Raw genomic sequence first — 97,198 nt, 5'->3', positions numbered from 1 at the left:
TCAATACGAATGCTGTGAAGCAATCTGCCTGTTATGAAAACTACAGCTAATCATTAACGTCATTGCGAGGCACGAAGCAATCTGCTTATTGAATGTTTGGGAATGTCTACAACTTTAAATCATGAGGTTACTTCGGTCATGCTTCCCTAATAATGACGGGAAAATTAGAAACATTCTAACTTAAGCGTCATTGCGAACGCAGTGAAGGAATCTGCCAATTTAAAACCTATATCTTCATCCATAACGTCATTGCGAGGCACGAAGCAATCTGCCTATTGTATGTTTGGGAATGTGCGCAACTTCACATCATAAGATTACTTCGGTCATGCTTCCCTCGTAATGACGAATAGGAATCATGAGATTGCTTCATTGTTCCTACTCATAATGCCGATTCTTCCTTAAAGACGATTCCTATTTAATAAGCTCTTGTGCCTTATCGTACACTAAATAAGACTCCCAACCACGATATAAAAAGTAATCTATAAATTTTTTTCTTTTTTTATAAACGTTAGATTCTCTGATGTTATCCACTTTTTTTTCGGCTAAATCATTAAAAAGCCCGATATACTCCTCGTCAGAAATCTCTGCAAGTGCATGATTTATATTAAATTTGCTAATGTCTTTTTTCTTTAGTTCAAAAGTTAAACGGCGTCGGCCCCAAGCCTTTATATTGAATTTACCTCTTACAAATGTTTTGGCAAAACGTTCTTCGTTTAGAAAGTTATGCTGTAACAGATGTACTACTACCACATCTATAGCTTCGGGTATCATGTACATATCTGTAAGTTTCTGCACAACCTCTTTATGGCAACGTTCTTGGTACGCACAATAATGCTCCAGTTTTTTGGTCGCTTCTTGTAGTGTATATGTTTTTTTAGTTTGCATCGCATGCCAAAAATAACAATTGGAACAGAAACAAGTAGTATAAAAAAATATAAAAACTAAATCGAGCCATACTAAGCACATCGCTTAGAGATTTTAATCCTGATAACATGAAAAAATTTACTTTTTTAAAACAGTTTGCTGCATTCATTTGCCTTTTTTGTGTTGTTAATTTGGGGTTTGGGCAGATTGTTGCTTGGGAAATGGAAGGCAAACCTGGAAATGATATTACTGTGAATGCAACAACCCTTGCTGCAAATTTAAATACATCAACACTGAGTCGTGGTAGTGGCCTGGGACCTGATGCTTTAGGCAATGCATTTTCTTCTCTTAGTTTTACAGGTTCGGGGACACAACCAACTGCTTTAACCAATGCAGATTATTTACAATTTCAGATTTCAGCTATAAGTGGTTACCAGGTTTCATTAAGTACACTTGACGCGACTTTTAGAAAAACTAACGCAGGTCCTAGTTCATTTATATGGAAATACAGTACTAACGGGATAACTTTTACTGATATTGGTACTACAATCTCATATGATACAAATGGAGGAAATGGCACTGCTCAAACCCAAATCAATTTAACTACAATTTCTGCCTTACAAAACGTGGCTTCTGGTACAACTATAACTATTAGACTTTATGGATGGGGCGCTTCTAGTGGGACAGGAACATTTGCTATTGGGAGACAACCAGGAAACGACCTTAGCGTAGGCGGCACCGTTACTTTAATTCCTCAATGCCCAACAAGTACAACCTTCAAATCATTAAGCGGTTGGTCAAATGCCGATGGTAATAGCTTAACAAAAGAAGTAATCATTGAAGCTGATTATGAAACCAGTACTGCCAATATTAAGGCATGTACTCTAATTGTAAGGTCAGGAGCTATTCTAACCGTTTCCGATTTTACTTATATTGAAGTACAAAATGATATTATAGTTGAGGCAGGTGGCGAAATTAATGTACAACCTTATGGAGCTATAGTTCAAATTGATGATTTGGGTATAGTAACCAACAATGGTGCTATGTCTGTTACCAAAAAAACGGCTCCTGCAAATGCCTGGTATGAGTACACCTATTGGAGTTCGCCAGTTAAGAATGCCGATATTCATAATGGATTGACTGAATCTAACATTTACAGACGTTATTCTTTTAACGCGCAAAACTTTTTAGATGCTACTATGGAATCTGGCAACAACAATGGTATTGTCGCAGGTCAAGATGATATTGATGATGATGGTAATGACTGGAAAGGTCTAAGTGGCAACACCATAATGTTACCTGGTGTTGGATACGCTGCCACACATGATCCTCTTGTTTTTAGTTTTTCACTAGGAAACCAAATTGATTATACTTTTGAAGGTGAGTTTAATAATGGTATTATAGAAGTACCCGTATATAGAAATGATGGATCTGTACTTGATAAAAACTGGAACTTTATTGGCAACCCCTATCCATCTGCCATAAGTGCTAGTGCATTTTTTACACAAAACATTTACGACTCAACAACAAATCCAACAGGCACTATGGAAGGCGCTATTTATTATTGGTCTCAAAGCACGGCTCCTTCAACTTCTTCCAATGGTAATGCTACTTATAACTTTTCTAGCTCTGATTACGCAATGTATAATGGTACTGGAGGGTCTGCTGGTGGTGATCAATTAACTCCAAATGAATTTATTCCATCGGGTCAAGGTTTTTTTATATCGTTTTCACAATCAAGACCAGCAAGTACTGGCAATGTTGTTTTCAACAATGCTATGCGCGTAAAAGAAATCAACGATAATGGCCAATTTTTCAAAAACACGGGTTCAAAGAATAAAAATACGGCGAATTCAAATAAATTATGGGTTAATCTAACTTCGGATAATGGTGTGTTTAATCAAATTCTTATAGGTTATATAAACGGCGCTACCAATGATGATGATGGCTCGTTTTACGATGCCCCAAAACGACCTTTGGTTTCATCTGCTATTTTATACTCAACCATTGAAGGCAGCACCAAAAAATTCGCCATTCAAGGAAAAGACGCTAACAGTCTTGATGAAAACGAAACTATTAAACTTGGTTTCAAAACATCTATTAACGTAGCTACATTATACAAGTTATCTATCGAGCAATTAGAAGGTAACTTTTTAAATAGTAATCAGGTTTATTTAAAAGACCTTTTACTTAACAAAGTGCATAATTTATCGACTTCAGATTATACATTCACATCATCAGTTGGTGAATTTAACAGTCGTTTCGAAATTACTTTTGGTAACAAAATCTTGGCTATTGAAGATGTACTTTTAAGCAAAAATGCACTTAGAATTGTTGAGTTAGAAGATAGTTACATGCAGTTTAATACTTCTAGTAATTTAACTATTAAAAACGTTTCCATTTTCGATTTATTAGGAAGACAGTTGTATTCTTTTAAAGGCACTTCAGCTTCTGAAACGTATCAACTTTCAAACTTAAGTAACAGTGTATTTATTGCGAAAGTAACACTATCTAACGGTGCTGTAATTACTAAAAAGGCTACTAAAAAATAACGTCATTGCAAGTTTAAAACAATCAATCCTTTTGGGGGCAGGTTGTTTTACTTATGCAATAACGTTATTCTGTATTTATAGTGGTTTTAACCACTATAAAAAGAAATTATGAAGCCATTCTAACAGCTTGCGGCTGCACTATGGCATTTGTAATTAATGTGTGCCATTTTTCAATACGTTGCAATTCAAAATCCTCCGTTAAATCATCATCCAAATTAAAAAAGTTTATAATTAAATTGGGAGTTCCTGCGGTTTTGTAAACCAATTCTAAACTTAGAGCCTTTAAAAGCAACGATTTGCCTGAACCCTTTTGTTCATTTTTAATAATATGGCACTGTTTTATAGCCTTTAAGTCAATATCACTAACAACAGCCGGTGCCTCTAGGTTAAATTTCACATAAGTTAAGGTAGCCCCATCACTACTTATACCCATAAATTTTTTGCGCCAAACGTCTTTAACGCTATAATCAATACCATTGTTTGCGAGTAAAGCTTGGGCTTGTTTTTTAATACTAACGGTGTTTTTTGATCCGTTGTAAATAAATATAATAAAAGGAATTACTACGCTTAAAACCAATAGCGTAGAAAGAAATATTAATGAAATCTTCATCTTGTATGTTTTTAAAATTAATTTTTTTGAATAGGTAACTAGGCCAGTAAAGTGTTTTATGGCTATTGGGGTTTAATTCAGTAAAAATTAATGACTACAAGAAGGAATGAAACGGATAAATAATGGCCCGTGTTGTTAAGTTTAAATCGATAAAATCGCAATCCTTTAAATACTGCAATTCTCCTGTATATACCGCTTTATTTAAAGGGTTTATAGCATAAAATTGATCTGGATTGGTAGGTTCCTTTTCAAACTCAAAATTAGTAATATGCTCAAAAGCATTCGAGGTTGTAATACCAAAGGCATTAAAGGAATGATCTATTTTAAGATCGTCTGAAGGTGTGATTTTTTTATATGCTAAATCACCCTCTGATTCTGAAAGAAACAAAGAGAACACACCTAACGCAAGCGTTAAAAGTAAACTATTAAACTTTAGCATTCAATAATAAATTATAAGGTACAAATGTATAAATAAAGCCTGTTAAAAAAATATTAAAATATCAAGAAATAAAAAATGCGAACAAAAAGGCTCGCATTTTAATTTATAAAAAACAAATAGTAATTATTTGTTCATGTTTTTCATTTCTACAATAAACGTATCTAAATCAACACCATTACTTACCAAAGTTAAGGCCTTGTCTACAACGTATTTTACGTTTTCAGGGTGAAAGCCTAAACCAACACCAATCTTTCTAAGTAACACCTCTTCATCATCACCTTTAATATGATCTACATATACCATACGTGCCAAGTCATACATACGCTCTAAACGTCTTTCGTAGTCGTGTGGCGGGTTAATAGGGTGTGTTTTATAATCTTCTAAAATTATTTTAAAATCGCCCTCGCTAATATCTAAGTTACGAGCTAAACGTTCTAAAAACGCTTTTTCATCATTCGAAATCACACCATCATCCATTGCTACACGCACAATAGAAGCAAAATGGTCCTCATTACGCTTTTTAAATCCACTATCAAATAAATCTGAAAACGACATATCTTTTTTGTTTTAAGTGTGCAAACCTACATATTTTTTTCGTTTTTTTTACACTAGTTAAAGTGAAAAAAATATTAAAATCTTCCTATTAAACTAAGTTAGTCAATAAAAATGATTTTTAAAAAAGTATTGAAACGCTTTTTTAAGCAATATTATGCTTGAATATGGTCGTGCTTTCTGTTATAACCTTACACCCTATTTAAGCTAAATTAACAAAGTATAAAGCCACCAAACAAAAGGCTTAGCAGCGTTTTTCAAAAATACCATTTTAAAAAGAAACCACTAAAACTGCTTAGAAAAGGCTCCCATTATATGGCAGCCGCACTATAAAGCAAAAAACATTTACGAAATTTCAGCAAAACATTTATAAAATAATTCTAAACTGTATCTTTGCACACTTAAAACCCTATTACTAGGTGAGTAAAACCATACTATCTCAAACCTATATACAGACTTTGCAAACGCAAAATCTGCAAAATGCTATTGTCCAAACTAAAAGTAAAACACATTTAAAAGGACTATCAGGTTCTTCATTTTCCTTCGTCATTTCAAGTGTTTTTAATCAAAGTGAACTCCCTTTTTTATTAGTTTTTAACGATAAAGAAGAGGCTGCTTTCTACTTAAACGATTTAGAACAACTTTGTAATGACAAAGACGTGTTGTTTTACCCAGGCAGTTACCGCAGGCCATACCAAATAGAAGAAACCGATAATGCCAATGTGCTATTACGTGCCGAGGTTTTAAACCGCATTAATTCGCGTAAAAAACCAGCCATTATTGTTACCTATCCCGATGCACTTTTCGAGCAAGTTGTTACCAGAAAAGAACTGGAACGCAACACCTTGAAAGTATCAGTAAACGATAAACTTTCTATCGATTTTGTAAATGAAATCTTGTTTGAATACCAATTTAAACGTGTGGATTTTGTAACGGAACCTGGTGAGTTTTCTGTGCGTGGTGGTATTGTAGATGTGTTTTCATTTGCAAATGACACACCATACCGTATTGAGTTTTTTGGAGATGAAGTAGACAGCATTCGAACCTTTGATGTAGAAACACAACTTTCTATAGAGCAAACCAATAAAATTAACATCATCCCCAATGTTGCAAATAAGCTGTTGCAAGATAGCCGACAAAGTTTTCTGCAATACATGGCACAAAGAACGGTGGTGTGTTTTAAAAATGTCGATTTATTCTTTTCACGTATAGACGATTTTTATTCGAAAGCGGAAGAGGCCTTTAAAACCTTATCAACAGACATTAAACACGCAGAGCCAGAAGCTTTGTTTTGTAATTCAAACCAATTAAAAAGGCAACTACTCGATTTTTCAATTATTGAATTTGGTACCACGGCGTTTTTTAGTAAAACATCGGGCCCTACCGTTGCTTTCAACACAACACCTCAACCTTCTTTCAATAAACAATTCGATTTATTAATTGAAGATTTAAATACCAATCACGATAAAGGTTATACCAATTACATAGCCTGCGTAAGCGAGCAGCAAGCCAAACGTTTTCATGATATTTTTGACGATTCGCACCTAGAAGTGAAGGCTTATAAAGCCATTGTACTCTCGCTGCATCAAGGTTTTATAGACCACGACAACCAGATTGTTTGTTATACAGATCATCAAATTTTTGAGCGTTACCATAAGTTTAACGTTAAAAATGGCTACGCCAAAAAGCAAGCCATCACTTTAAAAGAACTTACCAATTTAGATATTGGCGATTATGTTACACACATCGACCATGGTATTGGACGTTTTGGAGGCCTTCAAAAAATAGATGTTGAAGGCAAAAAACAAGAAGCTATTAAATTGGTTTATGGTGAGCGTGATGTGCTGTATTTAAGCATTCACTCCTTACATAAAATCACCAAGTTTAACGGTAAAGACGGGAAACCACCTAAAATTTATAAGTTAGGAAGTGCCGCTTGGAAAACACTTAAAGAGAAAACAAAATCGCGTGTAAAACACGTGGCGTTTAACCTTATAAAACTATACGCAAAACGTAAAACCGAAAAAGGCTATCAATACAACCCAGACAGCTACATGCAACACGAGTTGGAAGCCTCTTTTATTTACGAAGACACACCCGACCAAAGTACTGCTACTGCCGATATTAAAGCCGATATGGAAAGTGAACGCCCTATGGATCGCTTAGTTTGTGGTGATGTCGGTTTTGGTAAAACGGAAGTTGCTATTCGCGCAGCCTTTAAAGCGGTTGATAACGGGAAGCAGGTCGCTGTTTTAGTACCAACTACTATTTTGGCGTATCAACATTCTAGAACCTTTGCTGAACGTTTAAAAGATTTTCCGGTAACGGTCGATTATGTGAACCGTTTTAGAACCGCTAAAGAAAAACGCGAAACACTTGAAAAATTAGAAAAAGGAAGTGTCGATATTATTATTGGAACACATCAACTGGTAAACAAATCGGTGAAATTTAAAGATTTAGGTTTACTTATTGTTGATGAAGAGCAAAAATTTGGTGTTGCTGTCAAGGAAAAACTAAAAACCTTGAAAGACAATGTGGATGTATTAACTCTAACCGCAACGCCTATACCTAGAACACTTCAGTTTAGTTTAATGGCAGCGCGCGATTTATCGGTTATTACCACACCACCACCAAACCGCTACCCTATTGAAAGTCATGTTATTCGTTTTAACGAAGAAGCCATTCGTGATGCGGTGAGTTATGAAATTGAACGTGGCGGACAAATTTTCTTCATACACAACCGCATAGAAAATATTAAGGAAGTGGCAGGCTTAATTCAGCGCTTGGTGCCCGATGCTAAAATTGGTATTGGTCATGGGCAATTGGATGGTAAAAAGTTAGAAGAACTCATGCTATCGTTTATCAATGGTGCTTTCGATGTCTTGGTAAGTACCACCATTGTAGAAAGTGGCTTAGATGTACCCAATGCCAACACCATTTTCATAAATAACGCTAACAATTTCGGACTGAGCGACTTGCACCAAATGCGAGGTCGTGTTGGACGAAGTAATAAAAAGGCTTTTTGTTATTTTATAACTCCAGATTATTCGGCCATGACTGATGATGCCCGAAAACGCATCTCTGCTTTAGAGCAATTTACAGAATTGGGAAGTGGTTTTAATATCGCGATGAAAGATTTAGAAATTCGTGGTGCCGGTGATTTATTAGGAGGTGAACAAAGTGGATTCATCAATGAAATTGGCTTCGATACTTATCAAAAAATATTAAATGAAGCCATTGAAGAGCTTAAAGAAAACGAGTTTAAGGATTTATATGATGACGATGGTATTGAAAAAATCTATGTAAAAGATGTCACCATCGATTCAGATTTTGAATTACTATTTCCTGATGATTATGTGAATAATATCGCGGAACGTTTAAGTTTATACACCAAACTTAATGAGATAAAAACCGAAGTTGAATTACAAAAATTTGAAGCAGATTTAGTAGATCGATTTGGTGAATTGCCAAAACAAGTATCTGATTTACTAAACAGTGTAAAAATAAAATGGATTGCTACCAAGGCTGGTTTTGAGAAAATTGTAATGAAACAAGGTAAACTGATTGGTTATTTTATAAACGACCAACAAAGCAGTTTTTACCAAAGCCCGAATTTCACTCGCGTACTTCAGTTTGTACAATCCAACCAAGGCAGCTGTAAAATGAAGGAGAAACAAACCCGAAATGGCTTGCGCCTTATGCTCACTTTTGAGAATATTAAATCGGTAAAACAAGCATTAAATGCATTGAAACCTATTGTGGTGTAATTATTGTGCATATATAAAAACATTAAAACCAGAGCCTTTGTAACTCAAAAGCACTACAACTTTGAAACTAAAAAACATGCTATCTAGAATTGTTACTATATTACTTTTATTACCCTATATGCTTTTGGCTCAACATACCATAAAGGGTGTGTTTTCGCCTGCGAAAGATTATAAAGTGGTTTTGTTGTATAAAGTAACACCAACCATTTCTGAATATATTTCAAATTCAGAAATTGGGAAAGACGGAAGCTTTTCGTTTCAACTAGATGCTTCAGCTACCACAGGCATCTACCGTGTGGTGTATGCTGTGCCTCAAGAAGACTTTAATTTCGATGTTATTTATAATGGAAAGGAAGACATCACGCTTACATTTAATACGGAAACAGGGGTTACCTTTAAATCTTCCGTAGAAAACAAACTATTGGCTTCCTATACGCGTAGCATGTCTGCCATAACCCAAAGCATCAGTAATTATTTTAGAGACGGTAAAAAAGACACGCTGGCTTTAAAAACCATATTTAAAACACAGCGCGAAGCCCAAATACGCTACGAAAAACTAGCAGAAAACAGTATCACCTTACATTTTATAAAAGCCAACAAGCCATACATTCCTAAAAAACATGAAGATGTTAAAACCTATGTAAATAATTTAAAAATACATTATTTCGACAACATAGATTTTAACAACAAAACACTTCAAAGTTCTAGTTTTTTACAAGAACGCATGCTTAATTATGTGTTTGGAATTTCAGCAGAAGGTAAAGATGACATCACCAATTACAAAAATAACATTGCTGTATTTTGCAACGCCATAAAAAACGTATCCCCTAGTATTAAACGTATTTTATTGGTAGATCTATGGCAAGAAATGGTCGATTTAAAACTAGAACCGGTTGCCAATTATATTTCTAAAAACTATTTATTAGACATTGCTAAACTATTAAAAGACAACGAACTTGTAACAACTTTAACCCGTTACAACAACCTATCTATTGGCCATAAAGCCCCTGATTTTTCTATTATTACGGGAAAAGACGGTCAAAAATTAACCAAGAAATTAAGCGAATTGCAGGGCGCCGAAAAATATATTCTTGTGTTTTGGAGTAGCAGCTGTTCACATTGTTTAGATGAAATTCCGCAATTGCAAAAATTCATTAAATCGCGGGTAAAAGACAAATTAAAAGTGATTGCTATTGCTTTAGAAGACGATAACAAAGCCTGGAAAGAACAAATTAAAAGCTATCCCGAATTTATTCATGTACTCGGACTTGGGAAATGGGACAATAAAATAGGGAATGATTATGGTGTTATGGTAACACCTGCTTATTTTGTGCTCGATAGAAACAAACTTATTCTTGAAAAGCCAGATGGGTTTGTAGGCTTAAAGGCATGTTTTTAATAAAAAAACTCGACCAAGCACACATAAACCAGTTTAAATTCATTTTTTTTTAATATTTAGTTTTAAAATTAGTAGCTTATAAGTTACAAACTTATATATTCGCCCTAACCAAAAAACATAATAAAAATGAAAAAAATTATCAAATTAAGTTATTTCCTATTTGTTTCTTTAGCTATTGTTTCATGTTCTAAAGATGATGATAAAGAGCAAGAAATTTTCACAAATACCATAGAATATGATGGTGTTTCGTTTAATGTAGAGCAAACTAACATATTCGATTATGGCACTTTTGAAGGGTACTATAATTATGAATTTGAATTAGAAGGAACGTCTAGTGATGAGACCTCCTTATACATTTATATGGGTTTATTTTCAAAAGGGACTGAATCATTTAGAACAGGGACTTTTCAATTTTATGACTCTGACGACATAGAGGCAGCACCAGATTTCGTGTTCCCATATGGAGAAATTAAAGTTGGTAATGATGAATACATGGAAGCTGTAGGAGGAACTGTAGTTGTTACTAAAAATGGTGATATTTATACTATAAGTGCACAGATAACACTGGAGAATGATGAAGTTGTTACAGTTAGCTATAGCGGTACATTTACTGTTACTATTGATAATTAAGTAATAAAAAAAAAATAGTTTATAAGACCCCTTATTTATAAGGGGTTTTTTATGCAGTAATGTTTCTTAAAAATGATAAAAAGCATTTTCTAAATGTTCTACATGAAATGTTTTTCCCTGTTTTACAATCCCAATAATATCAAAACGAACTTCCACATCTAACCTATTTAGGTTAACATATTCATCAACAGCCTTTACCAAACGTTGTATTTGCTTGGGTTTAACAAAATCTTGGGGATTTCCAAAATCAACCGTCGAACGCGTTTTTACTTCAATAATTGCTAGTATACTGTCTTTTTTTGCAATAATATCAACTTCCGCCTTATCAAATCTGTAATTGCGTTCTATAATATCATAGCCATTTTTCAACAGAAATTCAACCGCTAATTCCTCGCCTTTTTTACCAAGTTCGTTGTGCTGCGCCATAGTTTAATCTATAAATTTTAAGGACTCTCATTACAAAAAACCAATGTAGTCAAAATTTCAATTAGCCCCTATTTTTAGTCTTGACTAAAAATATATTTATATTCGGGTAAATTTTATTACCTTTGTAGTCTAAAGTTTAAGTATGACCACATTATCCGAAGAAAATTATTTAAAAGCTATTTACCATTTAGGCAAACAAGGAGCTGTAGCGGTGAGCACCAACGCTATTGCAGAAAAAATTGAGTCTAAAGCATCTTCGGTTACCGATATGGTAAAAAAACTAGCAGATAAAAATTTAGCCCATTATATAAAATACCAAGGCGTAAGTTTAACTAACGATGGGCGTTTAGCAGCGGCTTTAGTAGTTAGAAAACACCGTCTTTGGGAAGTTTTTTTAGTAGAAAACCTCAATTTTTCTTGGGATGAAGTTCATGATGTTGCAGAACAGTTGGAGCATATTAAGTCTTTAAAACTAGTGAATGAATTGGATGCCTTTTTAGGTTTCCCAACCCACGACCCACACGGAGACCCGATTCCCGATAAAGACGGAAATTATGCACCAACCAAAAGCATAAATATTCTAGAATTAGAAGTTGGTAGTGAAGGTGTTTTAGCGCTTGTTAAAGACTCATCGGATGTGTTTTTAAAATATTTAAACAAAAACAATTTGGCCCTTGGTGATGTTATAAAGGTTTTAGAGTTTGAACCTTTCGACGATTCGGTAACCATTCAAACCAAAACCAAAGAAATCATCATCTCTAAGGAGGTGGCGAAAAACTTATACTTAAGTCAATAATATGAATTACAATCCCATATACGCGCTCGTGCTATTTTTTATAATAGCGGGCATTTTATTTGTGTTGTTTCGCCCTAATAAAGGTTGGTTTTGGGTTATAAAAAACAATTTTAGAAGCAATGAAAAAGTTGTTATTGAAGATATACTAAAACAACTCTATCATTTTGAAAATTCGGGTAATAAAGTCGATACCAAAACGTTGGTGCAGATGCTGAAGTTCAATAACAAACAAATTATTGAAGTCGTTAAAAAAATGACCATTAATGATTTAATTTATTTTGAATTGGACGTCCTTAAATTAACCGATGCTGGTAGAGATTACGCCCTAAGGATTGTTAGAATACACCGCCTTTGGGAGCGCTATTTAGCTGATAAAACAGGCTTTAGCAAAGAAGAATGGCACAACCGAGCCGAGATGATGGAACACAAACTAAGTCATGATGAAACCAACACATTGGCAGCTCATTTAGGAAACCCAAAGTTTGATCCACACGGCGACCCCATCCCTACAAAAACAGGAAAAATAGCACAAGTTAAAGGCGTTGAACTGCCCTTATTACCCGTAAATACCGTTGGTAGAATCACTCATATTGAAGATGAACCTGATATTATCTACAAACAAATTTTAGCCGAAAACATTCACATGGGATCGCTAATTCGCGTGGTAGAAAATAATTCAACGCGTATTGTCTTTCTATCAGAAGGTGAAGAATTTATTTTAGCGCCCATAGTTGCTGCCAACTTAACGGTGGCCGGCATTGAGAAAGAGGTCGTTATTGAAGATAATATTGCTAGATTATCGAGTTTAAAAGCAGAGGAAACTGCGAAAATAACGGGTATTTCAAAAGAAAGCAGAGGCGAAAGTAGACGTCGCTTACTCGATTTAGGTTTTGTAAAAGGAGCCACCATAAAAATAGATTTAACAAACCCCTTGGGAGAACCCCATGCTTACCTTATAAAAGGAACATCTATTGCTTTGAGAAAAGACCAAGCTGCAAAAATTCTTATTAAAAAAGATTAAATCATGGAAACTAAAGTAAAAAGTGCCTGCGATACTTGTACCCATTTTAATGCCGATGGTTTAAAAAAAATGGGAATTCAAACAGATAATGTCGATTTTGTAATCGCACTCGCAGGAAACCCCAATACCGGAAAAAGCACTGTATTTAATGCATTAACAGGCTTACGCCAACATACAGGAAACTGGCCAGGAAAAACAGTTACCAGAGCCGAAGGTGGCTTTGAGTATAATAAACAAAAATATAAGTTAGTCGATTTACCAGGTACTTACTCGCTACTTTCAACATCTGAGGATGAAGCAGCGGCACGAGATTTCATCCTTTTCGGAAAACCCGACGTTACCGTGATTGTTGCCGATGCGAACCGATTGGAACGTAATTTAAATTTAGTACTTCAAATATTAGAAATTACAGATAAAGCCGTATTGTGTTTAAATTTAATGGATGAAGCCAAACGAAACCATATCACCATAGATGAAAGAACGCTGTCTCGCGATTTAGGTATTCCCGTGGTTGCTACGAGTGCCCGGTTTAGCGAAGGTATTATTGAATTAATACACACCATTAATGAAGTTGCTAACGGACACATTATTTGTAAACCCCACCGCATTAAAAACATACCTAGCAATATTGAAAATGCTGTAAAAACACTTTCTGTTGAAATTGAAAAAGAATTCCCGAACATACCCAATAGCAGATGGATTGCTTTTAGATTATTAGAAGGGGACACAGAAATTATTAATGCCTTACGAGCTGGCGAATTAGTTTAGAGTTGTATTCAAAACAACATTTAACAATAAACCGTTTGTGAAATATTAAGGACATGAAAAATAAAAACATAGATAGTATTATAGAATTATCAAACGAATTGCGTTGGCAAATTGGGGATGATTTTCACGATAATTTAACCGAAGGTATTTATGCCGATGCAGCACAAATAGTTGCAGATACCGTAAAGGTTGATAGTTCTAAAAAACGCTTTCGCTTAGATAGACAAATCGATAAAATAGTAACCAGTAAAACTTTTGGATTTCCAATCATGTTTTTAATTTTAGCCACCGTGCTATGGTTAACCATTATTGGTGCCAATTACCCGTCATCTCTACTAGCCCAACTATTACTAGATAACGTGCACCCAATTCTAAAAAGTGGCGCCGCAGCCATTAATATGCCTTGGTGGCTCGACGGTTTTTTAATTGACGGTGTATATTTAGCCGTTGCTTGGGTCATAGCCGTAATGCTTCCACCAATGGCCATCTTTTTCCCCATGTTTACCCTTTTAGAAGATTTTGGATATTTACCACGTGTCGCCTTTAATTTAGATAGTTTATTTAGAAAATCTGGAGCACACGGTAAACAAGCTTTAACCATGACCATGGGCTTTGGCTGTAATGCCGCTGGTGTTGTTGCTACTCGTATTATAGACAGCCCTAGAGAGCGTTTAATTGCTATTATAACCAATAACTTTTCGCTTTGTAATGGGCGTTGGCCTACTCAAATTTTAATTGCTACTATTTTTATTGGTGCTGTTGTTCCATCTGCATTTTCAAGTTTAATCTCATTAATAGCAGTGATATGCATTGCCGTTTTAGGCATGGGTTTTATGTTTGGCACATCATGGGCTTTATCAAAAACGCTTTTAGAAGGCCAGGTTTCTACATTTAATTTAGAATTACCTCCCTACCGACCGCCACGCTTCTGGAAAACCATATACACCTCGCTAATTGATAGAACCATGATTGTTTTATGGCGTGCTATTGTATTTGCAGCTCCTGCAGGTGCTGTTATTTGGCTTATTTCGAATGTTTATATAGGTAATGAAAGTGTTGCCGCTTGGACCATACATTCCTTAGATGGTTTTGGATTTTTATTAGGCTTAAACGGGGTTATTTTATTGGCCTATATTGTTGCCATTCCTGCGAACGAAATAGTCATTCCAACCATACTGATGCTTACAGTTTCGGTAACCGGAATTGCTGGCGGCGCTGGTGCTGGCGTTATGTTCGAACTGGATTCTGTAAATGCAACCGGCGATATTTTAAGAGCTGGAGGCTGGACACTATTAACAGCTGTAAACCTGATGCTTTTTAGCTTATTACACAACCCGTGTAGCACAACAATTTACACTATATATAAGGAAACAAAGAGTGCTAAATGGACCATTTTCGCCTCTATAATGCCTGTAATTTTAGGCTTCATTGTTACTTTTTTAGTCGCTCAAATTTGGAGAATTATATTTTAAAAATCAAGATCACAACTCAGCGTTCAATAAAAAACCAATCATAAAAAAATGAATAAAGTAAACTACATCGCTTTAACGCTATGTTTAACAGCATGCTCGGTATTCTCCCAAACCATTATTACAGACAGACCAGACCAAACTGAAAGTTCATCTACTATAGAAGCAGGAAGTTTACAAATAGAAACGGGTATTTTATTAGGTTTCTCGGAAGATGATTTTAGTTCAGAAAGACAACTTTTAGCGCCAACCACTTTATTTCGATATGGAATTACCAACGGAATAGAATTACGTGTTCTTAGCCAGTTTGAAAGTCTAAAAGACCAAAATTCAACCCAAAAAGTAAGCGGAATCAGTGATTTAGAAATTGGAACCAAAATTCAGCTATTCAAAAAAGAAACGGTAAATACTGAAATTGCTTTTCTATCCCACCTCATCCTTCCAACAGGCTCAACAGGACTAACCAATAACCGTTTTGGAACTATAAATAAGCTTTCCATTTCACATACTTTGAGTGATGCCTTAGGCTTAGGTTACAATGTGGGTTATGATTATTTTGGTGAAGGCTCAGGTAATTTAACGTATTCAGTGGCTTTAGGTGTTTCAGTAACTGAAACCCTTGGTATTTATATAGAACCTTACGGAAATTTTGTTGAGTTTAACACACACGAAGCGAGTTTCGATGCAGGTATCGCTTATTTACTAAAAGACAATTGCCAGCTTGATTTCTCCTTCGGAACAGGCATCAACCACACCATGAATTATTTATCATTGGGTTGTAGCATCCAAATCGCGAAAGACAATTCTAATAAATAGCTATAAAAGTGTTAAAGAAAACAAACTAAAAAACTATGCTTTAAACTTCACTTGTTTTTTAATAGCTTTCGGAAACTTTTTAATAGGTGTAATTGTTAATTTTTTATAATAACATTCAGCAGCTTCAGATTGAATTTGAATTTGTCCCTTAGTTAATAAAGAACCATCTGGTTTTTTAGCATTTTCTACCACCATAACCACTTCGCCATTTACAACATGTACCGCATCATTGCCAACTACATATATTTCTAAAGTATTCCATTCACCATGAGGTGCGTCTACTTCTTTACTTGCACTGGTATAGCCTATTTTATCTAAATATGAATTGCTGTTTGGGTCATAACTATTTCTTTTATCACCAACAGTTCCTCTAATTTCAACTTGTGGCCCAGAAACTCTTGGTTCTACAGCATTTCCTCCTAATGGAATAAAATCACCCAAATCTGTTTCTTGAACTTGATATTCTAACGAGGTTTTCCAAGTGGTCCAAAAACGACCATGCTCACCATAACAATGATACAGGATACCGCTATCTCTTAATTCATCTAAACGTGGTTCCCATTTTTTTTCGCCCCATTTGAACATAGCACTTAAATGGTAATTCTCAAATTCAGCTTTAGTAGTGATACATCCGTAAATTTCACCTGTTATTTTTAAAACTGGTTCTTCATTTTCCATAGAAACTGAAAACACATTTTTCACATCATTGTTTAAACCAAGCGGTTTCCCTCCTCTATAAACGTTATCTGATTGATAGGTGCCTTCTGGCAAGTCTTTAACTGTGGTATGTGCAATGCCTATCCAAGTATCGAATTGGCTTAATTCAGCATCTAATAAATCAATGGATTTCGATTTATTTTGAGAAAAACTAGTTAAACTGAAGCAGAAAATTAAGAGAAAAGTGAATCTAAACGGAACAGTCATTTTTTAAAATATATTAAATTGCTGCTAAATATATAAAAAAATGATTACAAAATTTTGAAGTTAATTAATAGATTCCCTTTTAATGGCATCCGCAACCATCATCGCCACCACAGGCTTTCTTAGATTTCGATTTTTTCCAAATAAATTTTCTCAACAAAAAGGCAAGTGCCCCTACTATGGCTGCAAAAACTAATATATTTTGAATGATGGTATTCATATCTTATTTGTCGGCATTAAACTAGTTTCTTAACATGATATTCCTGCTTCCGTAGGAATTTGTTATTTTAAAAATTGGTAAGCAATCAAAGCCACGACGTAAGCAAAACCACTCATTATAAATAATTGTAAGGTTGGCCATTTCCAACTGTTCGTTTCTCGTTTTACTACCGCAAGCGTACTCATACATTGCATCGCAAAGGCGTAAAAAAGCAATAAGGAGATTCCCGATGCAAAATTGAATAATGGACCCCCTAAAATAGGGTTTACTTCCGCAGCCATTCTATTTTTTATAGTAGCTTCATCATCATTTCCAACACTATAAATAGTTGCTAAGGTTCCAACAAAAACCTCACGAGCAGCAAAACTACTCACTATGGCAATACCTATTTTCCAATCGTAACCCAAAGGTCTGATAATAGGCTCGATGGCATGCCCCGTAATACCTATATATGAATGTTCTAATTTATATGAAGAAATATGCTGACTAATTTCATCTTCGGATAATTGTTGGGCTGCGTATTCCGTTTTAATGATGCTTTCAGCGTTATTAAAATCGTCACCAGGACCATAAGATGCTAAAAACCATAAAATAATGGAAATAGCAAGAATAATTTTACCTGCACCAAACACAAACGATTTTGTTTTTTCCAACACCGTAAGCGCCACATTTTTGAACATTGGTAGCTTATAATTAGGCATCTCAACTACAAAAAACGTTTTGCTTTTAATCTTTAAAACCTTGTTCAATATATAAGCCGACAGAACTGCTGTAGCAAAGCCAAGAAAGTATAAAAGCATTAAAGTTAAGGCTTGATAACCCAAACCTAAAAAGCGACCTTCAGGAATAATTAGTGATATAATAATTAAATACACTGGTAACCTCGCTGAACAGGTTGTAAAAGGCGTTACCAAAATGGTAATTAAACGTTCTTTCCAGCTTTCAATATTTCTAGTAGCCATAATAGCAGGAATAGCGCAGGCAGTACCAGAAATTAATGGTACGACACTTTTTCCACTTAAGCCAAAACGACGCATCACGCGGTCCATTAAAAATACCACACGACTCATATAACCACTTTCTTCCAACACTGAAATAAACAGGAATAGAAACGCAATTTGTGGAATAAAAATAACAATACCACCAAGCCCCGGAATAATACCTTCAGCTAATAAATTAGTAAAAGCACCTTGTGGCAATTGGTTTTTTGTCCATTCGCTTAAAAAAGCAAAAGTGCTATCTATAAAGTCCATTGGTACGCTAGACCAATCATAAATAGCTTGAAATATCGTTAATAAAATGACGAAGAAAATAGCATAGCCCCACACTTTATGTGTTAAAATACGATCTAGTTTTGAACGCAAATCTTTGGCTTGTGAGACATCTATAGTTTGCCCCTCCCTCAATACATTATTTATAAACTGGTACCGTTTTATGGTTTCTTTTTGCTGCAAACGTTTTAAATCGGCTTTACTTTTCGTTTTAAAATTGGCAACGGCATCAATTTCTTTTCGGTCTGTTTTTCCGAAGTTAACATCTTGAGTAATCACCAACCATAATTTATATAACAGTTGGTTAGGAAATGCTTTCTGTAAATTCTCGAAATATTCCTTATCAATATCTGAAGCCTTAATACATGGTGTTACAGACACCTCTTTATAGTTAGCAATTAAGTGCTTTAAATTATCAATACCCTCCTTTTTTCGAGTACTAATTAAGGCTATTTTGGTTTGAAGCTGTGCTTCCAAATAATCGATATCTAAAGAAATACCTTTATAACGCATTCTATCGGCCATATTAATAACCAATAACGTAGGGATTTCTAAATCTTTAATTTGTGTAAAAAGTAATAGGTTTCGCTTTAAATTTTCAACATCGGTCACTACAACGGCGATATCTGGGAAATCTTTATCATTTTTATTTAAAAGCAGTTCAATAACTACATTTTCATCTAAAGACGAAGCATTCAAACTATATGTACCCGGTAAATCTATAATGTGAGCTTTCACACCACGAGGCAGCTTGCAAATACCTTCTTTTTTTTCGACCGTAATACCTGGGTAATTACCCACTTTTTGATTTAATCCCGTTAACGCATTAAAAACAGATGTTTTTCCTGTGTTAGGGTTTCCTATTAAGGCTACATTTATTTGCTTACTCATAATTCTTTTTCAATTATTATATGAGAAGCGGTTTCTTTTCTAATCGCTAAATGGGTGCCATTAATATTTAAATACATAGGATCTTGGAAAGGTGCCAACTGAACAAGTTCTACCAAATTACCAGGTAAACAACCCATTTCTAGAAGTTTTAATGGAATATGAATGGACGAAACATCTACAATTGTAGCGCGTTCCCCTCGTTTTAATTCGGCTAATGTGTTTTGCAAACTTATTTAGATTGATTTTAAAGAAGCAAAAGTAAGGGAAAAGTTTAAAAGGGAAAAGTTTATAGGTTTAAAAGTTTTTAAAGCCGAAAATTTGATTTTTCAAACTTAACATCGAACCTTAAATAAAAAAGAATCAGTTCGCTTCTTTAAGAATTTTTATATCTTCAAGCAATCGGTCTATATCTTCCGGATTGGTTCCATCATAAAACCCACGAATTTGACGTTTTTTATCAATAAGCATAAAATTCTCTGTGTGTATCATATCAAAATCACCGCCATCACCAAAATCTTTCACGGCCAAGTAACTCTTTCTCGCCAAGTCGTAAATTTGTTTTTTATCACCTGTTACCAAGTTCCATTTGGCATCATTCACCCCTTTTTCTATAGCATACCGCTTTAATTGGGCTACCGTATCAATTTTTGGTGTTACGGTGTGTGAAAGTAATAACACCTCATCATCATTTAAAACCGCTTTTTGTATTTGCGCCATATGGTTTGTCATGATTGGGCAAATGGTTTTGCAGGTTGTAAAAAAGAAATCGGCCACGTAAATTTTATCTTTATAATCGTTTTGGGTTATGGTTTTCCCGTTTTGATTAATCAATTTAAAATCGGCTATTTTATGATATTTTTTTTGATACTGAATGGTGCTATCCACCAACTCGGTACTTACCATGGCTGGTTGATAAATAGGTAGCGGTTGGTATACATTTAAGGTATTATAAATAATTGAAACGATGATGATGGATAAAATCAAAAATACAATTCCGAATGTTTTATAGTCTTTAAAAAAAGAAAGCATAAATTTTAAATTAAGGCTTAATAAGTAAGTAATGGTCGCAAAAATACGACACATAAGTAATAAAATGGTATTTTTAACACTAGTTATACCCTTTAAAAGAATTCATAAAAATGAAAACACCCCTATTCATTCTGTGCTCTTTATGCTCATTTCTATTTTTTGGGCAAGATTTTAATGAAACTTTAAAATCTATTCAAACCGCAGAAGCATCAAGAGCTTTTAATAAAACACTTCAAAAAGCGAATATAAATACCGGTAATTACGATGTAAAGTACCACCGCTTAGAATTTAACTTAGATCCTTCGGTTGCTTTTATTTCGGGAGATGTCACCACCTATTTAGAAGCCAAAGCCAACTTAAACCAAGTTACGTTCGACTTATCTAATAATATGACCGTTTCTCAGGTAACACAACGCGGAAACACCCTTTCATTTACGCAGAATACGAACGATGAATTGGTTATCACCCTACCAGCAGTTCAAAATTTAGGCGTTTTAGATTCTCTAACGGTTAGCTACTCTGGAAACCCAATTAGTTCTGGATTCGGTTCTTTTGAACAAAACCAACATAACGGCGACCCCATAGTTTGGACACTTTCTGAACCTTATGGCGCAAAAGGATGGTGGCCCTGTAAACAAGATTTAAATGATAAAGCAGATTCTTTAGATGTTTTTATTACCACACCCACATTTAACCCTTCCAACGAAGCATATATTGCCGTTTCAAACGGATTAGAACAAAGTCAAATCATTAATGGCAGTAATAAAACAACACATTTTAAACATAGATATGCCATTCCTGCTTATTTAATAGCGATTGCAGTTACCAATTATGAGGTGTATTCGCATACCGTGCCAAATAACGGTAAGCCTTTCGATATTGTAAACTATGTATATCCAGAAAGCTTAAGTAGTGCCCAAACTAGCACACCTGTTACGGTAGATATTATGAACTTATTTACTAACCTTTTTGAAGAATACCCCTTTGCAAATGAAAAATATGGGCATGCACAATTTGGTTGGGGCGGTGGCATGGAACACACAACGGTTTCATTTATGGGCGATTTTAATAGAAATTTAATAGCACATGAATTAGCACACCAATGGTTTGGTGATAAAATTACCTGCGGAAGTTGGAAAGACATTTGGTTAAATGAAGGTTTTGCTACCTATTTATCTGGAATAACCATTGAAAACCTAGATGGAAACCCCGCTTTTACAACATGGAAAGAACAACGCAACACCTCCATCACCTCATCACCCAATGGAGCTGTTTATTTAACAGATACCGATACCACCAGTGTAAATAGAATTTTTAATGGCCGTTTAACTTATAATAAAGGCGCCATGGTTTTACACATGCTTAGAAAAAAATTGGGAGACGCCACCTTTTTTCAAGGAGTAAAAAATTACTTGGCCAACCCCAACCACGCCTATGCGTATGCTAAAACACCGGACTTTATAAACATCATGGAAACCGCAAGTAGCGAAAATTTAACAGAATTTTTTAGTGATTGGCTATACAACCAAGGTTACCCAAGTTACACGGTACAGTGGAGCCAACCCACAACAAATCAAGTATTAATTAACATTTCTCAAACCCAAAGTGATGCATCGGTTTCTTTTTTTGAAGCACCAGTACCCATCCGACTTACAGGCACTTTAGGTGAAACTTTAGACATCACCCTTACTAACACTATTAATAATGAAGATTTTTTAAGAACCGTTAATTTCACAATAGCTTCTGTTGAAATGGACCCCGAAAGTGATTTAATTTCAAAAAACAACAGTGTTCTATTGGGCATCAAAAACACAGAATTACAGTCAAAATTTACTATTTACCCCAACCCCACTACCCATTCATTCAGCTTTATAAAACCTGATTACATAGAGGTTCATGAGGTGAAAATATTTAATGCCCTTGGCCAATTGTTACAAACATTTAGCTGGTCACCAACTATTAACCTAGAACCACTTGCTTCAGGCCTGCTTCTTATTCAATTAAATACCAATCAGGGTATAATTAATAAAACGTTGTTAAAAAACTAGCAATACTTTATATTAAGTTTTCTAAATGGGGTTAAAAGCTTACTTTTGTCCGATTATAAAAAAAACCCTAATACATGACTGTATTTATAGTAAAAGCGGCTCAATTATTATTAAGCCTTTCCATATTAGTAGTTTTACACGAATTGGGACACTTTATCCCAGCAAAATTATTTAAAACACGTGTAGAAAAATTCTATTTGTTTTTCGATGTTAAGTTTTCACTATTTAAAAAGAAAATAGGCGATACTGTTTACGGTATTGGCTGGTTACCTTTAGGTGGTTATGTTAAAATAGCAGGTATGATTGACGAAAGCATGGATACCGAGCAAATGGCATTACCCCCACAACCTTGGGAATTTCGTTCTAAACCAGCATGGCAACGTTTAATTATTATGCTTGGTGGTGTTACAGTTAACTTTATACTCGCATTCTTCCTATTTATGATGATGCTTCTTGTTTGGGGAAAAAACTACTCCACTAAGGAAGATATAAAATATGGTTTCGGTGTAGCGAAAACTTTAGAGTCTTACGGTTTTCAACAAGGCGATAAAGTCATATCTGTAAACGGAGAAAATTATAAAGACCTTTCTATTGATATCAATAAGTATATCATGTTCAGAAAAGTTGATAATATTAAGGTAGAGCACCCAAACGGTACGATTGAAGAAATCAAGCTTCCTGAAGATATTGGAACGCAACTTTTTGAAGCTGGTGATATACCAGCATTATCACCACGTTACCCTTTTCAACTAGATTCTGTTGTTTCAGAATCACCAGCAGAGAAATCTGGATTGATGGTAGCAGATAAGATTATCTCGGTTAATGGGGAGCAAATAACCTATTATTCCGATTTAACATATCAATTTAAAAATAATACGAAGGAAAATTTATTTTTAGAAGTTGAACGTAATAATGAAATTAAAAGTATAACTATTACGCCTGCGGAAGACAAAACCATCGGTATTGTTACAACACCTGCCGATTTAGATTATATTAAAATACATAAAAGAGACTACTCATTTTCTGAAAGTATTTCTGGAGGAATGAGTCAAGGCTACTGGGAAGTTAAAGATTACTTAGCGCAGTTTAAGTATATTTTCACTAAAAAAGGAGCCTCTCAAATAGGTGGTTTTGCAGCCATAGGAAACATGTTTCCAGCGACTTGGAACTGGCATGCGTTTTGGTATTTAACAGCGTTCTTATCTATTATGCTTGGTGTACTAAACCTATTGCCAATACCGGCTTTAGATGGTGGACACGTTATGTTTTTACTTTACGAAATAGTATCAGGAAGAAAGCCAGGAGACAAATTTATGGAGTATGCACAGATGGTAGGTTTCTTCATTTTAATAGCCTTAGTTTTGTTCGCAAATGGTAACGATATTTTTAAAGCAATATTTAATTAAAATTTTTTTAAAAAATGTTTGCAGAAATTAAAAAGATAATTATATTTGCGCTCGCTTAGGCAAACAACCTAACACTCCTCCTTAGCTCAGTTGGTTAGAGCATTTGACTGTTAATCAAAGGGTCCTTGGTTCGAGCCCAAGAGGGGGAGCAAATAACAAGAAAAAGGCTTTACAGAAATGTAAGGCCTTTTTTGGTTTTATACAGTATCTACAAGGGTTTTACAGGAATTATAATCATTCGCTAAATTTACTTTACAACAACAACTTGGTAACTATTTACATAAAAAAGGCATACAAAAAGGTAACACCTGGTTTCTAAAAGGTAACAACGTTACATATCTTTAAAAAAAATAAAATACACATTTCTAAAGGATTGTAGAATCAACCCAAACGATATTCCAAAACTTAATATATATATTATAAAGAAAAAATCATATTCACGTTTAGATTCATACAAGGCAGAGATACTAATGACTAATAATACTAATGATAAAAAAAGATAGTAACCTTTTCCTTTGTTAAAATATCTATTCATTTTATAAATCATACTGTTTTTTAATTTATAAAATTTTGGGTATCTCAAAATCGTAAGCATTTTAGTATGAAAAGCATAATCTATAAAACCAAGTTCATGTGGGTATATAACAATCGTAGGAAGGCTGTTTTTAATATATACTTGAGTTTTTAAATCATATTCATTTCTACTTATTTTACTTTTATTATACCAACCATAATACTCAACATATACACCCAATTTTGGTAGAAAGAAGTCAACATCTCGATAAGCATATTTATCGTCATATTTTAAATTAAATAATCTTATTTGAGGTTTAAAACTAATACCATTTTCTTCTAGATAAAACTTAACGAAACTTTCCTCTTTTGATGGTGTACTAGGTATTGATTCTTCAGAACGAACTATCATAATTAAATTTTAAAAAACTAAAACTAAATAAAATGTTAACACAAAAAATAAATATTCGTTTTATTTTAAATAGAATTAGAATAAGAGAAGCCAAAGGAGCACCCCTATATTGTCGAATTACTTATAAAAGTAGAAGAAATCAGTTCTCGACTGATCAATTTTTAAACCCAAAAAACTGGAACAGCAAACAACAACTGGTTAAACCGCCAGAACCTGACAGAAATAATATAAACACACAGCTAAGCCTTATTAAGATAAAAATTAATAAGGCTTTTTTATTGCTTCAAGTTAAAGAAGAAGAAATTACAATTGAAGACATTTACAGCCTGTATATAGGCAAGAAGACACAAAAACAATACAATGTGATCGAGTATTTTGATGTTTACTTAAACAGGCTTAAAACCCTTATTGGCATTGATATTAAACAAGTAACATGGAACAAGTTTGATTATGTAAAAACTGACGCGAAAAACTTTATTAAATACAATTCCTATCTAAAAGAAATAGCTGAAATTATTGGAATAGAAAAAAATCTAACTACTCATATGGCTAGGAGAACCTTTGCTAGTACAGTGTTATTATAAAATGATGTACCAATGGAGATTGTGAGCGAATTATTAGGACATAGCAGCATGAAGATTACACAGGATAGCTATGGCAAAGTAGTACAGAAAAAGATTAGTTTGGAGATGAATAGATTAAAGGGGAGCGATTAGCTTCCCTTAATTCACTTAGTGATTAGCCGGATATTTTATTTTGAAAACATTTTAACCAACCACAAAATTAGATAAAGTCCAATACCAACTCCAAAGAATAATACTGACACAACAAAAGCAATACGGATATGAGATGTTTTCCACCCTAATTTACCACTTAGCCATTCTGAAACTCCTAAAATCATAATTCAATTTTTAATTAATAATAAATCAAATATAAACAATTATGATTGTTTATGATGCTGAACATTACACCATCACAGAAGTTAGGAGTTTTAAACACAGTATAGTCTTGATAAGTATTCTACAAGGGTTTTACAGGAACAACCTTATTCGCTGCGTTTTCTTTAAAACAACAACTTGCCAACTATTTTGATAAAAAAAAAGGCATACTATTCGGCATGCCTTTTTTCTGAATAAATTTATTTTTAATGTATTGTTGCTTTTGCGGCTTCAACAACAGGTTTCGAATTTCCAACAAATATTTTATCATCAATAATAACCACTGGTCTACTTAAAAACGTATAATGTTCCAATATATACTGTTTATAGTCGCGCTCTTCAAGTTTCTGGTTTTTTAAATCCATTTCCTTATAAAGCTTAGAACGTTTACTAAATAGCGCCTCGTAGCTTCCCGCTAGAGCTTTCATTTCTTCAAGTTGACTTACTGTTATTGCTTCTGTTTTAATATCCTGTAGAACGAATTCTGATGGCAGGTTTAAATCCTTTAAAATTCTTACACATGTACTACATGTTTTTAAATAGTATACCTTTTTCATAATTATCATATATTTATATCCAAAATAAGTAAAGTTATATTTATAAAAAAAATTACTATGCATTTTACATTAGACGTTTTACCAAATACGAGAAAAGCATTTAACAGAATTATTGAAAATACTTCATTAGAAGATTTAAATAAAATACCTGAAGGCTTTAACAACAACATTCTTTGGAATATTGGGCATATCGTTGTCACCCAACAATTATTAGCATACAAATTAGCAGGTTTACCAATGCTAGCTAGCGACGAATTAGTTGGTAAATACAAAAAGGATTCCAAACCAGAAGGAACTGCAACAGAAGAAGAAGTAAACGAAATTAAAACACTACTTTTCTCTACTGTTGAAAAAACAAAAGAAGACTACGGTAATGGTTTATTCAAAAACTATCAAGAATATACAGTTTCAACCACAGGAAACACACTAAAAAACATAGAAGACGCCTTTGAATTTATTTTATTTCATGAAGGCATGCACTTAGGCTATGTTATGGCCTTATTAAGAGTTCTAAAAAGCTAAAAACGCCTGTACTTTTTCAATAGGAATTGTAAATTCTATAATTCCTGTTGAATATGGTGCAATTTCATAAGTATTATATAGTAGAATAACACCCGACTCATTAAAACCAATATTATTTGGTAGCTGAAAGTTATCAGATTCAAAAAGCACACCATCCTCTTTAACAGCCTCTTCTAAATACGATGCTGCAATACTTTTAAAACCTTCTTTATTCTGAATCCATTCATTATTTTGAATACGTTTACCTGTTGATGGATCAAAATTTAAAAAGGAAATGGTTGTGATGCCATGAGCACCGCCGGTATTCACATAAGACGTTATTGAAACACTAATAACCCGAACCGACTGAAACATAACCTCGCCATCTACTTGAGCTTCCCAAGGAAGTGAAACGTCCGGAAAATCGGTATTAAACGCATTATATTCTTCATTAAACAACGTAATACTTTCTTCAACAGTTTTAGTTGTAGCACTATCTTGCTCACCAATTTGCAATGCAGCAGCTACCGTTTTGTTTATTTCACTATTAATTTTCGATGAAATAGAATCATCGCCAATAGCTTTTGGCAAATTCACTTCAACCAATTTATTATTTGAAGTTGTAATATTTATATCTGAAAAAGATGGTTTTAAATCTTCATTACAAGAATAAATGAAACTAAGTAAACCAATACATAAAAGGATTTTTCTATAAAGCATGCGTAAATTTTTAACCTTCATTAAAAGTAATTATTGCATTTGAAAACACCGAATAAAAAGTGAAGTTTATGTTATATTTTTTTAATCCAAATAATAAATATAACCAACGTTAAGCCACACAAGCCAATCGTTATAGCGGTCGTTATTCTCCCAGTTATGGTTTAGACCGTCTATCCAATCATTAAAATAGTACTGCCATCTTAAATCTAACATTAAATCGGAAAGCTTCCCTACTTTATACCGAACACCCACACTACTAACTACAGACCATGTACTTCCACCTGTAGCATCGACAGATCCTGGCGCCCAGGCCGAATAAAAATTACTAGGATCATTCACATCTCCGAAAGCAGTAGGATCTGGATTCGCATAGTTTGTACTAACCTCAGGATTAAAAGAAGTATAATGCACCCCTAAACTTACAAAAGGAGCTAAACGATAGCCAAATGATTGAAATGAACGAATACTTAAAGGAAAGTATTCTAATTGTGTACCAATGTCTAAATTTTTAGCAACACCTGTATGAGCCCTAAGCTGGTTGGCTTCAATAGTATTTCTACTTGGGTCCACCCACTTTCCAATATGTTCTAGGTTTGTTTTGTTCCAAGAAATCTCGTTTCGTAATTTAAAATGGTCATTAAAATACGTATCGGTTGTATAACAATTACAATCTGCTCTATATGAAAAATTTATATAATGAATAATCCCATAACCAAATCCTGAATTACCAAAATTTGTAGGCTCACTATATCTAGCTCCAAAATCGGCTCTAAACTGCACAGGACCAGCAATAACGCCTATTTCATGAGAAAAACCCAATTGTGAAGATGCAGTTTGGCAGCAAGCTAACAAGCATAAAAAAAAAGCTAAACGTTTAAAGTTAAGCATACTTAAATTGGATTTTTTTGAGGCATTAATTACAACAAATATATAAAAACTGTATAAAGAAACAAATAATTATAATTTGACCACTTACTAGCAAAAATATTAATTGCGAAATTCAAAAAAAAATTACATTATTTTTAAAGATAACGTATATTTGCACCCATAAATTGTATATTTAATAATTATAGCGCCTTTTAGCATGTGTCACCATACGTCGATTAAAGAATAATCGCACCAATAAAAATTAAACACATTTAACTATAAATAAATATTTATGATGGAGTGTCTCAACTTAAAAGAATAAATTATTATTTGGATGCAACATCTCAACTTTGAAATAATAAAATAAAACCTATGAAAAGTAATCTTGAAGCTTTTTTAGATCTTGTAAAAGAAAGAAATGGTAACGAACCTGAATTCTTACAAGCAGTAGAGGAAGTTGCAGAAACTGTAATTCCTTATATCGTTGAACACGATATATATTTTGGTAAAAATATTTTGTTAAGAATGGTAGAACCAGAACGCGTTATAACATTTCGTGTTTGCTGGGTAGACGATGCTGGCGAAATTCAAGTAAATAGAGGGTATCGTATTCAAATGAATTCGGCCATTGGTCCCTACAAAGGCGGCTTACGCTTTCACCCCACTGTTAACATGAGTATTTTAAAGTTTTTAGCCTTCGAACAGGTGTTTAAAAACAGCTTAACTACATTGCCAATGGGTGGCGGAAAAGGCGGAAGTGATTTTGACCCTAAAGGAAAAAGTGAAGGCGAAATCATGCGCTTCTGCCACGCTTTTATGGGTGAATTATTTAGACATATTGGCCCTAACACCGATGTTCCTGCGGGAGACATTGGAGTAGGTGCAAGAGAAATTGGTTTCCTTTTCGGGATGTACAAAAAAATTAAAAATGAATTTACAGGTGTTTTAACTGGTAAGGGACTTTCTTGGGGAGGCTCTTTAATACGTCCAGAAGCAACAGGTTATGGTACCGTATATTTTGCTCAAAAAATGCTAGAAACTAAGGGGCAAGATTTAAAAGGCAAACAAGTCGTTGTATCAGGTTCTGGTAATGTAGCACAATATGCTACTGAAAAATGCATTCAGTTAGGAGCAAAAGTCGTAACCATGTCTGATTCATCAGGCTACATTTATGATTCTGAAGGTATAAATGCTGAAAAACTAGCTCTTGTAATGGAACTTAAAAATGTACAAAGAGCCAGAATAAGCGCCTATTTAGACACATACCCCAACGCTAAATTTGTTGAAGGTAAAACCCCTTGGGAAGTTAAATGCGATATCGCTTTACCTTGTGCTACACAAAACGAATTAAATGATGAGGATGCAAAACTGCTACTAAAAAACGGTTGTATTTGCGTTAGTGAAGGTGCAAACATGCCTTCTACCATCCAAGCGGTTCGTGAATTCCATAAAGCACGAATTTTATATGCTCCAGGGAAAGCCTCAAATGCAGGAGGTGTTGCTACCTCAGGCTTAGAAATGACGCAAAATTCACTACGCCTTCATTGGACTAGAGAAGAAGTCGATTTAAAATTAAAAGACATCATGTCTAATATTCACGATTCTTGTACTAAATATGGCGCACAAGAAGACGGCTATATAGACTATGTAAAAGGAGCAAATATTGCAGGTTTTGTAAAAGTTGCTGATGCGATGCTAGCGCAAGGCGTTTTATAGCATCTAGATAACATAAAAACGAAAAGCTTCCTTGTGTAAACAGGAAGCTTTTTTAGTTTATTATATATTATTTTAAAGTAAAACTCGTTACTTATAAATATCTTTGAATTTTGAAAATTTAAAAATGATTAAAAAACTCGTTGTTCTCTTAATTTGTTTAACACCTTTATTTCAATTTGCTCAGGATTTTTCTGCACTTTGGAAAGGACACTTTTCATACAACAACATTAAACAAGTTACGCAAGGTAACAATCGAATTTATGCTGCTGCAGAAAATGCTGTTTTTAGTATTGACGTCCTTTCAAATGAAATAAAAGAGCTAAACACCATTAACGGATTATCGGGTGAAACAATTTCTACCATTTATTATAGTGAACCGTACGAGCTATTAGTAATTGGTTATGAAAGCGGACTTATTGAAATAGCTTTTGATGACGATAATGAAATTTTAACCGTTGTGGATATCATCGAAAAACCAACAATTCCTGCAACACAAAAAAGGATAAATCATTTTAATGCCCATGAGAATTTAGTATATATCTCTACAAATTATGGGATTTCCGTTTTCAACTTAGAACGTCTGGAGTTTGGTGACACCTACTTTATTGGTAACGGCGGCTCACAAATAAAAATAAACCAAACAACTATGTTTGGAGATTATATTTACGCTGCTTGCTCTGGCGGAAACGGATTAAGGAAGGCACTTGTTTCTAGCCCCAATTTAATTGACTTTCAAAATTGGCAAACAATTACTTCAGGTGATTTCACAGCAACTGAATCCGTTGAAGACAAGCTTTATGTTGTAAACACCAACAGACAACTATTTAAAGTCGAAAACGATATATTAAGTGAATTAACTCAATACAATACGCTTCCTTTAGACGTTAAAAGTGTGACTAATAATTTAATAGTTACCACTTCAAACAATGTGTTTGTTTACGATGCTAATTTCAACATCATTTCACAAGTTTCTACAAGCACCGAGTTTGCAACACAATATACTTCTGCCACAAGTGATACTGATTTTATCTACATAGGGACAAGTGATTTTGGGGTTTTAAAAACACTCATTACGACACCTAGTAATTTTGAAGAAATACATCCCGAAGGTCCGCTTTTAAACATTCCTTTTTCCGTCGAAGCACAACCCAACGGTGTTTGGGTTACTTTTGGCGAATACACCGTGTTCTTCAATCCCTACGACCTAAACTCAAGGGGTATCAGTCATTTAAAAAACAAAAAATGGACAAACACTCCTTACAACGATGTTTTTGAAGCCAAATGTTTAAATGTTATATCTCCAAACCCTTCAAATAACAATCAAGTATTTATAAGTTCGTTTTTTAGTGGACTATTAGAAATAAATGACGAGATTCCTACACTACTTTACAACGAAACTAACAGTGGATTAGAGTCCTTAATTTCACAAAGTGATCCAAATTACAAAGATATTAGAACAGGAGCCTCTTCCTTTGATAGCAATGGCCTATTATGGAGTATCACTAGCCTTATAAAGAAACCATTAAAATCATATAACCCTTCAAATAAACAATGGAAATCATATGACTTCTCTAGTGTTATCCCCGACTTTTCAGCCAACCTAGGCTTTAGAGATCTAGTAATTGGGAACGACAACACCAAATGGATCGCTAGCTATAAATATGGACTCGTTGGGTTTAATGAAAACGGAGGCAACCCCAAAATAAAAAGCGTTTATAAAGAGGAAGAGAACATGCCTATGGAATTTGCCACTGCACTAGCATTAGATAAAAGAAACCAACTCTGGATAGGCACTTTTAAAGGCTTACGTGTTTTATATAACACTTCTAATTTTTTTGAAGATGACATTAAAGTGGATGAAATCATCATATTGGAAGATGGCATCGCTAAAGAACTACTGTTCCAACAACTAATTACAGACATTGAAGTAGATGGGTCCAATAATAAATGGATTGGCACCGCAGATTCGGGTATCTTTTATTTGTCTTCAGATGGACAGCAAACCATACACCATTTCACTAAAGACAATTCACCTTTACCCTCAAACACCATTGCAGACGTCTCTATAGACAATACTAATGGTATCGTATACATAGCCACTAGCAAAGGTCTTGTTTCATTTAGCTCGGGCAACTCTAGTCCTTTTGAAACCTTAGAAAGCGCTTATGCTTACCCCAACCCTGTGAGGCCTAGTTTTAATATTGTTGATCAAAAAGTAAAGATTAAAGACATTTCAGAAAATGTTAATATAAAAATAACCGACATTGAAGGTAATTTGGTCGCCGAAGCCCAATCGAGAACTAACGAACGTTACGGTGGTTATAATCTTGAAATTGATGGAGGAACCGCCTATTGGAATGGTAAAAATTTAGCAAACAGAGTGGTCGCATCTGGAGTTTACCTAATCATGCTTTCAGATTTAGATACCTTTGAAACAAAAGTTTTAAAATTAATGGTCGTTAGATAATGCTTATTACTACAAACGCCATTGTACTTTCAAAATTAAAATACAAAGACAACGATTTAATTGTAAGATGTTATACCCAGCACTTGGGCGTTGTTAGTTTTTTATTACGTGGTGTTCTAAAAAACAAAAAATCAAATATTAAAGCTGCTTATTTTCAGCCACTATCACAAATTCAGATAAGTATAAGTTATAAACAAAACAGGTCCTTACAAAGCATTAGCGACACTAAGGTAAACCATGTTTACAATACCTTACACACCCATATTTTAAAAAGTGCCATAGTCATGTTTTTGTCTGAAGTACTCTCAAGTACGCTTAAAGAAGAAGAACCCAACGAAACTCTATACAGTTTCATAGAAACCACCCTATTATGGTTAGATGAACAATCTGATTATTCAAATTTTCATTTATTATTTCTACTAAATCTATCGAAGTATTTAGGGTTCTATCCAGATACGAACAATTTAGAATATGCTTACTTCAGTTTGAGAGAAGGCAAATTCGAAATTAATGAACTTGATAATTACACCATTTCAGGAGATAATTTAACACTACTAAAACAGTTGTTAGGCACAACATTTGATGCTTTACCAACAGTAAAGATAAACTCAAAACAAAGACAATCATTTTTAAGTATGATGCTGCTTTATTTTGAATTACATTTGGGGAGTTTTAAACCGCCAAAATCTCTGCAAATATTTAATCAAGTTTTTAATTAAACCATGAAGTGTTTTTTTGCTATTTCATTCTTTTTATTGACCTTAACACAAGTACAAGCTCAAAACATTAAGGTTCTAAACAATCTTACAAGAGAGCCTGTTTTTGGGGTCGCCATTTACAACATAGATAAATCTAAAAGTACGGTTACAAACTTTTTAGGCGAAGCTTCTTTAAGTGAATTCTCGAACGCCGAAACTATTTATTTCAAACATTTATCACACGTTTTAAAACAAATAACGAAGCTACAATTAGCCCAATCAAATAGAGTGTATTTAGTATCAAATACGGAAGGCTTAGATGAAATTGTGATCTCAGCGTCCAAGTTTGAACAGAATAAACGTGACATTCCTCAAAAAATAATAAATATCAATGCCGAGGCTATTCAATTTGCAAATCCACAAACTAGTGCCGATTTACTAGAAAGCACTGGTCAAGTATATGTGCAAAAAAGCCAACTAGGTGGTGGAAGCCCTATGATAAGAGGCTTCTCAACCAACCGACTCCTCATTACAGTAGATGGCGTTAGAATGAACAATGCCATTTTTAGAGGCGGTAATTTACAAAACGTTATTTCAATAGACCCTTTATCAATTCAAAACACAGAAGTCACATTAGGCTCTGGCTCTGTAATTTATGGAAGTGATGCTATTGGTGGTGTTATGAGCTTTTACACCCATAAACCGCAAACCTCCTTAACAGATTCGCTACTTTTTAGAGCCAACACCCTTTTAAGATACGCCACTGCCAGTGATGAAAAAGCAGCACATATCGATTTTAATTTAGGTTATAAAAAATGGGCCTTTTTAACCAATATAAGTTATAACGATTTTGGCGATTTACGTATGGGAACACACGGTCCTAGCGAATATTTACGACCTGAATTTGCTTTAGAAACCAACAATGGCGATGTTATAATTCAAAACAACAACCCACTAATACAACGCAGCACGGGTTACCAACAACTAAGCTTATTACAAAAAGCACATTATAAAGCTCAAAACAATTTAAGTTTTGATTTGGGATTATTCTACACCACAACCTCTGATTATTCTAGGTACGACCGGCTAATTCGATACAAAAACAACACATTACGTTCGGCAGAATGGAGTTATGGCCCACAAAACTGGTTCATGTCGAACCTACAAATCACGAAGTTGAGTAGTAATTCCAATTTGTATGACAAAATAAAGGCTACCATCGCCTATCAAAATTTTCAAGAAAGTAGAAGGGATCGAGATTTTCAATCGACCACCAGAAACCTAAGAAATGAAGCGGTTGATGCCTATTCCTTCAATTTAGATTTAGAAAAAAATTTAGCCCTTAAAACTCAACTTTTTTATGGTGTAGAATACGTTTATAACATGGTAATATCTTACGGTAAGGAAGAAAATATAAGCAGCAATACGGTTACCCCAACTGTTTCAAGATACCCTAATGGCTCTAATTGGCAATCAGCGGCAGCATACACAAGCATCAAATATAAACCCAATTTAAAATTTGTGTTTCAGTCTGGATTGAGATTTAACTACATAACCTCTTATGCCGATTTTTCAGAAAATAACCAGTATTTAAATTTACCTTTCAACAATTCTCATAACGAGTCGTCTGCCATTACTGGAACAGCAGGCATCCGTTGGTCACCAAATACCATTCTACAATGGAAACTAAATGCCTCTTCAGCATTTAGAGCACCAAATATTGACGATATAGGTAAAGTATTCGACTCCGAACCTGGATCTGTTGTAGTCCCCAACAACGACCTAAAACCGGAGCATGCTTATGGTGGAGAAATAGGTTTAAATCTTAATTTCAACAAGAAACTTGTTTTAGATTTAAGTAGCTATTACACTTATTTAGACAATGCTTTGGTAAGACGCGATTTTGAACTGAATGGCGAAACACAAATTATGTATGATGGAGAATTAAGCAATGTACAAGCCATGCAAAATGCATCAAAAACATGGATTTATGGTTTTGAAATGGGTATAAAATTTGCTATTACTAATCAATTAAAATTAACATCTCAATACAGTGTGGTAGGCGGTACCGAAGTAGAAGACACCATTGAAGTTCCAGCTAGATATGCCACTCCAAATTTTGGAAACACCCATTTAGTTTGGACGCATAATAACTTAAAATTCGATGCTTTTACTATATACAATAGTGAACTTTCTTTTTACCAATTAGCGCCTTCAGAAATTGAAAAAGATTATATCTATGCCCAAGACGCCAATGGAAACCCTTACAGTCCGTCGTGGGTCACATTAAACTTTAGAAGCCAATACCAACTAAATAAAGCGACTACTTTAAGTGCGAGTTTAGAGAATATCACAGACCAGCGCTACAAAACCTATTCATCTGGTATTGCAGCTCCTGGCAGAAATTTTATTTTATCTTTAAAATACAGTTACTAACTTCTTATTTGTGAAGTTTTAATTGAATACGCTTCCGCGGAAGATCAACTTCTAAGACTTTTACAATGATTTGCTGATGTAAACTCACATGTGCATTCACATCTGAAACAAAAGAATCGGATAAATTTGAAACGTGTATCAAGCCACTTTCCTTAATTCCAACATCTACAAAACACCCGAAATTGGTTATATTGTTAACAATACCAGGAAGTAATTGCCCTTCTTGTAAATCGCTTATAGTTTTAATGTTTTGATTAAAAGTGAATACTTTAGCTTGTTCACGAATGTCCAAACCAGGTTTTTCTAATTCATTTATAATATCTTGAAGTGTTAGCAACCCAACAGAATCTGAACAATACTTTTTTAAATCTATTTTTTGTAGCTGCTCTTTATTTCCAATTAAATCTTGAACACTTTTACCCAAATCTTTTGTTATTTGTTTCACCAAATCATAACGCTCTGGGTGTACCGCCGAATCATCCAAAGGATTGACGGCCGATTTAATTCTTAAAAACCCTGCACTCTGCTCAAAGGCTTTTCCGCCTAAACGAGGTACTTTTTTAACAGCCGTTCTAGAAGAAAACGCCCCATGTTCATCACGATAGGCTACAATGTTTTCAGCTAGTTTAGGTCCAATTCCAGACACATAACTTAACAAACTGGCACTTGCCGTGTTAATATTTACACCTACTGCATTCACACAACTTTCAACCACAACATCCAACTCTTTTTTAAGCTTGGTTTGGTCTACATCATGCTGGTACTGCCCCACTCCAATGGACTTGGCATCAATTTTAACCAATTCCGCCAAAGGGTCTTGCAAGCGTCTTCCAATAGAAACCGAACCACGCACCGTAACATCATAATTAGGAAATTCATCACGCGCAATTTTAGAAGCCGAATAAATACTAGCACCCGCTTCACTCACCACAAACACCTGAACATCATGTTTAAAATGAATTTTGCGTATGAGCGCTTCTGTTTCTCGCGACGCTGTGCCGTTACCAATCGCAATAGCTTCAATTTGGTAAGCTTCTGTTAGTGAACTTATCTTTTTCATGGCGCCCACAGCGTCACTTTTAGGAGGGTGCGGGTAAATGTTTTCATTATACAACAAACTACCTTGCGCATCTAAACACACCACTTTACAACCGCTTCTAAAACCAGGGTCGATAGCAAGCACACGCTTTTCACCTAATGGAGACCCTAGTAATAACTGTTTTAAATTATTTGCAAATACTGAAATTGCAGACACATCGGCCTTTTCCTTCGTCATCTGAAGCGCCTCATTACTTAACGATGGCAATAATAAACGCTTGTAAGCATCTTGAATCGCTATTTGAATCTGTTCTGAACACGCATTGTTAGAACGAATGATACGGTCTTCAATTTTACTCAGTGCTTTATCATCATCAATTTCAATTTTCACCTTAATGAAACCTTCACTTTCAGCTCTTAAAATAGCCAATAATCGGTGCGAAGGAATTCTAGTTAAAGACTCTTCCCATTCAAAATAATCTCTAAATTTTTGAGCCTTTTCATCTTCCTTTTTCGACTTTACCACTTTCGTGGAAATCATAGCAAAACGCTCTAACTGCTGGCGGATGTTGTTTCGAACATCGGTACGCTCATTCACCCATTCGGCAATAATGTGTCGCGCTCCTTCCAGGGCATCTTCAACCGAAGCAACCTCTCCTTTTACATATTTCATCGTAACCGATTCTACATCATGTGCGTTTTGGCTCATAAGTATTTTAGCCAAAGGCTCTAACCCCAACTGTCTGGCCGTTTCTGCCTTTGTTTTTCTGCTTTTCTTAAATGGGAGATATAAATCTTCTAAAGTTGTTAAATCTTGGGTAGCCTCAATTTTTTGTTTTAATTCTGGAGTTAAAACACCTTGCTCTTCCAAAGCCTTTAAAATAGCTACTTTTCGTTTTTCTAAAGCCTCAAATTGTTCTTTATACTTTACAATATCACCTATTTGAACCTCATCTAAATTACCAGTATGTTCTTTTCTATAACGAGAAATGAAAGGAATCGTACAGTCTTCATTAAGTAATTGCACGGTATTTTTTATAGATTGCTCAGGAAGTTGGGTTCTGAATTTTATAAATTTTATCATATATCATCTAATCTAGACAAATTTAATCTTTTGTTTTTTTTAAAGGCGTATTTAACCAATACTTTGAAATAGCATCGTTTTTATTTAATGGCCCTTGGGATAATGGTTGGGATTTCATGCTATATTCTAAACCCGGAATGGGCTGCTTATTTGGAAAAACTTCTTGTACAAATACTTCTCGAAACTGATTAATATCTAAAAAAAGTGGTTCATCCAATTTCCTGTTTGATGTATCTAGAACATTTTTAGTTACAATAGTAATCGCAGATTCATTATCTATTTTATACCTCTTAAATGTATCCTTTTTTAAGTTTATTTTAATTTGTATTTCCGCTCCTTCAACCCAACCTATAGACTCTATTGGAAGTTCTGTTTTACCATGATACACTTTAAAATTTTTCTTTTTTAAAGTACTCACACTTATTAGGTTATTAACACGCAAACTAACAAGATCTTGAGACGTTGTTAAACTAAACGATGTTGTTTCGAAGCTTTCTTTATCTTTTACTTTAAATGCATTATTAAAAGAAAGATAATTTAAGTACATCAGATTGTTTTTTGGAACATACTCTAAATTAATAGCATATTTAGAAGTTTTAGCTTCTTCATCATAAACCGCATATTCTATTTTATGAATAGCAAAATTACCTTTAGAGATATAAATAACACCTTCAACTTTAAAGTAATCATCAAATTTATTATTCCCTTTCACATATAGAAAACGGGTATTAACAGACGTACTATTTGATGCTTTCTTCTTTATCTTAATTTCATAAATGGGTTTATCATTTAAAAAAGTGGTTCCTATAAGTTCGAAGTCATGGTTTTTAATAAAATCTGTTTCCCAATTATAAATAAAAGCAAGATTTTTCATTTCATAATTTCTAATAGGGTCGTGCATTTGTAAAATGCTCAATTCATTTCCCCCTATTGAGGGTATATATGCATCCTCAATGTACTTAGATCTCTTATTATCATAAGGAATAGAGAATCCTAAATTTTGTGGAAAACCTTTGTTTAGCCTATAAGAGTAAAGCGCTGTTTTGTTTTCTTTATTTAAAAATGAATTTGTTTTAAAACCCGCATCAAAAACTTCAATAAGCCCTTCATTTAAATTAAAATATTCATTTTCAAAAACTTGATAATCTCGATAATATGCTAAATAAGAAAAAGGATCTTTGGGATAGTTAATCTTTATATTTTTTATGGCGTTTGATATGATTTGTTCAGCTGTAATAAATCCTAACCCGCCCTCTTTTGTGATATTTTTTGTGATGGTTACCGTTTGTAAAACCTCAACTTTTGATGCTACTTTTATAATATTGAGAATTGTATTATCAAAAGTTTTAAGATTTACACTCTTGGTATTATAACCAATGGCAGAAATAATTAAGCTGTCTTTCTGAATTTGAAGTTCTAGTGGTAATCTAAAGCTTCCTTCTTCATCGGCTATTAAGCCTCTGTTAGTATTATTTATTCGAATGGTCGCAAAGCTTATGGGCTCATTTGTCAAACTATCTATGGCCTTTACGGAAAGAAAGGTCTTTTCTTGAGCCATCAAATTAAAAGATATGAAAAAGAAGAAAAAAAGCGTGGTTAGTGTATTTCTCATATAGAAGGTTGTATAAAAAATAACGTCAAAAACAATGCCATATGGTTACTTAAAGAAAAACAGTAACATTGAAAATTAAATCGATTCCTACTTTTCAATAACTTCAATTCTTAATTTTGCAATTGGTTCATAATATATTTTAAACAAAAAATCTCGTTTTCAAATTAACATTGAAAACGAGATTTAAACAAATTTATATTAAATTATTTAATTCTGAGCTTGATTTTTAGCATCTTGAATCATTTTATCATTTGGCAAAATAGCGATATTTACACGTCTATTTTTAGCACGTCCTGTCGCTGTAGAGTTGTCATGAATAGGTTGTGTTTCCCCAAACCAATTCGTTGTTACTCTACTACTTGAAACTCCTTTATGTGTTAAATAGTGAGTTACCGCATTGGCTCTGTTTTTAGAAAGCGTCATATTATAATCTTCAGCACCTTGACTATCTGTATGTCCTATAACCAATAAATTGGTGTCTGGATAATCTTGAAAAACGGCAATTAGCTTGTTTAAATTTTGCTGAGACGATGCATTGATGTCGTATTTATTAGTAGCAAAATTCACACCACTGCCTTCATCAAAAGTAACAACAATACCATCATCAACACGTTCTACTTGAGCGCCTGGTATTTCTTCTTCAATTTTTTTAGCTTGCTTATCCATTTTGTTACCAATAAGCACACCTGCACCACCACCAACAACACCACCAATAACAGCGCCTAATTCGCCATTACCGCCTTTACCAACATTGTTACCAATTATGGCTCCTAATATAGCTCCACCTGTAGCACCAATAACACCACCTTTTTGTTTATTATTTGCATTTTGTACTGCTTTACAGTTTGTTAAGCTCATCGCGACAACAAGTGTAAAAAGTAAAATTCCTGTTTTATTTATAATTGTTTTCATTTTTTTTTAATTTTTATTGTTTTGAAAAATTCATGTTGATAATAAGTGAACTACCGCTTACATTTACGGTTTGTTGCCATTGCATATCCGTATCAGACAAAGCAGAAAGTTTTAATCTGAACCCTTGATTGGTATCCGATTTATGCTTCGCATTCGTTGGTTTAAGCAAAAAATCATATAAACCCGTTTCAGCATCTACTTCTTGAATGTTGAAAATAAAATTTCTTTCACCCGTAGCACAACTCGTATCATTTATAGTATAGAGCCCTGTATTGTTATTCGGAATAAATTGCCATGTACTACCTTCAAAACACGCTTTAGAAGCATCGTTAAGCAGGGTCGTGTTAAATGTTCCTGGCTTATTATATGTGATGGAGCTTAATACCCAATCACCCTTAATAACTCTGTTTGAAACTCTAACGGTTTTAGAAGCTCCGCAACTTAATACACTTATCGCAACGCATAATAGGATTAACTTTTTCATAAATATTACATTTAATTATATAGTACAAAGATGCGAATCTGTTCCAATATTTATGTTATATCATTCTGTATATTGATTATAATATTTCCATTTTTAACCGATTGTCGATAAAGGAAATCTTTTTCCAATAACAGTTTAAAATAAACAGCACTTTTCAGTTTAAAAAGTAAAATTTCTATTCAATTTCTGCGACTTCAAAAACAGCCAGGGGCGCCATTCTTGCTTTATTCAATGTCATTTTGGTTCCACTTAGCGAAAAATTATCTGCCTTCTCCAAAACACCCATAAATTGATTTTCAATTTGCATATCTACACAAGCCTTTAAAGTCGCTGCAATTTTAGAAATGGTTATACGGCCCCCATCTTGAAGTTGATAAGTACCATTAAAGGTATTGCAACTTCCATCTCCATAAACCCTATGATCTTCAGACGAAAATGTGATGAATGCCTCTTTATCGCTAACATCTTGCCCCATAAGTGTTACTAATTTCCACTTTATGTTTTCAATGGAAACAGGTTCTTTTGTCATGCTCATTTCAGGTGTTTGATCTTTAGAATGGGTTTCATTTGTTTTTTTGGATGTATTACAACTTGTAAATAAGATAAGTAACGCACATGCGCTTAAGACTATTGATTTCATAGTAAATTTTTATTAAGTTTTTTTTGAAATAAGCAAAAAGCAGACCGTTTTTGAATTGCGATCTGCTTTTATGAAAATATTAAGATGGAGATTTTATTAGAACCTAGGCCACTTTTTTAAGTAAGTCGAAACAAGGGCATTTTTTGCAACGTTTGTCCTCTCGTTTTTTATATTTCTCGCAGCAACTAGACTTTACTTTGCTTGAAAGTTTCCTCTCCGCTTTTTCAAGTTTTTTAAGTGCTTTTTTTTCTTTCTTTTTGCCCAAGAGACTTATTTATAAATAAATGACGGGCAAAAATAGTTATTTTTATTAAATCTAAATAAGATTAAATGTTAAAATTACTGAATACCAGTAGCTGAGGCTGTACTAACCGTTAAGTTAACAATATCTCTATCAAACAAGTACAAGCCACCTTTATCATCTCCAATCAAATTGATTTTATCTAAAATAGTACGAGCCATAGCCTCTTCTTCTATTTGTTCGGCCACATACCATTGTAAAAAGTTATGGGTTGAATAATCTTTTTCCTGTAAACTGATATGAACCAACTCGTTTATACTTTCTGAAACAAAAACTTCGTGTTTATAAAGTTCTTCGAACATCCCTTTAAATGATTCAAAAGTAACATTTGGTGACGCCAGTGCCGATACTTGAGCATGCCCACCACGTTCATTTATATATTTAACCAATTTAAGCATGTGGTCGCGCTCTTCTTGAGATTGCTTGTACATAAAACCTGCAACACCTTCTAAACCTTTCACTTCCGCCCAACAAGCCATTGCTAAATAGATTTGTGAAGATTCTGCTTCAATTCTTACCTGATCATTAAGTGCTTTTTCTATATTTTTTGATAACATAATTTTCTGTTTTTCGTAAAGTTAAGAAAATCATTACGGCATTCAAATGGACTTAACAAAAATTTAGCCTGTTCAAAATTTTAACTAATCTGTAATCCATTAGTCACACCAGCTGTATCTGGATTTACAAATACCAACTTACCTTCGGCCGTTTCAGTCATTAAAATCATACCTTCACTTTCTACACCACGTAATGCTCTTGGAGCCAGATTTACCAAAACAGTTACCTGTTTTCCAACCACTTCTTCAGGTGTAAAACTTTCGGCAATACCAGAAACGATGGTACGCACATCAATACCTGTATCTACTTTTAAAACTAACAGTTTTTTAGCTTTCGGCATTTTTTCAGCTTCCAGAATAGTCCCTACACGTAAATCTAATTTCGTGAAATCATCAAAAGTAATGGTGTCTTTTTGAGGTTCTACCGTTTTATTCGCTGCTTCGTTGGCTTTTTTGCTCGCTTCTAATTTATCTAATTGAAATTGAATAGTGTCATCTTCTATTTTAGAAAACAACAATTCTGCTTGCGCTATTTGATGCCCTGCAGGAAGCAATACTTCTTTGATGCTTACTTCATTCCAAGAAGTCGCAACATCTCCCGATGTTCTATTTAACATAGATTTTAATTTAGCAGAAGTAAACGGTAAAAACGGTTCGCTTAAAGTCGCTAATGCGGATGCTATTTGAAGTGCTACATACATAATAGTTTGCGTGCGAGCTTCATCTAATTTTACCACTTTCCATGGCTCTTCATCGGCTAAATACTTATTTCCAAGTCGTGCCAAATTCATAAGTTCCTGTTGTGCTTCTCTAAAACGGTAGCGTTCAATAGAACTTGATATCACATCTGGGTATGCTTTTACAGCGGCCAAGGTTTCTTCATCAACCTGAGAAAACGCATTAGGAGCAGGCACTACACCGTTGTAATATTTATTAGTTAAAACCACGACACGATTAATGAAGTTTCCGAAAATGGCTACCAATTCATTATTATTTCTTGCTTGAAAATCTTTCCAAGTAAAATCGTTATCCTTAGTTTCTGGTGCACTCGCCGTTAATGTATAACGCAACACGTCTTGTTGACCTGGAAATTCTTTTAAATACTCTGGCAACCAAACCGCCCAGTTTTTAGAAGTCGATAATTTATTACCTTCTAAATTTAAAAACTCGTTCGCTGGTACGTTTTCAGGCAAAATATAACTGCCTTCTGCCTTTAACATCGCTGGAAAAATAATGCAATGAAACACAATATTATCTTTCCCTATAAAATGTACCAATTTGGTGTCGTCACTTTTCCAATATGGTTCCCAATCTTTACCTTCACGTTGAGCCCATTCTTTGGTTGATGATATATAGCCAATAGGCGCATCAAACCACACATACAACACTTTCCCTTCACCCCCTTCAACAGGCACCGGAATTCCCCAATCTAAATCGCGGGTTACGGCACGCGGACGTAAACCGTCATCAATCCATGATTTTACTTGTCCGTATACATTCGGTTTCCAATCTTTTTTGTGACCTTCTAAAATCCATTCCTTTAAAAAAGCTTCGTGTTTATCTAAAGGTAAAAACCAGTGTTTGGTTTCTTTTAAAGTAGGTACATTTCCAGTTAACGCCGATTTTGGATTAATTAAATCGGTTGCATTTAAACTCGTTCCACATTTTTCACATTGGTCCCCGTAAGCTTCCTCATTCCCACATTTTGGGCAAGTTCCTGTAACAAATCTATCAGCCAAAAATTGGTTGGCTTTTTCATCGTACAATTGTTCGGTAGATTCTTCAATAAATTCACCTTTATCATACAAGGTTTTAAAAAATTCTGAAGCTGTTTCATGATGAATTTTAGCTGACGTACGTGAGTAATTATCAAACGTAATACCAAATTCTTCAAAAGACTGTTTAATTATAGCATGATATTTATCAACCACATCTTGCGGAGATACACCTTCATTTTTAGCTTTAATAGTAATTGGCACCCCGTGTTCATCACTTCCGCCAATAAAAACCACATCATTGCCTGTTAAACGCAAATAGCGCGCATAAATATCAGCTGGCACGTAAACACCCGCTAAATGTCCTATATGTATCGGGCCGTTTGTATAAGGTAAGGCCGATGTAATGGTATATCTTTTTGGTTTGTTCATCAATCTAAAAATTATATGTTACCGTCATAGCGAGAAGTAGGCGACGAAGCAATCTTATAAATTAAAACTTCAAACAAACAGATTCCCACGCTTCGCTCGGAATGACGTGTTATTTTATAAGCTGCAAAAGTACACATTTTGACAGCGAATTAGAAAAAAAATGTACATTTACATTATGTCTAGAATCACTTTAATAACAATCCTACTTTGTGCTTATTTTTTCTGCGGAAATACAAATTTATCTGCACAAAATACAACCATAACTAAATCATCTACATTGATACGTCCACCCTATTTAAAAATTGGCGACACTGTTGCCATTGTTGCGCCATCGGGCGTTTTAAGAAACAGAACCGCCGAAGTTGAACAAGCCAAAAACCTTCTTGAAACCTGGGGTTTACACGTACAAATTGGCAAAAATGTATTTAACCAAAACTATCACTTTGCAGGAACAGATACCGAGCGCTGGGACGATTTACAAAAAGCGATGGACGACCCTAAAATAAGCGCCATTTGGAGTGCTCGTGGTGGGTATGGCACGGTGCGAATTTTAGATAAATTAAACTATTCAAAATTTAGAAAACACCCTAAATGGATTATTGGCTATTCTGATATTACAGCGCTACACAACCAAGTGCATAACGAAGGTTTTGAAAGTTTGCACGCCATGATGTGTACCAGTTTACAAGATAACACTGAGACGATTAAAGAAACGATTACTACTTTTAAAGAGGCCCTTTTTGGAACGCCTCTAACCTATACCTTAGAAGGATCAAAATACAATAAACCAGGAACTGTATCTGGGCAATTAGTGGGTGGTAACTTAACTATTTTACACACCATGTTAGGCTCGAAAACCAGCATTAATACTGCAGGAAAAATTTTATTTATAGAAGAAATTGGTGAATATGAATACCATATAGACCGTATGCTACAGAGTTTAAAACGCGCTGGATATTTCGATCATTGCAAAGGTGTTTTGGTGGGTGATATTACTAAAGTGAGAAGAAACACCACCGCTTGGGGCGTCTCTGTTGAACAGCTTATTTTAGATATTTTAGCCGAATACAACATTCCCGTGGCATTCAATATGCCTGCTGGACATGAAAAAGACAATCGCGCCTTGATTTTTGGAAGAACGGTGGAATTAACTGTTACTTCTGAAAAATCTACAGTTGTTTTTCATAAATAATCTCATTTATTACTAATATCCCAAACCAATTTTAGTCGTTTTTTTGAAAAAAAATGGAAATTTTATAAACCAACCTGAAAATGTTATAACGAATCAGGTTGCCTACAATCGCATCTTTGTAGTGTAAAATTTTTAAAACAAAAAAACATGAAAAACATAGGAAAACTTTCGGCAGCCATTCTTTTGGTGTTCGGACTAACTACAACTGCAAACGCTCAAGTTAACGATACAGGAACATCTCAAATTGGAGTGAAAGGTGGTTTAAACTTTTCAAATTTATATACAGATGATGTTGATGACAACAACGTTTTAACCAGTTTTAATGCCGGTTTGTATGCAAACATTCCCATAACAGAATTTATCGCCCTTCAGCCCGAATTATTATACTCTAGAAAAGGTGCTGAGTTGGTTTACGACAACGCCTTTGCGAGTGGAACTGCAAAATTCAAATTAAATTATATTGAAGTGCCCGTGTTATTGAAAGTTAATGTGGCCAAAAACATTAATATTCAGGCCGGTCCTTATTTTGCCTACTTAATCGATGCGCAAACTACAAATGAATCCGATAGTGGTTCTTTCGATTTTGAAGACAATTATGACAATGATGATTTCAACAAATTCGATGCAGGATTAGCGGCCGGTGTTGGTTTTGATTTCGATGGTATGGGTATTGGTTTACGCTACAACTACGGTTTAACTACCGTTGGAAAAGAGCGTACTGCAGGTGGCCAAACGTACACCATTCCTGATGGAAAAAACAGCAACCTTAGTTTATACTTAGCAGTAAAATTAGACTAATAATAGCAACACATCCTATTTTAAATAACGCCCGTTTTAACGGGCGTTATTTTTTTATTTCAATCCATCAACCGTTACGCTTATGTTTCCTTTTACTTTTAAAAAGGCCAAAATAGCGTTATTGGTTAATTCTATCTTTTGAAAATCGATATCTTCCATGGTGCCATTTACAAACACTCCTGGAATTGGTGCATAATTACTAAGATAGCTTAACATGGTTTTCTTGCCTTCATCTAAATTAGACTGAATGGAATAGCGACAATTTTCTTGAATTTTCTTTAGAATCAACCCCTTTGCCAACCAATTTGCGGTACGCAATAATTTACTTTTGGTATCTAGAACATAATCTAAATCATTAAAGTAAATTTCTTTTTTTAAGCCATCATATAACGGCATACCCTGCAAATAGATCGTCCCGTTAACAGAACCATTCACATCCAAGGCAATTACCATTTTGCCCTCTTTATGCCAAATGTCTACTTTTTTCACTGTTACCTTTTTGGTGCCCGAACCAAACTCTTCACCAGAGAAATTTTTAGTTATAATTTTTGAGGCATCTTGGTAAGTAGAAACAGCAATAATGTTTGAAGTCACGTGATTTGGCATTTTAGCAACCGGTTTTAAAACAATACTTTTAGCATCAAACTTTGATACGGGTTGGTCTCCAATAACAGTTTCCATATGGCATTTCATCCCCATTTGAAGTAATACTTTGTCGTTTTTTAATTGAGCATCCGTACTATAAACTTCAATAGGCACAATTCTAAGCCAGCTTTCATAATCGTCGTTCATCTTAAAAGGCACCGTTAATTTTTCAATAGCTTCAAGCACATTGGGCTTAAAATCCATAGAAGCCTCAATAGCATCGTCAATACTTTTTTCAATATCTGCTCTAAACATTTTTATGGCAGGGTTCACCAAATAAGTGACCGGTAAATTTTTACCATAAACAACCATAGACGGACTTTCCTTCCATTCCAAATTGGTTATATGTGTTTTAGATTTTAGTTTCCAGTTAGACAAGCCTATATCACTGGTTAATGTCACCACACCATTTAAGTTGAATTCGCTGGTTTTATACAGATTAACACCCATAGTTTGGGTACCTATTCTGTACTTTATAATTGCTTTTAAAGGAAGAATTGTTTTGATGCGTTCGCTGGCCGACCCTCGATCGTTTAAAATAGTAATGGGTGCTTGTTTCCAGACTTTTATTTCGATATTGTCGTCCTCGATGGTTTTATCTTCATAAATCAAGCCTTTTAAAAGCGTATTGATTTGGTTTTCAATATCTTTTAATTTCACATTAACAGGAACATTTATAAACGAAGGCACGTGCTCTAACACCAAAGGTTTTGTTGTTTCTGGCTCTGGTTTAAGCGTCATGAGTTGCTGTTTTGAAGCACATGACACATTAATAATGAGACCGATAAATACGAAAATACGGGACACACATTTAACCATTTTACATTTCTATTTTGGCGGCAAATGTAATTAAAGAGATGCTATTTATTTTATAAAATATTTTAATTCAATTAAAAACCTTTTTACACTAAAAAAAGCCCTTTGATTGTGCTCAAAAAGTGAGATTACTGTTTTGTTACACACCTACTTACAACTAGTTAAAAGCAAAGATTCTCGAATCTTTTTCTTTGTTATGATGATCATATCGATAAATAGCAGCCAATCGTCTATTTTTTTCAAGTTTTAACCCTTTATGTTTTACTCTTGCTGATTAAATTAAATAATCTCTTAAAACAAACTTCAAATGAAGAAAAAATTACAATTGTTAACAGCGGCTATCATGCTTTTGTTAACTGTAAATGTAAATGCTGACACTATTATCAATTCAGATTTAAACCTTTACAATCCAGACATCCGTAAATGTTTGTTAGATGCTTCAAAAAGTGAAGGTTGGGAATTAAAATCTGTTTACATGAACGCCAACAATAAGCTTGTTTACGTTTTTTCTAAAGATAGTAATGACAAAGTATATATAAGTAAGTAATTTATTCACTTACCCATCATTTAAAAACCAGCCACTATTATATTGGTTGGTTTTTTTTATACACCAAATTGAGATAAATGATGATCTAAATGTTTATAAAACATGTTATTCCATTCCGTTTTGGTGAGTTTACCAAAAGAATGCGATTCACGATTATGAAAATAATCTTCACCCAAACTTATTGTTTTCAAAATATAGTTGATGAGTCTTACCTTTTCCAATTCAAAATTTTTAGAATCGGCAATTAAAAACTCTGGCGCCGTTCTACTATTACGTTTATAAGGTTTTTTACCAACCACTACTGGCTTTACAAACAATTTTAACAAGGTTTTTTTCAAACCAGTTGGTTTCACGTGTACATCTTCAAAAGCCATTTCGTAAGCCACATTACAGTGCGCTAACATTTTATCAACGCTCATTTTGCCCCATAATGCCTGCGAATCTGGCTTCAAATTATTAATTCTTAGAATAACCGCATTGGTTTCGTTTATGTCGAAAATGTTTATCATGCTAATTTATTTATACTTCTTAAATATAACCAAAAATTTAATATTTTCATTTGAGTTAATATTCAATTTATATAAAGCAATAGAAAACTATTCATAAAAGTATCTTTGAAATTAAATACCCAATTATGGAAAAAGACAATTTTGAATTAGTAAAAGATAAAGAAGATAAAAAAAGGAATTACATATTTCAAAAAGATGGTATAACAAAAACTACCGCAATAATTGTTTTAGTAGTTTTACTAATCCTAATTATAGCGGTAGTTTTTACCAGTAAATTTCTTTAATTCTGAAATAAAAACTTAAAATACACGCTCCTTTTGCAATTGCTCATAAGCATCTTGTACTTGTTTAAATTTCTCTTCTGCCCCTTTTTGGTGCTCTTCCCCTAAATGAATCACCTTATCTGGGTGGTACTTTTTAGCCATGGTTCGGTACGCTTTTTTAACCTCGTCGTTTGTGGCTGTTTTTTCAATCTCTAATATTTTATAAGCACTATCTGTGCTTTTATAAAACATAGCTTTGATGCTTTCATAATCATTATGGCTTATCCCTAAATACCCCGCAATGGTTTGAATTTGGGCAACCTCATCATCCGTTACAACACCATCGGCCTTGGCAATACCAAATAAAAAATGAATAAGCTGTAAACGAGATGCATGCTGCATCATTTGTCTTATTTGCAAACACACCTGTCTGGTTGAAATATTTTCCTGTTTATTTATTTCTTTAAATAACTTAAAGGCGTGATTCGCACGCTCTTTTCCATACATACTCACAAACTGTAGACGTACAAAATCTAACTCGCGCTGGTCTTGTTTACCATCCGCTTTTATAACAATAGAAGCCAAAATAAGCAAACTCACTTCAAAATCGCCCGGTTGCGTTTGTGTGCGTTGTTGCGGGTTCTCTGTATTAACTGCGCTACCATTGGACATTCCATCTACAACACTACCTAATGCCATGCCTAAAATAGCTCCTATAGGCCCACCAAACGACCAGCCCAAGGCTGCTCCAATCCACTTTGAAAAATTCATGTTCTTTTTTACTTTAAAAATACGTTTCAAACGTACATATAAATTCATTCGTTTAAAAGAAGAAATGTTTTTATATGGTCGCTTTTACTGTTTGTGCTGTTTATCGACATATTGTTACAGCATATTTTGTTAATTATTTAGGTGCAAAATTTAACAAATTCATTAAAAGGGCACAACTTAAGCCTATCATCTAAATACCAACGACAGCCCTTTTTTACTTTTAAAATCAAAAAAGACAATGCCTATAGCCTGACCTTATGACACCATAAGTGTTATAAGACAATGCCAAAGCTATTATTGCACGATTTTTGATTAACTTTGTACATTATATATACTAATATTAAAATTTAAAAAATATGTATCCAGCAGAATTAGTAAAACCAATGCGCGAAGATTTAACCAAAGTTGGTTTTGAAGAATTACATACCGCCGAGGCTGTTGATGCTGCTTTAGCTAAAGAAGGAACTACCTTAGTTGTAGTTAATTCGGTTTGTGGTTGTGCAGCTGCCAATGCTCGCCCAGGCGCTAGAACAAGTTTACAAAACGCAAAACGTCCTGACCATATTGTGACAGTTTTTGCAGGTGTTGATAAAGAAGCTGTTGATGCAGCTCGTGGCCATATGGTACCATTTCCTCCAAGTTCACCTTGTATGGCATTATTCAAAAATGGCGAATTGGTGCACATGTTAGAGCGTCACCACATTGAAGGAAGACCAGCAGAATTAATTGCTGAAAACCTAACAGATGCTTACAACGAGCATTGTTAAAAAATTAACGTCGGTTATTAAATAACGAACGTATACTTTTAAAACCCACGACCATGGTCGTGGGTTTTTGTTTTATAACGCAACCATTTACGCAAGCAAGCATCTAATACAAAAATGAAACTATGAAAAAGAAACTGCTTATTTTGGTGACTGCCTGCTTAGTATTAATGGCGTTTCAATGTGATGAAGATGCTGTTTCCACCCAAGAAACAGAACAACAAGATTTAAACATGTCTAAAAAAGCGATTGAAGATTTAGCATCAACTTCAATCTGTAACGACACATTTACATGTAAATACATGGCATTAGGCAGCAAACCTTGCGGTGGCCCTTGGGGTTATTTAGTGTATTCAAGCTCCATAAATTTTGAAAAACTAGAAAACATGGTAGCTATTTACAATAAAAACGAAGCCGATTTTAATAAAAAATGGGGAATTATTTCCGACTGTGCCTTCGCCACACCTCCAACCAGTTTAAAATGTGAAAATAACATCTGTCTGGCTGTTTATTAAAACCTCTTTTTGTTTATTTTTGAGGCATGGAAAAATTAATATCATACCCCATAAGTATTATTTACTCCCTGTGTTTTTTCTTAGCACTGGTTATTTTTCATCCCATTCAATGGTTTTGCTTTACTGTTTTTGGATACAAGGCACATAAAAACAGTGTTGATTTGTTACAACTTACCTTGATGCGATGCGCTCATTTATTAGGTACGCGTTTCACCTTCAACAATCCACACCATATAGACGGTGACCAACCCTTAATAATTGTTGCCAATCACCAAAGTTTGCATGACATCTACCCAATTACTTGGTATATGCGCAAACACCACCCTAAATTTATTAGTAAAATAGAGTTGGGAAAAGGCATTCCTAGCGTTTCTTATAATTTAAGACATGGTGGCGCTGCATTAATTGACAGGAAAAACCCTAGACAATCACTTCCTGCCCTTATGAAATTTGGCGAATATATTGAAGCCAACAAACGCTCTGCTGTAATTTTCCCAGAAGGCACAAGAAGTAAAGACGGAACACCTAAACCATTTCAAACCAAAGGATTAGAAATACTGTTAAAAAAAATACCATCGGCACTTGTTGTACCCATAACCATTAACAATTCTTGGAAAATGTTAAAATATGGCAAATTCCCCATGGGTTTAGGTACACATATAACATTTACTGTGCATAAGCCTTTAAAAGTTAGTACCTTTGTAAACAAAGAAAAACTACTTAATAGTATTGAATCTACTATTATAAATAATATAAATAATTAAAAATTATTAAGATGTCGTTAAAGAATGTAAGACTAGAAGTAATGCAATTTTTGGAAAAGGACGTTGAAGCTTTAATACAAAAGTATTTAATACCTGTTGATACCATTTGGCAACCTTCAGATTTTTTACCAAATTCTGAAAGTGATACTTTTTTTGAAGAAGTACGTGAAATAAGAGAACTTTCAAAAGAATTACCTTATGATTTTTGGGTAGTTTTAGTAGGTGATATGATTACCGAAGAAGCCTTACCAACCTACGAATCGTGGTTAATGGATGTTGAAGGTGTTGGGCAAGTAGAGCGCAACGGCTGGTCTAAATGGGTACGCCACTGGACCGGCGAAGAAAACCGCCATGGTGATGTACTTAACAAGTACTTATACCTTTCTGGACGTGTTAACATGAAAGAAATTGAAAGAACCACACAGTATTTAATTGCAGATGGTTTTGATATTGGAACTGATAGAGATCCCTATAAAAACTTTGTATACACTAGTTTTCAAGAATTAGCGACTTATATTTCACATAACCGTGTTGCTAAAATCGCTAAGAAAAGTGGTAATAAGCAATTGGCTAAAATGTGTCAAATTATTTCTGGAGATGAAATGAGACACCACCATGCTTATTCTGAGTTTGTTGAACGTATCTTTAAAGTAGATCCTAGCCAAATGATGATGGCGTTTCATGATATGATGAAACTTAAAATAACCATGCCTGCGCATTTTTTAAGAGAATCTGGAAACCAAATTAGCTCTGCTTTTGAAGAGTTTTCTAATACGGCACAACGTATTGGTGTTTACACATCTACGGATTATGTAGACATTTTAGATAAATTAATCAAACGTTGGGAAATTGATAAAGTAACTGGACTTAATGATGAAGCTGAAAAAGCTAGAGATTATTTAATGAAGCTTCCATCAAGAATGTATCGTTTATCTGAACGTATTAAAATTCCGGAAAACTCATTTCAATTTAAATGGGTAGAACCTGCTATTATTAAGTAATAGAACAACCTTATATATCTTTATAAAATTCCTTTCTAAACCGAAAGGAATTTTTATTTTTATACCCTTATGACTTCAGAACAAATAATAAATAAAACCATCGATTTTGTAAAAGACACCCTTATTGACGCTGAAGGTGGGCACGATTGGTTTCACATAGAAAGGGTGTATAAAAACGCACTACTCATAGCTAAAAAAGAAAAGGTAGACCTATTTATAGTTTCACTTGGTGCCTTGCTTCATGATATTGCCGACAGTAAATTTCACGACGGCGACGAAACGGTTGGCCCTAACAAAGCACGTCAATTTTTGTTCAACCTGAATGTAGACTCGACAGTGATTGAACATGTTGTAAAAATTATTGAAAACATCTCATTTAAAGGCGGTCACGAGGCCCAGAAATTTAAATCGGCTGAACTGGATGTTATACAAGATGCCGATAGATTGGATGCTATTGGCGCTATTGGTATTGCACGTTGTTTTAATTACGGCGGTTTTAAAAATAGAGAAATTTACAATCCAGACATTAAGCCTAATTTACAGATGACGAAGGCAGAATATAAAGCATCAAACGCCCCAACAATCAATCATTTCTATGAAAAATTGCTACTTCTAAAAGATAAAATGAACACAAAAACAGGTAAAGATATAGCCACGAAAAGACATGATTTTATGACCTTATATCTTGACCAGTTTTATACAGAATGGGAAGGCTTAAGTTAATTATTGAATAATTAACTTAATTTCCTTTCTATAATTTGAGGCACTTTTACCTGTAATTTCATTAAACTGCTTATTGAAATGCGAGAAATTATTAAAACCGCACTCAAAACAAATATCAGCAATACTCATTTGGCTTTCATTGAGCAATTTAGTAGCGTGTACCACCCTATATTCATTCACTAATTGTGTAAATGTTTTTCCGGTTGCTTTTTTAAAATACCTACAAAATGCTGGTACCGTCATACTCACCTCATCTGCAATTTCATCTAAAGTAATATGGTTTTGAAAGTTCTTATTCACGTATTTAAAAATCACGTCAATTTTAGAACTGTCTTGTGGTTCTGCTTCAAAAGCAAACCCATCGGCATTTAACAGAGTGTAATCTTCGGTAGTTGCTAAGTAATTTAGAATATCTAGAAACTTCAAAACACGCTTTAAGCCTTGATGTTCCAGAAGTTTATCAATTTTAGGCCCTATTACTTTTTTAGTTTCTACTTTAAATCGAATGCCTTGTCTGGCTCTATCAAATAACGACACAATATTCGCCATTTCTGGGATACTCAAAAAATCGTCACCTAAGAAATTAGATTTAAATTGTACTGCTGTCTCGGTACCGTTGGCCGTTAACCTATCGGTAAAGCCATTATGCGGTAAATTAGACCCAATAAGTATTAATTGACTGTTATTAAAATAGGATAAATGGTTTCCTATATGTGTTTTACCCTGCCCTTTGTTTATATAAATGAGCTCTAATTCTGGATGGAAATGCCAGTAAGCGCCGTCTTTATCAATTGTTTCTACATGTTGCTTAACTAATATAGAACTTCCGAAACTTGGGGAGAGCTTCCTAAAAGTTGGTTTTTTATTAATCATACAAATTAATTTAGATGCAAAATTACAATATATTATTATGCAAACATAGCTTTATTTAACCCGATTATATGCTATATTACCTTTTAATCCATTTAACATTTAGTTAACAGTCAATATAGCATATATATTGGTCAAATTTGTTGTTTTATTAACTCTTATTCCATCATATATTTGTACCGTAGAACATTAGGTATTTCTGTTAAAGAATAGTATTTCAGAAGTCATAAAAATAGACAACAACATTAAGTTGTTATTTATTACAATAATTGTAAGATTATTGCGTTTTACAATATGGTAGTAGGTTTTTAACCCATACTAACATAAAAGTTTTAGAAAAAGAAACAAAAAATTAACTCTCATAACACAGAGTATACAATATTCATTAATAATTAGTTTAATGTCTTATTTAGTTTAGTTGGTAAAGTGAGCTGTGGTGGCTCACTTTTTTTTGTGCCCTATTTTCAAATACTTCTTCCCATATATTTAACTCGCATTTTCTACCTATTATATATAAGACATTCTATCTATAAAATTCATAGTTGTTTTTAAAAGCATTCGCTTTTTAATAATAACTCCATATCCTTTTAAACTACTTTTTTAGAAGACATTTAAAACATTATACTTCGTAGGCACTTCTTAGCCTATTTTACAAATTTTCAAAATCGCTTTTTCCTCAACTGTTCATATTTACCATCGATGTGTGCTATATTAACTTAACACAATGTTAATATTATCATAACAGATAATTTAGCACAGATATGTGTCAAAATCAATGTTTTGCCAGCCGAAAACGCACCATATATTTGCCCTATCAAACATTAAAAAACACAAGTCATGAAAAATATATTAAACAACACAAAAAAAGGATTCCTAATAGTAACACTATTTACTAGCTTATTAAGTTTCGCGAATGAAGCATCATTTACCTCTATTAAAGATGACGCAAAAAAAACGGCACTTACTTTAACAGATGTAAAAGCTGGAAACAAATTGTCTATTAAAGATGCCAACGGTATCGTATTATATTCAGAACAAATTGAAAAAGCGGGAATCTACACAAAAGGGTTCGACTTTACATCACTTCCTGATGGTGATTATGTTTTTGAATTAGATAAGGACATTGAAATTAAAACGATCCCATTTACAATTAGCTTTAAAAGCATTGTTGTAAACAAAGAAAAAGAAACAACAAGCTACAAACCATATATCGTACAAAAAAACAACTTGTTATACATTACAAAATTGTCTCCAAACTCGGAAGCTGTTAAAATTAGTGTTTACTCGAATGCCAATAACGAATACGAATTATTACACGCTGAAAGCATTACAGATGTTCAAGCTATTGAAAGAGTTTACAAATTAGAAAAAGGAAGTTATAAAATAGTAATTAGCTCTGATAATAAAGAGTACACAAAATTCATTAACAATTAGTTTAATGTCTTATTTAGTTTAGTTGGTAAAGTGAGCTGTGGTGGCTCACTTTTTTTTTGCTTTAATCTCAACTCAAGTACTTAGTTACTGCTTTTAAAATTTCCCTTTCCCTCTTTTCTTCATTTCAATAAACACATAGGGTATACTTAATTACCCCCATTATACTCTATATTAATTTTACCTAAAATTGATGTAATAATAACAGATAATTTAGCACACAAATGCATCAATATCAGTGATTTAAAAACTAAAAAACGGTTATATATTTGTCTTATAAAACGTTAAAAAAACAACTTATGAAAAACGTATTAAACATCTCAAAAAAAGGATTCTTAATGGTAACATTGTTTGCTACCTTGTTAAGTTTCGCAAATGAAAAAGCATTTTTCTCAATCGAAAATGATGCTAAAAGAACCTCTCTTACTTTAAACAATGTAAAGCAAGGAAACCTATTATCTATTAAAGATATTAACGGTATTGTACTATATAAAGAACTCATTCTTCAATCTGGAATCTACACGAAAGGCTTCGATTTAACATCACTACCAAACGGGGGCTACATATTTGAACTAGATAAAGATGTAGAAATTCAAACCATTCCATTTACGGTATTATCAGACACGGTTACATTTAAAAAAGACATGGAAAACACCATTTTTAAACCGGTAACGCGCATAAAAGGTGATATTGTTTATGTATCTAGACTTTCTTTAAGTAAAGCGCCTATGGATATTGCCATTTATTTTACAGGCAGTGAGTCAATTTCTAGTACACCAGAACTTATTTATTCTGAAAAAATTACAAACACTGAAAACCTAAGTCGTATTTACAGACTGTCAGGAAAACAAAAAGGTGACTACAAACTAATTTTTAAAACAGAAGGACGCGAGTTCACAAAAGAAATTATTAACTAACCAACCCTTAATTATTTTATTAAAAGAGCGAGCCCTGGGTTCGCTCTTTTTATTTAAAACAATTTCAATTGCCCACCTTTATACTGCGCATGCAATTGGGTATTTAGTTTAGGCATCTGCTTATTTTTAAAATATTTAAGCTTCGCTAACTGTACTAAACTATTAATTTGTTCAGCTATTTTACCCTCGCCGTGCATTCTAGAACCATACCGCGAATCGTTTAACGATCCGCCGTGGCAACATTCAATTTGGCGCAATACTTTTTCAGCCTTATCAGGCATGGTTTTATGTATCCAATCACTAAAAATAGCACCAATTGCCCCGTTAAGCCTCACAATGGTATGTGCAATGCCTAAGGCACCACTATCAGAGGCTGCTTTAGCTAATGATAAAATTTCATGACTGTTAATAGACGGAATAATAGGAGCTAACATCACATTTACAGGTATACCATGTGCGCTTAATATGTTCACCGTTTCTAAACGCTTACTAATAGTGGTGGTTCTCGGCTCTAAAACACGTCTAGTTTCTTCCGAAAGGGATGTAATAGACATATTCACCCCAATTAAATTATCCTTTGAAAGTTCTTTTAATAGATCTAAATCTCTTAGAATTAAGGCGTTTTTCGTAATAATAGCTACAGGGTGTTTATATTTAAGAAACACTTCCAAACATTTTCGGGTAATCTCGAAATGTTTTTCCGCAGGTTGGTAACAATCGGTATTACCAGACATCACAATAGGGTGCGCTTGCCAACTTTTTTTTTTCAATAACTCCTCTAATAGTTTTGGCGCATCTTTTTTAACCATAATTCGGCGTTCAAAATCTAAACCAGCACTATACCCCCAAAATTCATGACTATTTCGTGCATAACAATAAATACAACCATGCTCACAGCCTTGGTAAGCATTCATGGAGTAAGACATACCAATATCTGGACTTTCTACTTTATTTACAATGGTTTTAGGAAACACTTCCAGGTATTGGGTTTTGTTTTTATCGCTTTCCTCACCTTCTTTATGGCAGAACTCTAAAAAATCATCGCGCATTTCATGACTCAATTCGAAAAATCGATTGGGTACATTTAGTTGTGCGCCTCGGCCTTTTAGCGGTGTTTTTGAGTCCATTTTAGAGATAACAAGATATATTTTCCATACATTAAAGCCTTAAAATTACTTATATTTTCAACTGAAAATTGTTAAAATTTAGAAGGGTTATTAACAAATTTTTGCTGCGCCAATAATAATGTTTGATTAAATATACATCTGCAATGTATATGGAATTGAAAAAATGCATACTTTAGACTTATTCATATTTTTTAACCAGTTTTAAAAGGTTATTAAGAATTACATACCACTATGAAAATACTTTTTATATATTTTTTCGTTTTAATTACCGTCACTATAACTGCTCAAAACCACGCTAAATTCTCGCATAAGTTAGACGACTTCATAAGTTTAGATGTGCCAAAAAATTTCGTTGAATCGGAAACACTTGTGGATGGCCTTAAAATACACCAAATAAGTTTTAAAACAGATGCTTACAGCTTTATTGTTCAAAAAGTGCTTTTTGAAAATGAAGACCAAAAACAAAGTCTTTCTAGGTTACCATACGATTACACCAGTTTAATTGATGAATACAATCGTGTTATAGCACGAATGAGATATAGAGTTCCTTATTATTTAAAAACCACAACACTGGTTAAGAAAGAAGGTTTTACGGGATATAATTTAAAATTCGCAAACGATTTAGAAACACCAACTTACGAAGCCGAATTTTATTTATTAAATAAAAACTTATATACTTTTTTCTATGCCAGTGATACGCAGTTTAACCCCGACATTAAAACCGAACTCTTTAAATCCGTTAAAATAAACAACAAAAAAGACATTAGTCAATATTTAGGTAAACCTCCAAAATATAGAATAGGATACGTAATAGCCACTTACTTTTTCTTGAGTTTATTCCTGGTTTGGACTCTAATTTATATCATTAAAGTCTACAGAAAAAAGAAAGGGAAAACTAGTATTTTTCATGAGTAAATTAATTGGTATACTTTGTTGTTGCACATTTGAACAAACCGAACGCCTGATAAGAAAATGAAAAAAACATGTTTTATTTAGTACCTACAAAAAAAGGAATTGGAGTTGAAATCTGGGGTACTTACGATGACATCCGAATGATTCATTCCTTAGTCCAAAATTTTTGGGGAAATGAAAAGAATGATAGGATAAAAAATTCAGAAAACAGAGACGATTCTATAAGTGGGTTTTCAAGGGAGTTGAGAAAAGCTTATGAAGGAAGTAGACTAAAACGAAAAACTAGCCATTTCTCTTTTGAAAAAGTTGAACATTTTGGTTGCAAAGTTTCTTGGGTTCACATAATTTTTTCATTGTCTGCTTTGCGGTTTAATATGCAAAGTCAAGAAACGAATAAATTAGAACTTTCAATCTTAATTCAACTTGAATACTGGCTAGAAAAATCAGCCATCTCTTATGATGAAAAAGGCGGAATAGAATTGGAACCGTATTTTAACGGAGCAATTTTTGGCGGAACTAAAAATATTTACCAACTATTATTATCAATAGACACAGATTATTTAAGATTAAAAGGAGGAAAAAGAGCATTCCGAAAATTGCCTGAATTATTAAAAAGAGGTGTCCAATTCACATCTGAATTTCAAGATTATGAAAAGTTCTTAAAACAAGAAGCGAAAAGGTTAAATTGTGAAATAAATCAGCTTGAAATAAATGACGAGGATATTGACTATGAAAATTTAGAATGGTAAGAACGTGCTATTTTGAGCTTAATCAACTTGAGTTACTTTACTTCCTAGCTTCTGATTTTCCTTAAAAAATACAAACAAACAATACTCATTACCATAAATATTATAATCAGTTAAAAAAAGTCTTTAAAAAACTTTAAAAAACTACCGTAAAACCATGATTCTATCAAAATCAGATAGAGCATAACAACAAGCTTCTACCTTTGCCATATCTGCAAAACAATTAAAGAAAATTATGAGCTATTTAAAAGAACAAACAGATGCTAAAATTGCAGCAGGACGACAAGCCAACCCTGATTTCATGAAAGGCGTTGATGCTATTATTAATAAAGCAAAAGCCTTCCAACAAGGTAGTGATGCTATTAAAGTTGGCCAAAAAGTCCCTAATTTCGAGCTACCAAACACTGAAGGTAAATTAACAATCTTAAATAGCTTACTAAGCAAAGGCCCTGTTGTTGTTACATTTTATCGAGGGGATTGGTGCCCGTACTGCAATTTACAACTAAGAGCTTTGCAAGCCAGATTAAGTGAAATTCACGCACTGGGTGCAACATTGGTTGCCATTACCCCACAGGTTCCTGACGGATCTTTGACAAAAAATGAAATTAGCGAAATGGATTTCATTGTATTGTCTGACCAAGATGCAAAAGTAGCGTCACAATATGGGGTTGCATGGGAAGTTCCAGAATTTTTGGTAGAACATATGCGCGTAGATCGCAATCTTGATTTAGATATAATCAATAATGGGAACGGTAGTGTATTACCCATTCCTGCCACATTTGTAATTGAACGTGACGGAGTAGTTACATGGAGCTATGTTAACGTTGATTATAGAACACGTTCAGAGCCCGATGACATTATAGAAGCTTTACAGAATATAAGTACTAATCATTTGAATCCATAGGTTCACCTTGGTAGCCTGTTAGCGTACCCCACGAAATCATCGAAGAAGTAAAACCCTCTGGACGGATTTTATCGACAATTTGTTGCGTATAAGGCATAGGAAGTTTTTTAACACGTACATAGTGATTATAAACCCTTTCAAAAACAGGTTCGTACTTGCCTCGGCTTTTCTCTGATATGACGTCCTTAAATTTTCCATACATATTGTAGTAAGGTACATCGCCTCCTAAATTGTACTTTGCAAAATACTCGAAGCCATGTAAAAGACGGTTGTCGAGATAGCCATATAAATCAACACCCTGTTTCCAAGCTATTTCGGAAATGGCGGCTAAATACCCCAGTCCCATTTGGGAATGTCCCTGATCTCTTCCGCTTTCCTGACATTGACCAGTGTTGGCATCTATATAGCCCGAAAAGGTCGAGTAAGGTTGTGCATTGGTCCCCATTACATGTGAAACCGCATTGTTAAACAATTCAACGTCATCACAAAACACAGCTATTGCCAGTACCGAATTGACCATAGAAAGCCCCCAGTTTCCATTTGAATTGAGGCTATTGGTATAATAATTACTTATTAAAGGATAGAAGACATCTCGCATCATTCCCTTAAATTGGTCAACATCATCCTCTGCCCAGTTATCATAGGTGTGACGAATAATTTCTGCAGCATTACAGAATTTGTGAGCTATCATACCTGCGACTAAATTATCATCTTTACCCGTAATGGTTTCTATGGTGCCACTCCATGCGTTCAATATTTCGATGGTTTTTTCAGCATGCGCTTTATTTCCAGTAACAATCCATTGTATGGCATGAGAATAGGCTGCTTCCGCATCATTACCTATTTGTGGATCGCCCACTCTATTGGCCCCATAACTGTCGCGATGTACATGTTCAAAAGGCGAAGGTGTCCAATTTAATGAAGATCCTTTCCATGCCTCCATAGCCTTATAAGCACGCGCCCAAGGCTCTTCACCATTATTTACATGCCCTTTTAAAATACTAAGTTCTTCCCTACTATGCATGATACCAGGATGACTCAATTCTTGAACCGAATATTTTTTCGATTCAATAGGAGTATTGGCTAATTGTCCATAGCTGAACAAACTCGTCATGAGTAAGGTGAAAACTATAAAAAGGAACTTATTATGTATCATAATTAATTATTCAGTATCTCGCTCTACTTCTGTAATATTTTTAAATGTTGGCATGTTCTCAATTATCGTACCCGCCCCTTTTTTATTTATTTTGAAAAGTAGATCTTTTGTGGTTGTAAATACTATCACAGAAGAAAAAGGATTCCTTAGATGTTCTTTCAGAACGACAAAAGCCTCATCTAATGTTAACTCTTCTTCTATATCCTCTTCTTCTCTTAATCTAAAGCGGTATTTCAACAAAACAGAAAAGCCGTTTTTCGAATAAACCGGTCTAACAAATATATTTTTCAAGTTAGGCTTACCAATGGTCTTTGCCATGGTTAACTTGGCAAAACTGCCTTCTTCAATACCTTCTTTTACCTGTTCCCAGAAAAGAATAAACACATCTTGGTACTCCATAAACTAAAAATTGATGGTGAATAATTTCAATGCTTCAAAAGTAACGCTAATTATTCATATCATAAATCGGAATCTGCCTTCATCACTAAAAAAATCAAAACAACTTGGATATTGAAGGCGTTATTCCATACGCTTTTTAGATGCGAATTGTCATAGAGGAACTTCTATTTCCCAGGAAAATCAGCCTTTCTTTTTTGTAAAAAAGCAGTGGTGCCTTCGGTAAAATCATCGGTACCAAAACAGTTTCCAAATTCTTGAATCTCCACGTCAAACCCATTAACACCATCTTTAAAATTAGCATTAATAGCTTTAATAGCAGACCCTATAGCAACCAGCGAATTATTGGCTATTTTATTAGCTATCTTTTCACAAAGAGGCAACAAATTTTCTTGAGGCACTACATGGTTTACGAGTCCGTAATTTAAAGCTTGGTTCGCATCAATCATACTCGCGGTCATAATCAATTCCATGGCACGTCCTTTCCCAATTAATTGAGGTAAACGTTGTGTACCACCATAACCCGGAATAACACCCAGAGATACCTCAGGAAGCCCCATTTTCGCATTATCGCTCGCCACTCTAAAATGACATGCCATAGCTAACTCTAAACCACCACCAAGTGCAAAGCCATTTACTGCTGCAATAACTGGTTTGGATAAATTTTCGACAAAATCGAATAATATTTCTTGTCCTTTTGCAGCCAAATTAGCACCTTCGGTAACGCTAAAATTGGCAAATTCACTAATATCGGCACCTGCAACAAAAGCCTTTTCGCCACTCCCTGTTAGAATGATCACTTTCGTATCTTCATCTTCCTCTTCATCTTTAAATGCTTCACGTAACTCTTCAATAGTTTCCTTATTTAAAGCATTTAACTTGTTGGGACGGTTAATGGTAATAGTGGTTATCCCGTTATTTTCTTCTACTAAAATATTATTGTAACTCATTTTTTATTAATTTTTATTATTCTTTAAATAATTCTAAACCTTTTATATGAAAGGTTTCAGATTCATAAAACCGTAATGCTGTTTTAACTATTTTACTGGATGTATCTCTAGGAGACTTCTTTATATATCTTGCTTTCGATTTATTTAAATTTAAAGTATATACGCCATTCAAATTATCTGCTTCTTTAGAAAATAAAATAACTGAATTACCTTCATACAACCAAGTTCCCTTTCCATAAATGTTCTCTTCTGTATTTGCTTTTGAAACCACCGAAAGATCTCTTAAAAAATGATATATAAAGGTCCCGTCTTCTTCCAAATTAAGTGTCCATTTCAATTTTGTGCCGTCTGTATGTTTAGGTTCGTAGACATAGACTCCAGATTGCGCCCATACACTATACCAAGAACATAGAAGCATGAATGTAATGAGATTTTTCAATATTATAAGTTTTAATTTATAAGATTTTTATTTTCTAGGCTTCAATATTCTTTAGGAAAAGACACCTTAAACACTGTACCATTATCTTTTTCTGATGTAAATGTTATGGAGCCTTTATAGGTTTCTACAATGTTCTTTACCATAGCCAGTCCAAGCCCCATGCCACTGGTTTTAGTGGTGAATTTTGGTTCGAAAACCTTATCCATATTTTCTTCCAAAATACCTGAACCATTGTCTGATACCGTAATAATCACCTCGTTATCAAGCGTATACACGTTAATACTAATTTTAGGCGCCTTATGCTCTGGCATTGCTTGCGTCGCATTTTTAACCAAATTAGTTACCACTCGTATTAATTGCGTACGGTCTAATTTAGCGATAATTTCTTCTTTTTCTGCGGAAAAATCGATGTAATCTTCATTAAAAATTTCTAATGCAAGCCTCACAATATTAACCACATTCAAGGTTTCATTTTGTTGTGCAGGCATTTTGGCAAAGTTTGAAAATGCCGATGCAATAGAACTCATGGTATCTATTTGTTGAATAAGCGTTTTGCTGTATTCATCTAATTTGGAATGAATATTTTCATCTTCTGGATTAAACTTCCTTTGAAAGTTTTGAACCGTTAAACGCATGGGAGTTAACGGGTTTTTAATTTCGTGCGCCACTTGTTTGGCCATTTCTCTCCAAGCTTGTTCTCGCTCGCTTCGCGCTAATTGGATGGCACTTTCTTCAAGCTCATCAATCATGCTATTATAAGAACTTACCAAGGTAGAAATCTCTTCACTCGTATCATCGACCACAATTTTTTGATTCCGTTTTTCCAATCGGGTGGTGTTAATTTTATCACTAATTGTTTTTAACGATTTTGTAATGTATTTAGAAAGTAAAAATGCAATAGAAATAGCCATAAACAACACAAACATAAAGGCTACCGCAATACGTTTTAAAAACTCTTCCAGTTCTTTGGTTAAAAAATCGTCCTTTTCTAAATAAGGAAGATTTAATATAGCAATAGATTTCGATTTTTGATCTACTAAATAGGTATACGACGATTGAAAGGTTTCTCCATTCTCGATACGTTTATCTACGTGCCTATGTAAAGCCGTATTCGAAATAGCATTTAAAGTTTCAGCATTTAAACATTGATCAGCAGCACTACTGTGTAAACCTGCTTTGGATGAAATTAATAAAGACCCTTCTAAATCGTATAAATTAATTTGAAGTTTATGAATATCCGCAATATTATAAACCTCATCTTTAAAAATAATTGGAATGTTTTCTGTACTTACTTCCCAAGTATTTTGCCTTCCGTTTAAAACGCGTTTTAAATGTGTTTGAATACTCTCTTCTTTACGTTCTAAACGCTCTTCATGATAGTCTTTACTTTGCTCTTTATATTGATAAATAGCAACTATGGAAATAAGTACCGATGCCATTAATACTAAAAGAATCATGGCTAAAAAAATACGGGTTCGTAAGGAGAGTTTTTTAAGTTTCACGTGCTTATTTTAATGTTTTTATAGGTCACATGTAGCTTCCATATAGTCATTCTATTGCGTATCAAGAACTCGTTAATACTGTTTCATTTCAATGAATGATGCTTTAAATATAGCAATAATCAATCCAAAAAACACCAAGTGATAAAACCAAAAAAAGAAATATCAAATTACAAGTAGCAGTTCTTAAAATTAGAGTTTTAATTAAGCGTCTGGATTTCTATTACGAATGTTTTTATAAACTTTAAAACCCAACATCAATAAAACGCCTAAAACAAAAATACCAACAACACCCCAAACCCAATTAATAGCACTTTTCAGAACAACCAAAAACACCACTGCGAATAGAATAAAGGTAGCGCCCTCGTTCCAAATACGCATAAAACTGGAGGTATGTTTTACCACATCGTTTTGTAATTGATTAAAATATTGGTGGGTTTTTAAATGGTAGATGATGAGCAGGAAAACGAATACCAGTTTAACATGCATCCACGGTTGCTCCAACCAAGACGGTTGTAAAACAAGCAACCAAACAGCAAATAAAACCGCTAAAATGGCCGATGGCCAAGTAATGATAAACCACAAACGTTTTGCCATCAATTTTAATTGCTGCCCTAAAATTTCTTTATCGGGTGATGGTTTATGGAAGGCTTCAATTTGATACACAAAAAGTCTAGGAATGTAAAACAAACCTGCAAACCACGTAATCACAAAAATAAGATGAAACGATTTTATATAGTAGTAATACGCCATAGCTAAACGGTTTTATTAATTAAATTAGTCTTGACTTCTCTATTTAAAAAATAAGCGGTGACTATGGTTGAAAGCACATCGGAAATAGGAAAAGAAATCCACACACCCAATTCGCCATAAAATTGTGGCAATATTAATATTAACGGAATAAAGAAAAACCCTTGACGCGTTAAAGTTAATAACAAGGCAGGAATTGCTTTCCCGATAGATTGAAAATACGCCGCACCAATAAGCTGGATGGCAATTATAGGAGTGGCAGCAAATACCCAACGCATATCGTTTGGGGTTTGTGCAATCACTTCTAAATTGGTTGTAAACATGCGCGTAATAGCTTCAGGAAAAACCATTAAAACGATAAAAATACACGTCGATAATATCGCTGCATACTTAATAGCCGTATTGATACTTTGCCGCACCCTATCGTAATTTTTCGCCCCATAATTAAAACCTGCAATAGGCAAAAAACCTTGCGTAATACCCAATACAGGAAACATGGCAAACATAAGCATGCGCCCCACAATTGCATAGGCGGTTACTGACGTTTCACCACCTAAATCGAATAAAATATTATTCATAAATAAATAGGTGATACTCACCACTGCTTGCCTTGCCAGTGTTACAAAACCTAAAGAGCCTATTTCGGAAACTATAGATCGGTCTAACCTTAAATGAGGTAATTTTATTTTTAATTCTGAATTTTTAGACAGAAAAAACCAAAGAATAAATATGAAACAGATGGTGTATGAAATAGACGTTGCCCATGCAGCTCCTTCCATACCATAACCCAATACATTGATGAAAATATAGTCTAAAAGCAGATTACTAACAGAAGGAAGCATCATCGCATACATGGCAAATTTAGGCTTCCCTTCCGCCCTAATTACCGTATTCCCCATCATGCTCAATGCCAAAAACGGCACACCATACAACACGATGGTATAGTAAATTTTAGCTGGTTCGAAAATAGCGCCTTTCCCTCCAAAGGATAAAATAATAGCATCTGAATACAGCAAACCTACAACCACCAAAGTAACGGTGAGTAATAAAGTTAACGTAATTTGATTACCAAAGGTTTTAAGGGCTTTCACAGGACTATCGGCTCCCAAAGCGCGCGATATAATAGAAGAACCTCCAATACCAATTGCCATTCCTAAAGCAGCGATAAAAAAGGAAACAGGTAATACCACATTAATGGCAGCAATAGCCGTAGAACCTATCCAATGGCCCACGAAAATGGTGTCCACCAATATGTTTAGCGACATCACCAAAATACCAATAGATGCAGGAACCGCTTGCTTTATTAAAATTTTACCAATAGGCTGCGACCCTAAATCTTGTGATGAAACTTTAGTCATTATGCTGTTGTTTTAGACCCTTCCCATCGGTCAACCCATTTTGAAAGTAAATTTACCCAAGCATCATCATCATTCAAACAAGGCACCGTCGTAAAGTCTTTTCCTCCCATTTCATGAAATATCTCCTGACCTTCCATGGCAATTTCTTCTAAAGTTTCTAAACAATCGCTCACAAATGCAGGCGTTACAATAGCCATACTTTTAAGTCCTTTTTTCCCTAAACGCTCAATCGTTCTATCTGTATACGGTTGCAACCAAGGATCGAAACCTAAACGAGACTGGAAGGAAGTTGAATAAGTCCCTTCTGGAAGTTCCAATTTTTCAGCAACCAATCTAGTAACCTCCATACATTGATGGCGGTAACAAAACTCATGCGCTTTACTTGGTGTTGCACAACAACTTCCATCTATTTTACAATGCGATTTTGTGATATCGCTTTTTCGAATGTGACGCTCAGGAACACCGTGATATGAAAATAATAAGTGCTCATAATTCACGCTTTCTAAATGGCGTTTTACAGAATCTGAAAGTACCTCAATATAATCTGGTTTATTATAAAACGCAGGCACCGATTCAATTTTCAAATTAGGAAAAAATTCCTGACGAAGTTCTTCAGCTAAAACCGTAATAGTTTCGGTAGTTGCCATGGCAAACTGCGGGTATAACGGAAAGAGCAACACTTCTTCAACACCTTTATCTACCAATTCCTGAAGCCCCTTTTTAATCGTTAAACTGCCATAGCGCATCGCTAAAGCCACCGGTACATTTACCTGCTTTTGTAGTTTTTTTTGTAATCGCTCTGAAAGCACAATTAACGGTGAACCATCTTCCCACCATATTTTTTTATAAGCTGCTGCCGATTGTTTTGGGCGCGTTTTTAAAATAATGCCTTTAACAAGTGCTGCTCTTGCAATTAACGGAATATCGATAACACGTTCGTCCATTAAAAACTCGCCTAAATATTTTTTTACGTCTTTGGGTGTTGGGCTATCGGGAGACCCAAGGTTTACTAGTAAAATTCCTTTTTTCATTTACGCTTTTATTATTTCTCAGAGTTTTTTCGTTCTAAAAACAAAACCCCTCTGTTTTATATCAATCTTCCTTTTTTTCTATTTTTTGCTGATGATATAATTTTGGTCGTTCTTCATTATAATCGCAATCTTGAAAAATACCACAAGAGGTACTAGAACGCGCCAACGATTTTGTGTTGGTGTTATTTGACAATGCTTCAATTTCTGGGGTTAAATATTTCATAGCTCCGTTTTTTAAATTCGACTATTAACGCTTCAAACAATATAAAATACCGCCTAAAAGATGTTGTTTAAATTCTGGTTCGGCATACGATTCGTTGGTATGTCCTAAACCTGTGTAGAACGATCGACCACCATCAAATTCATGATACCAAGCAATGGGGTGATTCTCTCCATTTTTTCCGCCTTCATAAGTTGATTCATCCAAATTCAACAAGACATTAATATCTTGATTGATTGACTTGAAATTATACCACTCATCAAAATGAACCCATTCTTTTTTCAAATGTTTGGTAGCCAGATGCGAATCATTTACACGCTTTAAAGTCGCTGTTGCTTGTTTGGGATGATTTAAAAAATAAGCACCTACTAATTTCCCAAACCATGGCCATTCATACTCGGTATCGGTCGCTGAATGAACTCCCATAAAACTACCACCATTTTTAATGAAGCTTTCGAAGGCTTGCTCCTCACTTTCATTCAAAACATCACCCGTTGTATTTAGAAAAACAACCAATTTGTATTGTTTTAAATTTTCGACAGTAAACAAGCTGGCATCTTCCGTATGTGTGATTTCAAAATTGTTCTCCGTCCCTAAGGCCTCAACTGTTTTTACACCTGTTTCGATAGATTGATGACGAAAACCACTTGTTTTTGTAAAAACAAGCACTTTATCAGGTCCCTTCGACGCATCTGTCGCTTTACAAGAAAACGTTAAAAAGATAATACATACTATTAAGATATTTTTCATGAAATTAATTTAAGGACATTAAATATTTTTTGTTCTTCACTGGATTTTGCCAAGTATTAAATACAGAATACACGATTATTTTTTTATTTTCAACTTCATAAATAACCATAAAAGGAAATCTTTTAATAAAAGCTTCATAATACGGCTTTGAGGAAAATGATTGGGGTTGGTTTTAATTCTATGGAAATAAGCATCTAAATGCATTAAAACGCTTCGCCCACCCCCTCTTGTTTCGCTTTATAATAAAGATAGGCTTCTACAATCTTAGCAGTTGCTTCTTCTTTAATTTCTAAAACGAAGGTCATTAGCAGGCCGCGTTTCTTGCCTGTTCCTTTACCTGCCCCCAAGTATAAGACTCGCTTTTCACTTTTAAATGAAGCTCGCGACGCTTATCTAGCATAGTATAATCAGCCTCATTTAGTATGAAATCCTCTTGAGCTCCCTCTTGATAGCTATCTGCTAACGCTTCCGTTAATTTTAAAAGGCGTTCATCTGCTTCATTAATATATTTTAAAACACTTTTTCTTAAATCTAAAGTTGTCATAACCGTTCGCTTTTATACCAAATATACAATTAATGTTCCATTTATTTATTTCACGATAAGGACATCAAATACTTTTTTGGCGTTGTGCCATACTTCTTTTTAAAGGCTGCTATAAAATGGCTAGACGTACTGTAACCTACTTTTAAACCTACTTCATTGACGTTATTTTCACCCGATTCTAAAAGCTTTCTGGCAACTTCCATTTTATAATCGAACAAAAAACTAAAAACAGAATCGCCATAAATTTGTTTAAAACCTTCTTTAAGTTTTTTAAGATTCAGTCCAATCTCATCGGCCAATTCTTGCAAACTTGGCGGCTCAGACATACGCGCAATAATAATATCTTTCGCTTTTCTAATTTTAATCACATTAGTTTCATCAACCAAAAACGGACATTGCTCAATATTAGCATCTTCACTTCGGTTAAAATACAAACTTAAAAGCTCATAAGCCTTTCCTTTAAAGTATAAATCTTTAATGGATTGATTCAAATTGTAATTAATTAACTGATTGAGTACAATAGCCATAGACGGTGTTATACTACCATCTTTATAATATTTTTTATCCTTATTATCTTCATTTAAAAAGGAAATATAATCGGCCTCTTGAGAGAACAGTCCGTGAAATTTTTTAATAGAAATCAACACAGAAACCATCCAAGAATGTGGGCTAACTTGCAAGTTTATAGGTAAATCGCGTTGTGGGTTGTACAACAATAACGAGTTCTCTTCGAGAATATTAAGCACATAACGCCCCTCGTTAAACATAAATTTACTAGAACCTTTTACGCAAAAATGAAATTGAATATAATCGCTATGTATTTCTTTAAGAACACTTTGCGTTTCGCTTCCATCATTTTTATAAACCAAAACTAAAAAACCATCGTCTACTTTAGTTTCTTCAAAAGAACTTACAGCGTTATTTTTTTGCAGATTTTTATCGTTATTTTCTATCATGTTATTTAGATTTATTCTAAATTAATCACTCAAAACACATCGGTTTTACTGCAAAAATATGACTTTTATCATATATTACTTAAAAAACAACCCAAAAAACCACAAACGACACTAAAAGTTCTTTCAGCGTTACTTTTTAACTAATCATACACATACATTTGTCTACGGAATTACAAACACAACAATGCACCAATATAACATATCTAAAAGCAAATACTTTTATGCCATTGGCTTAAGTTATAAAAAAGCTGATGCCGACATACGAGGCCACTTTAGTTTGGATGAAGCCGCTAAGCTAGCGCTGCTTAACCAAGCTAAGGAAAATGCTATTGAAAGTTTAGTGGTAACTTCTACCTGTAACCGTACTGAAATTTACGGCTTTGCAGAACACCCGTTTCAATTAATCCAATTACTTTGTGATAATACAAGAGGCACGGTTGAAGAATTTCAAAAAGTAGCTTACGTTTATAAAAATAATGATGCCATTGCGCATATGTTTCGTGTAGGCTCTGGTTTAGATAGTCAAATTCTTGGTGACTTTGAAATTATAAGTCAGTTAAAAATAAGTGCACGCGTTTCTAAAAAACTAAATTTATTAAACCATTTTACAGAACGTTTAGTAAATGCCGTTATTCAAGCAAGTAAACGTATTAAAAATGAAACCGAAATATCATCAGGCGCGACTTCCGTATCATTTGCATCGGTTCAATACATTTTTAATACCGTTGAAGACGTTTCAAACAAAAATATTTTACTTTTTGGTACTGGAAAAATAGGTAGAAATACCTGTGAAAATTTAGTAAAGCACACCAAAAACGAGCATATCACTTTAATTAACAGAACGAAAGGAAAGGCAGAACAAATTGCTGGGAAATTCAATTTAATAGTTAAAGATTACGCCAATTTACAAGAAGAAATTCAGGCTTCAGACATTTTAATTGTTGCCACAGGCGCTCAACGCCCTACTATTGATAAACACATCATCCAATCGACCAAACCACTTTTGATTTTAGATTTATCGATTCCTAAAAATGTGGATGCTAATGTTGAAGAATTGGACAATGTGACTTTGGTTCATTTAGACCATTTATCTCAAATTACAGATAAAACTTTAGAAGCACGAAAAGCACACATTCCGTTGGCTGAAGCGATTATTGAAGAAGTAAATTCAGAGTTTAACGGCTGGTTAGAAACCCGAAAATTCGCCCCTACTATAAAGGCTTTAAAAGAAAAACTACTCGATTTCGCTACTGCGGAATTGGATACACAACGCAAAAAAAATAGCGATTTTAACGAAGCACAAGCAGAGTTAATAAGCAACAACATCATACAAAAAATAACAAATCATTTTGCTCATCATTTAAAAGATGATGGCATTCCCACTGATGAAAGCTTGGAACTTATAAAAAAGGTTTTTCAGTTACAACCCACAACACATGTCTAAAATTATAAGAATTGGTACCCGCGATAGCGAATTAGCGTTATGGCAAGCCAAAATAGTACAAAATCAACTTGAAACTTTAGGTTTTAAATCACAATTAGTGCCTGTAAAATCTACAGGCGATTTAGTTTTAGACAAACCACTTTACGAATTAGGTATCACCGGTATTTTTACCCGTACTTTAGATATCGCCATGTTAAACCATGATATTGATATTGCAGTACATTCTTTAAAAGATGTGCCTACGGTATTACCTAATGGTATTGTACAGGCTGCTGTTTTAAAACGTGGGAACGTAAATGATACTTTGGTTTTTAAAGATAACGAAGAATTTTTGGGTTCTAAAGAAGCTATCATTGCAACTGGAAGTTTACGCAGACGTGCACAATGGTTAAACCGATTCCCAACGCATACTGTTGTAGGGTTACGCGGTAATGTAAATTCTCGTTTAGAAAAACTCGATGACAATGAAGATTGGAACGGTGCTATTTTTGCTGCTGCAGGTATTGGCAGAATAGGTATTAGACCCGAAGAAGCCATCAATTTAGATTGGATGATTCCGGCACCTGCACAAGGAGCCATTATGATTACAGCTCTAGCGGAAGATGAATTTGTTCTTGACGCTTGTAAACAGCTTAACCACGAAGAAACCGAAATTTGTACCACAATAGAACGTCAATTTTTAAATAAATTGGAAGGTGGTTGTACAGCCCCTATTGGCGCTTTGGCTTACATTAAAGACGAAGAAATAAACTTTAAAGGTGTTCTTTTAAGTATTGATGGTTCTAAAAGAATTGATGTGACCCGTGTTAAAAAACTAGGTGAACACCATGATATGGCCGAGTATTGCGCCAATTTTGTAATTGAACGTGGTGGCAAACGTTTAATGGATACCATTAAAAACTCACATAAAGAAACCAACGTCTATTCAACAAAATCGTTCACTGAAGATCAACGTTTACTTTTTCATGAAAAAGTAACTGTGGAAAGCAGCGACTTCATTAAAATAAGTTTAAATAGAATTCACCCACGTTTCTTAAAAAACGAGATTGAAAACGTTATCATTACTAGTAAAAACGCGGTTGAAGCTTTACTTACTAATTTTTCACCTCTAGAACTTCAATTTAAAAATATTTATTGCGTGGGGCGTCGTACCAAACGCTTAGTAGAACAAAAAATTGGCAAAGTCACTCACTTTGAAAACAATGCTAAAAAACTAGCTCAATATTTAGTGGAGTTTATGGAAGGTGCTGAAGTGACTTACTTTTGCAGCGATTTAAGACTAGACGATTTACCAACTGTTTTAGCAGAAAACAACGTAAAAGTAATAGAAGTTGAAGCCTACCAAACCAAATATGATGGTTTAAAAGTAGAAGACACGGTTGAAAGCGCTATGTTTTACAGCCCGTCTACGGTTGAAAGTTTTGTACAGAAAAACAAAAGCGAGGTTATTGCTTTTTGTATTGGAGACTCTACAGCAAATGAAGCTAAAAAACACTTTAACGATGTAAGAATTGCTAAAGTGCCAACCGTTGAAAGTGTTATAGAATTAGTAAACGAGCATTATATTTAATTAGTTGCTAAACGTTTAAACGCACAACTTATAGAACTTTTATAGGCTACCTAAAGTGAAATCATCATCACTATGAAAAGAGAATCTGTACTCAATTATATATATCGTTTTTTCGATATTATTGTTCTTTTTTTCATTGTATTTGATTTTGGTTATGACTTTGCGCAAAATTTCACCTCAGCACACGTTGCCAGTTTAATAATACTTTCGTTTTTCCTACTCGCTTTTAATGCTTTTAAATTTTTTGTTTATCAGTTTAAAAAGGGGAAAACCATTGCATTTGTAAACATGGTTATTATTTCTGTATTGTTGGTAACTTCGCTTATAGTCGCATTATTCCATCTTAATCACGATTATCATTTCATTTTACAAAAGATAAAACCCGTTTTAGAAACGGGATTAATCCTTTACTTCCTTTTAAGGTTATTCGTTTTAGTAAGACATATTTACGATGTGTATTTTAACCCCGCGATTGTATTTGTGGGTAGCTTCATTATTTTGGCATTGGCAGGCGCCTTTCTACTTATACTACCAAGTGCTACCACCAACGGTATAAGTTTCACGAACGCTTTGTTTACCGCAACCAGCAGCGTATGCGTTACCGGACTAGCGGTTGTAGATACCAGCACCGATTTTACTGTCATGGGGCAATCCATCATTTTAGTATTAATACAATTGGGAGGTATTGGTATATTAACTTTCACATCATTCTTTGCTTTTTTCTTTAGAGGAAGTTCTTCCTTTAAAGAAGGTTTAAATACCAAAGATTTTTTAGCTCATGAAGGTTTGAAAGATGTTTTTAGAGTGGCATTAAACGTGGTCGTTTTTACGGTTGGTGTAGAAATTGTTGGCGCCCTATTTATTTACACATCGATAACATCAAATCCGGATATCGAAAATCGGTTTTTCTTTTCTATATTTCATTCCATTTCGGCATTTTGTAATGCAGGATTTTCTATATTTTCATCTGGTTTATTCAATGAAAGCATCCGTTTCAATTACTTTTTCCAATGGATCATTATGATTCTAATCGTTTTTGGAGGTCTTGGACATCACATCGTTTTCAATTTTTATAATTCACTAAAAACCTATGTGTTGGAGTTATTCAGAAAAAAAATAATCCATAAGCGCATACCTCTAATAACTTTAAACTCTAAAATAGTTATTTACACAACTATCTTACTGCTTTTTGTTGGCTGGATTTTCTTGTTTATTTCTGAATATAGCAACACCCTTTTAGAACATACCACCGTTTTTGGTAAAATTACGAATGCGGCTTTTAACTCGGTAACCCCCAGAACAGCAGGTTTTAATGTGGTAGATTATTCGCAAATGACGGTACCTTCATTATTATTTATTATATTTTTAATGTGGGTTGGAGCCTCCCCAGCATCAACCGGTGGTGGTATAAAAACAAGTACCTTTGCATTGGCTACTTTAAACATATTTGCCATTGCTAGAGGAAAGAGTAGAATAGAAATTTTTGGAAGACGCTTTTCAGCTGAATCAACATCCAGAGCCTTTGCTATTTTATGCATTTCACTTATTGTAATTGGTTTAGCCATTATGGCTTTATTAATTTTAGAACCTAAAGACACACCGCTATTAACGGTCGTTTTCGAATGTTTTTCGGCTTACAGTACCGTTGGTTTAAGCCTAAATTTCACACCAACACTTACTGATGCTAGTAAATACATTATAATTGCTGTTATGTTTATTGGGAGAATAGGAATGCTCAATTTAATGATTGGTTTATTACGCCAAGTAAACCACCAGTTTTATGAGTATCCAAAAGAAAATATTTTAATTAACTAAAAGTGTAACTGGATGAAAATAATTGTTTTCGGACTTGGAAATTTTGGTACTGCTTTATCCTTTAGCCTCACCGAAACAGGCAACGAGGTTATCGCTATAGATAAACAAATGGATAAAATTAATCTTGTAAAAGATAAAATTTCGCATGCCATTTGTATGGATTCTACCAACGAGTTGGCCTATGAAGCGGTACCGCTAAAAGATGCCGACAAAATTGTAGTTGCCATTGGAGAAAATGAAGGGGCGGCTATTATTACCGCTGCTATTATTAAAAAACTATGCGACGTTAAAATTATTAGTCGGGCGTTATCACCCATTCACGATACCGTTTTAGAAGCGATGGGCATTCACAGTATAGTACACCCCGAGCAAGATTCGGCAGATAGACTTACGAAACAAATTAACTTTAAATCTACGCTTGAAAATTACCAGCTAGATAATAATTATACCATTTCCGAAGTCAAAGCAAAAAAAGAATTTTACGGTAAAACATTGCATGAGCTGGATTCTATAGATAAATACCACCTCACTTTAATTACCATAATTCGGGAAGTTGAAAAGAAAAATTTAATAGGCAAAAAAACAATAGTAAAAGAAACCCTAGGTCGTACCTCGCCAGATACGGTTGTTTTAAACAACGATATTTTAGTAGTTTACGGTAATAATAAAGACATTGAAAACTACTGTATGGGTGAAGAAGAATACGATTTAAGAAATAAGAATATTTAAGATGATAAAAAACGATTTATTTTTAAGAGCATTAAAAGGAGAAACTGTTGAACGTCCACCTGTTTGGATGATGCGTCAAGCGGGACGTTATTTACCAGAATTCATGGAAATAAAAGCAAAGTATGACTTTTTCACACGTTGCCAAACTCCAGAATTAGCCAGTGAAATTACAGTACAGCCTATTCGCCGTTACGGTATGGATGCTGCTATTTTGTTTAGCGACATTTTAGTAATTCCACAGGCTATGAATATTGAGGTGCAAATGAAGCCAAATTTTGGCCCATACCTTCCAAACCCTATTCGCACGTCTAAAGATGTGGACAATGTGATTGTACCCGATGTTAAAGAGTCTTTAAACTACGTTTATGAAGCCATCAAAGCGACTAAAGAACTGTTGAATGATGATATTCCTTTAATTGGTTTTGCAGGTTCACCATGGACGATTCTCTGTTATTGTGTACAAGGTCAAGGCAGTAAAAACTTTGATAAAGCCAAAGAATTTTGCTTTACAAACCCAGTTGCTGCACACCTATTGCTTCAAAAAATAACAGATACGACTATTGCGTATTTAAAAGAAAAAGTAAAAGCAGGTTGTAACGCCGTTCAAGTATTCGATTCTTGGGGAGGCATGCTTTCACCTGTAGATTATCAAGAATTCTCTTGGCAATACATGCAACAAATTATTGATGCTGTGAAAGACGATGCTCCGGTAATTGCCTTTGGTAAAGGCTGTTGGTTTGCATTAAACGATATGGCTAAATCTGGTGCTTCTGCTTTGGGTGTAGACTGGACCTGTTCGGCAAGAAATGCCCGTTATTTAACTGGTGGAAATATTACGCTTCAAGGTAATTTTGACCCATCACGTTTATTATCGCCACCTGCAGAAATCAAGAAAATGGTGCACCAAATGATTAATGAATTTGGGAAAGACAAATACATTGTAAATCTTGGTCATGGTATTTTACCTAACATTCCTTTAGAAAATGCAAAGGCGTTTGTAGATGCTGTTAAAGAGTATAAACCTTCTTAAGTTTACCTACGAAGAAAACTAGGATCATGATTAAAAACATAGCCTTAGGAATACAAGCTTATTTCGGAGCTTTTAGTTTAATTTCAAAACTAAAGCTCTGGAAATACTTTGCGATCCCAATGCTTATTAGTGTTTTTGTTGCAATTATTATTGGTGTGTTTGCATACAGCCTTTCAGATAATTTTGGCGCATACATTTCCAAAATTTGGACTTGGCGATGGGGCAAAGAAACCTTCACAACCATTAGCAACATTATAGGTGGATTATTAATTGTACTTATTGGACTCATACTTTATAAGCACATTATTATGGCGTTTTCTGCACCTTTTATGAGTCCGGTATCCGAAAAAATTGAAGCGCATCTAGTCGGTACTATTCACCCACACAGAACCAGTTCTTTTAGCGAACAACTTTGGCGTGGTATTCGTATAAATGCTCGAAATTTAGGCATGGAACTACTTTTAACTTTGCCCATATTGCTATTGAGTTTTATACCTATAATTGGTATCGCTTCATCCGTTTTATTATTTTTGATACAAGCCTATTATGCCGGTTTTGGCAATATGGATTATACTTTAGAACGTCATTTTAAATATAATGAAAGCCTTATATTTGTGAATAAAAACAAAGGACTCGCTATTGGAAACGGCATCATATTTCTGCTATTTTTATTAATCCCTATAGTGGGCGTCATTTTAGTTCTACCTTTTTCAGTAACAGCAGCTTCAATACGAACTATTGAAGCTTTACAATTAAAAAACAAATAAATTACATGGTCCAAAAAATTATACTATCTCCTTTTCAAAAATTTGTTAAAATTGAAAGTTTTAGTGGTATTTTATTACTGTTAGCAACAGTTCTAGCACTTATTTGGGCAAATTCACCTTTAGCAGAAAGCTACCATACCCTTTGGCAATATAAAATGGGCTTTACTACCGAAAGTTTTGAATTAAACAAGCCTTTAATACTCTGGATTAATGACGGTTTAATGGCTATATTCTTTTTCTTAATTGGATTAGAGATTAAAAGAGAATTTCTAATTGGAGAACTAAATACAACTAAAAAGTTAGCCTTTCCTCTTTTTGGGGCATTAGGAGGCATGATTATTCCTGTGCTATTTTTTTTAGCATTAAACCAAAACACAGAAACTTTTAAAGGTTGGGGTATTCCAATGGCTACCGATATTGCTTTTTCACTAGCTATTTTAAAGGTTTTAGGTAACCGAATACCTTTAAGCCTTAAAGTGTTTTTAACTGCATTTGCCATTGTAGACGATTTAGGAGCGGTATTAATTATTGCCATATTTTACAGTGGTACTATTAAAATTAGCTTACTAGGAATCGCATTTTTATTCTTAGCTTTCTTATATTTTTTATCATACAAAGGCTACTATTCAAAGTTTTTATTGATTTTTTCAGGAATCATTATTTGGACCCTATTCCTAAAATCGGGCATTCACCCTACCCTCGCAGGTATTTTATTAGCGTTTTCGGTACCTATAAGACAAAAAATTAAAACACCAGAGTTTATTGATAATCTAGTAACCATAACAAACAAAATTAAAGAAGCCACTGTTTCAAAAAAACCTCTTCTATCCAAAGAACAAATTCAAGAAATTGACGAATTAGAAGATTGGACTAACAAATACCAATCACCACTTCAACATTTAGAACATAATTTACACGATTGGGTGGCTTATTTTATTATTCCTTTTTTTGCCTTAGCCAATGCTGGCGTTGTGCTAAACAGTAACATACCTTTAGACATAGCCCTAGTAATTAACATAGCTATTTGCTTGGTTTTAGGAAAAAGCATCGGTATTTCATTTATTGTTTTACTAGCAAAAAAAATAAAACTTATAGAAATCCCTTCTGATATTAACAACCTTCAGATAATAGGTGTTTCATTTTTAGCAGGTATTGGTTTTACTATGGCTATTTTTATTGCAAGTTTAGCTTTTTCTAATAGTCCAGCATATATAGATTCTGCTAAAATTGGTATTCTAATAGGCTCATTTATTTCTGCAATTGTTGGTTATATCATTTTACGATTCAAAAAATAAAAATGAAAAATAAATTTTATAAATACATTCAAAACTTACAAGACACCATCACAGCCAAACTAGAAGCTGTAGACGGTAAAGCCATCTTTAAAGAAGATGTTTGGAAACGACCAGAAGGTGGTGGCGGGCGCACCCGTGTTATTGAAAACGGTGCTGTATTTGAAAAAGGAGGTGTAAACATTTCTGGTGTTCACGGCAAATTGCCCGACAGCATGCAAAAATACTTTGGCGTTGAAGATGCCGATTTTTTTGCCTGTGGTTTAAGTCTGGTTTTACACCCTAAGAACCCCATGGTGCCCACCGTACATGCCAATTGGCGCTACTTTGAAATGTATGATAAAGACGGAACTACTGTTGACCAATGGTTTGGTGGTGGCCAAGATTTAACACCATACTATCTTTTTGAAGACGACGCTATTCATTTTCACACGGTATGTAAAACAGCCTGCGATAAACACAATCCAGAATTTTACGAAACCTACAAAAAACGTTGCGACGACTATTTCCACAATGCACACCGCAACGAAGGCCGAGGTATTGGCGGTTTATTTTTCGATTATTGCAAAGCCACCGAAACCATGTCCATGGAAAAATGGTATAATTTTGTAACCGAAGTAGGCAATAGTTTTATTAAAAGTTACGTTCCCATTGCTGAAAAGCGCAAAGATTTACCCTTTTCAAAAGAACAAAGAGACTGGCAAGAAATACGTCGTGGGCGTTATGTAGAATTCAATTTAGTGCACGATAAAGGCACGCTTTTCGGACTTAAAACCAACGGACGTATAGAAAGTATTTTAATGAGTTTGCCACCACATGTACAATGGGTTTACGACCACCAACCGGAAGCAGGAAGTGAAGAGGAAAAATTAATTCAGGTGTTACAAAACCCTAAAAATTGGGTGTAATATGACTTGTTACTGCGGAAATACTGCGACCTACCAAAATTGTTGTGAGGTTTACCACAAGAACGGTGGCAAAACAGAAACAGCCCAACAATTAATGCGTTCTCGATATAGTGCCTTTGTGTTAGCAAACGGCGATTATTTAATGAATACCCATCACCCAAAAACGCGTCCCATTAAAGAAAAAAAAGCCATTGTAGCCTGGGCAAAATCGGTAGAATGGATTAAATTAGAAGTTATAGAAACTACTAAAGGCTTGATAAACGACACGGAAGGCACCGTTACCTTTAATGCCTTTTTTTACGACAACGGTAAGATAGATGTGATTCATGAAAAATCGGCATTTATAAAAGAAAATAATAATTGGAAATACTTAAGATTAAGTAATTAAAACACATAAAAATTATGTTCCCACTTAGAAGAAACAGACGATTAAGAACCAACGAAGCTATTCGTAGTTTAGTTCGTGAAACCATCATAACACCTAACGATTTTTTAGTACCTCTTTTTGTAGTGGAAGGCAAAGGCGTGAAAGATGAAATTCCTTCCATGCCAAATTACTTTCGTTACAGCTTAGATTTATTAGAGAAGGAAGTTAAAGAACTTTGGAGTTTGGGACTAAAATCGGTGTTACTCTTTGTAAAAGTACCAGACCATTTGAAGGACAACAAAGGCGCAGAAGCATTAAATTCCAACGGATTGATGCAACGCGCCATTAAAACCGTTAAAAATGCTTGCCCAGACATGTTGGTGATGACCGATGTGGCTCTGGATCCCTATTCCATGTATGGACACGACGGCATTATTGAAAACGGCGTGATAGTAAACGATCCTACTGCCGATTTTTTAGCTGAAATGAGTATTTCCCACGCACAAGCAGGCGCTAATTTTGTAGCACCAAGTGATATGATGGACGGTCGTATTTTAACCATTCGTGAAGCTTTGGAAGATGAAGGTTTTACAGATACGGGAATTATGAGTTATTCCGCTAAATATGCTTCTGCGTTTTACGGCCCTTTTAGAGATGCTCTAGATTCAGCCCCAGTGGACATGGTTGATATTCCAAAAGACAAAAAAACATACCAAATGGATTATGGTAACCGCAAGGAAGCTATTCGTGAAACCGAAATGGATATTGATGAAGGCGCCGATATTGTGATGGTTAAACCAGGACTTTCTTATCTAGACATTTTAAGAGATATTAAAAATGAGGTGGATGTTCCCGTTGCCATATATCAAGTATCCGGTGAGTATGCCATGATAAAAGCTGCTGCAGAAAAGGGCTGGTTAAACCACGACCAAGTTATGATGGAAACAACAACCGCCTTTAAACGTGCAGGAGCAGATATCATAGCTTCTTATTTTGCTAAGGATGTTGTGAAATTGATTTCGTAACTTCGTAAAAACGAAATTCATTTTATGAGTACATTAATTTTCTGGGCAACAATTTCTATCTTTTTTTCTTTTTTATGCTCTATACTCGAAGCGGTATTACTGAGTGTTACCCCCACTTTTATTAACATAAAAAAACAAGAAAATAAAGACTACGCTACAACCTTAGAGTCATTAAAAAAAGATGTGGATAAGCCCCTTATTTCCATTTTAACCCTAAACACTATCGCCCATACATTAGGCGCTATGATGGTTGGTATTGAAGCTGAAAAACTTCCTTATAAAATTGAGTTATTTGGAATTAATACCGTGGGTGTTGTATCGGCACTCATGACCTTATTAATTTTAATTGCTTCAGAAATTATTCCAAAAACTATTGGTGCCACCTACTGGAGACAATTAGCTAATTTCACATCAAAAGCTTTAGTTGTTTTAATATTTCCTTTAAAATGGACCGGTATTTTATGGTCACTTCAACTTACAACAAAACTTATTGGAGGCAAAGGTCATGGCAGCGTATTAAGCCGCGAAGACTTTCAAGCGATGGCAACAATGGCTGAAGACGAAGGTGTTTTTGAAGCTTCAGAAAGCACCGTGATAAAAAACTTATTGTCATTAAAAAATGTGCTGGCTAAAGATGTGATGACACCAAGAACGGTTATCAAAATGGTGAGTGAAGACATGACTGTTGAAGCTTTTTTTACCGAAAACCAAAACATCCGTTTTTCTAGAATCCCTGTATTCAAAAAAAACACAGACAACATTACTGGACTTGTTTTAAAAGATGATATTTTTAGAGAAATGGCTAATGATAATAACACAACCATATTATCAGACATAAAACGAAATATTATTGTTGTGAACCGCTCCTTACCAATCCCGAAACTTTTAGACCAATTAGTAAGCAGCAAAAACCATATGGCTTTAGTGGTTGATGAGTATGGTACAGTAAGCGGCTTGGTTACTATGGAAGATGTTATAGAGACTTTACTAGGTTTTGAAATTATGGATGAAAGCGATAATATTGCTGACTTGCAACACCTCGCCAGAAAAAGTTGGGAAGTTCGCGCCAAACGATTAGGCATCATAGACGACAACAATACAACCAATTAAAATGGAAACCTGCATCATCAAATCGCCCTTAGGCTTTACTAAAATTGTTGGTGATATTGATGGTACGGATTCGGTTTTTATTCTTAAATCAATTATGCGGTAGTTACTTTTCTATCTTTTCTTCAATGGTATATGTAGTTTCAAAATACCCTATTTTACCTTGATTGGTAATACCTTCAATTATAACAAGCATCTCGCCCATGTTATCGGCATTATAAAACTCCACTTTTGCCTCTCCATTTTCATCAGTATTTATATTTGGAGACCAATGGACTACCGAACGTAAATCGGGTAGGTTCCAATCATTTTCAGTATGATTTTCATATTTTGGAGCATAAAATTCTCGCTTAGGTGTAAAACCGTTAACAGTACCTTTAAAAATGCCAGGAGTTCTCTGCAAGCCATAATAACCTTTTCCTGCATAGGTGTAAATACTAACAATGGATACTCTTATTCCTACAGGGAATCTAACAGGCACAACTTCTCCTTCAGCATTATAATAATACTCTTTGATAGCCTCCTCTACATAATATCTTGATCGTTTTGGATTCCTTATTAATTCCACGCTTTTAATCTCCTCCGTTGGCAAATCTTCTAAAAATTTATAAGCTTTAATGTCCACAGGAATACCATCGATGACAATAAAAGTAAAATCTGTAAGGTAATCTCTAGCAATTAATGCCTCTGAAATAACAGGCAAACTAAATAGTGGTGGTGGTGGCTCAAACAATCCTACATTTTTATAAATCAAATCCTTTCTAGTCATTCCAATTTCGTCATATCTAATGGTATAAATGTCAATATCATTAGGAAAACTAGATCTTAATAAGCTAAAAAGTCCCGAATGCCAATTTTTCACTTTACTCATTAGTTCTTCATTTTCTATAACCACATCCGGGGGACCGTGTAACTCCATCATCGTTTCTCTAGCTGGTGTCAAATTATAACCATCTAACTTCACTTCATCTAGAGCAATGGTGCCGTTGGCTACTTTAAAGTCTTCCAATGCTTGTCTGCGGGCAATGTTCTGTTCCACATAAGTATTTATACTTTCTGCCAATTGCATCTGTTCTTCCTTTAAAAACTCAATTTTAGGCTCAATGGGTGTATCTAAATCTATTCTGAAATTCTTTTTCTTACCCTTTTCGTTCTTTGTTTGGATAACAACCTTAAAATTATCCTTATAATAATCATCCAATTGAAAATGGAAAACACCTGTACTGTCTACCTGTTGGGTCGCTAATTTTAAAGGGCCATAAACCATGGTGAGGTCTATGGGGTCTTTTAATGGTTTGTTGGTGCTTAGTAAATCCTTAACAGTTCCAGAAACTGAAAGACTTGATTCCGGAAGAAATTCAAATTCTGTACTTAACTCCGTATTTTCATATTTATAATTGCTCCAACCTTGCGTTAATAACAGGGCATCCATATCGTGTTTTCTGCTCTTGTTTTTTGGGTTAAAATAACAAGAAGGCGTTTCGATGGTACCTCTCAACTCTGAATTCAACAAAAAATAGGACAAAATATGGCTTCGGCTATCATTTATACTTCCCAGCTGTTCTTTGTTGATGACCAACACTGAGAGATTCGTTTGAATAGCATTACTATCTTTATCCTCTGTAATGACATTGAAAACCGTTTTATCGCGCTGTCTGTAATTTTTTAAATGTGGGGTTGCGGCTATGTTAACGCGATCCTCTTCTTTATAATTGAAAAATAAGCGTTCCGCAACAATTTGGTTTTGTTTGTTCGTGATGGTAAATTTTATAATACCTTCGGGAAACGTGGTTTTTTCTATACCCGTATTGGCGACACCTTTTTTGAACGGAAGATAAAAACTATCGTATTCCACACCACGTGATTGTACTTTTACATGCAATTCCTCTTGGTTTGGGTTTTTTGAATTTAGACTGATGATGATATAGTCCTGTAACTCCTTTACTTTTACCACCACGCCCGTTGGGTCTGCTTTTGGCAGTTCGTATTTAAACTCTATCTCGTTTTTATTCTTTACACTAGCGTAGTACGTTTTTTGAATATCGGGTGTTAAATAAGTGGTGCCCATGCCCAAACTATTGCTTTGAAACGGGATGATGATGTTATTGTCCTGATCTACAATATAACCAGTTACTTCTTTTCCTTTGTTGTTATAATCGAGAGCCTTAAACCCGATGGTACTTGTTAACCCATCAACCAATTTGCCTCCTTCGGGGAAAAATTGCAAGTCAAGATACTCTTTATTTACTGCCACGGTTTTGCTATAAGAACTGATAAAACCTAAATTGTTGTTTCTTAGTTTTACAGAATCTAGTTTTAGTTCCATGCGTGCTTTTATTACATCTTTTGGGAGTGCATATTGAAATGTATAGCCATCATCTGCATCTTTCTTTATTTCAACGGAATCTGTTTTGGTATCGGTATGAATATACATTTTTAACTTGCCCTTGTATTTGGGGTTCAGTACATTTGGGTATGCTTTAGCCGAAAGTTCAAACTGGTTGGGAGTGGTTTCTGTAAGCGTGATGTTTCTAATGGCTTCTTCACTTTCCGAAACTTTTTTGGCTGCGTAGATATCGATATAGGTTTGTGATATAAATGCGTTGTCAAAATTTTTGTTCCACTGGGTATAGGCACGAACCATGTAGCGCCCTGGTGGCAACTCTTCATCAAGATCAAAAAAACTAGCAGCTCTTCCATATTCCAATTTTAATAGTTTTTTGTCTATAATGCGCTTATCAAAATCGATAAGCTCCACATGCAACACACTGCTTATTTTAGTTGGTAAATGTGCAAAATCTGCAACTATGGCTTTGAACCAAATGGTATTATCGGTGGTGAAAATGGTACTACTTAATTGTAGATAGATTTTTTCTGCATAGGTATTTTTGGAATCTATAACCGTTGTCTTTTCTTGAGATTGGACTTGATAATTTATAAAAACAAGGAAGAAACTGAACAAGAGGATGTAGTAGTAGTTTTTCATAAATGGCTTAGTTAGGTTCAAAAATCTACACAATTATCATACCAATATAAAACAAATTCTTACAAAATTTAATTTTGATTGGTTTTTGTATATTCGCTTTAAAATTTAATCTTATGGAAACCTGCATCATCAAATCGCCATTAGGCTTTACTAAAATTGTTGGTGATATAGAAGGAATCCATTCCGTGGTTGTGCTAAATTCCGAAGAAAAAATAACCGATATTATTCCTGTGGAATTAGAAGACTGTGTGTTTCAGATCAATGAATATTTCGAAGGCATTCGTACACAATTCGACCTGAAATTAAATCCTGAAGGCACCGATTTTCAAAAAAAAGTATGGAAACAACTAGAGCAAATTCCGCATGGAAAAACCATGTCTTATTTAGAACTTTCTAAACAATTGGGCGATGTAAAAGCCATTCGAGCGGTTGCAAATGCCAATGGTAAAAACCCAATATGGATCATAGTTCCCTGCCACCGTGTTATTGGTAGTGATGGCAGCTTAACTGGTTACGCAGGTGGTTTACACCGCAAACAATGGTTGTTAGAGCACGAAAGCCCATACAAACAACAATCCCTTTTTTAGATCATGTATAGAACACTTAACAAATTATTAAAAACGTTTTTAACAGATGCTCAAACTTATAAATACATTTTTAACTGGTCGCCCATGTATAGGCGTTCTACGGGGAAAATTATAGAGGTTTCTGATGACTTATTATACGTGAAAATCAAAATTCCGTTAAGTATAAAAAACAGAAATTATGTAGGTTCTATTTTTGGCGGAAGCTTATTTTCGGCAACCGACCCTATTTACATGATTCAGCTAATGACTATCCTAAAAGAAGATTACATTGTTTGGGATAAAGATGCTTCCATTAAATACAAACGCCCTGCAAAAGAAACGGTCTATGCGGAATTTTCTTTTGCAGAAGAAGAATTAAACACCATTAAAACTCAGGTGGCAAACCAGGGTGAATTCAACTTAGTCAAAACACTACATATTGTAAATAAAGAGCAGGTTGTTATTGCAGAAGTTAGCAAGACTATCTACATTGCAAACAAAGCGTTTTTTAAAGAAAAGCAAAAACGAAAAGCGCTAAATAAATAGCATTTTTGGCTGTGTTTTTATTAATACAAATTCATTATCTTTATTTTTTACATAAAATAAAACTAAATGAAATTTCTTAGAAAACTTCTTAAATGGATAGCCATTTTATTCGGCTTATTTATAATCGTGTTATACATCACCGATACCGATTATTTACTAAAAGCTGTTAGAACCATTTACCTTACGGGACATTCTACGGCTTATTTAGAAGATTATAAAAAATTCGAGAACCAAACGGTAGAAAACGGCACACCTCAACCTTGGCCCAATCATAAAGATTATAATTCTGTAAAAGAAACCGAAGGCCTAGATAAAATAAACAAAACCAACGGTACCATTGCTTATGTGATTATAAAAAATGACAGTATTTGGTTTGAAAATTATTATGATGGCTTTGACGAAAACTCTAAAAGCAATTCATTTTCCATGGCAAAAACCTATGTATCTGGATTAATGGGAAAAGCAATTCAAGAAGGTTATATTAAAAGTTTAGACCAACCCGTTAGCGATTTTTTACCCACGTTTAATGAAGGCTTAGCGGCTAAAATGACGGTAGGCGATTTATCAAGTATGGCATCTGGAACCAATTGGGATGAGGCTTATTATTCCCCTTTATCCATAACAACACGTGCCTATTTTGATGACGATTTAGAAAAAGTAATGCTTGGCTTAAAAGTAGTAAACGAGCCTGGTAAAACTTACAAATATGCCAGTGGCGACACCCAAATGCTTGCCATGGTGATTGAGAAAGCAACTGGAAAAAAAATGTATAAGTACTTAGAGGAAAGCTTTTGGAAACCTTTTGGAAGCGAAAACGAAACTTTATGGCAAGTAGACAGTAAAAACCATGATTTAGTAAAAGCCTATTGCTGTATTGCCAGTAATGCGAAAGATTTTGCCCGCTTTGGAAAACTCTATAAAGACCACGGTAAATGGAATGGCAAACAAATTTTAGACTCTGCATTTGTAGCAAAATCTATAAAACCACGTTTTCCTGAAAGTCCAGAATACGGTTATGGTTGGTGGTTAAAACAACAAAACGGAAAAAACTTTTTTATGATGCGTGGGCATTTGGGGCAATATGTAATTGTGGAGCCTAATGACAATGTGATTATTGTACGTCTTGGGCATTCCAAAGGATCCAACGTTCAAGTGGCGTCTTTTACAGAAGATATTACCACGTATATTGATGAAGCTTATAAGATGCTTGAACCATGATTTCGAAATTGCACCTAGAAAATATCTTATTTTTAGATATTGAAACCGTTCCGGAAGTCCAATATTTTTCTGAGTTAGATGAAAGTAAGCAAGCCTTATGGGAGCACAAATCGAAATACCAAAGAAAGGAAGACGAAACTGCCGAAGATTTTTATGAACGCGCCGGTATTTGGGCCGAATTTGGTAAAATAGTTTGTATCTCGGTTGGCTATTTCAAACTTAAAGGAGACATCAGGCAATTTAGAGTCACCTCCTTTTATGGCGATGAAATTAAAATTTTAAAAGATTTTAAAAACTTACTATCCACCCATTTTAACGAAACAAAACATTTACTTTGTGCCCATAACGGAAAGGAATTTGATTTTCCATATATGGCACGCCGCATGATTATTCATAATATAGAACTACCTCTAAAACTAAATTTATTTGGTAAAAAACCATGGGAAGTACCGCATCTAGATACTTTAGAATTATGGAAATTTGGCGATTATAAAACCTATACTTCCTTAAAACTATTAACCAATGTTTTGGGCATTCCATCACCAAAAGATGATATTGATGGCAGTGAAGTGTACCGTGTATTTTATGAAGAAAATGAGATTGACCGTATAGTCGTTTATTGTGAAAAAGATACCATTGCAGTCGCACAAATATTTTTAAGACTTCGTGGAGATGCCATTCTTAGCGAGAACGAAATTATTCATATATAATGAAAGAAACCCCCATTTTAACCATAAACGATTTATCCATTGCATTCGGAACTAATGAAGTGATTCACAAGGTTTCCTACCAATTAAATCAAAATGAAATATTAGGAATTGTTGGTGAATCGGGCTCTGGGAAATCGGTCTCTTCATTGGCTATTTTAGGTTTGCTTCCAAAGAAAATATCAAAAATAACCTCTGGTAGTATTCTATATGATGACAAAGATTTAACAAAACTTACTTCAAAAGCATTTCAAAATATAAGGGGAAAACAAATTGCTATGATTTTTCAAGAACCTATGAGCTCTCTAAACCCATCGATGGTTTGCGGAAAGCAGGTTCAAGAAATTATATTGCAACATACAAACCTATCCAAACAGGAAGCCAAAACTGAAACATTATCGCTTTTTGAAAAGGTGAAATTGCCAAATCCGGAACGTGTTTATAACGCTTATCCACATGAAATTTCGGGCGGACAAAAACAACGGGTCATGATAGCTATGGCCATTAGTTGCAAACCTGATATTTTAATTGCAGACGAACCTACGACTGCCTTGGATGTCACCGTACAAAAAGACATTATAAAATTGCTTAAACAGCTACAAGTAGAGACCAAAATGAGCGTGATTTTTATTACGCACGATTTGTCTTTAATTTCTGAAATAGCAAACCGTGTTCTGGTTATGTATAAAGGTGATATTGTAGAGCAAGGTGAGGTCGCAACCATTTTTAAAACACCACAACACCTATACACTAAAGCCCTAATTAATTCAAGACCTTCTTTAAATACGCGCTTAAAAACACTGCCAACTATTAAAGATTATTTAAACAATACCACAAAAACGGAGGTTATAACCGCAGAAGAACGTCAACAAAAACACGAAAAACTATATAGCAAAGCGCCTTTATTGGAGGTGATAAATGTTGAAAAAGCCTATATATCTAAAACAGGCTGGTTTAGTAAACCCAGTGTATTTAAAGCAGTGAATGATGTGAGTTTCAAATTGTACGAAGGAGAAACTTTAGGATTGGTTGGAGAATCTGGTTGTGGAAAATCGACTTTAGGAAATGCCATTCTGCAATTAGATAAAGCTACAGCTGGACAAATTCTTTACAAAGGCGTTGATATTACTAAGCTTTCCAATAAAGAGATTAAGAAACTTCGAAAAGATATTCAGATTATTTTTCAAGATCCATATTCGTCTTTAAACCCGAGAATGCCCGTTGGAGAAGCGATAATGGAGCCTATGATTGTGCATAAATTATATAATTCAGATGCAGAACGTAAAGAAAAAACAATTGATATTTTAAATAAAGTAGGGCTATCAGAAGATTATTTTAACAGATATCCACATGAGTTTTCGGGCGGACAACGCCAACGTATTGGTATCGCAAGAACAATTGCATTACAACCGAAGCTTATTGTGTGTGATGAGTCTGTTTCTGCTTTAGATATTTCGGTGCAGGCACAAGTTTTAAACTTATTAAACGACCTTAAGGAAAGTTTTGGTTTTACCTATATTTTTATTTCGCACGATTTGGCTGTGGTAAAATATATGAGTGACCAATTATTAGTAATGAATCAGGGTAAAATAGAAGAATTGGACGATGCGGATGTGATATACGCGTCGCCCAAAACAACTTATTCTAGAAAACTAATTGATGCCATCCCAAAGGGATTATAGCATAAATACTTTCTTAGTTAAATAAAGTAAACTTTTTAGAAATTGTAAATTCTCACGAACTGTTTCTTGGAATTTACTTTCACTTAATGTAGGTTGTTCAGGTAGATTTGGTGCAAAATTCATAGGCTTTAAGTTTATGGTAGATTTGGGGAAATCTATTTATAATATTTGGTATCCTTGGGGACTGCTAAGATACACTATCATTTCAATAAATCTGTTAAAAAACATAATTAATCGATGAAATGCATTATTATTTAACATTATCACATATATTGAAGGGTTTTTCTTTCCGAAATAAGGATTTAATAAACTAAAACCACCAACCGCTCCTTAATTACACCTTAACCCCCATTTTAGCCACTTACAAACTCATTTCAGGAATAGTGCCTTCTATAATTAAATGACCTTCTGTCGCCTCCTGAATCGCTTCTACAGAAATTCCCGGAGCACGTTCTAATAACTTAAAACCAGCCTCTGTAACTTCTAGAACTGCGAGATTCGTCACTATTTTTTTAACACAGCCCACACCCGTTAACGGCAAACTACAACGCTTCAACAATTTAGATTCGCCAGCTTTATTGGTATGCATCATCGCCACGATAATATTTTCGGCACTTGCCACTAAATCCATGGCACCACCCATGCCTTTAACCATACGCCCTGGAATTTTCCAGTTAGCGATATCGCCATTCTCAGCCACCTCCATGGCCCCTAAAATAGTTAAGTCTACATGTTTACCACGAATCATAGAAAAACTCAAGCCTGAGTCGAAAAAGCTCGCTCCTGGCAATGTTGTAATGGTTTGTTTACCAGCATTAATAACATCGGCATCCTCTTCACCTTCAAAAGGAAAGGGTCCCATGCCTAAAACGCCATTTTCACTTTGAAATTCCACTTCAATATCGTTACGCACATAATTGGCAACCAAGGTTGGGATACCTATGCCTAAATTAACGTAATAACCGTCTTTAACCTCTTTGGCTATTCGTTTTGCTATACCTATTTTATCTAACATGTTTTTGGGTTCTAAAGTTGAAAGTATTCAAGTTAAAAGTTGCTTCTTATAGGTTCATAAATTCGGTGACTATAAGTACTTCTAACATTAAACTGCATTTATTTCGCTTCTTTTTGTCTTACCGTGCGTTGCTCAATACGTTTTTCATAAGCCTTCCCTTGAAAAATACGTTGTACAAAAATGCCCGGAATATGTATTTGGTTAGGATCAAGCGTACCTAGAGGCACCAATTCTTCAACCTCAGCCACTGTAATTTTAGCAGCACCGCACATAACGGGATTAAAGTTTCTGGCAGTTCCTTTAAAAATTAAATTGCCTGCTGCATCGCCTTTCCACGCTTTAACAAAAGCGAAATCGGCTTTAAAGGCATGTTCTAAAACATACATTTTACCATCAAATTCACGGGTTTCTTTTCCTTCGGCTACTTCTGTTCCATAACCTGCGGGTGTATAAATGGCTGGAAAACCTGCTTGTGCTGCTCTGCAACGTTCTGCTAAAGTACCTTGCGGAATAAGCTCCACATCCAATTCACCAGAAAGCATTTGGCGTTCAAACTCTTCATTTTCACCAACATAAGAGGAAATCATTTTATTTATTTGACGCTTTTGAAGTAATAAGCCCAGACCAAAGTCATCTACACCTGCATTATTAGAAATACAGGTTAAACCTTTAACACCCAGTTTTACTAATTCTGAAATTGCATTTTCAGGAATACCACTAAGCCCAAAACCACCTAACATAAAGGTCATTCCGTCTGAAACTCCATTAAGAGCCTCTTCAACATGGGCAACTTTTTTATTAATCATTCTTATTTAGTTTTTGCTTTTTAAAAATACAAAATAAAAAAGCCATTCTTAAAAGAATGGCTTTTCATTTTTATGTTAAAAATTGAATACGTATTTAAAAATCTAAATCGTCTGGTGTATCACCAGAACTACCGTTAGTACTTGATTCTGATACTTTAGAACAATCTACATTAATAGAAAGGTTTGTAGGCACTTCAAAATTGGCTGTAGACACATCTAATGTCTTATCATTATAACAACTCTTCATAAAGAGACCCCAAATTGGCAACGCCATAGAAGCCCCTTGCCCATAGGTAATAGACCTAAAGTGTGCTGCTCTATCTTCTGCGCCAACCCAAACACCTGTTACCAGGTTTGGAACCATACCCATAAACCAACCATCACTTTGGTTTTGTGTCGTTCCTGTTTTTCCTGCTATCGGGTTCGTTAATCCATAAGGATACCCTGTAATAATTTCTTTATAAACACCATAAGCTTCACCTGTTCTTCTTAACCTTGCTCCAGAGCCAGATTCTACAACACCTTGCAGTAATTTCACAGTAACATAAGCTTCTTCTTCCCCCAAAACATCGCGGGTTTCAGGTTTGAATTGATACAAAATGGTTCCGTTTTTATCTTCAATAGTTGTAACCATTACCGGCTTTGTATACACCCCTTTATTCGCAAAAGAAGCATAAGCACCTACCATTTCGTAAACACTTAAATCTGCTGTACCTAAAGCGATAGAAGGCACCGCTGGAATATCAGACTCTATACCTAACTTCTTAACTAAATCTATAACAGGACGTGGCCCTACTTTATCCATTAATCGAGCGGTAATCGTATTTACAGAGTTTGATAAAGCATCCTTTAATGTTCTCATACCACCATACTCACCTCCTGAATTTTTAGGACACCAATCTTCCATATTCCCATACTTGCCTTTTTCAATACAGAAAGGTGTATCTGGAAATTCATCACATGGTGAATAGTGTAATTGATCTACAGCCGCTGCATACACAAATGGCTTAAAGGTAGACCCTACTTGACGTTTACCTTGTTTCACCATATCATATTGAAAGTGTCTGTAATTGATACCTCCAACCCAAGCTTTTACATGACCCGTTTGCGGATCCATCGACATCATACCTGTTCTTAAAAAGGTTTTATAGTAACGTATCGAATCAATAGGCTTCATAAGCGTATCAACTTCAGATGCTTTTCCTTTTTTCCAAGCAAAAACAGCCATTTGAGTAGGTTTATAGAAAGACGCTTCAATTTCCTTATCAGACTTTCCTAAATCGTACTTCATTTTTCTCCAACGCTCGGATTGTTTCATCGCATTTCTCATCAACTTATCTACTTCATCTTTTGATAAATCTAAAAATGGTGCAGTCGCATTTTTTTGAGGCGTATTTTGGCTAGAAAAGGCTGCTTGCAATCTAGACATGTGGTCTTGAACCGCATTTTCAGCATATAATTGCATTCTAGAATCGATGGTGGTGTAAACCTTTAAACCATCGTTGTATAAATTATATTTTGAGCCATCTGGTTTTGGATTGTTTTTAATCCAATCTTTCATAAAGCCATCCAAATAAGTTCTGAAATAAGTTGCAATACCTTCACGGTGTGATTCTGGTGAATAATTTAAATCTAATTCCGTTTTTTGAAGCGAGTCTTTCACTTTAGAATCAATAAAATCGTATTTCTCCATTTGTGCCAAAACCACATTTCTACGGTTTAGAACACCTTCAGGATTTCTATTTGGTCTAGGATTATATAAAGATGAATTTTTAAACATCCCAACCAACATAGCCGACTCTTTTATATCAAGATCTTTAGGCTCTTTCCCAAAATATATTCTGGAAGCACTTCTAATTCCATCGGCATTATTACCGAAATCGTAGATATTGAAGTATTGCGCAATAATTTCTTCTTTGGTGTATTGACGCTCTAAACGCGTTGCAATTATCCATTCTTTTACTTTTTGAAGAATTCGCTCTATTATGTTTTTAGAACCTTCACCATGAAATAACTGTTTTGCTAATTGCTGTGAAATGGTACTAGCTCCACCACCGCCACCTAATTTAACAACGGCTCTTAATGTACCCAGTGCATCAATACCTGAATGGTCATGAAAACGTGCGTCTTCCGTTGCCAATAAAGCTTCTACTAAATGTTGTGGTAATTCATCATACTCAACAGGAGTTCTGTTATCGTTTAAATAGAATTTCCCTAATGTTTTTCCATCTGATGAAATAATTTCAGTAGCTAAATTTGTTTTTGGGTTTTCTAAAACCGTGTGGTCTGGCATCTCACCAAAAAGCCCCCAAGAAGCGCATAAAAAAATAAGAATAACGAACAGTACACTTCCTAAAAATAACATCCAAAACCAGCGGATGTATTTTAAAAAGTCTTGTGTCGAAGAGGTTTGATTTTTTGCTGCCATAGATTAAGTGTCTTAAGCTCTAAGCGTCTTAAGTATTTTAAAATTAGGTATTATTATTTAATAGGTCTTTCAATTCTAAAACCAACATCGGTAACTCCTTCCAGAGCTATAACGCCATTCACTTTACCATTTTCTCGCATGGCGTGTTGAATTTTAACCACGTATTCGCCTTTTTCTTTAAAAACAACCCCTTCTTTATACCAGAGTTTATTTTCTTTAATATCGGTTAATCCTGTACCCAAAAGTTTACCAGATGGGTCGGCCATTTTATATTCCAACGTATCCTTTATTGTTTTCCCGTGCGGAAAAGCCATTTCAACAATTAGAAATAAATTATTGTATTTATAAGCGTTTGTGTTTCTTAAATTAACAAACAAGTTATAAGCCTTTGTTGAATCTGGAACCTTGACACTAAAACGTACAACAGAATCTTTATGCCATTTATTTGGCACAGATTGATACTCATCGAAAACACGATTAGGATCGCACGAGGTAAACACAAAAGAAATTAATAAAAAAAGCAACACTTTATTTCGCAGCATCTTTACTCTTTTGAGGTTTTGGTTTATTTCCCTTAGTGTTAGTTTTACTTTTTGTATTCGGGTTATTCTTCGTATTCGGGTTGCTTTTGGCGTTAGGGTTACTCTTAGCGTTTGGATTTCCCTTAGCATTAGGAGTATTCTTGGTGTTGGTATTCGCCTTATTGTTGCCGTTTTTGTTTCGATTCCTATTGTTTTTACGTTTTTTATTCGGTTTTGGACTGTCGAAACGTGTTAAACTATCTTGACCTACAACGTTCTCAAACTCAGTTTTAGTATCTTCAATAAGGTCTGAAGCATATTCTTCTAAGCTCGCAACTTTTTCATTCTTCCTATTTAATGCAATAATTTCGTTTGCTTGTGTAGTAGTTATTTTATGCCAGTTCGCCCACTCACCTTCGTAAGCATACCACATATGACCTTTAAAAATATCGGTTTTTTGGCACACTGCAGTTCCTTTATCGGTTTGCAGTTTTACTTCGGTTTTTGGGAAACTTTTTAAAGCATCTAAATAACTATCTAACTCATAGTTTAAACAGCATTTAAGTTTACCACATTGACCTGCTAATTTTAACGGGTTTAATGATAATTGCTGGTAACGCGCTGCCGATGTACTTACGGAACGGAAATCTGTTAACCAAGTAGAACAACATAATTCGCGACCACAAGACCCAATACCACCAAGTCTGGCAGCTTCTTGACGAAAACCAACTTGCTTCATCTCGATTCTGGTTTTAAACTCGCGTGCAAACACTTTAATTAACTCTCTAAAATCCACACGCTCTTCAGCGGTGTAATAAAACGTGGCTTTACTAGCATCGCCTTGAAATTCGATGTCAGAAATTTTCATTTGCAACTTTAAATCAATCGCAAATTGACGCGCACGCACCTTCATAGGTTCTTCTTTCTCGCGTGCATCTTTCCAAATATCAATATCTTTTTGACTTGCTTTTCGATACACTTTAAGGATTTCCTCAGGCGTTACTGAAATGTTTTTACGTTTCATTTGAACACGCACCAATTCCCCCGCAAGGGTAACCATTCCAATATCATGACCAGATTGTGCTTGTGTTGCCACCACATCCCCAATACTTAAAGTTAAATTTTCGGTGTTGTGGTAGTACTCTTTTCTGCCGTTTTTATAACGGACTTCAACCCAACCAAACGGTTTCTCACCATTAGGCAGTGACATATTAGCTAACCAATCGAAAACAGTTAGTTTATTACAACTATCTGTCCCGCAAGTGCCATTATTTTTACATCCTTTAGGTTGACCGTCTTTTCCAGTTGAACAACTGTTACAAGCCATAAGTTTTTATATATTGATTCCGATTAAAACCAAGGTTTTATCGAAAGAAGGTTCATGATTCTTTTGAATTGTAAATATAAGATTATTCTAAAGACTTAAAACAAAGAATTATTCATTAATTATTTGCAGGAAAAATCTAGTCATTTTTCTTTTGAAAATGGTCGAATATATTTCTTAAATCCTTTTTATAAGGAAGATGGTTTGCACGTCCCTTTTTAAATATGTCGTTGCTATTACCCTGCCCTTTCCTAAGTTCTTTTTGGGCTTCATGTGGTAACTTATTTATTTCCATGCAGGTTGTAGAACAGCAATTTTCTAACTCTTCTTGACACTTCGGGCATTGAATAAATAATAAATGGCAGGCCTCGTTTGCGCAATTGGTATGCACATCGAAAGCATCACCGCATTGGTGGCAGTTTGCTATAACATCGTCGCTTATACGTTCGGCACGTCTATCATCAAACACAAAATTTTGACCCACAAATTTATTTTCTAAATTTTGCTCTTTAACTTGCCTTGTATATTCTATAATACCGCCTTCTAATTGATATACATTTTTAAAACCTTTGTGCTTAAAATAAGC

At 34.5% G+C, this 97,198-nt stretch carries 93 protein-coding genes and 1 tRNA gene (1 of these 94 cut by a window edge); 48 read left to right on the top strand and 46 right to left on the bottom strand.

Features of this window, described 5'->3' with window-relative positions; genetic code table 11:
- Positions 1 to 411 precede the first annotated feature (411 nt).
- Positions 412 to 885 carry a regulatory protein RecX gene (locus tag Q5N74_RS08850; RefSeq protein ID WP_304388421.1) on the bottom strand — a complete coding sequence of 158 codons (474 nt, stop codon included), beginning with the start codon at positions 883 to 885 and terminating at the stop codon, positions 412 to 414.
- A 107-nt stretch (positions 886 to 992) separates the two neighbouring features.
- Here Q5N74_RS08850 and Q5N74_RS08845 point away from each other — a divergent pair, with 107 nt between their 5' ends.
- Positions 993 to 3,416: a T9SS sorting signal type C domain-containing protein gene (locus Q5N74_RS08845; RefSeq protein WP_304388420.1), complete on the top strand. Its 2,424-nt coding sequence runs from the start codon at positions 993 to 995 to the stop codon at positions 3,414 to 3,416.
- A gap of 106 nt (positions 3,417 to 3,522) precedes the next feature.
- On the opposite strand, the gene Q5N74_RS08840 is transcribed toward Q5N74_RS08845, so the two are convergent.
- The 3 genes from Q5N74_RS08840 to Q5N74_RS08830 all read right to left on the bottom strand — a co-directional run bounded on the left by Q5N74_RS08840 (position 3,523) and on the right by Q5N74_RS08830 (position 5,020).
- Positions 3,523 to 4,026: a hypothetical protein gene (locus Q5N74_RS08840; protein ID WP_304388419.1), complete on the bottom strand. Its 504-nt coding sequence runs from the start codon at positions 4,024 to 4,026 to the stop codon at positions 3,523 to 3,525.
- 94 nt (positions 4,027 to 4,120) lie between these two features.
- Positions 4,121 to 4,465, bottom strand: a complete 345-nt coding sequence (locus tag Q5N74_RS08835; RefSeq protein ID WP_304388418.1) for a hypothetical protein — start codon at positions 4,463 to 4,465, stop codon at positions 4,121 to 4,123.
- A 123-nt stretch (positions 4,466 to 4,588) separates the two neighbouring features.
- Positions 4,589 to 5,020, bottom strand: coding sequence for a TerB family tellurite resistance protein (locus tag Q5N74_RS08830; RefSeq protein ID WP_304388417.1), 432 nt, complete (start codon positions 5,018 to 5,020; stop codon positions 4,589 to 4,591).
- 416 nt (positions 5,021 to 5,436) lie between these two features.
- Between Q5N74_RS08830 and mfd the strand changes: the two genes are divergently transcribed.
- The 3 genes from mfd to Q5N74_RS08815 all read left to right on the top strand — a co-directional run bounded on the left by mfd (position 5,437) and on the right by Q5N74_RS08815 (position 10,813).
- Complete coding sequence (gene mfd, locus Q5N74_RS08825) at positions 5,437 to 8,784, top strand: transcription-repair coupling factor (protein ID WP_304388416.1); 3,348 nt, start codon at positions 5,437 to 5,439, stop codon at positions 8,782 to 8,784.
- 76 nt (positions 8,785 to 8,860) lie between these two features.
- Positions 8,861 to 10,183: a TlpA disulfide reductase family protein gene (locus tag Q5N74_RS08820; protein WP_304388415.1), complete on the top strand. Its 1,323-nt coding sequence runs from the start codon at positions 8,861 to 8,863 to the stop codon at positions 10,181 to 10,183.
- Positions 10,184 to 10,309: 126 nt separating this feature from the next.
- Complete coding sequence (locus Q5N74_RS08815) at positions 10,310 to 10,813, top strand: hypothetical protein (RefSeq protein ID WP_304388413.1); 504 nt, start codon at positions 10,310 to 10,312, stop codon at positions 10,811 to 10,813.
- A gap of 66 nt (positions 10,814 to 10,879) precedes the next feature.
- Here the strand turns inward: Q5N74_RS08815 and Q5N74_RS08810 are convergent, their stop codons facing one another.
- Entirely contained in the window at positions 10,880 to 11,239 is a 360-nt protein-coding gene (locus tag Q5N74_RS08810) for a YraN family protein (protein WP_304388412.1), read from the bottom strand.
- 142 nt (positions 11,240 to 11,381) lie between these two features.
- Here Q5N74_RS08810 and Q5N74_RS08805 point away from each other — a divergent pair, with 142 nt between their 5' ends.
- Genes Q5N74_RS08805 through Q5N74_RS08785 form a run of 5 tightly spaced genes read left to right on the top strand, consistent with a single transcriptional unit; the run spans position 11,382 to position 16,109 of the window.
- On the top strand, positions 11,382 to 12,035 hold the full coding sequence (locus tag Q5N74_RS08805) for a metal-dependent transcriptional regulator (protein WP_304388411.1): 654 nt from the start codon (positions 11,382 to 11,384) through the stop codon (positions 12,033 to 12,035).
- Position 12,036: 1 nt separating this feature from the next.
- On the top strand, positions 12,037 to 13,056 hold the full coding sequence (locus Q5N74_RS08800) for a metal-dependent transcriptional regulator (protein ID WP_304388410.1): 1,020 nt from the start codon (positions 12,037 to 12,039) through the stop codon (positions 13,054 to 13,056).
- Between the two features lie 3 nt (positions 13,057 to 13,059).
- On the top strand, positions 13,060 to 13,824 hold the full coding sequence (locus tag Q5N74_RS08795) for a FeoB small GTPase domain-containing protein (RefSeq protein ID WP_304388409.1): 765 nt from the start codon (positions 13,060 to 13,062) through the stop codon (positions 13,822 to 13,824).
- A gap of 53 nt (positions 13,825 to 13,877) precedes the next feature.
- Complete coding sequence (locus Q5N74_RS08790; protein WP_304388408.1) at positions 13,878 to 15,296, top strand: nucleoside recognition domain-containing protein; 1,419 nt, start codon at positions 13,878 to 13,880, stop codon at positions 15,294 to 15,296.
- A gap of 48 nt (positions 15,297 to 15,344) precedes the next feature.
- Positions 15,345 to 16,109 (top strand): transporter, encoded by a 765-nt coding sequence (locus Q5N74_RS08785; protein ID WP_304388407.1) that lies wholly within the window; start codon positions 15,345 to 15,347, stop codon positions 16,107 to 16,109.
- 33 nt (positions 16,110 to 16,142) lie between these two features.
- Here Q5N74_RS08785 and Q5N74_RS08780 read toward each other — a convergent pair whose 3' ends face one another.
- The 5 genes from Q5N74_RS08780 to Q5N74_RS08760 all read right to left on the bottom strand — a co-directional run bounded on the left by Q5N74_RS08780 (position 16,143) and on the right by Q5N74_RS08760 (position 20,441).
- Positions 16,143 to 17,033, bottom strand: a complete 891-nt coding sequence (locus tag Q5N74_RS08780) for a DUF1080 domain-containing protein (RefSeq protein ID WP_304388406.1) — start codon at positions 17,031 to 17,033, stop codon at positions 16,143 to 16,145.
- A 79-nt stretch (positions 17,034 to 17,112) separates the two neighbouring features.
- Positions 17,113 to 17,250, bottom strand: coding sequence for a FeoB-associated Cys-rich membrane protein (locus Q5N74_RS08775; RefSeq protein WP_304388405.1), 138 nt, complete (start codon positions 17,248 to 17,250; stop codon positions 17,113 to 17,115).
- 62 nt (positions 17,251 to 17,312) lie between these two features.
- A complete protein-coding gene (gene feoB / locus Q5N74_RS08770; RefSeq protein WP_304388404.1) occupies positions 17,313 to 19,412 on the bottom strand; it encodes a ferrous iron transport protein B in 2,100 nt (699 codons plus the stop codon).
- Positions 19,409 to 19,639: a FeoA family protein gene (locus Q5N74_RS08765; protein WP_304388403.1), complete on the bottom strand. Its 231-nt coding sequence runs from the start codon at positions 19,637 to 19,639 to the stop codon at positions 19,409 to 19,411. Before Q5N74_RS08765 ends, feoB begins: the two co-directional genes overlap by 4 nt.
- A gap of 133 nt (positions 19,640 to 19,772) precedes the next feature.
- Entirely contained in the window at positions 19,773 to 20,441 is a 669-nt protein-coding gene (locus Q5N74_RS08760) for an SCO family protein (RefSeq protein WP_304388402.1), read from the bottom strand.
- 110 nt (positions 20,442 to 20,551) lie between these two features.
- Here Q5N74_RS08760 and Q5N74_RS08755 point away from each other — a divergent pair, with 110 nt between their 5' ends.
- The 3 genes from Q5N74_RS08755 (at position 20,552) to Q5N74_RS08745 (ending at position 24,044) form a co-directional block, all read left to right on the top strand.
- Complete coding sequence (locus Q5N74_RS08755; RefSeq protein WP_304388401.1) at positions 20,552 to 22,489, top strand: M1 family aminopeptidase; 1,938 nt, start codon at positions 20,552 to 20,554, stop codon at positions 22,487 to 22,489.
- 74 nt (positions 22,490 to 22,563) lie between these two features.
- On the top strand, positions 22,564 to 23,895 hold the full coding sequence (rseP, locus tag Q5N74_RS08750) for an RIP metalloprotease RseP (RefSeq protein ID WP_304388400.1): 1,332 nt from the start codon (positions 22,564 to 22,566) through the stop codon (positions 23,893 to 23,895).
- Positions 23,896 to 23,970: 75 nt separating this feature from the next.
- Positions 23,971 to 24,044, top strand: a tRNA-Asn gene (locus Q5N74_RS08745).
- A gap of 182 nt (positions 24,045 to 24,226) precedes the next feature.
- Here Q5N74_RS08745 and Q5N74_RS08740 read toward each other — a convergent pair.
- Positions 24,227 to 24,820, bottom strand: coding sequence for a hypothetical protein (locus tag Q5N74_RS08740; RefSeq protein ID WP_304388399.1), 594 nt, complete (start codon positions 24,818 to 24,820; stop codon positions 24,227 to 24,229).
- A gap of 32 nt (positions 24,821 to 24,852) precedes the next feature.
- Here Q5N74_RS08740 and Q5N74_RS08735 point away from each other — a divergent pair, with 32 nt between their 5' ends.
- Positions 24,853 to 25,404, top strand: coding sequence for a hypothetical protein (locus tag Q5N74_RS08735; protein WP_369686021.1), 552 nt, complete (start codon positions 24,853 to 24,855; stop codon positions 25,402 to 25,404).
- A gap of 167 nt (positions 25,405 to 25,571) precedes the next feature.
- Here Q5N74_RS08735 and Q5N74_RS08730 read toward each other — a convergent pair whose 3' ends face one another.
- Both Q5N74_RS08730 and Q5N74_RS08725 read right to left on the bottom strand, forming a co-directional pair.
- On the bottom strand, positions 25,572 to 25,721 hold the full coding sequence (locus Q5N74_RS08730; protein ID WP_304388398.1) for a PspC domain-containing protein: 150 nt from the start codon (positions 25,719 to 25,721) through the stop codon (positions 25,572 to 25,574).
- A gap of 243 nt (positions 25,722 to 25,964) precedes the next feature.
- The gene (locus tag Q5N74_RS08725; RefSeq protein ID WP_304388397.1) at positions 25,965 to 26,315 is read right to left on the bottom strand and encodes an arsenate reductase family protein; all 351 of its coding nucleotides are present in this window, start codon (positions 26,313 to 26,315) and stop codon (positions 25,965 to 25,967) included.
- 57 nt (positions 26,316 to 26,372) lie between these two features.
- Here Q5N74_RS08725 and Q5N74_RS08720 point away from each other — a divergent pair, with 57 nt between their 5' ends.
- Entirely contained in the window at positions 26,373 to 26,837 is a 465-nt protein-coding gene (locus tag Q5N74_RS08720; RefSeq protein ID WP_304388396.1) for a DinB family protein, read from the top strand.
- On the opposite strand, the gene Q5N74_RS08715 is transcribed toward Q5N74_RS08720, so the two are convergent.
- Together Q5N74_RS08715 and Q5N74_RS08710 are read right to left on the bottom strand one after the other, a co-directional pair.
- Positions 26,826 to 27,536, bottom strand: a complete 711-nt coding sequence (locus Q5N74_RS08715) for a DUF3298 and DUF4163 domain-containing protein (RefSeq protein WP_304388395.1) — start codon at positions 27,534 to 27,536, stop codon at positions 26,826 to 26,828. The two genes, Q5N74_RS08720 and Q5N74_RS08715, sit on opposite strands and share 12 nt — an antisense overlap.
- Positions 27,537 to 27,617: 81 nt before the next feature.
- Entirely contained in the window at positions 27,618 to 28,424 is an 807-nt protein-coding gene (locus tag Q5N74_RS08710; RefSeq protein WP_304388394.1) for a glutamate dehydrogenase, read from the bottom strand.
- Between the two features lie 351 nt (positions 28,425 to 28,775).
- On the opposite strand from Q5N74_RS08710, the gene gdhA reads away from it, so the two are divergent.
- The 4 genes from gdhA (at position 28,776) to Q5N74_RS08690 (ending at position 35,720) form a co-directional block, all read left to right on the top strand.
- On the top strand, positions 28,776 to 30,119 hold the full coding sequence (gdhA, locus tag Q5N74_RS08705; protein ID WP_304388393.1) for an NADP-specific glutamate dehydrogenase: 1,344 nt from the start codon (positions 28,776 to 28,778) through the stop codon (positions 30,117 to 30,119).
- 124 nt (positions 30,120 to 30,243) lie between these two features.
- The gene (locus Q5N74_RS08700) at positions 30,244 to 32,586 is read left to right on the top strand and encodes an ABC transporter substrate-binding protein (RefSeq protein ID WP_304388392.1); all 2,343 of its coding nucleotides are present in this window, start codon (positions 30,244 to 30,246) and stop codon (positions 32,584 to 32,586) included.
- On the top strand, positions 32,586 to 33,305 hold the full coding sequence (gene recO, locus Q5N74_RS08695) for a DNA repair protein RecO (RefSeq protein WP_304388391.1): 720 nt from the start codon (positions 32,586 to 32,588) through the stop codon (positions 33,303 to 33,305). The genes Q5N74_RS08700 and recO overlap by 1 nt, the downstream gene beginning before the upstream one ends.
- 3 nt (positions 33,306 to 33,308) lie before the next feature.
- A complete protein-coding gene (locus Q5N74_RS08690; protein ID WP_304388390.1) occupies positions 33,309 to 35,720 on the top strand; it encodes a TonB-dependent siderophore receptor in 2,412 nt (803 codons plus the stop codon).
- A 4-nt stretch (positions 35,721 to 35,724) separates the two neighbouring features.
- On the opposite strand, the gene Q5N74_RS08685 is transcribed toward Q5N74_RS08690, so the two are convergent.
- The 7 genes from Q5N74_RS08685 to metG form a co-directional block, all read right to left on the bottom strand.
- Positions 35,725 to 37,842, bottom strand: a complete 2,118-nt coding sequence (locus Q5N74_RS08685; RefSeq protein WP_304388389.1) for a Tex family protein — start codon at positions 37,840 to 37,842, stop codon at positions 35,725 to 35,727.
- Between the two features lie 22 nt (positions 37,843 to 37,864).
- On the bottom strand, positions 37,865 to 39,454 hold the full coding sequence (locus Q5N74_RS08680) for a carboxypeptidase-like regulatory domain-containing protein (protein WP_304388388.1): 1,590 nt from the start codon (positions 39,452 to 39,454) through the stop codon (positions 37,865 to 37,867).
- Positions 39,455 to 39,661: 207 nt separating this feature from the next.
- Positions 39,662 to 40,366, bottom strand: a complete 705-nt coding sequence (locus Q5N74_RS08675) for an OmpA family protein (RefSeq protein WP_304388387.1) — start codon at positions 40,364 to 40,366, stop codon at positions 39,662 to 39,664.
- A 13-nt stretch (positions 40,367 to 40,379) separates the two neighbouring features.
- Positions 40,380 to 40,850, bottom strand: coding sequence for a lipocalin family protein (locus tag Q5N74_RS08670; protein ID WP_304388386.1), 471 nt, complete (start codon positions 40,848 to 40,850; stop codon positions 40,380 to 40,382).
- Positions 40,851 to 41,025: 175 nt separating this feature from the next.
- Positions 41,026 to 41,490, bottom strand: a complete 465-nt coding sequence (locus Q5N74_RS08665; protein WP_304388385.1) for an META domain-containing protein — start codon at positions 41,488 to 41,490, stop codon at positions 41,026 to 41,028.
- A gap of 339 nt (positions 41,491 to 41,829) precedes the next feature.
- On the bottom strand, positions 41,830 to 42,348 hold the full coding sequence (locus Q5N74_RS08660) for a ferritin (protein WP_304388383.1): 519 nt from the start codon (positions 42,346 to 42,348) through the stop codon (positions 41,830 to 41,832).
- Between the two features lie 80 nt (positions 42,349 to 42,428).
- Positions 42,429 to 44,495: a methionine--tRNA ligase gene (gene metG / locus Q5N74_RS08655; protein WP_304388381.1), complete on the bottom strand. Its 2,067-nt coding sequence runs from the start codon at positions 44,493 to 44,495 to the stop codon at positions 42,429 to 42,431.
- Positions 44,496 to 44,655: 160 nt separating this feature from the next.
- On the opposite strand from metG, the gene Q5N74_RS08650 reads away from it, so the two are divergent.
- Both Q5N74_RS08650 and Q5N74_RS08645 read left to right on the top strand, forming a co-directional pair.
- Positions 44,656 to 45,687, top strand: a complete 1,032-nt coding sequence (locus Q5N74_RS08650) for an LD-carboxypeptidase (protein ID WP_304388380.1) — start codon at positions 44,656 to 44,658, stop codon at positions 45,685 to 45,687.
- A 147-nt stretch (positions 45,688 to 45,834) separates the two neighbouring features.
- Positions 45,835 to 46,485: a porin family protein gene (locus Q5N74_RS08645; protein WP_304388378.1), complete on the top strand. Its 651-nt coding sequence runs from the start codon at positions 45,835 to 45,837 to the stop codon at positions 46,483 to 46,485.
- Between the two features lie 54 nt (positions 46,486 to 46,539).
- Here Q5N74_RS08645 and Q5N74_RS08640 read toward each other — a convergent pair whose 3' ends face one another.
- Positions 46,540 to 47,949 carry a DUF4403 family protein gene (locus Q5N74_RS08640; protein WP_304388377.1) on the bottom strand — a complete coding sequence of 470 codons (1,410 nt, stop codon included), beginning with the start codon at positions 47,947 to 47,949 and terminating at the stop codon, positions 46,540 to 46,542.
- Between the two features lie 304 nt (positions 47,950 to 48,253).
- On the opposite strand from Q5N74_RS08640, the gene Q5N74_RS08635 reads away from it, so the two are divergent.
- Positions 48,254 to 48,493 (top strand): hypothetical protein, encoded by a 240-nt coding sequence (locus Q5N74_RS08635; RefSeq protein WP_304388376.1) that lies wholly within the window; start codon positions 48,254 to 48,256, stop codon positions 48,491 to 48,493.
- Positions 48,494 to 48,549: 56 nt separating this feature from the next.
- On the opposite strand, the gene Q5N74_RS08630 is transcribed toward Q5N74_RS08635, so the two are convergent.
- A complete protein-coding gene (locus Q5N74_RS08630) occupies positions 48,550 to 49,002 on the bottom strand; it encodes a DUF1569 domain-containing protein (protein ID WP_304388375.1) in 453 nt (150 codons plus the stop codon).
- 125 nt (positions 49,003 to 49,127) lie between these two features.
- On the opposite strand from Q5N74_RS08630, the gene Q5N74_RS08625 reads away from it, so the two are divergent.
- Entirely contained in the window at positions 49,128 to 49,286 is a 159-nt protein-coding gene (locus Q5N74_RS08625; RefSeq protein WP_304388374.1) for a hypothetical protein, read from the top strand.
- Between the two features lie 15 nt (positions 49,287 to 49,301).
- Here Q5N74_RS08625 and Q5N74_RS08620 read toward each other — a convergent pair whose 3' ends face one another.
- A complete protein-coding gene (locus tag Q5N74_RS08620; RefSeq protein WP_304388423.1) occupies positions 49,302 to 50,036 on the bottom strand; it encodes a TerB family tellurite resistance protein in 735 nt (244 codons plus the stop codon).
- 356 nt (positions 50,037 to 50,392) lie between these two features.
- On the opposite strand from Q5N74_RS08620, the gene Q5N74_RS08615 reads away from it, so the two are divergent.
- The 5 genes from Q5N74_RS08615 (at position 50,393) to Q5N74_RS08595 (ending at position 53,803) form a co-directional block, all read left to right on the top strand.
- A complete protein-coding gene (locus Q5N74_RS08615; protein ID WP_304388373.1) occupies positions 50,393 to 50,803 on the top strand; it encodes a BrxA/BrxB family bacilliredoxin in 411 nt (136 codons plus the stop codon).
- A 122-nt stretch (positions 50,804 to 50,925) separates the two neighbouring features.
- Positions 50,926 to 51,315, top strand: coding sequence for a hypothetical protein (locus Q5N74_RS08610; protein ID WP_304388371.1), 390 nt, complete (start codon positions 50,926 to 50,928; stop codon positions 51,313 to 51,315).
- A gap of 26 nt (positions 51,316 to 51,341) precedes the next feature.
- Positions 51,342 to 52,079, top strand: coding sequence for a 1-acyl-sn-glycerol-3-phosphate acyltransferase (locus Q5N74_RS08605; RefSeq protein ID WP_304388370.1), 738 nt, complete (start codon positions 51,342 to 51,344; stop codon positions 52,077 to 52,079).
- 11 nt (positions 52,080 to 52,090) lie between these two features.
- Positions 52,091 to 53,080, top strand: a complete 990-nt coding sequence (locus Q5N74_RS08600; RefSeq protein WP_304388369.1) for an acyl-ACP desaturase — start codon at positions 52,091 to 52,093, stop codon at positions 53,078 to 53,080.
- Between the two features lie 69 nt (positions 53,081 to 53,149).
- Positions 53,150 to 53,803, top strand: a complete 654-nt coding sequence (locus tag Q5N74_RS08595) for an HD domain-containing protein (RefSeq protein ID WP_304388368.1) — start codon at positions 53,150 to 53,152, stop codon at positions 53,801 to 53,803.
- On the opposite strand, the gene Q5N74_RS08590 is transcribed toward Q5N74_RS08595, so the two are convergent.
- Complete coding sequence (locus Q5N74_RS08590) at positions 53,804 to 54,676, bottom strand: AraC family transcriptional regulator (RefSeq protein ID WP_304388367.1); 873 nt, start codon at positions 54,674 to 54,676, stop codon at positions 53,804 to 53,806.
- Positions 54,677 to 55,510: 834 nt separating this feature from the next.
- On the opposite strand from Q5N74_RS08590, the gene Q5N74_RS08585 reads away from it, so the two are divergent.
- Entirely contained in the window at positions 55,511 to 56,107 is a 597-nt protein-coding gene (locus tag Q5N74_RS08585) for a hypothetical protein (RefSeq protein ID WP_304388365.1), read from the top strand.
- Between the two features lie 296 nt (positions 56,108 to 56,403).
- Complete coding sequence (locus Q5N74_RS08580; RefSeq protein WP_304388364.1) at positions 56,404 to 57,021, top strand: hypothetical protein; 618 nt, start codon at positions 56,404 to 56,406, stop codon at positions 57,019 to 57,021.
- Positions 57,022 to 57,074: 53 nt separating this feature from the next.
- On the opposite strand, the gene Q5N74_RS08575 is transcribed toward Q5N74_RS08580, so the two are convergent.
- On the bottom strand, positions 57,075 to 58,148 hold the full coding sequence (locus Q5N74_RS08575) for a PA0069 family radical SAM protein (RefSeq protein WP_304388363.1): 1,074 nt from the start codon (positions 58,146 to 58,148) through the stop codon (positions 57,075 to 57,077).
- Positions 58,149 to 58,379: 231 nt separating this feature from the next.
- Here Q5N74_RS08575 and Q5N74_RS08570 point away from each other — a divergent pair, with 231 nt between their 5' ends.
- The 3 genes from Q5N74_RS08570 (at position 58,380) to Q5N74_RS08560 (ending at position 60,710) form a co-directional block, all read left to right on the top strand.
- Positions 58,380 to 59,063, top strand: coding sequence for a hypothetical protein (locus Q5N74_RS08570; protein WP_304388360.1), 684 nt, complete (start codon positions 58,380 to 58,382; stop codon positions 59,061 to 59,063).
- A gap of 68 nt (positions 59,064 to 59,131) precedes the next feature.
- Positions 59,132 to 59,809, top strand: coding sequence for a hypothetical protein (locus tag Q5N74_RS08565; protein ID WP_304388359.1), 678 nt, complete (start codon positions 59,132 to 59,134; stop codon positions 59,807 to 59,809).
- 232 nt (positions 59,810 to 60,041) lie between these two features.
- Positions 60,042 to 60,710, top strand: a complete 669-nt coding sequence (locus Q5N74_RS08560; protein ID WP_304388358.1) for a peroxiredoxin-like family protein — start codon at positions 60,042 to 60,044, stop codon at positions 60,708 to 60,710.
- Here Q5N74_RS08560 and Q5N74_RS08555 read toward each other — a convergent pair.
- The 12 genes from Q5N74_RS08555 to Q5N74_RS08500 all read right to left on the bottom strand — a co-directional run bounded on the left by Q5N74_RS08555 (position 60,691) and on the right by Q5N74_RS08500 (position 70,759).
- The gene (locus tag Q5N74_RS08555; RefSeq protein WP_304388357.1) at positions 60,691 to 61,866 is read right to left on the bottom strand and encodes an alginate lyase family protein; all 1,176 of its coding nucleotides are present in this window, start codon (positions 61,864 to 61,866) and stop codon (positions 60,691 to 60,693) included. The two genes, Q5N74_RS08560 and Q5N74_RS08555, sit on opposite strands and share 20 nt — an antisense overlap.
- A 6-nt stretch (positions 61,867 to 61,872) precedes the next feature.
- Positions 61,873 to 62,265 (bottom strand): hypothetical protein, encoded by a 393-nt coding sequence (locus tag Q5N74_RS08550; protein WP_304388356.1) that lies wholly within the window; start codon positions 62,263 to 62,265, stop codon positions 61,873 to 61,875.
- A 164-nt stretch (positions 62,266 to 62,429) separates the two neighbouring features.
- Positions 62,430 to 63,212: an enoyl-CoA hydratase/isomerase family protein gene (locus tag Q5N74_RS08545; protein WP_304388355.1), complete on the bottom strand. Its 783-nt coding sequence runs from the start codon at positions 63,210 to 63,212 to the stop codon at positions 62,430 to 62,432.
- Positions 63,213 to 63,228: 16 nt separating this feature from the next.
- Positions 63,229 to 63,651 carry a hypothetical protein gene (locus tag Q5N74_RS08540; protein ID WP_304388354.1) on the bottom strand — a complete coding sequence of 141 codons (423 nt, stop codon included), beginning with the start codon at positions 63,649 to 63,651 and terminating at the stop codon, positions 63,229 to 63,231.
- Positions 63,652 to 63,692: 41 nt separating this feature from the next.
- The gene (locus tag Q5N74_RS08535; RefSeq protein WP_304388353.1) at positions 63,693 to 65,153 is read right to left on the bottom strand and encodes an ATP-binding protein; all 1,461 of its coding nucleotides are present in this window, start codon (positions 65,151 to 65,153) and stop codon (positions 63,693 to 63,695) included.
- Between the two features lie 201 nt (positions 65,154 to 65,354).
- Entirely contained in the window at positions 65,355 to 65,903 is a 549-nt protein-coding gene (locus tag Q5N74_RS08530) for a CopD family protein (protein WP_304388352.1), read from the bottom strand.
- A gap of 2 nt (positions 65,904 to 65,905) precedes the next feature.
- Positions 65,906 to 67,258, bottom strand: coding sequence for an MATE family efflux transporter (locus tag Q5N74_RS08525; RefSeq protein ID WP_304388351.1), 1,353 nt, complete (start codon positions 67,256 to 67,258; stop codon positions 65,906 to 65,908).
- The gene (gene hemH / locus Q5N74_RS08520) at positions 67,258 to 68,289 is read right to left on the bottom strand and encodes a ferrochelatase (protein WP_304388350.1); all 1,032 of its coding nucleotides are present in this window, start codon (positions 68,287 to 68,289) and stop codon (positions 67,258 to 67,260) included. The genes Q5N74_RS08525 and hemH overlap by 1 nt, the downstream gene beginning before the upstream one ends.
- Positions 68,290 to 68,350: 61 nt before the next feature.
- Positions 68,351 to 68,512, bottom strand: coding sequence for a hypothetical protein (locus Q5N74_RS08515; RefSeq protein ID WP_304388349.1), 162 nt, complete (start codon positions 68,510 to 68,512; stop codon positions 68,351 to 68,353).
- A 24-nt stretch (positions 68,513 to 68,536) separates the two neighbouring features.
- Positions 68,537 to 69,259 (bottom strand): ThuA domain-containing protein, encoded by a 723-nt coding sequence (locus Q5N74_RS08510; protein ID WP_304388348.1) that lies wholly within the window; start codon positions 69,257 to 69,259, stop codon positions 68,537 to 68,539.
- Between the two features lie 304 nt (positions 69,260 to 69,563).
- On the bottom strand, positions 69,564 to 69,803 hold the full coding sequence (locus Q5N74_RS08505) for a hypothetical protein (protein ID WP_304388347.1): 240 nt from the start codon (positions 69,801 to 69,803) through the stop codon (positions 69,564 to 69,566).
- Between the two features lie 50 nt (positions 69,804 to 69,853).
- The gene (locus Q5N74_RS08500; RefSeq protein WP_304388346.1) at positions 69,854 to 70,759 is read right to left on the bottom strand and encodes an AraC family transcriptional regulator; all 906 of its coding nucleotides are present in this window, start codon (positions 70,757 to 70,759) and stop codon (positions 69,854 to 69,856) included.
- Positions 70,760 to 70,943: 184 nt separating this feature from the next.
- On the opposite strand from Q5N74_RS08500, the gene hemA reads away from it, so the two are divergent.
- From hemA to Q5N74_RS08445, 11 genes are all read left to right on the top strand, one after another.
- Positions 70,944 to 72,203, top strand: coding sequence for a glutamyl-tRNA reductase (hemA, locus tag Q5N74_RS08495; protein ID WP_304388345.1), 1,260 nt, complete (start codon positions 70,944 to 70,946; stop codon positions 72,201 to 72,203).
- Complete coding sequence (hemC, locus tag Q5N74_RS08490) at positions 72,196 to 73,773, top strand: hydroxymethylbilane synthase (RefSeq protein WP_304388344.1); 1,578 nt, start codon at positions 72,196 to 72,198, stop codon at positions 73,771 to 73,773. Before hemA ends, hemC begins: the two co-directional genes overlap by 8 nt.
- A 72-nt stretch (positions 73,774 to 73,845) precedes the next feature.
- The gene (locus Q5N74_RS08485) at positions 73,846 to 75,588 is read left to right on the top strand and encodes a TrkH family potassium uptake protein (RefSeq protein ID WP_304388343.1); all 1,743 of its coding nucleotides are present in this window, start codon (positions 73,846 to 73,848) and stop codon (positions 75,586 to 75,588) included.
- A gap of 12 nt (positions 75,589 to 75,600) precedes the next feature.
- The gene (locus Q5N74_RS08480; RefSeq protein WP_304388342.1) at positions 75,601 to 76,317 is read left to right on the top strand and encodes a TrkA family potassium uptake protein; all 717 of its coding nucleotides are present in this window, start codon (positions 75,601 to 75,603) and stop codon (positions 76,315 to 76,317) included.
- Between the two features lies 1 nt (position 76,318).
- Entirely contained in the window at positions 76,319 to 77,347 is a 1,029-nt protein-coding gene (gene hemE, locus Q5N74_RS08475) for a uroporphyrinogen decarboxylase (protein ID WP_304388341.1), read from the top strand.
- A 26-nt stretch (positions 77,348 to 77,373) separates the two neighbouring features.
- Positions 77,374 to 78,114: an EI24 domain-containing protein gene (locus Q5N74_RS08470; RefSeq protein WP_304388340.1), complete on the top strand. Its 741-nt coding sequence runs from the start codon at positions 77,374 to 77,376 to the stop codon at positions 78,112 to 78,114.
- A 5-nt stretch (positions 78,115 to 78,119) separates the two neighbouring features.
- Entirely contained in the window at positions 78,120 to 79,409 is a 1,290-nt protein-coding gene (gene nhaA, locus Q5N74_RS08465) for a Na+/H+ antiporter NhaA (protein WP_304388339.1), read from the top strand.
- Between the two features lie 2 nt (positions 79,410 to 79,411).
- The gene (hemF, locus tag Q5N74_RS08460; protein ID WP_304388338.1) at positions 79,412 to 80,314 is read left to right on the top strand and encodes an oxygen-dependent coproporphyrinogen oxidase; all 903 of its coding nucleotides are present in this window, start codon (positions 79,412 to 79,414) and stop codon (positions 80,312 to 80,314) included.
- Between the two features lies 1 nt (position 80,315).
- Positions 80,316 to 80,702, top strand: coding sequence for a YchJ family protein (locus Q5N74_RS08455; RefSeq protein WP_304388337.1), 387 nt, complete (start codon positions 80,316 to 80,318; stop codon positions 80,700 to 80,702).
- Between the two features lie 14 nt (positions 80,703 to 80,716).
- Positions 80,717 to 81,706, top strand: coding sequence for a porphobilinogen synthase (hemB, locus tag Q5N74_RS08450; RefSeq protein WP_304388336.1), 990 nt, complete (start codon positions 80,717 to 80,719; stop codon positions 81,704 to 81,706).
- A gap of 24 nt (positions 81,707 to 81,730) precedes the next feature.
- The gene (locus tag Q5N74_RS08445; RefSeq protein WP_304388335.1) at positions 81,731 to 82,816 is read left to right on the top strand and encodes a CNNM domain-containing protein; all 1,086 of its coding nucleotides are present in this window, start codon (positions 81,731 to 81,733) and stop codon (positions 82,814 to 82,816) included.
- A gap of 103 nt (positions 82,817 to 82,919) precedes the next feature.
- Here Q5N74_RS08445 and Q5N74_RS08440 read toward each other — a convergent pair whose 3' ends face one another.
- Positions 82,920 to 85,799 carry a hypothetical protein gene (locus Q5N74_RS08440; protein WP_304388333.1) on the bottom strand — a complete coding sequence of 960 codons (2,880 nt, stop codon included), beginning with the start codon at positions 85,797 to 85,799 and terminating at the stop codon, positions 82,920 to 82,922.
- Between the two features lie 113 nt (positions 85,800 to 85,912).
- Between Q5N74_RS08440 and Q5N74_RS08435 the strand changes: the two genes are divergently transcribed.
- From Q5N74_RS08435 to Q5N74_RS08415, 5 genes are all read left to right on the top strand, one after another.
- Entirely contained in the window at positions 85,913 to 86,386 is a 474-nt protein-coding gene (locus tag Q5N74_RS08435) for a methylated-DNA--[protein]-cysteine S-methyltransferase (protein ID WP_304388332.1), read from the top strand.
- A gap of 3 nt (positions 86,387 to 86,389) precedes the next feature.
- Positions 86,390 to 86,911, top strand: coding sequence for a PaaI family thioesterase (locus Q5N74_RS08430; protein WP_304388331.1), 522 nt, complete (start codon positions 86,390 to 86,392; stop codon positions 86,909 to 86,911).
- A gap of 66 nt (positions 86,912 to 86,977) precedes the next feature.
- Positions 86,978 to 88,129 (top strand): serine hydrolase, encoded by a 1,152-nt coding sequence (locus Q5N74_RS08425; RefSeq protein ID WP_304388330.1) that lies wholly within the window; start codon positions 86,978 to 86,980, stop codon positions 88,127 to 88,129.
- Positions 88,126 to 88,839, top strand: coding sequence for a 3'-5' exonuclease (locus tag Q5N74_RS08420; protein ID WP_304388329.1), 714 nt, complete (start codon positions 88,126 to 88,128; stop codon positions 88,837 to 88,839). The genes Q5N74_RS08425 and Q5N74_RS08420 overlap by 4 nt, the downstream gene beginning before the upstream one ends.
- Positions 88,839 to 90,518 carry an ABC transporter ATP-binding protein gene (locus tag Q5N74_RS08415; protein ID WP_304388328.1) on the top strand — a complete coding sequence of 560 codons (1,680 nt, stop codon included), beginning with the start codon at positions 88,839 to 88,841 and terminating at the stop codon, positions 90,516 to 90,518. The genes Q5N74_RS08420 and Q5N74_RS08415 overlap by 1 nt, the downstream gene beginning before the upstream one ends.
- A gap of 361 nt (positions 90,519 to 90,879) precedes the next feature.
- Here Q5N74_RS08415 and Q5N74_RS08410 read toward each other — a convergent pair whose 3' ends face one another.
- From Q5N74_RS08410 to Q5N74_RS08385, 6 genes are all read right to left on the bottom strand, one after another.
- Positions 90,880 to 91,533 carry a 3-oxoacid CoA-transferase subunit B gene (locus Q5N74_RS08410; RefSeq protein ID WP_304388327.1) on the bottom strand — a complete coding sequence of 218 codons (654 nt, stop codon included), beginning with the start codon at positions 91,531 to 91,533 and terminating at the stop codon, positions 90,880 to 90,882.
- Between the two features lie 98 nt (positions 91,534 to 91,631).
- Positions 91,632 to 92,339, bottom strand: coding sequence for a CoA transferase subunit A (locus Q5N74_RS08405; RefSeq protein ID WP_304388326.1), 708 nt, complete (start codon positions 92,337 to 92,339; stop codon positions 91,632 to 91,634).
- Between the two features lie 94 nt (positions 92,340 to 92,433).
- The gene (locus Q5N74_RS08400) at positions 92,434 to 94,767 is read right to left on the bottom strand and encodes a penicillin-binding protein 1A (protein ID WP_304388325.1); all 2,334 of its coding nucleotides are present in this window, start codon (positions 94,765 to 94,767) and stop codon (positions 92,434 to 92,436) included.
- Positions 94,768 to 94,820: 53 nt separating this feature from the next.
- Positions 94,821 to 95,309 (bottom strand): gliding motility lipoprotein GldH, encoded by a 489-nt coding sequence (locus Q5N74_RS08395; RefSeq protein WP_304388323.1) that lies wholly within the window; start codon positions 95,307 to 95,309, stop codon positions 94,821 to 94,823.
- Entirely contained in the window at positions 95,296 to 96,615 is a 1,320-nt protein-coding gene (locus Q5N74_RS08390; RefSeq protein ID WP_304388322.1) for a regulatory iron-sulfur-containing complex subunit RicT, read from the bottom strand. Before Q5N74_RS08390 ends, Q5N74_RS08395 begins: the two co-directional genes overlap by 14 nt.
- A gap of 136 nt (positions 96,616 to 96,751) precedes the next feature.
- On the bottom strand, positions 96,752 to 97,198 hold the end of the coding sequence (locus Q5N74_RS08385; RefSeq protein ID WP_304388321.1) for a rhodanese-related sulfurtransferase. The gene runs 627 nt beyond the window's last position; the window shows 447 of its 1,074 coding nt (coding positions 628-1,074); the start codon falls outside the window, past its right edge; its stop codon occupies positions 96,752 to 96,754.

This window comes from Mariniflexile sp. AS56, assembly GCF_030552475.1.
In the GTDB taxonomy this organism is placed as follows: Bacteria; Bacteroidota; Bacteroidia; order Flavobacteriales; family Flavobacteriaceae; genus Mariniflexile.
This window is presented reverse-complemented; position numbering and strand designations above follow the sequence as displayed.

Bases quoted from the DNA above. Each gene is read 5' to 3' on its own strand.
- Q5N74_RS08850 (WP_304388421.1), bottom strand. From the start codon at position 885: ATGCAAACTAAAAAAACATATACACTACAAGAAGCGACCAAAAAACTG.
- Q5N74_RS08845 (WP_304388420.1), top strand. From the start codon at position 993: ATGAAAAAATTTACTTTTTTAAAACAGTTTGCTGCATTCATTTGCCTT.
- Q5N74_RS08840 (WP_304388419.1), bottom strand. From the start codon at position 4,026: ATGAAGATTTCATTAATATTTCTTTCTACGCTATTGGTTTTAAGCGTA.
- Q5N74_RS08835 (WP_304388418.1), bottom strand. From the start codon at position 4,465: ATGCTAAAGTTTAATAGTTTACTTTTAACGCTTGCGTTAGGTGTGTTC.
- Q5N74_RS08830 (WP_304388417.1), bottom strand. From the start codon at position 5,020: ATGTCGTTTTCAGATTTATTTGATAGTGGATTTAAAAAGCGTAATGAG.
- Q5N74_RS08820 (WP_304388415.1), top strand. From the start codon at position 8,861: ATGCTATCTAGAATTGTTACTATATTACTTTTATTACCCTATATGCTT.
- Q5N74_RS08815 (WP_304388413.1), top strand. From the start codon at position 10,310: ATGAAAAAAATTATCAAATTAAGTTATTTCCTATTTGTTTCTTTAGCT.
- Q5N74_RS08810 (WP_304388412.1), bottom strand. From the start codon at position 11,239: ATGGCGCAGCACAACGAACTTGGTAAAAAAGGCGAGGAATTAGCGGTT.
- Q5N74_RS08805 (WP_304388411.1), top strand. From the start codon at position 11,382: ATGACCACATTATCCGAAGAAAATTATTTAAAAGCTATTTACCATTTA.
- Q5N74_RS08800 (WP_304388410.1), top strand. From the start codon at position 12,037: ATGAATTACAATCCCATATACGCGCTCGTGCTATTTTTTATAATAGCG.
- Q5N74_RS08795 (WP_304388409.1), top strand. From the start codon at position 13,060: ATGGAAACTAAAGTAAAAAGTGCCTGCGATACTTGTACCCATTTTAAT.
- Q5N74_RS08790 (WP_304388408.1), top strand. From the start codon at position 13,878: ATGAAAAATAAAAACATAGATAGTATTATAGAATTATCAAACGAATTG.
- Q5N74_RS08785 (WP_304388407.1), top strand. From the start codon at position 15,345: ATGAATAAAGTAAACTACATCGCTTTAACGCTATGTTTAACAGCATGC.
- Q5N74_RS08780 (WP_304388406.1), bottom strand. From the start codon at position 17,033: ATGACTGTTCCGTTTAGATTCACTTTTCTCTTAATTTTCTGCTTCAGT.
- Q5N74_RS08775 (WP_304388405.1), bottom strand. From the start codon at position 17,250: ATGAATACCATCATTCAAAATATATTAGTTTTTGCAGCCATAGTAGGG.
- feoB (WP_304388404.1), bottom strand. From the start codon at position 19,412: ATGAGTAAGCAAATAAATGTAGCCTTAATAGGAAACCCTAACACAGGA.
- Q5N74_RS08760 (WP_304388402.1), bottom strand. From the start codon at position 20,441: ATGCTTTCTTTTTTTAAAGACTATAAAACATTCGGAATTGTATTTTTG.
- Q5N74_RS08755 (WP_304388401.1), top strand. From the start codon at position 20,552: ATGAAAACACCCCTATTCATTCTGTGCTCTTTATGCTCATTTCTATTT.
- rseP (WP_304388400.1), top strand. From the start codon at position 22,564: ATGACTGTATTTATAGTAAAAGCGGCTCAATTATTATTAAGCCTTTCC.
- Q5N74_RS08740 (WP_304388399.1), bottom strand. From the start codon at position 24,820: ATGATAGTTCGTTCTGAAGAATCAATACCTAGTACACCATCAAAAGAG.
- Q5N74_RS08735 (WP_369686021.1), top strand. From the start codon at position 24,853: ATGTTAACACAAAAAATAAATATTCGTTTTATTTTAAATAGAATTAGA.
- Q5N74_RS08730 (WP_304388398.1), bottom strand. From the start codon at position 25,721: ATGATTTTAGGAGTTTCAGAATGGCTAAGTGGTAAATTAGGGTGGAAA.
- Q5N74_RS08725 (WP_304388397.1), bottom strand. From the start codon at position 26,315: ATGAAAAAGGTATACTATTTAAAAACATGTAGTACATGTGTAAGAATT.
- Q5N74_RS08720 (WP_304388396.1), top strand. From the start codon at position 26,373: ATGCATTTTACATTAGACGTTTTACCAAATACGAGAAAAGCATTTAAC.
- Q5N74_RS08715 (WP_304388395.1), bottom strand. From the start codon at position 27,536: ATGCTTTATAGAAAAATCCTTTTATGTATTGGTTTACTTAGTTTCATT.
- Q5N74_RS08710 (WP_304388394.1), bottom strand. From the start codon at position 28,424: ATGCTTAACTTTAAACGTTTAGCTTTTTTTTTATGCTTGTTAGCTTGC.
- gdhA (WP_304388393.1), top strand. From the start codon at position 28,776: ATGAAAAGTAATCTTGAAGCTTTTTTAGATCTTGTAAAAGAAAGAAAT.
- Q5N74_RS08700 (WP_304388392.1), top strand. From the start codon at position 30,244: ATGATTAAAAAACTCGTTGTTCTCTTAATTTGTTTAACACCTTTATTT.
- recO (WP_304388391.1), top strand. From the start codon at position 32,586: ATGCTTATTACTACAAACGCCATTGTACTTTCAAAATTAAAATACAAA.
- Q5N74_RS08690 (WP_304388390.1), top strand. From the start codon at position 33,309: ATGAAGTGTTTTTTTGCTATTTCATTCTTTTTATTGACCTTAACACAA.
- Q5N74_RS08685 (WP_304388389.1), bottom strand. From the start codon at position 37,842: ATGATAAAATTTATAAAATTCAGAACCCAACTTCCTGAGCAATCTATA.
- Q5N74_RS08680 (WP_304388388.1), bottom strand. From the start codon at position 39,454: ATGAGAAATACACTAACCACGCTTTTTTTCTTCTTTTTCATATCTTTT.
- Q5N74_RS08675 (WP_304388387.1), bottom strand. From the start codon at position 40,366: ATGAAAACAATTATAAATAAAACAGGAATTTTACTTTTTACACTTGTT.
- Q5N74_RS08670 (WP_304388386.1), bottom strand. From the start codon at position 40,850: ATGAAAAAGTTAATCCTATTATGCGTTGCGATAAGTGTATTAAGTTGC.
- Q5N74_RS08665 (WP_304388385.1), bottom strand. From the start codon at position 41,490: ATGAAATCAATAGTCTTAAGCGCATGTGCGTTACTTATCTTATTTACA.
- Q5N74_RS08660 (WP_304388383.1), bottom strand. From the start codon at position 42,348: ATGTTATCAAAAAATATAGAAAAAGCACTTAATGATCAGGTAAGAATT.
- metG (WP_304388381.1), bottom strand. From the start codon at position 44,495: ATGAACAAACCAAAAAGATATACCATTACATCGGCCTTACCTTATACA.
- Q5N74_RS08650 (WP_304388380.1), top strand. From the start codon at position 44,656: ATGTACATTTACATTATGTCTAGAATCACTTTAATAACAATCCTACTT.
- Q5N74_RS08645 (WP_304388378.1), top strand. From the start codon at position 45,835: ATGAAAAACATAGGAAAACTTTCGGCAGCCATTCTTTTGGTGTTCGGA.
- Q5N74_RS08640 (WP_304388377.1), bottom strand. From the start codon at position 47,949: ATGGTTAAATGTGTGTCCCGTATTTTCGTATTTATCGGTCTCATTATT.
- Q5N74_RS08635 (WP_304388376.1), top strand. From the start codon at position 48,254: ATGAAGAAAAAATTACAATTGTTAACAGCGGCTATCATGCTTTTGTTA.
- Q5N74_RS08630 (WP_304388375.1), bottom strand. From the start codon at position 49,002: ATGATAAACATTTTCGACATAAACGAAACCAATGCGGTTATTCTAAGA.
- Q5N74_RS08625 (WP_304388374.1), top strand. From the start codon at position 49,128: ATGGAAAAAGACAATTTTGAATTAGTAAAAGATAAAGAAGATAAAAAA.
- Q5N74_RS08620 (WP_304388423.1), bottom strand. From the start codon at position 50,036: ATGAATTTTTCAAAGTGGATTGGAGCAGCCTTGGGCTGGTCGTTTGGT.
- Q5N74_RS08615 (WP_304388373.1), top strand. From the start codon at position 50,393: ATGTATCCAGCAGAATTAGTAAAACCAATGCGCGAAGATTTAACCAAA.
- Q5N74_RS08610 (WP_304388371.1), top strand. From the start codon at position 50,926: ATGAAAAAGAAACTGCTTATTTTGGTGACTGCCTGCTTAGTATTAATG.
- Q5N74_RS08605 (WP_304388370.1), top strand. From the start codon at position 51,342: ATGGAAAAATTAATATCATACCCCATAAGTATTATTTACTCCCTGTGT.
- Q5N74_RS08600 (WP_304388369.1), top strand. From the start codon at position 52,091: ATGTCGTTAAAGAATGTAAGACTAGAAGTAATGCAATTTTTGGAAAAG.
- Q5N74_RS08595 (WP_304388368.1), top strand. From the start codon at position 53,150: ATGACTTCAGAACAAATAATAAATAAAACCATCGATTTTGTAAAAGAC.
- Q5N74_RS08590 (WP_304388367.1), bottom strand. From the start codon at position 54,676: ATGATTAATAAAAAACCAACTTTTAGGAAGCTCTCCCCAAGTTTCGGA.
- Q5N74_RS08585 (WP_304388365.1), top strand. From the start codon at position 55,511: ATGAAAAATATATTAAACAACACAAAAAAAGGATTCCTAATAGTAACA.
- Q5N74_RS08580 (WP_304388364.1), top strand. From the start codon at position 56,404: ATGAAAAACGTATTAAACATCTCAAAAAAAGGATTCTTAATGGTAACA.
- Q5N74_RS08575 (WP_304388363.1), bottom strand. From the start codon at position 58,148: ATGGACTCAAAAACACCGCTAAAAGGCCGAGGCGCACAACTAAATGTA.
- Q5N74_RS08570 (WP_304388360.1), top strand. From the start codon at position 58,380: ATGAAAATACTTTTTATATATTTTTTCGTTTTAATTACCGTCACTATA.
- Q5N74_RS08565 (WP_304388359.1), top strand. From the start codon at position 59,132: ATGTTTTATTTAGTACCTACAAAAAAAGGAATTGGAGTTGAAATCTGG.
- Q5N74_RS08560 (WP_304388358.1), top strand. From the start codon at position 60,042: ATGAGCTATTTAAAAGAACAAACAGATGCTAAAATTGCAGCAGGACGA.
- Q5N74_RS08555 (WP_304388357.1), bottom strand. From the start codon at position 61,866: ATGATACATAATAAGTTCCTTTTTATAGTTTTCACCTTACTCATGACG.
- Q5N74_RS08550 (WP_304388356.1), bottom strand. From the start codon at position 62,265: ATGGAGTACCAAGATGTGTTTATTCTTTTCTGGGAACAGGTAAAAGAA.
- Q5N74_RS08545 (WP_304388355.1), bottom strand. From the start codon at position 63,212: ATGAGTTACAATAATATTTTAGTAGAAGAAAATAACGGGATAACCACT.
- Q5N74_RS08530 (WP_304388352.1), bottom strand. From the start codon at position 65,903: ATGGCGTATTACTACTATATAAAATCGTTTCATCTTATTTTTGTGATT.
- Q5N74_RS08525 (WP_304388351.1), bottom strand. From the start codon at position 67,258: ATGACTAAAGTTTCATCACAAGATTTAGGGTCGCAGCCTATTGGTAAA.
- hemH (WP_304388350.1), bottom strand. From the start codon at position 68,289: ATGAAAAAAGGAATTTTACTAGTAAACCTTGGGTCTCCCGATAGCCCA.
- Q5N74_RS08515 (WP_304388349.1), bottom strand. From the start codon at position 68,512: ATGAAATATTTAACCCCAGAAATTGAAGCATTGTCAAATAACACCAAC.
- Q5N74_RS08510 (WP_304388348.1), bottom strand. From the start codon at position 69,259: ATGAAAAATATCTTAATAGTATGTATTATCTTTTTAACGTTTTCTTGT.
- Q5N74_RS08505 (WP_304388347.1), bottom strand. From the start codon at position 69,803: ATGACAACTTTAGATTTAAGAAAAAGTGTTTTAAAATATATTAATGAA.
- Q5N74_RS08500 (WP_304388346.1), bottom strand. From the start codon at position 70,759: ATGATAGAAAATAACGATAAAAATCTGCAAAAAAATAACGCTGTAAGT.
- hemA (WP_304388345.1), top strand. From the start codon at position 70,944: ATGCACCAATATAACATATCTAAAAGCAAATACTTTTATGCCATTGGC.
- hemC (WP_304388344.1), top strand. From the start codon at position 72,196: ATGTCTAAAATTATAAGAATTGGTACCCGCGATAGCGAATTAGCGTTA.
- Q5N74_RS08485 (WP_304388343.1), top strand. From the start codon at position 73,846: ATGAAAAGAGAATCTGTACTCAATTATATATATCGTTTTTTCGATATT.
- Q5N74_RS08480 (WP_304388342.1), top strand. From the start codon at position 75,601: ATGAAAATAATTGTTTTCGGACTTGGAAATTTTGGTACTGCTTTATCC.
- hemE (WP_304388341.1), top strand. From the start codon at position 76,319: ATGATAAAAAACGATTTATTTTTAAGAGCATTAAAAGGAGAAACTGTT.
- Q5N74_RS08470 (WP_304388340.1), top strand. From the start codon at position 77,374: ATGATTAAAAACATAGCCTTAGGAATACAAGCTTATTTCGGAGCTTTT.
- nhaA (WP_304388339.1), top strand. From the start codon at position 78,120: ATGGTCCAAAAAATTATACTATCTCCTTTTCAAAAATTTGTTAAAATT.
- hemF (WP_304388338.1), top strand. From the start codon at position 79,412: ATGAAAAATAAATTTTATAAATACATTCAAAACTTACAAGACACCATC.
- Q5N74_RS08455 (WP_304388337.1), top strand. From the start codon at position 80,316: ATGACTTGTTACTGCGGAAATACTGCGACCTACCAAAATTGTTGTGAG.
- hemB (WP_304388336.1), top strand. From the start codon at position 80,717: ATGTTCCCACTTAGAAGAAACAGACGATTAAGAACCAACGAAGCTATT.
- Q5N74_RS08445 (WP_304388335.1), top strand. From the start codon at position 81,731: ATGAGTACATTAATTTTCTGGGCAACAATTTCTATCTTTTTTTCTTTT.
- Q5N74_RS08440 (WP_304388333.1), bottom strand. From the start codon at position 85,799: ATGAAAAACTACTACTACATCCTCTTGTTCAGTTTCTTCCTTGTTTTT.
- Q5N74_RS08435 (WP_304388332.1), top strand. From the start codon at position 85,913: ATGGAAACCTGCATCATCAAATCGCCATTAGGCTTTACTAAAATTGTT.
- Q5N74_RS08430 (WP_304388331.1), top strand. From the start codon at position 86,390: ATGTATAGAACACTTAACAAATTATTAAAAACGTTTTTAACAGATGCT.
- Q5N74_RS08425 (WP_304388330.1), top strand. From the start codon at position 86,978: ATGAAATTTCTTAGAAAACTTCTTAAATGGATAGCCATTTTATTCGGC.
- Q5N74_RS08420 (WP_304388329.1), top strand. From the start codon at position 88,126: ATGATTTCGAAATTGCACCTAGAAAATATCTTATTTTTAGATATTGAA.
- Q5N74_RS08415 (WP_304388328.1), top strand. From the start codon at position 88,839: ATGAAAGAAACCCCCATTTTAACCATAAACGATTTATCCATTGCATTC.
- Q5N74_RS08410 (WP_304388327.1), bottom strand. From the start codon at position 91,533: ATGTTAGATAAAATAGGTATAGCAAAACGAATAGCCAAAGAGGTTAAA.
- Q5N74_RS08405 (WP_304388326.1), bottom strand. From the start codon at position 92,339: ATGATTAATAAAAAAGTTGCCCATGTTGAAGAGGCTCTTAATGGAGTT.
- Q5N74_RS08400 (WP_304388325.1), bottom strand. From the start codon at position 94,767: ATGGCAGCAAAAAATCAAACCTCTTCGACACAAGACTTTTTAAAATAC.
- Q5N74_RS08395 (WP_304388323.1), bottom strand. From the start codon at position 95,309: ATGCTGCGAAATAAAGTGTTGCTTTTTTTATTAATTTCTTTTGTGTTT.
- Q5N74_RS08390 (WP_304388322.1), bottom strand. From the start codon at position 96,615: ATGGCTTGTAACAGTTGTTCAACTGGAAAAGACGGTCAACCTAAAGGA.